This is a genomic window from Pseudoclavibacter sp. 8L, from assembly GCF_902506465.1.
Taxonomy (GTDB): Bacteria; Actinomycetota; Actinomycetes; order Actinomycetales; family Microbacteriaceae; genus Pseudoclavibacter.
The window spans coordinates 417,826-529,507 of the sequence record NZ_LR733185.1; the positions used below are offsets into that span (position 1 = coordinate 417,826).

Genomic DNA, 111,682 nt, shown 5'->3' on the forward strand with positions numbered 1-111,682 from the left:
CACAGACCTGCGCCTCCCGCACCCACCCCGCAGCAAGCGGATGCGCAACCCCCATGTCTGCGCCAAGAAGGCAGAGCACACGCACAGACCTCACAGACCTGCGCCTCCCGCACCCACCCCGCAGCAAGCAGATGCGCAACCCCAACGTCTGCACCGACAACACGAAGCACACGCACAGACCTGCGCCTCCCGCACCCGCCCCGCAGCAAGCAGATGCGCAACCCCAACGTCTGCGCCGACAAGGCGAAGCACACGCACAGACCTCACAGACCTGCGCCTCCCGCACCCACCCGACAGCAGCTAGATGCGCAAGCCCGACGTCTGCGCCAAGAAGGCACAGCACACGCACAGACCTGCGCCTCCCGCACCCACCCCGCAGCAAGCGGATGCGCAACCCCAACGTCTGCGCCAAGAAGGCAGAGCACACGCACAGACCTGGGCCTCCCGCATCCACCCGGCAGCAAGCAAATGCGCAACCCCCAAGTCTGCGCCGACAAGGCAAAGCACACGCGCAGACCTCACAGACGTGCGCCTCCCGCACCCACCCGACGGCAGCTAGATGCGCAACCCCTATGTCTGCGCCAAGAAGGCAAAGCACACGCACAGACCTGCGCCTCCCGCATCCACCCCGCGGCAAGCAGATGCGCAACCCCCAAGTCTGCGCCGACAATGCAAAGCACACGCACAGACCTGCGCCTCCCGCACCCACCAGACGGCAAGCGGATGCGCAAGGCCGACGTCTGCGACTCAGACGCGGCCTGCGCCCTGCGACGGGAGCACCTCGAAGGTCGCGGGCTCCGCGAACCCGGCCGCGGCGAAGGCCTCGTGGATGCTGCGCGAGACCTCGGCGAGGTCGCCGCGTTCCACAAGCGCGATCGCCGCTCCCCCGAACCCGCCGCCCGTCATGCGCGAGCCGATGGCTCCCGCAGCGACGGCCGTCGATACAGCGAGGTCGAGCTCGGGCACGGAGATCTCGAAATCGTCGCGCATCGATGCGTGCGACTCGGCGAGCATCGGGCCGATGCTGCGCGGGCCGCTGTCGCCGAGCGCAGCGACCACAGCGAGGACCCTCGCGTTCTCGGTGACGATGTGCCGCACCCGACGGAACGTCTCGTCGTCGAGCACCCGCGCGGCACGCTCGAGGTCACCGACCGTCACGTCGCGCAGCGAGGCGACGCCGAGCCCCGCCGCGCCCTTCTCGCACGACGCGCGCCGCTCCGCGTAGCCGCCGCTCGCGTGGGAGTGCTCGACACGGGTGTCGATGACCAGCAGCGCGAGGCCCTGCGCCTCGAACGCCAGCGGCACGATCCTCGACTCGAGCGAACGGCAGTCGAGCAGCACGCCGGAGTCACGCTGACCGAGGAGCACCGCCGACTGGTCCATGATGCCCGTCGGCGCGCCGACGGCCTCGTTCTCCGCGAGGCGTCCGACTCGAGCGAGCGTCCGCCGGTCGAGCCCGAGGCCCCACAGCTCATCGATCGCGACCGCAACAGCCCCCTCGAGGGCGGCGGATGAGGACAGGCCGGCCCCGAGGGGCACATCCGACTCGATGTGCAGGTCGAGGCCGCGCACCTCGCTGAGGTCGGCACCCAGCTCGCCAGCCGCCCAGAGGACTCCGAGCGCGTACGCGGACCAGCCGCCGAGCGCATCTGGTGCAAGCGCGTCGATCGCGATCTCCTCGACGCCCTCGCGGAGGCCGCTCGAGACGCGCACGAGTCGGTCGTCGCGGAGCCTCGCCGCGACCACCGTGTGCCGGTCGATCGCGAACGGGAAGACGAAGCCCTCGTTGTAGTCGGTGTGCTCCCCGATGAGGTTGACGCGGCCGGGCGACGACCAGAGGCCGTCAGGCGCCCCACCGTGGATGCGCGCAAACGCCTCAGCAGCCGTCGTCGCGAGCTCCGGCCGGGTCACGCTGCGTCCGCCTTCGCGAGCGCCGCGCGCAGGATGCCTGCCGTGGCTTCAGGTGGGACGTCGCCGATGAAGGCACCCATCGCCGACTCAGAGCCGGCGAGGAACTTGAGCTTGTCCTCCGCCCGCCGCGGCGAGGTGATCTGCAGCATGAGCCGGATGTCCTCTCGATGGGAGTTGACGGGCGCCTGATGCCAGGCGGCGATGTAGGGGGTCGGGGTGTCGTAGATCGCGTCGATGGCGCGGAGCACGCGGCGGTACTCGCGGGCGATCTCATCGCGCTCCTCCGCCGTCGTCTCGGCCAGGTCGGCGACGTGACGATGCGGAAGCATGTGCACTTCGAGCGGCCAGCGCGCCGCGAACGGCACGAAGAACGTGACGTGCTCGCCGCGCAGCAGGACCCGCTCGGAGGCCTGCTCGAAGTCCAGGATGTCCTGGAACAGCGTCGGCCCATACGTCTCGATCGAGCGGATGAGGGCGCTCGTGCGCGGAGTGATGTACGGGTAGGAGTAGATCTGACCGTGTGGGTGGTGCAGCGTCACCCCGATGTCCTTGCCGCGGTTCTCGAAGGGGAACACCTGCTGCACGCCGGGCAGCTGCGAGAGCGCCGTCGTGCGGTCAGCCCAGGCCTCGACGACCGTCCGGGCACGCGAGAGGGAGAGCGATGCGAAGGATCCCTCTGACTCCGGGCTGAAGCAGACGACCTCGCAGCGGCCGATCGACGGCTTCGTGCGGCCGAGGCCCACGGATGCGAGCTCCTCGAGCTGCACCTCGACGTCGATATCGTCTCCGCCCAGCGTGGGGCCGAACGAGGGCGACTTGTTCTCGAACACGGCGACGTCGTAGTTGCTCGGCACCTCGGTGAGGTTGGCGGGCGTGGACGGCGCGAGGGGGTCGAGGTGCTTGGGGGGCAGCATGACGCGGTTCTGCCTGGCGGCGGCAATCGAGATCCACTCACCGGTGAGCGGGTCCTGACGCATCTCGGCGACCGGTGGGCGGTCGGCGGGCACCCGGCTGTCGAGGGCGCGCTCGGGGTCGAGCTTCGTGTCGGCGTCGTCGAAGTAGATGAGCTCGCGACCGTCGGAGAGCAGCGTCGGACGCTTGACGATGTTGTTGGTGAGGGAATGCACGCTCCGATTACGCCACTTTCGATTTCGAAAGTCAAGTGCCTTTCGCTTGCGAAGGCGTAAGCTGATTCCTGTGGTGAACATCGAGACGCCCCCAGAAGGCCCCGCGCACGCACGCAGAGCCGACCTCGTCGAACTCGTGAAGCGTACCGGCTTCGCGAGGGTCGCCGACCTGAGCCGAGAACTCGGCGTCTCCGAGGTGACCGTGCGCTCGGACCTCACCGCGCTCGAGCGCGACGGAATGCTGGGCCGCGTGCACGGCGGCGCGATCTACGGGCACGGGCCGACCGGCCTCGAGACCTCGTTCGAGACGGCGCAGCAGAGCGCCGCCGACGAGAAGCGCCGCATCGGCGTCGCCGCGGCCGCACTCGTGACCAGCGGCTCGAGTGTGCTCCTCGACGTCGGCACCACCACGACGGCCGTGGCGGAGGCGCTCCTCGCCCGGGAAGACCTCGACGACGTCGTCATCATCACGAACGGCCTCTCCATCGCGCTCGCCCTCGAGTCGGCCATCCCCCGCTTCACGGTCGTCGTGACCGGAGGCACCCTCCGCCCGCTCCAGCACTCGCTCGTCGCGCCGTACGCCTCCGCCATGCTCGAACGCATCCACACCGACCTTGCGATCATCGGCTGCACGGGCGTGCAGGTCGCGGCCGGCGTCACCAACGTGAACCTGCCGGAGTCGGAGCTCAAACGGGCCATGCTCCACGCCGCGGACCGCTCGGTCGTCGTCGCCGACGCCAGCAAGCTCGGCCGCGCCCACGTCGGCGTCATCGGCGGGCTCGCCGAGTTCGCGAGCATCATCACCGGCACCGAAGCCGCCGCCGCCGAGGTCGCGGCGCTTCGAGCCGCCGGCAGCGACGTGCAGCAGGTCTAGCCGCGCTCAGCCAGCCGGGCGGGCGCCTAGGCACCTCCCCTGCGTGTCCAACATCAGTGCGATTTCGGCGGTGTCCGACACTCAAACGCCAGAACGCAGCGAAATCGCACTCATATTGGTCAGCAGAGCTACTGCCCGGCGGGCACCGCGAGCGCGGGGGCCGGATGCACGTCGACGGCGACGAAGCTGCCCGGCTCGAGCGCGCCCGTGTCCCGGCTCCGCATGTGCGCCCGCAGGAGCGTGCCGTCCGCGAGCCGAGCCTGGACGACGACGTGGGCCCCGAGGAATCCGGTCGAGACGACCCGCGCGAGCGCCTCACCGGCTGGCAGAGCGTCGTCGTCGTCGGCATCGACGCTCGTGGATGCGCTCGGACCGGTCGTGGATGCCTCGGCGGTCGCGGCACCCGAGACTCCCGACTCGTCCGCCGCGAGCCGGGCACCGGCCACCGCGAACGACACATGCTCCGGCCGGAGCAGCACGTCGACGGCACCCTCGGCGCTGCCCGCGAGCAGCGGCACCCGCTGCCCGAGCACCGTCGCGACTCCGCCCTCCGCGCCGGCGCGCACGCGCGAGTGGTGGCCGATGAAATCGGCGACGAACGCGTTCTCGGGCGTCGAGTAGATGGCCTCGGGCTCGCCGAGCTGCTCGATGATGCCGCCGCGCATGACGGCGACCCGGTCGGCGACGGCGAGCGCCTCCTCCTGGTCGTGCGTGACGAAGACGGTCGTGATGCCCACCTCGAGCTGGATGCGGCGGATCTCGTCGCGCAGCTGCACGCGCACCTTCGCATCCAGCGCGGAGAGAGGCTCGTCGAGGAGCAGCACCTTCGGCTGGACGGCAAGGGCTCGTGCGAGCGCGACTCGCTGCTGCTGGCCACCGGACAGCTCGTTGGGGTACCGCTCGCCGAAGCCGCCGAGCCCGACGAGCTCGAGGTACTCGGGCACACGCGTGCTGCGCTCCTTCGCCGAGATTCCGCGGCGGAGGCTGAGGGGGAACGCGACGTTCTGCGCCACCGTCAGGTGCGGGAACAGCGAGTACGACTGGAACACCATGGCCATGTCGCGCTTCGAGGCCGGCACGTTCGCGACGTCGCGGCCGCCGACGAGGATCTCGCCCTCGTCGATGTCCTCGAGTCCCGCGAGCGCGCGCAGGGCGGTGGTCTTCCCGCATCCGCTCGGCCCGAGGAGGGCGACCATCTCGCCGGGCTTGATGCTCAGCTCGAGTCCGCGCAGTGCTACGGTCTGGCCGAATCGTCGCGTGACGCCGCGCAGCTCGACGCCGACGGCCACCTGGGAGTGCGCGACGGAGGTGGATGGGTCGACGCGGCCAGGGGAGGTGACTTCAGGGAGGGTGCTGGTCATGAGCGTGCCTTTCGGGTCGTGCGCTTCCTGCGCCCCGCGAGCAGGTCGAGGGCGATGAGCAGGATCGTGGTGACGCCGAGCGCGAGGAGCGACATGACGGCGGCGATCTGCCCGTCGGAGAGGTTGATCTGGAAGAGGGCGGTCTGCAGGTTGTCGCGGGCGAGGAAGCGGGCGACGGTGAACTCGCCGAGTACGACCGCGATGGTGACGAAGCTCGCCGAGATGAGGGCGGTGCGGATGTTCGGCAGGATCACGCGCACGATGATGACGGGCCAGGATGCCCCGAAGGAGCGGGCGGCCTCGGTGAGGGTCTTCAGGTCGATCGACCTGAGGCCCGCGTCGATCGAGCGGTAGGCGAACGGCAGCACGAGCACGACGTAGGCGAACGCGAGCCACACGGTGTTCGACCCGAGGGGCGTCGAGGCGAGGAAGCGGTAGATCGGCGCGAGCCCGACGACGAGAACGACGGCGGGGATGGTGAGCGGCAGCAGGCAAATGAACTCGACCGCCCGGTCCATGGCGGGCACTTTCAGCCGCACCCACACCATGGTGGGCACGAGCAGCACGAGCATGATGGCGACGGTGAGGACGCACATGATGAGCGAGTTCGTGAGCCCGGACCAGAGCACGTCGAGGGTCGAGTACTCGCCCGTGTTGCCCGCGAAGACGCGCTGCCAGGCGTCGAAGCTGACCTCCCCCGTGAGCGGGAAGCGGATGGAGAATTCGAAGAGGCTCACGAGCGGCACGAGCAGCGCGACGGTCGTGAGGGTGAGCACCGTGACGCGGAAGGCCTGCTGCCGGCGGCGGGCCCGCTCGACGAGGCCGCGGCGGCGCGGACGCGCACGATCGGATGGTGCGAGCTGCGTCATCGCGACAACCACCTTGCGCTGCGCTTCTGCAGGAGCGCGTAGAGCGACATGACGATGGCGACGACCACGATCATCCCGAGCGCGAGGGCCTGCGCGTAGGACTCGAGCCCCGCGGTGTTCTCGTTGCGCAGCGCCGCCTCGATCTCCATCGGCACGATGATCGTCTGCTGCGAGATGAGGGCGGCCGCCGTCGCGAAGGCGGAGAAGGAGTTCGCGAACAGCAGGAGCACGGAGCCGAGGAAGCTCGGCGCGAGCAGCGGGCCGGCGACACGGAACCAGTAGACGAGCGAGCTGCCACCGAGCATGACGGTCGCGTCGCGCCATTCCCGGCGGATGCCGTCCACTGCCGGCAGGAACACGATGACCATGAGCGGCACCTGGAAGTAGAGGTAGACGGCGACGAGGCCGGGGACGCTCGACAGGAAGCCGGAGTCGACCTGGAAGCCGGCCGCTCCCTGCAGGAAGCGCGTGAGCATCCCGTTCGTGCCGATCGTCGCGACGAACGCGAACGCGAGCATGACGCCGCCGAACTGCGCGAGGACCGAGTTGAACGCCGTGAAGACGCGGCGACCGAGGCTGTTCGGCGGGCTCGTGGAGAGGGCGTACGCGACGACGGCGCCGATGACAGCGCCCAGCACGGCGGTGACGACCGACAGCCACGTCGATGTCCAGAAGATCGTGATGGAGGCGGGAGCGAGGAGCCGCTCGAATCCGCTCGTCGTGAAGACGCCCTGTCTGGTGAAGAACGCGCCGATGGCGACGAGCACGGTCGGCAGCAGCAGGAAGATGCCCGTGTAGAGGAGGAAGGGGGCGACACCGAAGAGCGACGTCCGCGACGCCGCCTTGGATGCGCCCGACGGGCGGCGCCCGAGCGCGTCAGGCATGGCTGCGAGAGCAGCTGCGCCTGACGGCTCGGTCGCCGCCGCGAGGGGTGCGGTTGCGGTCATCAGGAGATCGTCGAATCCCAGTTCTCGGCGAGGAACGCGTTCGCGGTCTCGGCCTCTTCCGAGGTGGGCGTCATGGGCGTGCCTTCGACCTCGGGGAGGCTCTCGAGCGCGGTCTGGTCGACCGTGCCCTCGGCTTCCATCCAGTCGAAGAGGACCGGCATGGCGCCGCCGGCGAGCCAGATGTTCTGCACCTCCGGCGAGTACAGGTACTCCATCCAGAGGCGAGCGGCGGCGGGGTTCGGGGCGTCGACGTTGATGGCCTGGTTGTAGTACGCGGCGATCTCGCCGCCCTTCGGCACGAAGGTCGCCCACTCGACACCCTTCGCCTCGAGACGCTCAACGGTCGAGAGCTGGTTGTAGCTCCAGTCGAAGACGACGCCGTGCTCGCCGGCGTCGACGGTGCCGGCCGTGACGTCCTTCAGATTCAGGGTGCCAGCCTCCTTGAGCTTCGCGAAGTAGTCGAGGCCGGGCTGCAGGTCGGCGAAGTCGCCGCCGACCGCGTTGTTCGCCGAGAGGAAGCCGTTGAACGCCGCGCCGGCCTCGGCGGGCTTGCCGTTGAGGGCGACGGAGTTCGCGAACTTCGCGTCGGTGAGCTGGTCGATCGAGGTGATCTCGCCGTACTTGGTGGCGTTGTAGCCGACCGACATGATGCCCGTGTAGTCGTTCACCCAGAGGCCAGTGGCCTCCTTGTTGGCGTCGGGGATGTGCTCCCAGTTCTCGACCTGGTACGGCGCGAAGTAGTCGGTGGATGCGAGCGCGACGTTCGCTCCGAGGTCGAAGACGTCCGGCGCCTGGTCGGTTCCCTTGTTGGCGTCGGCCGCCGCGATCTCCTCCTGCGAGGAGGCGTCAGGGAGGATCGAGTTGACGGTGATGCCGTACTTCTCGGTGAAGCCGGCCTTGATCTCGCCGTAGTTCGCCCAGTCGTCGGGCAGCGCGATGACGTTGATGGTGCCTTCGGCCTTCGCGGCTTCGACGAGCGCATCCATGCTGCCGAAGTCGTCGAGGCTCGTCGCGGTCGCCGCGGCCGCGGTGTCGCCGGTCTCACCCGTCGCGGGGCTCTGCGAGCACGCGGTCAGGGCAAGTCCCGCGAGGGCGAGGGTCGCCACAATTGAAAGTCGCTTGTTCATGCGAAGTCGATGTCCTTCTCGGAATCCTGGTGGGGCCGGAGGCTGAGAGGCCAGCCGGCGCAACCCTGCCGACTGGCTGGGCGGACACAGGCCACCACGCCAGCGTGAACACGAGCAGTCACCGGATGAACGCCGACGGACGCGCATCTGAACAGCCCATCCGCGCGCATCCGCCGCCCATCGCGCGGTCGCCCGCGAACGCCGTAGACTCGTCCGGTGCGGACACGCCCCGACTTCTCCGCATCGCGCCGCCAGAAGGAGCCTCGCCAGTGAGCAGCCAGACCACAACCCCGTCTTCCGAAGCAGTTGGCCCGGACACCGTCGACAACGCGAAGGCGACCCCCGAGAAGGAGCAGCCATACGGCGCCCTCGGGTTGAAGCCGGACGAGTACGACAAGATCCGCGAGATCCTCGGCCGCCGCCCCACCTCGGGCGAGCTGGCCATGTACTCGGTCATGTGGTCGGAGCACTGCTCCTACAAGTCCTCGAAGAACTACCTGCGCCAGTTCGGCCAGAAGGTCTCCGACGAGATGAAGAAGAACCTCATGGTCGGCATGGGCGAGAACGCCGGCGTCATCGACGCAGGCGAGGGCTGGGCGGTGACCTTCAAGGTCGAGTCACACAATCACCCCTCCTACATCGAGCCATTCCAGGGCGCCGCGACCGGCGTTGGCGGCATCGTCCGCGACATCATCTCCATGGGTGCCCGCCCCGTCGCGGTCATGGATGCGCTCCGCTTCGGCGCGATCGACGAGGCCGACACGGCACGGGTCGTGCACGGCGTCACGAGCGGCATCTCCTTCTACGGCAACTGCCTCGGCCTGCCGAACATCGGCGGCGAGACCTGGTTCGACAGCGTGTACCAGGCGAACCCGCTCGTCAACGCGCTCGCGGTCGGCGTGCTCCGCCACGAGGACCTGCACCTCGCGAACGCCCGCGGCGCCGGCAACAAGGTCGTGCTCTTCGGCGCGCGCACAGGCGGCGACGGCATCGGCGGCGCATCCATCCTCGCGTCCGACTCGTTCGACGAGAAGGGCCCCACGAAGCGCCCGGCCGTCCAGGTCGGCGACCCCTTCGCCGAGAAGGTGCTCATCGAGTGCTGCCTCGAGCTGTTCCGCGAGAAGGTCGTCGAAGGCATCCAGGACCTCGGTGCCGCAGGTATCTCCTGCGCGACGAGCGAGCTCGCGGCGGCCGGCGACGGCGGCATGTACATCGAGCTCGACAAGGTGCTGCTGCGCGACCCGAACCTCACGGCCGAGGAGATCCTCATGTCGGAGAGCCAGGAGCGCATGATGGCGGTCGTCGCTCCCGAGAAGCTCGACGCGTTCATGGCGATCGTCGACAAGTGGGACGTCGAGACGAGCGTGCTCGGCGAGGTCACCGACACGGGCCGCCTCGTCATCAACTGGCGCGGCGTGGAGATCGTGAACGTCGACCCGCGCACCGTCGCGATCGACGGGCCCGTCTACGACCGTCCCGTCGCCTACCCGAGCTGGATCGACGCGCTCCAGGCCGACTCCGCCTCCGCCCTCCCCCGCCCCCAGTCGGGTGAGGAGCTCCGCGAGCAGGTGCTCGCCCTCATCTCGTCGGCGAACCTCGCCAACCCCGAGTGGATCACGCAGCAGTACGACAGCTACGTGCTCGGCAACACCGCCTTCGGCACTCCGGAAGACGCCGGCATGGTGCGCATCGACGAGGAGTCGGGGCTCGGTTTCGCCATCAGCCTCGACGCCAACGGCCGCTACGCGCAGCTCGACCCCTCCGCCGGGGCCAAGCTGGCGCTCGCCGAGGCGTACCGCAACGTCGCCGCCACGGGCGCACGCCCCGCCGCCGTCTCCGACTGCCTCAACTTCGGCAGCCCCGAGAACCCCGAGGTCATGTGGCAGTTCGCGCAGGCCGTCGAGGGACTCGCGGATGGCTGCCTCGAACTCGGCATCCCGGTCACGGGCGGCAACGTGTCGTTCTACAACCAGACGGGCGACGTGCCCATCCACCCGACCCCCGTCGTCGCCGTGCTCGGCCTCATCGACGATGTCGCACGCCGCGTCCCGTCGGGCTGGCAGGAGGAAGGCGACAACCTCTACCTCCTCGGCACGACCCTCGAGGAGCTCTCCGGCTCCAGCTGGGCCGACGTCGTGCACGGCCACCTCGGTGGTCTGCCCCCGCAGGTCGACCTCGAGCGCGAGAAGGCGCTCGCCGACCTCGTCATCGGCGCAGGCCAGCAGGGCCTCCTCACCTCGGCGCACGACCTCTCCGAGGGTGGCCTCGCGGCAGCGATCGTCGAGGCGTCGACACGCTTCGGCGTCGGCGCGCGCATCGTGCTCGATGGCCTCATGCGCAAGGAAGGTGTGGACGCGGCTACCGCGCTCTTCAGCGAGTCGGCCGGGCGCATCCTCGTCTCCGTCCCGCACGACGACGACGTGCGCTTCCAGGCGATGTGCGAGGCGCGTGACTTCCCCGTCACCCGCGTCGGCGTGAGCGACGGCATGGGTGCCGACGCGAAGCTCGAAGTCCAGGGCCTCTTCGAGTTCACGCTCTCCGAGCTCTCCGAGGCGCGCGGCGCAACACTGCCGAAGCGCTTCGGCGATGTCGTCGGGCCGAACTCCGCGCCGATCTCCGCAGCCATCACTGCGGCAGCTGCAGCGGCACACTAAGCGCCGTACCTCTTGAGTCTCGGGATGGGTTCCACGCTTCGGGATGGGTTGCTTCCCATCTCGAAGCGTGGAACCCATCTCGAAACCGTTGGTGCGAGCGCTGTCGAGGTCTTCGCTGCGATCGCCGCGTCAGCGACCGCGGACGGCTTCGCCCTCGATGACGGCCAGCGGATGGTCGCTCGGCGCCTCGCAGGACTCGGCGCGCAGATCGTCGAGCACGAAGCCCTCGCCGTTGAGAACGCCGCTCCGAACCCAGCTGCCGACGCCGACCCCGACATCGCCGGGTTGCGCGACGCCGACGTGGCCGAGGCGGAGCGCCCCGACGCATCCGCCGCCGATTCGACGGCGCCGCGCGGCCTCTACCTGTGGGGGCCCGCCGGCCGCGGCAAGTCCTGGCTACTCGACGCCTTCTACGGCGCAGTTCCCGTGGACCGGAAGCTGCGCGTCCACTTCCACTCGTTCTTCAACGAGCTGCACTCGCGCATCTTCGCGAACCGCGGCTCCGAGACCGTCTTCGCGAACGCCGTCCGCGAGCTTATCGGCGACGCGAAGCTGCTGCTCTTCGACGAGTTCCACGTGCACGACCCGGGCCACGCGACGCTGCTCACGGCCCTGCTGCGGTACGCCCTCGACCACGGCATCACGGTCGTCGCGACCTCGAACTACCGGCCGCAGGGCCTCCTCCCGAGCCCCGTCTACCACCACATCTTCGAGCCGGGCATCGAGCTCATCGAGCGCGAGCTCGACGTGGTGGAGCTGCCCGGCGAAGTCGACTACCGCCGTTCTCGCGCTGACGCCGTCGAGCGCCGGGGCTTCGCGACCGGTTCGTGGGTGCACGTGCCGAGCGTCACGTCGACGCAGGCCGACGGCGCAGGCGGCGCAGACAGCGCCGACGAGCAGTCCACGGCAGACGCGGGCAGTGCCCCCGACGCCACGCGCCCGGCATCCGCCGAGGCGACGAGCCTCGAACTCGGCGGCCGCACCTTCGAGGTAACGGCAGTGCGCGGCCGTGAGCTGTGGGCGACGTTCGCGGAGCTCTTCATCGTGCAGACCTCGTCGCTCGAGTTCCTGCAGTGGGCGCGCGACTTCGACACGTGGCACATCCTCGACGTTCCGCTCCTCGCCGCCGTCGGCCGCGACCCGCAGCAGCGCTTCGTGAACGCCGTCGACGTGCTCGTCGACTACGACATCGAGGCGCACTTCCACGCCGACGCGTCGTTCGACGAGTTCGTCGCCGCTGCGGCTGGCCGCGCCGACGCGTTCCGGATGGTCAGCCGCCTGCACCTCCTGCAGCGCTGAGGCTCGTCTGCCTGGGGCGTTCGCCGCCCGGCCACGAGTCACGATTCGATGCCGGGCATGCACGGTACAGCTCGAATTCACTAGGCTCGTCGGGCAAGCAGAGCGCTTGTCCTCGCAGGCGCACCCGCTCACCACGCTCTTGGGGGATTCTCAATGACGACATCCGCAACAACCGAGGTAAAGCCTCGCGAGCAATGGACCGGGCAGACCGGCTTCATCCTCGCCGCCATCGGCTCCGCCGTCGGCCTCGGCAATATCTGGCGATTCCCCGGTGTCGCCTATGAGAACGGCGGGGGCGCGTTCCTCATCCCGTACCTTGTCGCGCTCATCACCGCGGGCATCCCGATCCTCTTCCTCGACTACGCGATCGGGCACCGGATGCGCGGGGCCGCGCCGACGGCATTCCGTCGCGTCGCGAAGTGGATGGAGAGCCTCGGCTGGTTCCAGGTCTTCATCTGCTTCGTGATCGGCCTGTACTACACGGCCATCATCGCCTGGGCGCTGAGCTTCTTCGTGCTCTCGTTCAACCTCGGCTGGGGCGACGACCCAGCGGCGTTCTTCACCGGTGACTTCCTTCAGCTCAGCGAGCCTGGCGTCTCGATGCAATTTGTGCCCTCAGTCCTGATCCCGCTCGTCGCCGTGTGGGGAGTGACGATCTTCGTGCTCGCGGCCGGTATCGCGAAGGGCGTAGAACGCACGAACTTCATCTTCCTGCCGCTGCTGCTCGTGTCATTCCTCATCCTCGTGGTGCGCGCGCTCTTCTTGGAAGGCGCGGCGGACGGGCTCAATGCACTCTTCACGCCCGACTGGGTCGCGCTCGGCGACCCCAGCGTCTGGATCGCCGCGTACAGTCAGATCTTCTTCTCGCTGTCCATCGCCTACGGCATCATGGTCACGTACTCGTCCTACCGGAACCGTCGCTCGAACATGACGTCCCCCGGGCTTGTCGTCGCCTTCTCGAATTCGTCGTTCGAGATCCTGGCGGGCATCGGAGTGTTCGCGACGCTCGGATTCATGGCTCACCAGCAGAACGTCGCTGTGGGCGAGCTGGAGGGGCTCACCGGGCCGATCCTGTCGTTCGTGACCTTCCCCGCCATCATCTCGGAGATGCCAGGTGGGCAGATCTTCGGCGCGCTGTTCTTCGGGTCGCTCGTGATGGCGGGATTCACCTCCTTGCTGTCGATCCTGCAGGTCGTCTCGTCAGCCTTCCAGGACAAGTTCGGCTGGTCGCCCCGCAAGGCGGCGGTAATCCTCGGCAGCGTGAGCGCCGTCATCTCGATCCTGCTCTTCTCGACGACCACGGGCCTCATCGCGCTCGACACAGTCGACATGTGGACGAACAACATCGGCATCATCTCGTCCGCTATCGCCACCTGCGTCGGCGTCATCTGGGTCGCCAGACGCGGCGAGGAGATGCGTCTGCACCTCAACGCCGTGTCGACGTTCCAGGTCGGCAAGTGGTGGCTCGTCCTGACGGGCATCATCGCGCCGGTAGTCCTCACCTACATGCTCATCGAGCAGATCAGGACGCTTGTCGTCGACGGCTACGAGGGCTACCCGCTGTGGTACGTCGGCGTCTTCGGCTGGGGCGCGGTCCTCGTCATGCTGGTCGCGAGCGCGATCATGACCCTGGTCCGCTGGCGCAACAGCCCGGACACGTTCACTGCCTGGCCGACGTCGGCTGAGCTTCGCGAGAAGGAGACGGTCCGATGACCCCAGAAGCCATCACGATGCTCATCATCGCGATCGGGATCGTGTGGGGCGGATGCGCCGCGTCCGTCATCGCACTCCGTCGGCATCCGGAACGCGCCGACTACCCGGCGGGTGGCCATGACGACGGGCGGGCCGAACAGGCCCCGGTCATCCACGACACCTGATTCGCGGCGCGGGCCCCGGTCTGCGCTGCGAGAGGGGAACGCAACCCCGCCCGCGATTCGTTCGCGGGCGGGGATCTGCGTTCCGTCGCGCTGCTCAGGCCTGCGGCTTGCGCTGCCAGACGCCGAAGCGGTTGCCGAGCGGGTCGCGCAGATGCGCGAACTTGATCCTGCCGTTGTCGACGAGCGGGATGACGGTCTCCGCCCCGTTCGCGGCCGCCTGCTCCAGCTTCGCCTCGATGTCCTCGACCTCCACGTAGAACACCGCCCAGCTGCCGCCGCCGACCGTGTCGGAATCCCAGAGCCCGCCTCCGTTGCCGGCGCCGTCGACCATCCCGTAGCCGCCGGGCTCGAGCGACCCGAACGTCCACCCGAAGGTGTCACCGTAGAAGGCCTTCGCAGCCTCCGGGTCGGTGGTGCCGATCTCGAAGTAGTTCACGTTGTCCGACATGGTTGCTGTCCTCTCATTCGGATGCACCGCAGCGATTCTGGCTGCGCCGCCGGCCTGTTCAGCCGTTTGATCCGATCGTGAGGTCTCACACAGTGTGAGAGTCAAGCCGCGATGGGGACGTTGACCTCGGTGACCCAGTTGTCCGGATTCGGCTCGCGGCCCGGGCCGTGCACGTAGACGTTGAAGATCGGGCCGACGCGGGTGCGCCCCTGCTGAGCGACCCAGCTGCCCGCCGTCGCCGTGGCCTCATTGATCGTCTCGAAGCCGCCGCGGTGGGTGACCGTCGCGACACGCTGCTCGGGGAGTTCAACGACCTCGTACCCCTCGGGCACGGATGCGCCACGGTACTCGCGCCAGATCGCCATCTCGACATCGGCGTCTCGATACTCGTCGTCGAAGTAGGTGGCACCACCGACGTCGCCGAAGGCAGCGGGGTCTCGCGAGGTGAGCTCGGCCACCGGCCCCCGGAAGTCGACCCAGAGCGGGCCCTCTGAGGGGTAGTCGGCGACCGTGCGGCGCAGGTACAGCACGCGCAGCGCCGGGAAGGTGCGCTCCGTGACGTCCAGAAGGGTCGAGCGCGCCGCGAGCCCATCGAGGAGCGTCGCCGCGAGCGCCTGCTGATCGGCGACCCGTTGCGCCTCGGCCTTGAGCTCATCGAGGTGCAGCTGCAGGCGCGGCCGGAGCACGTCCGGGGCCGCGAAGAGCGGCAGCAGTTCCGCGATGGCGGGGATTCCGCACCCGGCGTCGCGCAGCATCCGCACGCGCCCCGCATCCCGCAGCTGGGCTGCGGCGTAGCGTCGGTACCCGCTGAACTCGTCGACCTCGGCGGGCGCGAGCACGCCCCGTTCCGCGTAATGCCGCAGCATGCGCACGCTCAGACCCGAGTACCGCGAGAACTCGCCAATGCTCATCAGACGTGCGGGATGCTCACCGTTCATGCACCAAGTCTGGCACCGGGTCGCGTGTGCCGGCGATCGCTGACCAACATCAGTGCGATTTCTGGCCTTCGACCCGCGTCCGGCACCGGATGCAGGGATTCTGCACTGATGTTGGACACGGCTCGCGGCGACTGCAACCGCAGCTGCAGACGCAGCGGCAGACGCAGCGCCAGTGGCGGCAGCCCCGCTACTTCCTGGCTGCCTGCTGCGCTCGCGCGGCCTCGCGCCTGCGGTCACGCGCGGCGTCTGCCGCAGCCGCAGCCTCGGGCGTTGGGGCGGTGCCGCCGAGCACGCGGGGCTGCCACCACTTGCCTGCGCCGTCTTCTGGGTAGTTCGACTGCAGCTCGCTGAGGAGCGACTCCATGACCGTCTTGAGCTTGGCCGTGGCGTCGGCGGGATCGTCGTCCGGTGCGACGTGGATGGGCGCGCCGAAGGAGAAGTGCACGGGGATGTTGAGTCGCTCTCGCAGAGTGATCTTGCGGTTCTTGGTGAGGAGCCGGTGCCCACCCCAGACGGCGACGGGGATGATGGGCACGCCGGCCTGCGCAGCGAGGCGTGCAGCTCCGGTCTTGAAGTCGCGAATCGTGAACGACGCGCTGACGCCAGCCTCGGGGAAGACGCCGACGAGCTCGCCGTCACGCAAGGACGTCGCGGCGGCGGCGAACGCGTCCGCACCGGCCTTCATGTTCACGGGGATGTGTCGCATGCTGCGCATGAGCCGGCCGACGACGGGCTTCTCGAACACGCTCTGCTTGGCCATGAAGCGGATGCGCCGCCGGTTGTGCATCCAGGTCGCGCACTCGACGAGGGCGAACTCGAGGTAGCCGAAGTGGGTCATCGCGATGACGGCGCCGCCGGTGTCTGGAAGGTGCTGCGCGCCGCGGACCGTCTGGCGAACGCGGAGCGCGGCGAAGACAGTGCGGCCGACCCCGATCGCAAATGAGTAGACGGGTTCGCGAGTCATGTGGCTCCCTGGTCCAAGTGTGAGGTGCCACCTTATTCGGGGCACCTGGGACGATTCCGGTGTGCACGCGAACGCCGACGGGGCCCACGCACCCGCGCTCTTGCCAGTTGCTCTCCGCAGATGCGATACTTGCCACACTGCACGTTCGTACATTCTTTAGTGCAACTTTGTGCATTTATCCGCTAGGAGCAACTGACAATGGCTGTCCCCATCCCTGTACGGAGCCCGTTTCTGATCGTCAACCCGAAGGCGTACCTGACGGGCAGCGAGCTCATGAAGCTGGCACACCTCACCGATGAACTCGCTGGAGCGTTCGACATCGACGTCGTCTTCACGGCGCAGCACATCGACCTCCGGTCGGTCGTCGCCGAGACGACGAACCTCTGCGTCACCGCCCAGCATGTCGACCCGATCGTGCCAGGCCGCGGCATGGGGCACATCCTCGCCGAGGGCCTCGCCGAAGCCGGAGTCAAGGCCGTCGTGCTCAACCACGCCGAGCACCCCCTCACCTTGGCCGACCTCGACGCGACGATGCGCCGTTGCGAAGAGGTCGGTCTTGCAACCATCGTCTGCGCCGACTCCGACCTGCAGTGCCGTGCGGTTGCCGACCTCGACCCCTCCGGCATGATCTGCGAGCCAACCGCCAACATCGGCACGGGGCAGATGGACGCGGGCGACTACATCGAGCGCACGACCCAGATCGTAAAGAACGTCGACCCGGCGATCCTCGTCGTGCAGGCGGCCGGCGTGAGCCGCGGCGCCGACATCACGCGCGTCCTGCAGCAGGGCGCCGACTGCTCGGGCGGCACGAGCGGCATCATCAAGCACCCCGACTGGCGCGAGATCCTCACCGAGATGTTCCAGGCGCTCGCCGACCACCGCGACGCGCAGGCGACCGCCGCCCCTGCCAACTGACCCGCTCCCTACAGAGCAACCAGAGAGAAGACCAACACATGCTCATCGGACTCGACGAAGCGCTCCGCTACGCACAGAAGAACAACATCGCCATCGCGGCGGTCAACACCCCCTACTTCGAGGGGCTGCTCGGCACGATCTCCGCCGCCGAGAAGGCAGGCGTTCCCGTTATCCTGCAGCACGCGCAGGTGCACGAGAGCACCCTGTCGATCGACGACATCGGGCCCGCGATGCTCGCCCTCGCGACGCGCAGCGAAGCGCCCTTCGTACTCCACGTCGACCACGGCGAGGACATCGAGTACATCGCGCGCGGCCTCGACATCGGCTTCAACTCCGTCATGATCGACGGATCGACGCTGCCCTACGAGGAGAACGTCGCCCGCACGACCGAGGTCGTGAAGCTCGCGAAGGAGCGCGGCGTGGGGGTCGAAGGCGAGCTCGGCGTCATGACGGGCAACGAGAACGGCGACCCAAGCCAGGGCATCGCCGACGAGACCCTGTACACGGAGCCAGCGCAGGCGAAGGAGTTCGTCGAGCGCACGGGCGTGACCGCGCTCGCAGCCTCCTTCGGCACGGTGCACGGCATGTACCACCAGGAGCCGAAGCTCAACTACGAGCTCATCGAGCAGCTGCGGGACGCGACGGGCGTGCCCATCGTCATGCACGGCGGGTCGGGGCTCAGCCTCGACGAGTACCACCGTTCCATCACGCGCGGCGTCCGCAAGATCAACTACTACACGTACGCGGCGAAGGCGGCACTGGATGCGGCGCTCCGGGCCGCAGAGCAGCCCAACACCATCCTGTTCCCGAAGGTTGCAAAGGCGGTCTCCGCGCAGGTCGAGGCCGACGTGGCCGAGTTCATCCAGGCCCTGCGCCCGGGCGCCTGAGCCGAGCCAGCCCAGCCAGCCACACCAAGCGACATCTGCGCGCGCGGCGAAGCACGCGCATCCACGACGACGAAGGAACACCGATGACCGTCTACCAGACCACCCTCCAGCTGCAGTCGCACGGCGGCACGCCCAGCTACATCGACGTCACCGCGGAGGTGAAGGAGGCGATCGCGACGAGCGGCATCACGGCGGGCACGGTCACGGTCATCTCTCCTCACACGACGTGCGCCGTGTTCTTCGAGGAGTTCGTGCACGACCGCCTCGAGGACGGCACCGAGTTCCTGCAGGCCGACCTCGACGACGTGCTGAACCGCATCGCCCCGAACCAGACGGCCGTGCCTCCCGAAGGCGAGTACCGCTACCCGGGCCCGGAGCACTACGCCGATGTCGAGTCGTGGCCGGACGCCGAGGTGTACCTGCCCGGCGGCGACAAGACGGCGCTGCTGAACGCCGAGGCGCACATCAAGTCGACGATCATCGGCTCGAGCGAGGTGTTCGCGGTCATCGACGGCAAGCTCGGCGTCGGCGTCACCGGATACATCTACTTCGTCGACTTCGACCGCACGCGCGCCCGTTCGCGCAAGTGCCAGGTCGTCGTCATGGGCGAGTAGGCCCACGCTCCTTCCTGCGAGCATTCGCCTCCACCGCCGCCACTGCCGCCGCCAACGCCGTCGGCGCACCGATGCCGCCGTTCGATCGCACCCTGACTCCCCCGTCAGCTGCGCGGTCGAGCGGCGGCGTTCTGCGTAGTTGAGCCGTGGCGACGGTTCTGGACGTGGATGCGGTTTGGGACGTGGCTGCGGTTTGGGACGTGGATGCGGTTTGGGACGTGACTGCGGATGCAGATGCAGATGCAGATGCATCGACGTGTGTCGATCCAAGAGTTCCCTCCACTGGCAGCTGCGCTCCGCGCATCCCGCCCCTCCCGGTGCATCCGAGCCCCTGGTGCTTCCCGGATTCCCGGCGCTTCCCGGCGTTTTTCGGCCCCTCCCGGGCCCTCCCTGCCCTGCCTGCGCCTCCCTGCCCTCCCTGCGCCTCCTCGAGAGCGCCAGGAGTCAGCAGGAGTCATCAGGAGTCAGCAAGAAGCACGGAGCTTCGCCGCAGAACCTGCTTCTCGCTGACTCTTCGGCCCCGCTCAGGCCCGGACCTGGGCCAAACCCCGGAACTTGCCACCGCGCCCGCCTCACGTACACGCCCAAGTACACGCCCACGCCCACGCAGAACGCTGCCAGTGAAGTGGCCCGAAAGCACGCGCGTTCTGGCCACTTCCCAAGCAGCGATCTCAGCCGCGGAGCATCCGAGAGGCAATTGGCTGGCAGCGTTCCGCCAGCAGCAGCGTCGGTGGAGGGCGCGCAGGCCTCGCAACCTCAAGCGCAGCGGGCGCGGCAGCGTCCTACACGAGCTCCACGAGGGCGCGCGCGAGGTCCTCGTCGAGGATCACGCCGTCGAGCGCCCCCGTGCGGAGCGCGCCGGCGACCCCAGGGGCCTTCTCGGCGCCAGCGGCGAAGCCCACGACTTCCGGGATCTTCGCCAGCTGGCCGAGGGTGATCCCGATGACCCGCTCGGAGACCGGCGCTCCGAGCGCGCGCCCACTGGCATCGAAGAAGCGACCGCAGATGTCGCCGACGGGCTGCTGCGCGTCCAGTTCGGCGCGTTCGGAATCGCTGAGCCGCATGGCGGAGACGATGTGCCTCGACGCGTGGAGCCCATACGAACCGATGCCCACGAAAGCGAGCTGCACATCCGTCGCCCGTTTGATGGCCATGGAGATCGACGACTCCCCGGTGAGCGCGGCCCAGGTCTGGGGCGACTCCACGACGGCGGGCGACTCGAAGCGGAAGGCCATCGCCCCCGACTTCTGCGAGAGACGCTCGAGGGCCGTGTTCCCGGCCGGCCCCGAGTCGAACGGCATGCCGCCGACGAGGGGGCACAGCGTCAGAGCACGCCCCGTGGACTCGACGTGGATCTGCTCGACGAACGCATCGATCGACTTGCCCCAGCTCAGGCCAACCGACCCGACCGACGGCACACGCTCCGAGAAGTAGTTGGCGGCCGCTCCGGCCACGATGTCGAGGGGGTGCCTGCCCGGCAGCGCCGAGACGACGACTGCGGCACCGACACCGAACGCATCCACGATCTGTCGTTCAAGCTCGTCGACGCGACCGACCACGTGGGGGTCGTGGATGCGGATCTCGACGATCCCCTGCTCGCGTGCAGCGGACAGGATGCGTGAGACGCTCGCTCGCGAGACGCCGAGTGCCGTTGCGACGTCGCTCTGGGAGAGGCCGTCGAGGTAGTAGAGGCGCGCTGCTCGGACGAGGGTATCGGCGTTGCGGGGTGCTGGCATCCCGAGCCTTCCTTCCTGTGGGTGGTGCAGAGCGACGCGCAGGCTGTGCCGAGCAGGAGGCGCAGCGCTGCTCACTCCTGCGCGGCCCTGCGGTGCGGGACGGCTTTCCCAGATGGCGACGGCTCCCGCACCGCGCTCTCGCGCCGTTTGGGAGCCGTCCCGACGCCGCGCGCTGGGCGCGGCATCGGTGATCCGGTTCACATGATCCTATCGACCGACGATCAGGCGCCCGGTTCAGCCGGGCGCCCGACGGGTGTCGGACCGGGGTCAGGCGCCGATGACGCCAGCCGCGACCAGCGAGTCCTGCAGACGGCGCATCGCGATGAGCGGACGCGTCTCGTCGAGCTCGACGTCGTCGTAGGAGACGATCTCGCCCGCCTTGATGTCGCGCTTCAGGATGCCACCGGAGATGAGTCCGATCGGGATCGAGTTGTCGGCGCGTGCCTCGTCGGCGTCGACGGCCCAGCCGTGCACGTGGTGCCCGCCCATGCCCTCGAGCTTCGTGCCAGCGGCGAGGTCGAACTTCGCCTTCGAAGCGACCTCGGTGCGCCACGTGGTGGTCTGGAAGTCTGCGCGGCGCTCGAGCACAGCCTCGCTGATCGAGAGGATCGCCTCGACAGAGGCGAGGTGGTACGGACGGTAGAGGGCGTAGTACGGGCCCTTGCCGAGCTTCAGGTAGTCGAGCTCGTGCGTGACGACATCGTCTTCCGACTTCACGACGACGAACACGCCTGGCGCGACATCGCCCTCAACCGTGTACTCGACAGCCGGTGTCGAGGTGAGGACTCCGCCGTCCTCGACGGGGATGAGCGTGGTCGCGAGCGTCGCGATGTCAGCAGCCGGGCCGTGCATGCCCGGCTTGTTGACGGGGAAGCCGGTCGCGTTCGAGAGGGAGGCCATCTCGATCTGCGTCTTCGTTCCGTCGGTGAACTCGCACAGGATGCGCGGGTTCATGTTCTTGGCCTTCGCCTCCTCCATGACGTCCTCCGGCACGTCCGTCGGGCGGTTCGGGTTGTTCTTGCCCTTGCCGGCCGCGACGACGGTGAGGCCGAGATCGGTGGCGTGCTCGACGAGCTTGAGTGCCTCGACGGGCTCGTCACCGCGGCAGATCGTGTAGATCTGCTGTCCGGCGTTGGCGATGCTGGCCAGGAAGAGCCCAACGGTCACGTCTGCCTCGACGGTCATGAGAGCGACGTCCTTCTTGCCGAGGAGCGACGCGTAGGCGACCTGCGCCGCGATCTCGGTGACACCGGAGACCTCCAGCACGACGTCGACGGGGAGCTTCGGGATGAGGAGACCGTCGTTGATGACCACCGGGCGGCGAGCCTCGATGTGCTCGGCGACCACGGCGAGGTCATTCTCGACCTGGACGTCGCTGCGGCCGGCGCGAGTGTACGCATCCACACCGCGCTCGACGGCGATGTCGGCGACGACGGCGACCTCCATGCCCTTCGCTCGCTCGATCTGGGCGATGAGGCCTGAGCCCATCTGACCGGCCCCCACGACGCCGACGCGGATGGGGCGGCCGAGTTCTGCTTCACGCTGGATGAGGCGCTGGGTGTAGTTCATGTGCGTTCCTTGCTGAGTTCGTGGGGTGGGGTGCTGATCAGGGGGCTAGTTGCTGACGCGGGAGAGGCCGGCGAACTGCTTCGGGGCCGCGCCCTTGACAGCGTTGGGCTGCGCACGCTTCTTCTTGCCCTTGACCGGTGGCAGCGTGACCTGGGCGCGCACCGTGTGCGGCAGCATGCTGATCGCCTGGCGGACGGCGGTTCCGAGGTGCTTGTGGCGGGCCTCCGCGCGGTCGTAGACCGTTTTGAGCGGGCCCTCGAGGTCGGGTGCGGGCTTCAGGCGTCCGAAGACGCTGAACCCGAGGAGCGCGCGCGCCTCGACGACCTCGAGCGTGGTCGGGTCGACGAGCAGCACGGCGATAGCGCCGCGGAAGGCGCCCTTGCCTCGACCGCTGACGAGGTTGAGGTTCTTGCCGGCGTTCGCCTTCGCGATCTCGTTGACCTGGCTCATGTAGGCGCGCATCTGCACGACCGTCATGAACATGCTCAGGACAAGCGCGAGGACCAGAACGGCGGGGAATCTCCAGTCCATGATCTACACCTCGTTCCGGCGCACGCTGATGAGTGCGCCCTCGGCGGGAGTCGTGAGGGTGCCGGTCGCCTGGATGGCGCCCGGGAGGAGCGCGGTGTCTTCCGCGTTCAGGTAGAGCACCACGTGACCCAGTTCCTGCAGGTTCGGGTTGGCGAGGTCGCCGACCGCGGTGACCGTGACGGCCTCGTCGCCGATCACGAACTCGTCGCCGGCCTGCACGGGGACGAACTCACCCGAGTGGCCCTTGTGCACGAGGCTGACCTCGGCGAGCGCATCCGGAACGGGTTCGCCGAAGAGGATGTAGACGCCACCCTCGAACATGTCGTTCGCGTCGGGTCCGATGCGTGCGATTTCTGACTGCCAGATGGTCGTGGACACGTGGTGGTCCTTTCTTGAGGCGGGAGGTTGAAGCGAAGTTCAGGGGTGGATGCGCGGGCGGGCCGGGTGCGGCCCGCCCGGCGCCCACTAGATGAGGAGGAAGGAGGCGAAGTAGGCGAGCACAACCGCGAGAGGCGACGTGATCTGCCTGGAGAACAGCACGGCGGGGACACCGACCGCGACCGTCTCCGGCTCAGCCTCACCGAGGGAGAGACCGACGGGGATGAAGTCACAGCCGACCTGGCCGTTGACCGCGAAGAGCGTCGGCAGTGCGTACTGCACCGGCAGCGCGCCTGCCGCGATCTGCGTGCCCATGAGCACGCCGACGACCTGGGCGATAGCGGCACCTGGGCCGAGGATCGGCGACAGGAACGGGAGACCCGTGATGACGCCGAGCAGGATCAGGCCGATCGGGTTCGAGGCCAGCGGCGAAACCGCGTTGGCGATGAAGTCCGAAGCACCCGTGTACGTGACGACTCCGATGAGGAGCGAGACGTACGCCATGAACGGCAGGATCGTGTTGAGGGTCAGCTTGATCGCCTGGCGGCCCGAGGAGAGCAGCGTGTTGATGAAGTAGCCGATGGCGTTTCCGAACTTCACGACGAAGCCCGTGAATCCGCTTCCCTGCGCTGCGACCCTGGCGCGTGCATCCGCCTTGGCCTTCGCCGCGACCTCTTCCGGGCTCAGGCTGGGCGCCTCGGCTGCGGCCGGGGCACCAGCTGCTGCCGTTGCCGCCGCGTCGAGCGCGACCACGTCGCGAGGGGCGACGTCGGAGACGAAGATGTCCTCGGTGATGAACTGGGCGAGCGGGCCGCCCGGTTCGCCGGGGTACACATCCACCGTCGGGATGCGCTTCTTCGGGTACACGCCGATGCGCGCCGTGCCACCGCAGTTGATGACCGCGCAGAGCACGTTGGCGTCCGGCACGTTGTTCTTGAAGCCGTCGACGGCCTCAGCGCCCGTGAGCTCAGCGATCTTCTGGGCAACCGGGTGGATGCCACCGCCCGTGACCGACAGGACGATGTTCTTCTCAGCGTTGGGGACGAGCGTCAGCCCGTCGCCCCAGCCGCCGCGACCGCGGTTGACCTTGACGCCCTTGTAGTCCGCGGTGCTCGCGCCGCCGTCGGCCGAGTTGGCGTTCGTGTTCTCAGCGTCTGTGCTCACAGGACACCACCTTCGCTCTTGGAGCCCTGGAGGTGGCCCTCTGCATACATCTCGTCGAAGCGAGCGAACGTCGCCTCGTGTCCGCCGCGCTTGATGAGGATCTTCGTGATCCACTGCGTCGTTATGCCGCGGATGAAGATGACGACGATGCCGACCATGAAGTACAGGGCCGCGAGGGTCGCGTACTTGTCCGGCGCGATGGAGAGGACACCGGCGGAGATGCCCGTCCAGACGAACAGCTCACCCGCGTTGGCGTGAGGCAGGAACGCGGTGACCGGGTGCACGAACGACACTGCGGAGTCGTAGAAGGCCGGCTTGTAGCGCTCGGGGAGGAAGCGGCCGAACGTGTAGGCCATGGGGTTCGTCAGCATGATGACCGCGATGATCGGCATGACCGTGTAGCGCGTGATCGCGTACTTGCCCGCCCAGCGGACGGCGCGCGTGACGCGCTCCTCGCCGATCCACGTGGTGACGGCGTACATTGCCGTGAGCAGCACGAGAAGGAGGGGGAGGATGCCCGTGATGAGACCCATGAGGCTCTCGGCGGAGGCGTTGAAGAGGCCGATGAAGTTCTCGGCGATCCAGGTGATTACTTCCATGCCGGCTGCCCTCCCGACGTGGTCGTCGAGCTGTGCTCGACTGTGCTGGCCGCGAGGGCGGCGAGCGGCGACGTAAACCGCATGTTCTGACTCCTTTGTCGGGGTGTGCACGAAGTTGCAAATAGATATGATCGTTTGTGCACCTGCCGAAAGTGTAGGCATGCGGGACCCAGTGCGCAAGTGCGGGTTTTCGCCCATCCGAAACGGCTTCGGTTCGACTGACAGGTTCTGTCAGAACCTGCCACCCCTCAGCCGCCAGACGTAGCGTTTTCAGCATGAGCACCACGAACCTCGCCCTGAACAACGGCGTCGAACTGCCCAGCATCGGCTTCGGCGTCTACCAGTCCGCACCAGAAGAGACCGCAGCCGCCGTCGCCGAAGCCCTGCGCGTCGGCTACCGCCACATCGACACCGCCGCCGCCTACGGCAACGAGCGGGAAGTCGGCCAGGCGATCGCCGCATCCGGAGTGCCCCGCGACGAGATCTTCGTCGAGACCAAGGTCTGGATCAGCGACTACGGCTTCGACGAGACCCTCCACGCCTTCGACAAGTCGGCCCGCAAGCTCGGCCTCGAGCAGCTGGACCTGCTCATCCTCCACCAGCCGCTCCCCACCGACTGGGAGAAGACGATCGGCGCCTACCGTGCCCTCGAACGGCTCTACGCCGACGGCAAGGTGCGCGCCATCGGCGTCAGCAACTTCATGCCAGACCACCTCGACCGGCTGCTCGACGCGACCGACATCGTGCCGGCCCTCAACCAGATCGAACTGCACCCCTACTTCCAGCAGAAGGACGTGCAGGAAGCGGATGCGCGCCACGGCATCCTCGACCAGGCCTGGTCACCCATCGGCGGCATCACCTTCTACCGCGAAGGGGACGGCGGAAGCACCCTCGAGGACTCGACGATCCGCACCATCGCGGACGCCCACGGCAAGAGCCCGGCGCAGGTCATGCTGCGCTGGCACGTGCAGGAGGGCCGCTCGGTGATCCCCAAGTCGGTCAAGCCGCACCGCATCGCCGAGAACTTCGACATCTTCAGCTTCGAGCTCACGCCCGACGAGGTCGCCCAGATCGACGCCCTCGACAAGGGCGTGCGCCGCGGGCCCGAGCCCGAGTCGCTGACCCTCGAGGCCTACGGCATGCCCATCCCCGAGGCCTGATCCGCGCGGCCTGATCCGCGAGGCCTGATCGGTGCGGCCTGATCCACGAGGCCTGATCCGTGCGGCCGCGCTCCTCTCTGCGCTGACCCCACCTCGCGGTGGTTCTCCCCTCGCGAGTGTCCAACTTCCGGGACGAAAACGCCCGCGCAGGCCCGGCCCGCGCGCCTAAGGCGATCTGGTCCCGGAAGTTGGCCAGCCACCCCGTCTTCAGCCGAGCCGGGACGGCCTGGATCCCGGGCAGGCTCCCGGGACGACGCCGGGGCCAACGCCGGGCCGGGTCCCCAGGCCCGGGCCTGCTTGGCTCCGCCCATGTCCAACTTCAGGGCAGAATCAGCCCCGACGGGCGCTCTGCTCGCGTTCCCGCAGAGATCTGCACTGAAGTTGGACAGCGCTCCTGCATCCGCCACCAGGTACTCGCGGGGCCTCCCTCGCTCGGGCCTGCGGGCGTAGCTTGGACACATGAACGATGTGCGCGCGCAGGTGAAGGAGTTCCTCAGCTCCCGCCGGGCGAAGATCACCCCTGAGCAGGCCGGGTTGCCGGCCTACGGAGGGAACCGCCGCGTCGCGGGCCTCCGGCGCGAAGAGGTCGCGATGCTCGCTGGCGTCTCTGTTGACTACTACGTGCGGCTCGAGCGCGGCAATCTGTCGGGCGCCTCGGAGAGTGTGCTCGATGCCATCGCGTCGACGCTGCAGCTCGACGAGGCAGAGCGCGAGCACCTGTTCAACCTCGCACGGGCGAGCGCTCCATCCAGGCGAGTGTCGAGGAAGCGGGGCGGCGGCGAGCTGCGCGCCTCGGTGCGTCAGATGCTCGACGCGTTCTCCGAGGCACCCGCGTGGGTGCGCAACGACCGACACGATGTCCTCGCGGCCAACCGCCTCGGCCGGGCGCTCTACTCCCCCGTCTTCGACGACCCTCGCCGGCCCGTCAACACGACGAGGTACATCTACCTGAATCCGGCGGCCCGTGAGTTCTGGCCGGACTTCGACCGCATCGCCGCCGACGCGGCATCCATGCTGCGAATGGAGGCGGGCCGGAACCCCCACGACCCCCAGCTGCACCAGCTCATCGGAGAGCTATCGACGCAGAGTGAGCTGTTCCGCGAGATGTGGGCGGCGAAGGACGTGAAGTTCCACCGCAGCGGCGTGAAGCGCCTGAACCACCCAATCGTCGGCTTGCTCGAGTTGAACTTCGAGTCGCTGCCACTGCCGAGCGAGCCCGGCCTCACGATGAACGTCTACACGGCCGCCGAGGGAAGCGCCAGCGCCGACGGCTTGCGGATGCTCGCGTCCTGGGCGGCGACAGAGTTCCCCGTCGAAGCGCAGGCAGCCTTCCAGCAGCAGTAGGCGCGGGCTCGCTGCCATCTGCCTGCTGCCTGCTGCTTGCTGCTTGCTGCTGCCCTGCCGCACGCAGTCGCCTCTCTGACGGACGCAAAAGTGAGCCAGAAGCATCCACCGCCAAGGATTCTGGATGTGCATCTGGCTCACGTTTGCGGAGGCGCAAGGTGGAGAGTCAGCGGGTGGCCGAGCGACGCCCGAGGCCTCGCCTGCCGGCGCGCGAGCCCTCGCTCGCTCGACTGACGGGCGCAGAAGTGAGCCAGAAGCATCCACCGCCAAGGATTCTCGATGCTTCTGGCTCACTTTTCAAAGGCGCCGGGCGTGCAAGGTCAGCGGGTGGCCGAGCGACACCCGAGGCCTCGCCCGCCGGCGCGCGAGCTCTCGCTCGCTCGACTGACGGGCGCAAAAGTGAGCCAGAAGCATCCACCGCCAAGGATTCTGGATGCACTGGCTCACGTTTGCGGAGGCGTGGGTCGGTGGGCAGAGTCAGCGGGTGGCTGAGCGGCGCACGAGGCCCTGCCGGCCGTCGCGCGCTCTCCCCACTAGCTCTGCGGGTATTCCTCCGGCGTGAGCAGCTCGCCCCAGACCGTCTCGGGCTCGTCGGAGTCAGCACCTGGAGCTTCCCAGAGCGCGAGGTGGCACATGAAGTTGTCGGCGGATGCGCCGTGCCAGTGCCACTCGCCGGCCGGGGTGTAGACGGTGTCGCCCGGGCGCAGCTCGATGAGCTCCTCACCACGCGACTGCACGTAGCCGTACCCCTCGGTGACGTGCAGGGTCTGACCGACCGCGTGGCGGTGCCAGGCCGTGTGCGCGCCCGGTGTGAAGCGCACCAGGTTGAGGCGGGTGCGCGACGGTTCGGTGCCCGCGTAGTAGGCATTGAAGTAGACGTCGCCGGTGAACCACTCGGCTGGCCCCTTGCTGGTCGCGCTCTTCGGCTGGAGTTCAGTGCTCATGAAGGTGTTCCTCTCGACAATCGATCACGCAATTTCGGTTCGTGCGCGGCCGCGCATGCGGTGAGCGTGCACGGCCGCTGGGCGCCTACATCTGGACGAGCACCTTGAGGGCTTCGCGCGCATCCATCGCGGCGTAGCCGGCCGGCACCTCGTCGATGCCGATCGTGCGGTCGAAGACGAGGCCGGGGTTGATGTCGCCGTTCAGCACCTGCTGGATAGCCGGTTCCATGTAGGCGCGGACGGGGGCGGGCCCGCCGGTGAGGGTGACGTTCCTGCCGAAGAGCGAGCCGAAGCCGATGGGGGCTTCCTCGTACTGCGGCACACCGACCCGGGAGATGACGCCGCCGGGGCGCACGATGCCGTAGGCCTGCTCGTAGGCGGGCATGTGGCCGACTGCTTCGAGGACGACGTGGCTGCCTTCGCCGTTCGTGAGGTCCATGACCTGCGCGATGCCGTCGTCACCGCGCTCGGCGACGACGTCGGTTGCGCCGAACTCGATGCCGAGATCGGTGCGCGAGGTGTGGCGACCCATGAGGATGATGCGCTCCGCGCCGAGCTGCTTGGCGGCGAGCACAGCCGAGAGCCCGACGGCGCCGTCACCGATGACGGTGACGGTCTTGCCGGCTTCGACACGACCCATGTGGGCTGCGTGGTAGCCGGTCAGATACACGTCGGACAGCGTCAGCAGGCTCGCAGTGAGCTCAGGGCTCTCCCCTCGGCCGAGCGCTGCGGCGTCGACGCCGGGCACGACGACCAGGCTGCCGTCGGCCTGCGGGATACGGGCGAACTCCGCCTGCAGACCGCCGACCTCGGGGCTTCCGTAGAAGCCGCCATGGAGGCACGACGTCTGCACACCCTCGCGGCAGAACACGCACGTGTTGTCCTGGAACGCGAACGGCGCGATGACGAAGTCGCCGACCTCCAGGGTCGTGACGGCAGCGCCGATCTCCTCGACGATGCCGATGAGCTCGTGTCCCATCGGGGACCCCTGTTCGCTCGACTGCATCGAGTGATACGGATGCAGGTCCGAACCGCAGATGCACGCCTGCGTGACGCGAACAATCGCGTCGGTGGGCTGCTGGATGGTCGGGTCGGCGACGGTCTCGACTCGGACGTCGCCTGCCGCGTACATGAATGTGGCCTTCATGGGTGCCTCTCGTTGCGCTTCCGGGAATGGCAGCGCGCCCGCCGCCCTCCTCGAGAGCGCCGGCCGCCGCCGTTCCTCCATTGGATCGCTACCAGCCTGCGCCCGGGAGGGTCGGTCGTGCCAGGTACTGGCATGCCCTGCCACGGCGCGCGCGGCGGGCGTCCGGCGTGGAGCGCGGCCAACTTGCGTGACGAGAACGGCGCACCGGGGCCCGAAGGGCACATTCCGGGCCCATCCATCCCGCGAGTTGAACAGAGGGGATTCCGACGGCGGGGCAGGGGGCCGCGAGCAGGGGGCCGCGACGGCGGGGCAGGGGGCCCCGAGGACGGGATAGGGGATTCCTAGGTCTGGATAGCAGGCCAGCTCTCTCAGCGGCGGCCAACTTGCGTGACGAGAACCGCTGCCGGGCCCCTGAGAGCGCATCCCCGACCGCCTCATCACGAAAGTTGGCCAGGTGGGGCAAACGGGCGGCACGTGCGCGCGGCCAACACAGGCGCGCGGCCAGCACGGCCGAACGGCCGGTGCAGGCGCGCAGGGCGAGAGACTCGGCCGAGCAGGCCCGGGCGACCAACCGCGCGAAGGCGGAGAGGCGTGCCTTGCCGCTACGCGTCAGCGGTGAGCCCCTCGTGGATGCGGCGGAGGTCTTCGATGAGGGAGCCGATGAGCACCCAGCTGCCGCCCTTTGGTGCCGAGACGACCAGCGGAGCGGTGAGGGCGGGCGGTTCGAGGATGAACCCGCGGGGCTCTCCGGGCTCACTCGGGATGAGGATGCGCGTGTCGTGGGCGGCCCGTCGGAGCTGCTCGGCGATCGCGATGGCCTGCGGCTCGTCCGCGAGGGTCGGCTCCCAGTGCTCTGCGACGGCACGGGTCATGCCGGTGAGCTGTGTGACGATCGGGCGGAAGCGGTCGAGGAGCTGCCGGCACTCGACGAGTTCCTCGTGGTGGCTCGACTTGCGCGGGTTGAACGCGAGGGACTCGAGGCCGTCGGCGATCGAGTTCTCTGCGGCGCCGGCCATGGGTCGCAGCAGGCGCGCCTTGAGGAGCATCTCGGTGAGGCTCGCGGCGGTCTGCGGCTGCTCGATGGCGTCGGCGAGTCGCTCCAACGACGCGGCGATCTCGTTGCCGAGCATCGCGGTGTCGCGTTGCGCAGGCCCGACGAGCACGGGCGGCAGGATGATGGCGTTCACGAGCAGCCCGAAGGCCGCGCCGATGAAGGTCTCGAGGATGCGGTCGAGCGCGTACTCGGGCGTGGATGCGCCTAGCGCGAGCACGAGCATGGCGCTGATGGCGACCTGGTTGCTGGTCGTCGCGGTCATGCGCAGCAGCCAGGCGACGACCATGGCGACGACGATCGCGAGGAGGATCACCCACGACTGGGGGCCGAGGACAAGCGAGATGGCGCTCGCGACGGCGACGCCGATGACGACGCCGGCACTTCGCTCGAGCGCCTTCGCGAACGACTGGTTGACGCTCGGCTGTACGACGAGCAGCGCGGCGACGGCCGCGAACACCGGCAATGGGCCAGGGATGAGCCACCCTGCGAGCAGCCAGGCGCCCACCGCCGCGACGGCGGTCTTCGCGACCTGCAGTGCGGGCACGCGCTTGCTCGCCTGAATCCGGTCGAGGCCGGTGAGACGGGAGAGGGAGCGCACTGACTCAGCGTATGCCGCGGGCCGGGGACGATGCTCAGCGAGTGCCAGGAGCCTCGGTCAGGACGTGGTCGCCGTGAAGATGACGAAGGCCAGGACGATGAGCAGCAGGATGACGAAGACGAAGACGCCGCCGGCGATCAGCAGGGCGAGGGCGACCGGGTGCGCCTGCCACCACGGCACGAGGCGAGGGTCCCGCTGGCGCAGCTGCGGCGGCGTGACGAGCTCGGGGACGGACATCCACGGCACGCCCCGGCTCGAGAGGTCCTGCATGATCGCCGTGAGCTGCTGCGTGCTCCACATCTGCCCGACGAGGATCAGCAGGCGGCGGTCGTGGCCCGTCACGATGAGGTGATGGGTGGGAGGTCCGGAGAAGCCGCCGAATGACATCCGGTCGACCGTGACGACGCTGGTGGCCTCTGCCGCCGCGAACCGGCGGGTGCGGAACATCCACTTGTGCTCGATCCAGCCGTCGCCGAAGCGGATGTAGGTCTCGCGCATCGACTTGCGCGCGAGCCAGATGGAGAGCGGCACGGAGCCCCCGAGGAGGACGACGATCAGTGCGCCGTAGCCGAAGCCGAGCCAGAAATCCTGCAGCGAGAAGATGACGGTGAGGATCAGCAGGAGAGGGGCGAGCATCCCGAGGCTGATCCAGGACTGCCGCATGTTCAGCGCGACGGCACGGCGCTGGGTTTCCGGGGAGAGGCGTAGCTCGTGCATTCGAAGAGCCTAGAGCGTGTGCCCGTATGGTGGGCGGATGCCGAGACGCTCGCCGACTGCACCGCACGGGGTGGATGCGACGGGTTCCTCCGTCGCTGGACCGAACGGCCCGGTTCCGGTCCGCAGCTACGCGCCCGCCGCCGGCACTCCCCTGATCTCGGGTTCCCCGGTGATCTGGCTGCACGGCGGCGGCTTCTACTCGGGCGGCCTCGACCAGCCGGAGACGCATGAGGTCGCGCTCGCTCTGGCGCGCACCGGGTTCGAGGTGACGACGGTCGACTACCGGCTCGTGACGCTCGGCGGGCGCGACCGGGCCCAGCGCGAGGCGTCCGGGTCCGCGAAGGGTCCGGAGCGATCCGGACGTGCGGAGCAGTCAGGACGCTCAGCTCGCTCGGAACGCGACCGCCGCCCCGATGTGCGCTTCCCCGTACCGCTCGACGACGTGCTCGCGGTCGTCGAGGCGGTCGCCTCCCGGTCGGGTCGTGACGTGGTGCTCGGCGGGGCGAGTGCCGGTGCGTGCCTCGCGGCGGCGGCGGCGTACCGGCTCGCGCGGGCTGAGCGCTCTCCCGTGCGTGGCCTCTTCCTGGCCTACGGGACCTTCCACGCGCAGCTGCCGACCCGGTCCTCCGAGCTGCTGAGCCGACTGCGCGGAAGCCGCCGCTACGTCCACACTCCCTGGCTCATCGGTGCCATGAACCTCAATTACGCGGGGAGCGAGGACGTGCTCTCGCGTCCGGATGCGTTCCCCGGCGGACACGACCTGACGGGCCTCCCGCCGTCGCTGGTGGTGGACGCGGACCGCGACGCGATGCGCGCATCCGGTTCGTCGTTCGCGCGCGAGCTCACCGCAGTTGGCGTCGACACCGAGTACCGTGTGGTTCCCGGCAGTGCGCACGCCTTCCTCAACCGGCCACGCGACCCGGCCTTCACGCGCGGCATCGACCTGATCAGCGAGTGGATGCGGCGCTTCGACTGAGTGGACCTGAGCGGACCGCAGCGGACGGTGAGGTCCGCGCAGAGGGGCGCTGTTCAGCGTCGCGGGGATCTGGGCGGATGCGCGTCTCTCGGTACTCCGACGCGCGTGACGAACAGTGGCACGTCGCGGCGGGAGAGGCCGAGCCGGTAGCGCAGCTCGCCCTGCGCGAGCGATGAGTCGATGACCTCTGAGGCTGGCGCGAAGGCTGCCCCGCGCGCAGTCGCACGCAGCCAGAGGCGCATGAGCGCCCGGCCCGCTTCGAGCACTCGCGCAGGTGGCAGCCCGAGCGGGGAGTTGAGCACCCGCGTGATCTCTGCCCCAGAGCCGAGGTCGAGCAGTTTGGTGTCGGCGACGAGCACGAAGGCCGTCGCCTCGGCGGGGGCGTCTTCGTCGGCGGCCGAAACGGGCACCTCGAGCAGCACCCGACGCCACAGCTCGCCGAGCGGTGCGGCGACGCCGACTGCCGCGTCTCGGAGGCGCCGCTTCCTGGTGAACGCCGAGGCGACCCGGGTGGCGAACGCGGGGATGCCGAGCGCCTTGTCGTTCAGCCCATCGACTGTGTAGCGCGGATGGGAGGGATGGAGCCGCAGCCAGTGCGCGAGCTCGCGCGCCACAGCCGGCTCTCGCAGAGTGTCGGCTGTGCCGAGGGACGAGAAGTGCCGCAGGTCATCAGCGTCGATGGGAACGAGCCGCAGCCACTCGGGGAGCGAGCCGGAGAGCTCGAGCACAAGACCACGCGCGGGCTCGAGCCCGCTGCGCACGGTCTTGCGTGCGGCGAGCATCCGTCGCTCGGAGTCGGGGTCGAACGCGGACTCGGCGTGCTGTGTCGTGTCGCCGTCGGCCGAAGACACGGTGTCGTGGTGCAGCTGGATGCGGAGCACCGGTTCGTCGCTTCTGGCCTGCACGATCGCTTCCGGGTCGGCAAGCGCGGGGAGGAGCTCGACGTCGAAGGCCACGCCGTGCGCTGCCGCGCTGACGCTGAAGGCCTCGAGCCACGCGCCGAGACCGAGCAGCGTGTCGCGACCGCTCGGGTCTGCGGCGGGGAGCGTCCGCTTCCGCGAGACTCTCAGCTCCACGGCCGCCCCGTCACCGATCATGCGCGGCGACCACGGCTGGGTGTTGTGCGCTGACGGTGCCGACGCTGCGTCGGCGATGATCTGATTCAGCGTGTGGATGCCGGTCATGGCTGCTCCCCCTGGTTCGTCCCCTGCTGCTGCCCCGCGATCGGTGTGTCTGCGCTCTGACTGCTCCGAGAGCCCACGGGCCGCCGGTAGAACACCGTGCTGTGCAGCTCCGATCCGCCCATCCTGCTGAGCTGCCTCGCCGAGGCGGGGTTGTCGAGGCCGATGTAGGTCGAGCGCAGCGCCGTGTAGCCGCCCTCGATGAGTGCCTCACCGACGGTGCGCCCCAGCAGCGTGCTGATCCCGCGGCCGCGAGCGTCGGGTGCTGTGCCCTGAATGGTGAGCACCGCTTCCCGTGGCTCCCGCCGTTGGCGCCAGATCTCGAGCAGCTGCCTCGCCCCGATGCGACCGGAGGAACGCTGCACGATGCGAGTCACGTCGGGCACGCAGAGCAGGAAGCCGAGTGGCGCACGTGTCTTCGCGTCGAGCGCGAACACCCAGATGGCGGGGTCGATGATAGCCACGAGCCCGCTGGTCGCCTCGCGCATCTGCGTTGGCGAGATCTGCGTGTAGTAGGGCAGCTCGGCGAAGGCGGCGTTGACGAGTTCCCGCTGACGGGCGACATCGCGCGCGAACCGCAAGCGCGACGCCCGCTCGATGACGATGCCGGCGGCCTCGAGTTCGGCCTCGGTCGGCGCCGTGAAGGCGTCGCTCTCGATCTGCCCGAGGCGGCCTTGCTCAAGGCGGGCGATCCAGGTCGCCGACTCGTTCCACGTCGTGAAGCCCAGCCCTTCGTACGCGCCTGGTACCCAGTCCGGGTTCCAGGCCCCCTCGACGAACCCTCGCTCGCCGAAGCCCGAGGTGATGACGCCGCCCACTTGATTGGGGAGCAGGGTGACAGGTCCGAGGAGCTCGCCCCGACCGGTCTTCGCCGCACGTTCCTCGACGGCTCCGACGATGGCTCCAAGTGCTTCCGCGTCGGCTGCGGCGACTGCCCCGAACAGCTGCAGCCTCGAGTTCAGCTTCGCATCGAGGGCGCTGCTCGTGTGCGTGACGGCGCGGGCAACCGGCATGCCCCCGCGGTAGGCGAGCAGCAGCTCGACCTTCGACTCGTGCGCGTGCTTGTCCTTCCACCACGAGCGGAGTGTCGACTCGAGCACCGGCACCTCACGGCTCGGGTCTGAGACGCGCCCCGGCAGCTCCACGAACTCCAGGAACTCGAGCTCAGAACTGACGCATCGCACCTCGATCCCGCGTGACTTCGGCTTCTCCCCAGCACGGCCAGAAAGCACATCGGTGGTCAGGACCGAGCCAGGCACCGCTGCGACTGGGCCGCGCGCACCCACATCAGTCCCGCGACCATCCGCTTCGTGAGCCACTCTGCCTTCGACGGTCGCCAGCTCCTCCTCGCTGGCGAAGAGTCGGATGAACCCGGCGTCGGCGTTCTTGGTGTCCTTGACGATCCACTGCATGAGGTGCCGGTGCTCGGGCATCCTCGCGAAGCGGATGAGGGCGTCGCGCGTCGAGAAGTTCGCCAGCGTGCCGAGCGTCCACGGCGCCTCCCAGTAGATGCCGTGCCAGCAGTAGTCGGGCATGCGCCGCATCTTGCCGGTCATCCGGCCCCAGATTCGACTCGTCACTGCCCAGGCGAGTGGGGTCGTGTAGCGGGTCGCACCCACGAACATCGATGCGGTGTCGAAGATCGTGTGCGACGGCGGCGGGATGGGCGTCGTGAGCCGCTTCGGCTTGCGCGTGGGCTCGGCGACGAGCGGTGGCGTGCGCCCTTCGGCCCGTTCCTTGGCGACGGGGGCGAAGTGGGGGTTGTGCGCCATCTCGCCGGGTGGCGGCTCGGGGTCGGCCCGCCAGATGCCGTTCGAGTAGCCGCGGGTCTCGGCGAGCAGGAGCTTCGTGCGCCCGTCGTGTCGAGCGGCGACCTCGCGGGCGCGCTCGACGCTCGCGAAGAGCAGCAGCTCCCCCGTGACCCGACGGTCGCGGAGGCGTCGCCGCCAGATCACGCCCTCCCGCTCGGCGCTGCGCCCCTCGACGATGACAAGGGCCTCCGCCCTTCCCTGGATGGGCGCCTTCGAGAAGTCGGTGGTGTACACGGCCTACTCGGCGTTCTTCACGACGTAGACGTTCTTGATCTTCGCGTTGCCCCCGGTGAACGGCCCCGTGCCGAAGGAGTGCACCTCGATGCGGAGATCACCCGTCGTCGGGTCCTCGTCGAGCGACTGGGCGAAGTCGCGCGAGACGGAGGCGAGGTGGTCGACGATGCCCGCCCTCGTCGTCTCGCTGAGCGTCGCGAGCTCCTCACTCGAGAGCGCCGCGCCCTCTCGCAACTGGAGATGCACGACCGGCCGCTGCTCGTGGCCGTCGAGCTCCAGCAGACCGAGCTTGAACGACTCGATGTCGCCAGCGTGCGGGTTGTCTCGGTAGAGCCCGTTCTCGATGTCGATCGGATAGAGGTTCGCGCCCATGTACGAGATAGTCGAGTCCTTCCTGCCGAAGAGCAGGAGGAACGGCAGCTTCATCCGCTGGACCGCGAATGCGCGGTGAAACGCCCTGGACAACGCGGGGTCGAGCTCGGCGATCTTCTCCCGTACCTCGGGGAACGAGAGGATCTTCGCCTCGTCGCCGATGTTGTAGCGCAGCTTCGGGCTGAGCACGGCAGACGAGTTGAGGGTCACGACGAGCTCGTTGCTCGCGTTCGTCTCGAGGTAGGTCTCGAGCGGGTTGTACTGGAAGACCATCGGGATGCGCGACTCGTCGTCACCGAGGAGCGCCCGCCTCAGCCGCTCGTCGGCGAACATCGCCCGGCGCAGCCAGACGCATGCGTCTGACTCGCCCGCCATGCCGATCGTGAGGTCGGATGCCCCGTACCCCGAGTACACGCGGCCGAAGCGCTCCTCCAGGTAGTCACGCAGCCCCTCGGTCATCGCCTCGCCTCCGACGAAGCCGTTGAGTCGATGCTTCGACCAGTCGAACCACTCCTCGCCGTCGAGCCGGTCGCGAAGGTGCTTCAGGAACGGCGGGTAGGCGCTCACCAGGTACTGGTACTTCGGGCCGAAGTGACGGATGGTGTCGACGATCTTGTCGATGTCCGGCCCGGTGTTCTTGACCATCGAGATCTTCGACAGCGCGTGGCCCGTGTTGGTGCCGGTCGCCCAGGCCCCCATCGAGAAGGCGTTGATGCCGAAGAGCTTCTTCGTGCCGAACAGCAGCGTGATGTAGCCCGCCACGTTGTTGTGGATGGTCTTCAGCTCGTGCCGCCCGCGGATCCAGTTGAAGGGGGAACCGCTCGACCCGCTCGACTCATCGACCACGGTGCCGACCGTGTCGATCTCCCCGCCCCAGCAGCGCTCGTCTTCCGTGTAGCGCTTGACGTAGTCGTCCTTGCTCGTCTCGGGGTAGCTCGAGAGCTGCCACCACCGGAACGTGAAGTCGTTCTCGTGCAGCCACCGCTGGTACGCGGGCACGTCGAGGTTGGCGCGCTGGCAGATCATCCAGGCGTTGAACTTCGCGAAGTCGCCCATGGCCGGCACGTAGTGGCGGGCGGTCCACCGCCAGACGGCGGGGTGCAGGTGGTAGAGGTCGTAGGTCTTCGTGAGCGCACCGGAACCGAGTCGCAGCAGCGTCTGCCGCAGCTTGGATGCACGCTGCAGGCCGGCTGGTCCTGGGCTCGCCGCTCTGCCTGTCGCCGACTCCCGAACATCGATCTGCTGCGTCACGTCGCTGCCCCGCCTCTCGCCACCGCCGAAGTGTGCGCATAGCTAAGCACGAGCCACGGACATTCAGCCTGGGATCAACGCCATAGCCAGAGCATAGGCATGGCATAGCCCCCTCCTGGGCCGGCGACTCATGCTGACGTCCGTCCCACGACGAAGAGCAGGAGCACCACGATGATCAAGATCCCCGAACCAGACCTCACGCCTGACGGACCCGCCTACGAGGGCAGGCTCCTCGACCGAGCGGACGAGGAGGTCGTCGACCAGGGCGTCGCCTTCGACATCGGCACGCTCCTGTCGCGGCGCGGACTGCTCAGCATCTTCGGGGTGGGGGTCGGAACGGTCGCCCTCGCCGCGTGCACCCCAGCCGGATCCGGTGCTGCGGGCACCGCCGCGGCGACGGCAGCGGCCACGGCCAGCCCGTCCGCGAGCGCATCGGCAGCAGCCGGCGCCCTCCCCGCGAGCGAGATCCCCGACGAGACAGCCGGCCCCTATCCGGGCGACGGCTCGAACGGCGCGGATGTGCTCGAGCAGTCCGGGGTCGTGCGCAGCGACATCCGCACGAGCATCGGCAGCAGCACTGCAGCTGCCGGTGTGCCCATGACGCTCACGCTCACGATCCTCGACATGGCAAACGGCGACCGGCCGTTCGAGAACGTCGCCGTCTACGTCTGGCACTGCGACGCCACAGGCGGCTACTCCATGTACTCCGAGGGCATCGAGAACGAGACCTTCCTCCGCGGGGTCCAGGTCGCCGACAGCTCGGGCAGCGTCACCTTCACGTCGATCTTCCCTGCCTGCTACACGGGCCGCTGGCCGCACATCCACTTCGAGGTGTACCCGACGGTCGACGACATCACCGAGTCCACCAACGCAATCTCGACCTCGCAGGTCGCGCTGCCCGAGTACGCCTCGAACGCCGTCTACGCGCTCGCAGGCTACGAGGGATCCGCCTCGAACCTGGCCCAGGTCAGCCTCGACTCCGACAACGTGTTCGGCGACGACGGCGGTGCCCTCCAGCTCGCAACCGTCACCGGCGATGCGACGAGCGGCTACAACGTCGCGCTCACCGTGCGCGTCGATACCACGACCGCCCCGACCGCAGGCGCGGCCCCCTCCGGCGGTGGCGGTGCCGGAGGGCCAGGCGGCTCCGGCGGGCCCGGGGCACCCGGGAACTGATCGACAACCGACAACCGAAGGGACCCTTCATGCTGGCGAATCTCACCGGCTGGCACGGCCTCGCCGTGCTCGCCATCATCGTGCTCATCTTCGGCGCGTCCAAGCTGCCCGCCCTCGCGAAGAGCGTCGGACAGTCGATGCGCATCCTCAAGACGGAGGTGCGAGAGCTCGACACCGAGGTGACCGAGGCACCCCCGGCGAAGGTCAGCACCGACGGTCACCCCAAGAGAGGAACGCCGAGCCAGCCGCGAGGAGCGGACCCGGATCAGCGCTTCCCGGATGCCGCCAGCCGCTCCACCGCGAGCTTCAAGTAGGGGGCGGTCGCGCTGCCGTCGGCAGCCGCCACCTCCTGCGGGGTGCCCTGCGCGACGACCTCGCCGCCCTCGTCCCCCGCACCCGGCCCCATGTCGATCACCCAGTCCGCGCCGGCGACGACGCGCATATCGTGCTCGACGAGGATGACGGTGTTCCCCAGATCGACGAGGTCGTGGAGATGCCCGAGGAGGCGATCGGAATCAGCGGGGTGCAGCCCCGAGGTCGGCTCGTCGAGCAGATAGAGGGTGTCGCCCTGCTGAGCCCGACGCAGCTCGGCAGCGAGCTTCACGCGCTGCGCCTCACCGCCTGAGAGCTCCGGCGCGGGCTGGCCGAGCGAGACGTAGCCGAGCCCGACATCGGTGAGCGCGTCCAGATGCTGGAGCACCTCCGCCCGACCGGCGAACTTCTCCCGAGCCTCGGTGACGCTCATCGCGAGCACGTCCGCGATCGACGATCCCTCGTACTCGATCTCCAGCGTCTCCGCGTTGTAGCGCTTCCCGCCGCAGGTCGAGCACGGCGCCTGCACCGTGGGCAGGAAGAGCAGCTCGACCTCCATCGTCCCCTCGCCCTTGCACGTCGGGCAACGACCGCTCGGGAGGTTGAACGAGAATCGACTCGCCGAGTACCGCCTGCGCTTCGCCTCATCCGTCGCCGCGAACAGGGAGCGGATGCGGTCGAACAGCCCCGTGTAGGTCGCGACGTTCGAGCGTGACGTGCGCCCGATCGGCGCCTGGCTGACCTGCACGATGCGCGTGAGCCGCTCGGCCGGGCCGTTGGCTCGACCGCGCGTGGTCTCTGCCGCGACAGCGACCATGGGGTCCGCCCCGTCCGGCTCCTCATCGGCGACGGCCTCGCCCAGCTCACTCGCCAGACTCGCACGAAGCAGGTCGGGCAGCGCCTGGTTCACCAGCGTCGTCTTCCCCGAGCCCGAGACCCCCGTGACCGCGGTGAGGCAGCCGAGCGGGAACGCCACGGACAGTCCGCGGATGTTGTTGCGCACCACACCCTCGAGCGCAACCTGCTGCTCCCTAGGCCGAGCATCACGCAGCCTCGGTTTCGGCGAGTCCTCGCAGTCGAACAGGTAGCGGCGCGTCACCGATTCCTCGGCGGACGTCACCCCCTCGAGATCGCCCGAGTACACGATGCGGCCGCCGGAGGCTCCGGCCCCCGGGCCGATGTCGACGATCCAGTCCGCCTCGCGGATCACGTCGAGCGAATGCTCCACGTAGAAGACCGTGTTGCCGCGATCACGAAGCCCGCGCAGGATCCGGAGGAGCGCCTCCGTGTCTGCAGGATGCAGACCCGCCGAGGGCTCATCGAGCACGAACACGACACCGAAGAGCCCAGCGAGCAGCTGGTTGGCGAGCCGAAGCCGCTGTAGCTCACCGCCGGAGAGCGTGCCAGTCTGCCGGTCGAGGGAGAGGTAGCCGAGCCCGAGGTCCGAGAGCGGCGCGAGTCGCGCGCACAGCTCACCGGCCAAGCGTCGCGCCGCGAGGTCCTGCTCCGGGGCCAGCGCCTGCCCCGCCCGAACCCAGCCGGGCTCGAGCACACGCTCCATCAGCACAGCCAGTTCGCGCAACGGCATCGCCGCGATCTGCGTGATGTCGAGCCCCTCGAAGGTCACGGCAAGAGCATCCGGCTTCAACCGCGTGCCCCGACACGACGGGCACTGCACGCTCTCCATGAACGCGGCAGCCTTCTCGCGCATCCGCTCGCTCTTCGAATTGGCGAAGGTATCGAGCACGTACCGCTTCACGCCGACGAACGTGCTCATATACGAGGGCTCGTCGCCCGCCGCCACCGCAGCGCGAACCTGCGCGGGCGACCTGCCCGTGAACACCGGCACCTGCGGCTTCTCCGTCGTGTTCAGCAGCCACGACCGGCGCTCGCTGGGAACCTCGCTCCACGGGATGTCGATGTCGTAGCCGAGCGAGACGAGGCTGTCCCGGAGCTGCTTGCCGTGCCACGCCGTCGGCCACGCGGCGATCGCCCCGTCGCGGATGCTCAGCGACGCATCCGGGATCATGAGCGACTCGGGCACCTCGTAGACGCGGCCGAGCCCGTGGCAGTTCGGACAGGCGCCCTGCACTGTGTTCGCCGAGAAGTCCTCCGCGAGCAGCATCGGCGCACCCTCCGGATACACGCCGACCCTCGAGAACAGCATGCGCACGACATTCGCGATCGTCGACGTGCTCCCGACCGTCGAACGCGCGCTTCCGCCTCCTCGCTGCTGCGGGAGCGCGACCGCAGGCGGCAGGCCCTCGACCGAATCCACGTCGGGCGGCGAGACCTGGTTCATGAGGCGGCGTGCGTAGGGTGCGACCGACTCGAAGTACCGCCGCTGCGCCTCCGCATAGAGCGTGCCGAACGCGAGCGAGCTCTTCCCAGAACCCGACACCCCCGTGAAGGCGACAAGCGCATCCCTTGGGATATCGACGTCCACGCCGCGCAGATTGTGCTCACGAGCACCCCGAACGACGACTCGATCCGGCGGCCCTGCGGTCAACTGTCCCTCGGCGAAACCCATCGACACAGCATGCCGCCCGCGCTCCTCCCGAAACTGAACGCTTCAGGTAACGCAAGGTTACGCAGAGCTACGACACGACCACACCGAGTAGAAATGTCTCGTTGTCCGAACATATGACAGCTCCCAGCTGGACAAAGGAGTTCCCATGACCGACCAGACCACCACCTCGCCCCGCACCATCGGCGTCGGCCTCATCAGCGTCGGCTGGATGGGTCGCCTCCACTCGCGCGCCTACCGAGCCGTCCCCGACCACTTCCCCGAGCTCGGCATCAAGACGCGGCTCGTCGTCGCGGCCGACCCCGTGCCGGAAGCCCGCTCACAGGCAGAGGAACGACTCGGCTTCGAGCGCACCGTCGCCGACTACCACGAAGTGCTCGCCGACCCAGAGGTCGACGTCGTCTCGATCTGCTCCCCCAACTTCCTGCACGCCGAGATGGCCATCGCGGCAGCCGAAGCCGGGAAGCCGTTCTGGATCGAGAAGCCCATGGGACGCTACGCGTCCGACTCGCGGCGCATCGCATCCGCAGTGGATGCCGCCGGCATCGTCACGGCTGTCGGGTTCAACTACCGCAACGCACCCGCGATCGCGCACATGAAGCAACTCATCGAGGATGGCGCCATCGGCCGCGTCACGAACGTGCGCGGCGCGCTCCTCGCCGACTACTCGTCCGACGCCCTCGCACCGCTCACGTGGCGCTTCGAGCGCGAGCGCGCAGGATCCGGCGTGCTCGGCGACCTGCTCTCGCACGGCCTCGACCTCGCCCAGCACGTCGTCGGCCGCATCGGCAGCGTCTCCGCGACCGCCGAGACCTTCATCACCGAGCGCCCAGCACCGGGCACGGGCATCGTCGACCGCTCCGCCCCCGGAACCGGGGAGCTGAAGCCCGTCGAGAACGAGGACTACGCGGCCCTGCTCATGCGCTTCGACAACGGCGCCATCGGCATCATGGACTCCAGCCGCATCATGCGCGGCCCCCGCGCCGAGTACGCCCTCGAGGTGTACGGCACGAACGGCTCGCTGCGGTGGGACTTCCAGCGCCTCAATGAGCTCGAAGTCTGCCTCGACTCCTCGACCCCGTACGGCTACACGACCGTCTACATGTCCCCCGGCCACGGCGAATTCCACCGTTTCCAGCCAGGCGGCGGAACCGGCATGGGCTTCGACGACCTCAAGACCATCGAGGCGGCGCGATTCCTGGAGAGCGTCGTCACGGGCCGCCAGGTCGCTCCGTCGGTCGCCGACGGGCTCGTCGCCGCGCAGATCGTCGAGGCCGCGGAGGCGTCCATCGAGGACGGCCGCTGGCACGACGTGCCCGCGCGCGCGTAGCCGCCGGCACGGCGCCTCCGCCGACGCCGATCCCGATTCCGGCGTCCCGAACCCCAGAGTCCCGGAGCCCGTGGAAGTCTCGGGCTGGGGAAGTCACTTCGTTGCAGGAACATCCCCAGCACGAAGTGACTTCCCCAGCCCGAGACTCCGCGCCACGCACCCGGGACCACATCCCCGCCCGCGTGTAACCGCCGCTGGCGCCGCCGCGACTGCCGAGCCCCGGAACCCAAGTCCCTGGAGCCTCCGAATCCCCAAGCCCCGGGGTCCCGGAGCCCGCGAAAGTCTCGGGCTGGGAAAATCACTTCGTTGCAGGAACATCCCCAGCACGAAGTGACTTCCCCAGCCCGAGACTCCGCGCCACGCACCCGAGACCACATCCCCGCCCGCGCGCAGCCGCCGCTGGCGCCCCAGACTTCGACACCGCCGACACGTCGCCAACGACCTCGCCCCCGCCGACGAGTCCCGGAACCCCAAAGTCGCGAAGTCACCGGAGTCCCCAGAGCCCCCAGAGCCCCCAGAGTCCCAGAGCCCCGGAGCCCGTGGAAGTCTCGGGATGGGGAAGTCACTTCGTTGCAGGAACCTACCCAGCACGAAGTGACTTCCCCATCCCGAGACCTCTCGGAACCCATCCCGAATCGACGGAGGGCTGGCCGGGCGAACGCCGCGACCAGCCCTCGAGACGACCGCTAGAACGTGGCGGCGTCGATCACGAAGCGGTAGCGCACGTCCGACTTGAGGACGCGCTCGTAGGCCTCGTTGATCTGCGCGGCGTCGATGAGCTCGATCTCCGGCGCGATGTCATGCTCGGCGCAGAAGTCGAGCATCTCCTGCGTCTCGCGGATGCTCCCGATCGTCGATCCGGCGAACGAGCGGCGGTTGTTGAAGAGCGTGAACGCGCGCACAGGGATCGGCTCGGCCGGCGCACCGACGTAGACCATGGTGCCGTCGAGCGTCAGCAGGTTGAGGTACTGGTCGATCTCGAGGTTCGCGCTCACCGTGTTGATGATGAGGTCGAACGTGTTCCGCAGCTCCGAGAACGTGGCCTTGTCGCTCGTCGCGTAGTAGTGCTTCGCTCCGAAGCGCAGTCCGTCTTCCTGCTTGCTGAGGGTCTGCGAGAGCACGGTGACCTCGGCGCCCATGGCGACGGCGATCTTCACGGCCATGTGACCGAGGCCGCCCATGCCGACGACGGCGACCTTCTTGCCGGGTCCTGCATTCCAGTGGGCGAGCGGCGAGTACGTCGTGACGCCCGCGCAGAGCAGCGGGGCGGCCTTCTCGTACGGGATGCTCTCCGGCACGCTGAGCACGAAGTCGGCGTCGACGACGACGTTCGTCGCGTATCCGCCCTGCGTGATGCTGCCGTCGCGGTCCTTGCCGCCGTACGTCATGACGTTGCCGTTGGTGCAGTACTGCTCGGAGCCGGCCTTGCAGTTGTCGCACTCGCGGCACGAGTTGACCATGCAGCCAACGCCGACGCGGTCGCCGACCTTGTGCTTGGTGACGTCGGAGCCGACCTCGGCGACCGTGCCCACGATCTCGTGGCCGGGGGCGAGCGGGTAGGGAACCTGGCCCCATTCGCCGCGGACCGTGTGGATGTCGGAGTGGCAGATGCCCGAGTAGGCGATGTCGATGAGCACGTCGTTCGCGCCGACGTCGCGGCGCTCGATGGTGATGGACTCGAGCGGTTCGGTTGCTGAGGGGGCGGCGTAGGCCTTCGCGGTCGTCATTCGTGCTCCTTCGGGATGTGCTTGGAGGTCGTTCGCTCGCCTGCTCCGGTTCTCAGAGCACGGCGGGACCGAGGAGACTCTATGCCTCACCCCCGACCGTCACTCTCCGCGAGCGTTCAGGTCGCCGCGCTTGAGCGCGACGTTGGGGTGCGTCGGCCGTGCCGTCTCGTCCGGCTGGGCTGGCGCCGCTGGCGCGTCTGGAGCCTTCGCGGCGGCGCCGGTCACCGCATCCACGACCTCGTCGACCGAGACGATGCGCAGCATCCCGGTTTCGAGGCCGACGGCGACCTCGTCGGGGATGACGTACATGGCGCGCGTCTCAGGACCGGCGGTCGCGGTTCCTCGGAACTGTCGCTTCGACATGACCCTCGCCTCGCGCGGCGCGCCACGACGACGCCTGAACTGCCGGGCGAGGAACCGCCCCAGCGTGACGCCGCCGGCGATGCCGATGCCGATGGAGCCCGCCTGCACGAGTCGCAGCACCCCGTCGTCCGAGGAGGAGCTCGACGTGATGTCGAGCATCCCCTGGTAGATGGCCAATCCTGGCAGCAGGGGCACGGTGCCGCAGACGGTGGTGATGGTGGCGGGGATGTGCAGCTTGCGTGAGAGGCCTTCGCCGAGGATGCCGATGATGAGGGCGGGCACGGCGGTCGCGACGAGCGGCTCTGTGCCGGCCGTCACCAGGATGTCGTAGCCGAGGTACGCAATTCCGCCGAACACCATGGCGACCAGGGCAGTGCGCACGGTCGCGTAGGACGCGAGCGCCCACGCCGCGGCTGCGATGGCGGCGCCGAACACCTGCACGGCCGATGGCCACGGCTGCACGGATCGCTCGACGAGGCGCAGGTCGATGCCGAGGCCCCGCGCGACGTCGAGCACGATGGCGATGCCGACGATGAGGCCGAGCGTGAGCAGCACCACTTCGAGCAGCCGACCCATCGCCGTGATGGGGAAGCCGTTGATGGCGTCGTCCGCAGCCCCAACGAACGACATCCCGGCGAGGAGGACGACAAGCCCGGATGCGACGACAAGCGCCGGCGGGAGCGCAGCGAAGTCGACGGGCAGCACCGGACGCAACGCGAGCAGGCCGACGGCCACGCCCGTCGCGATCGCGGCGCCAGCGATCTGCAGGAAGAAGGCGGGGAGCCCCCAGCGGCCCAGCGCTTGGAGGACGAGGTCGACGATCACGGTCGTCGCCGCCGAGAGCAGGCACACGAGCGGTCCGCCGCCGAGCAGGAAGCCGACACCGCCGGCCATGAGTGCGAGCCACACGGTGACCATCGAGCGGCGGAAGCGCTGCGGGGCGACGAGGATCTCGTCGAGGCGCTGGTGGAACGACTCGAGCTGCTGCAGAGCCTCCTCCAGCTTCGCCGGGTCGTCGATCGTCTCGGCGACGTCGATGTCGTTGGGGTCGGCCGCGATCTCGCGGGACAGCTCCATGACCCGGGTGAGGCGGTCGTAGTCGGGGAGGCGGCTGTTGACGACGCGCAGCAGGCTGATGCCCGCGCCGTCGTTCGCTCCGTCGTGCACGACCAGGATCGACGTGAAGGTGAGGTCGATCTGGCAGTCAACGCCGAACGCCTTCGTGGTGCGGCGGATCGCGTCCGTCACGTCCGTCGCGGAGGCACCGAGCGCGAGCATCGTCTCGCCGACCCGCACGGCCAGCTCGAGCACCTCGCGGATGCTGCGTTCGGCGAGCAGGGCACGCTGCGCGCGGCGCCCGATGGTCGTCGACGGGGTTTTCCCGCCGACCTTCCTGGCCAGGTTGTCGAAGAAGTTCTTACCGCGCACGGCCGGAGTCTAATTGCGCGGGAGGGGCCGCGTCAGCGTCCGGAGACGATGTGCACGAGGCCTCTCAGCGCTTCTCCGAGCGGCTCGACCTCGTCGGCGGTGTTGTGCGCGTGGAAGGACAGCCGCAAGTTACCGGCGCGGTTGGCGGCCACCATGTCGAGGCGCTCGAGCGTGTCCTTGATCTGCCTGGCTGCGCCCTCGACGGGGGCGAGCGCGAGGATCGCGGAGCGAGCATCCGGGAGTCCCGCCGCCGACGCGAACGCGGCGCTCACCTCGAGCGCGTGCGCTTCCAGTTCTGCGGCTCCAACTTCGAGGAGGAACTCGAGCGAGGCCTCCGTGCCGACCCATGCCTGCCAGGCGGGCGAGACGTCGAAGCGTCGCGCATCCGCTGCGAGCCGCAGCGGCAGCCCGTAGATGCTCGACCACGGGTCCTCACCTGCGTACCAGTTCGCGGCGAGCGGGCGGATGCTGTCGTGCAGTTCCGGATCGAGCGTCAGGAAGGCGGTGCCTCGCGGGCACAGCAGCCACTTGTAGGCGGCGCACACGGTCGCGTCGAAGCGGCTCGCGTCGACGTCGTTCCACCCGGCGGATTGCGTGAGGTCGATGAGGGTGCGCGCCCCGTGCTTCTTCGCGGCCGCTGCGATGGCGTCGAGGTCGGCGAGGGTGCCGGTCGAGGACTGCACCGCCGAGACGACGACCCAGGCCGTGTCCGCGCGGATCTCCTCGGCGAGGGTGTGCACGGGCACCTCGCGCAGCCTGAGGCCCCGGTCGGCGTGGGCCGCGAACGGGAAGCTGACGCTCGTGAAGTCGTTCTCGGCGAAGAGCACCTCGGCGCCGTCCGGAACCGAGGCCGCGATGAGCCCGACGAGGGGCGAGACCTGGTTGCCGATCGCCACCCAGGCGGCGGGCACGTGCACGAGCTCCGCGTAGAGCTGCCGCGATCGAGCGACCGTGGCGTCGTAGTCGTTCGCCTGTCGACGCCCCGCGCTCCACCCTGCGATCTCGCGCGTGAGCGCATCCGTCGTCGTCTTCGGCGGCAGCCCCATCGACGCGGTGTTCAAGTAGAGGGGCTCCGCCGTGAAGGCGGTTGCGTGGATCCAGGACATGTCGCCAGGCTAGCGACCAAGGTTGGGGCGCGCCGAGCCGACGTCCGCAACTGGGGCTGGCGCCTTCGGCCGCTCCCCAATAGTTTGATCGCATGACCGGCTTCCAGGCCCCGACATGCCGCCGCCGATCGGCGGTGACCGCAGTCGCCCTCCTCTGCGTGGCCGTGCTGGCGGGATGCTCACCGGCGGGCACACCAAGCGAGAGCACTGCCCCGACCGCCACGGTGGTTCCTGGCGCTTACCTCGAGGAGTTCGAGCTGGAGGTCGCGAGAACAGCGACCGACGAGGACCTCGGCCTCCTCGTCCGCGGCGGCCAGACGCGGATGCATGCGGCAGCCCTGAACGACGACGGGCAGAGTTTCCGACTGGTGCGCTTGGATTTCGCAGGTGACACCTGTAGTGAGGCACCCACGCGCCTGATGCTGCTCGACTCGACCACGATCCTCATCACATATGAGCGCATCGTGCCTTACACGTCGTGCCTGACTTCGGGGACGACGCGAGTCGACGAATTCCGGGTGCCACCCGGGGTGGAACCGGTGGGGCTTGAAGTTCGGACCACGAACACGCATTCGGCGTCGCAGCCGTTGACCTTCGAGGCCCCGAGCGTGACGGCGACGACGGGGGCCGTTTCAAGCAGCACAGCGCTCGCGGATGTCCCTTCGAGACTCGCGACCGACGAGGAGTCTGCACTCATGACCGGCGACAAGACGATTCCACGACACCCCAAAGTCGTCGCAAGCGACAGCACCACCTTCACCATCGCCCGGTTTGACGCCCTTGAGCCCTGCAACTCCGTGCCGAGCGAGCTGATCGTGCTCAGCTCCACGGAGATCTCCGTCAATTACCGCTCCTTCTCACGTGAGGGCGGCTACTCGGATTGCGTCCCCGGCTCGGTCGACCTGGCTGAGCAATTCGAGATCCCTGCCAGCGTCGCGGGCTCGGTGACCGTCTCGATCACCGAGGAGACGCCGAAGGCGAAGCCGATCTACATCGAGCCATCAACCGTATGAGATCGAGGACGTGTGAACTCCGCAAAAACAACCACAAAGGCGGTGGCAGCCTGCCTGGCCGCAGCGCTCCTGCTCACCGGATGCGCGCCCACCGTTCCGCGAGCCGACGACCCGCCCGCGAGCGAAGTCCCTGTCTCTGATATCTACGTCGAGGAGTTCGAGCCGACAGTCGCGCGCACGGCCACCGAGGACGAGTGGCAGCTCCTCATGCAGTCGGAGAACTACCGCTCGACCGCGGCGATCCTGAGCGAGGACGGCACGACGTTCCGCGTCCTTCGCGACGACAACGGCGAAGATACCTGCAGCCAGGCTCCCGTTCGACTGATGCTGCTCGATGACGACACGATCCTCCTCACCTACGACTACGTTGGCGACCCCGGACAGATCTGCACCCTCACCGCGACGACGCGCGTCGACGAGTTCACGGTTCCGCCCGGGGTCACTCCCGCGGGCATGAAGGTTCGCTTCGCGACGGCGAACTCGTTCGAGGAGCCTCTGACCTTCGAGAACCCCACCGCTTCGACGCTGGTGCCGCTGCCGAGCATCACGTCGTTCGAGGGGGCGGTTTCACCCGTGGCCAGTGCGGCGCAGTCCGCCCTGATTCCGGGAACTGACCCCACGCAACGACGACCGGTGCTCGTCGCTGACGACAGCACCTTCACGATCATCCGCCAAGATCGGGCCGAACCCTGCACCTTCGTGCCAAGCGAGCTCATCGTGCTGAGTCCGTCGGAGATATCCATCCACTACCGGTCGCTCGAGAAGGATGGTGACGGCGCCAGCTGCAGCATCGATCCGGTCGATCGCGCCGACGTGTTCGACATCCCTGCAGGCGTCGCCGGGCCTGTCTCCGTCACCACGACAGCTGAGAGCTGGATCTTCGGCGCTGCCATCATCGAGCCAGCAACGACGTGAGATCGTAAGCACATGAAACTCGCCGAAGCGCTCCTGGAGCGCGCTGATCTGCAGAAGCGCGTTGCGTCGCTGCAAGCTCGCATCGTCGCGAACGCCTCCTATCAGGAGGGCGAGCAGCCGACCGAAGACGCCAGTGAGCTGCTCGAGGAGTGCGCGACTCGCCTCCTGCAGCTGGAGCGCCTCGTGACGTCGATCAACATCACCAACGCGACCGCGCCCACGGAAGATGGGCGCACGATCACGGCGCTGCTCGCGGCGCGGGAGACGCTGCGCACGCAGCACAGCATCCTGGTGCGGGCAGCGGATGCGGCGGCCGGGTCGTGGGGACAGCGGCAGATGCGCAGCGAGCTGCGGCAGATGTCCGCCCTGCCGGTGCGCGACGTGCGAGCCAAGGCCGACGGGGTCGCTCAGGCGCTCCGCGAGCTGGACGTCATCATCCAGCGCACGAACTGGGAGGTGGAGCTCCTCGAGGCGTAGCCGTCGACGGGGCGAACACGGGGAAGACTGTCGCGGTGAGTCGGTAGGCGAACGGCGCGAGCACACACCGAGGGCTGGCGGTTTCCAGTCCACCTGTCGACGCGGTGGGCAGCGTCTCGGCTTCGGCCGTCACACCTCAGCCCAGCACCCTTCACCGGGAACCGCGCACGCAGGACACCTCATCACCATGTGCTGGCCGGACGCCGAGGGCGGGATCGGGGACCTCACCGCACCAAGCGCAGCGGACCGCATCTTGCGAGTGCCCGCGGGGTTCTGCGGCGCCTCGTGCGCGCTACGCCTGCTCGCTCGGCAGCACCGACACGGCGAACCACTGCCCGTAGCCGTCCTGCGCGAAGGTGAGCGTCGATCCGCGGTCGATGGTCGCCTCGTTGTGGGTTCCGCACATCGACACGTGCTGCGTGTCGTAGGAAACACCTGGGCGCACCTTGCCGTCGATGACGGGCAGCAGTGCAACCGGGCCGTCGGTTGTCAGGCCCGGCAGGTCGCGGTCGCCGACGCGGAACAGCTCGCGGTCGATGCCGGAGCTCGCGGCGAGCGCATCGACATCGCTGTACGGGCAGCCGAGCACAAACGCACTCGCGTCCTCGGGGAGCAGCTCATCGATCTCCATCGTGGCCGAGAGCTCGTTGACCTTGAGGTGATCGACCAGGCGCACCGGATCGGGGGTCGCGCAGGCCGACAGCGAGGTCACGGAGAGCACGCTGAGGGCGACGAAGGTCACTGCTCGACGGGGGTGCACATGAGTGACACTACTTGTTGGACCGGGTCTATCGCGTCATCCGAAGTGGTGAACTTCGTCATCCGAGAGATGGATGTGACGCATCCGTGGCCGTGCATGCGTGCTTCCGGACGACGCCAGCTCTCCACGGCACCTCCCCCGCGCCTAGGAGCGATCTGCGGGGCGCGCGCCGACCGCGTGAGAGATGGGCGTCGGGAAGAAGTCGCGCGGCTCGAGGAGTTCCGCCCGGTGCGTCCCACAGCTCGCACAGGCGCTGTAGATGATCGTGCCGAGCGATGTCGCGTGTCGGGATGCGGTGACCCATCCGTGCTCGACACACGTCACGCCGGTGTCGGCGGCTGCCGGGATGGGCGCGTGCACGTCGTCGGGGAGCGTGATGGGGCGCGTGGCGAAGTCGTCTGCGGGCGTGAGTTTCTTCATGCCATCGAGCCTGGTGTAATAGCCTTATGCATCTCAACCCTTACGGAGAGTACGCCGTCGTCCTGGCCGCCTCGCTGGCCAACGACTGGCCAGCCGACCGCCCCGCGCTGCTCGCACGCACCCGCGAGCACGGAATGACCATGCCCTTTCCGCCAGAGGCCGAAGACCATGCGCGCACCCGCGCCGTGATCGACGAGTGGCTCAGAGTCGTGGATGCCCCGAGTGACGAACAGCGCGCCGAGGTCCTCAACACCCTCATGGCCTCGGCGACGGCCTACCCGCGCCTCACCAACCACGACAACGAAGGCTGGCACCTCCACTACCGCGACTGGAACATGTCGCTGCCGGACATCCTGCTCGCCGTCATCACCGTCGGCACCGCCCTGCACCTCACGACACGAGGCATGCACCGCCTCGGCCGGTGCGCGGCCGGACTCGACGAGGGCGACGGATGCCGAAACGTGGTCGTCGACGTCACCCGCAACGGGCGCCAGCGATACTGCTCGGTGCGTTGCGCCAACCGAGCCGCGGTTCGCCGCCACCGGGCTCGCGCGACGCGGTGAGCGCATCCGCACCCCTGCAACTTCCTCACCGAGGGCGCCTGCGCGAGAAGCCCTCGGATGCGCGTGATGGGTTTCCGCGACCGTGATGGGAAAAAACCCATGACCAGTCACCGAAACCCATCACGCCCAGCGCCAAAACCCATCAGGGACGCAGAAACCCCGCAAGCTCACCCGGCGCGAGCCGCACGCCCGCGACGCCGACCACCCGGATCTGTGCCACCCAGAGCCGCGCCAGGCAGAGGTCGTGCCACCCAGGCACGTGCCCGTCCAGGGCCGTGCCAGCTAGACCTGCGTGGCCTCGAGGCCGCGCTCGAGGTCGGCGAGGATGTCCTCGATCCCCTCGATGCCGATCGAGAGGCGAATGAGCCCGGGAGTCACGCCGGCCTCGTCGCGCTGCTCCTGCGAGGAGCGCTTGAAGATCGTCGATTCCATGTGCAGCGCCAGCGATCGCACGTCGCCGATGTGCGTCATGTGGCTGACCAGGTCGAGGGCCTCCACGAACTTGCGCGCCGCATCCGGGCCGCCGGGAAGGTCGAACGAGACGACGGAGCCCGCACCGTCCGGCAGGTACTTCTGGGCGAGTGCGTGGTACTCGCTCGACGGCAGCCCCGAGTAGTCGACCGAGGCGACCTCCGGTCGGGCCTCGAGCCATTCGGCTACGCGCTGCGCGTTGGCGACATGGCGCTCCATGCGCAGCGAGAGCGTCTCGATGCCGTGCAGCAGCAGGAACGTGCTCGTCGGCGGCACCGTGGGTCCGTAGTCGAGAACCGTGACCGACTTCACGTAGCTCATGAACGTGTCGGCGCCGTAGCGCTCGATGAACGACGGGGCACCCTCGAACGACCCCTTCGTGAAGTGCGGGAACCGCTCGGAGTTGGCAGCCCAGTCGAACTTCCCTGCGTCGACGATGACGCCGCCGATGACCGAGCCATGGCCCGAGAGCCACTTGGAGGTGGAGTGGATGACGATGTCGGCGCCCCACTCGATGGGGCGACAGAGGTAGGGGGTCGCGACCGTGTTGTCGACGATGAGCGGCACCCCGGCCTTGGCGGCCACACGCCCGAGCAGCTCGAGGTCGACGACGTCGTTCTTCGGGTTGGGGATCGACTCCGTGTACACGGCCCGAGTCTCTGGGCGGATGCGCGCGAGCCACTCCTCCTCGCTCGCATCCGCGCGGAGGAACTCGAAGTTCAGGCCCTGCCGGGTGAGGCTGCCGTCGAACAGCTGCCGGGTGCCCCCGTAGAGGCTCGCCGTCGAGAGGATGTGGTCGCCGGAAGCGGCCAGCGAGAACAGGGTCATGGCGATGGCCGCCTGCCCGCTCGACACGACGAGCCCGTTCCGCCCGCCCTCCAGGTTCGCGATGCGCTTCCCCGCGACGACGTTCGTCGGGTTGTCGCCGCGCGAATAGGCGCGCCCGACGCTCTCGCCGGAGAATCGGGCCTCGGCCTCGTCGTAGGACGGGAAGACGTACCCGGCGCTCTGGTAGATCGGGGTCACGCGTGCGCCGACGTCGCTGTCGACGACCGCGCCGGCGTGGATCTGCCTGGTCGCAAAGGTCTGTTCGTTTCGCTCTTCAATGGCCACAGGGTCAACGTACGGAACTCAGGTCAGCTTGTGGAGCCGCGGCGAAACCTTTGGAAATACGCGAGGGGCCTCGAGCGTTTGCGTGGTTACGTTTCCCACATGCCCTCGCCGACAAGCAACACCGAGACCACGAGGCGCTTCGACGCCGTCACCCGCGCGGAGCTGGCCCGCCCCGACAGCCGAAAGTGGAGCCTCAACGAGGGCACCATCGGCGCGTGGGTCGCGGAGATGGACTTCGGGACGGCGTCGAACGTGCGGCAGGCGATCCTCGCTGCCGTCGAGAAGGATGAGCTCGGCTATCTCGCCCCGCCCACCTGGGCGCGCACGGCGACAGCGGCATCCGCGTTCTTCGAGCGACGCTATGACTGGGCGGTGGAGCCCGAGCGCATCCACCACATCGCCGATGTCATGGGCGCCTTCGATGTGTTCGTGCGCCACTTCACGGCTCCGGGCTCTTCGATCATCGTGCCGACGCCCGCGTACATGCCGTTCCTCGTGACCGACGCGCTGCAGGGGCGCGAGACGATCGAGGTGGCGGGAGTGATCGAAGACGAGCGCTGGACGCTCGACTTCGACGGCATCGAACGCGCCTTCGCGAACGGGCCGGCCAACGTGGTGCTCGTCAACCCGCACAACCCGACGGGCACCGTCTACACGAGGGCCGAGCTGCTTCGCCTCGCCGACATCGTCGAGCGCGGCGGCGGCCGCGTCTTCGCGGACGAGATCTGGGCGCCGCTCACCCTCGATGGGCCGCAGCACATCCCGTACGCGTCCATCTCGGCCGAAGCGGCTCGCCACTCGGTGACCTCGACGGCGGCTTCGAAGGCCTGGAATGTCGCGGGTCTGAAGTCCGCGCAGATCATCTTCACGAACGACGCGGACCTCGAGCACTACCGCACGTTCGGCTTCGGAGTCGTGTGGGGCTCTTCGATCCTGGGTGCGTTCGCCGCCGAGGCCGCGTACAGCGACAGCGACGGCTGGCTCGACGAGGTGAACGCGGCGCTCGTCGAGAACCGCGACCTCCTCTTCCGACTGGTTGCCGAGCTGCTGCCCGGCGTGCACGCCATCGTGCCCGAATCGACCTACGTGGCCTGGCTCGACGTGTCAGCGCTCGGCATCGATGGCTCACCTGCGAAGTTCTTCCTCGACAACGCCGGCGTCACCCTGACCGCCGGAGCGTCGTGCGGGGCCGATTTCGAGCAGTACGTGCGCATCGTGTTCGCCACCCCGAAGCCGGTGATCGAGGAGATCATCCAGCGCATGGCCGACGCTCTCGCGGCCCGCTAGGGCAGCCGCCACAATCCGCAGGCCGAGGCCAGCTGGCCGAGTTCTGATCGGCTAGTTCTGCTCGGCGATGCGCTCGTGGTGGCGGATCACCTCGGCGATGACGAAGTTGATGAACGTCTCCGCGAACTCGGGGTCGAGGTGCGCCTCCTCCGCAAGCTGGCGAAGGCGGAGGATCTGGCGTCGCTCACGGTCGGGATCTGCGGGCGGCAGGCCGTGCTCCGCTTTCAGTTCGCCCACGAGGGTCGTGAATTTGAAGCGCTCGGCGAGCATGTGCACCAGCGCGGCATCGATGTTGTCGATGCTGCCGCGGATCGAGGTCAGCCGGCGAAGCGCTGCGTCGTCCGACGTGTGCTGGACCTGCGCGTCGCGAGCGGATGCGGGGGACTCGACGCCATCGACGTGCTCGTTCCTGACTGCGGGGGCTTCGCTCGATGAGGACATGCCAGGAGCCTAGCGCTGGCTCCGTGTCGCGAGAAATACGCGCCAGCCGCGGCTCGGGATTAAGCCTCCCACCACCTCCGCGAGATTGAAGATTGTCAACAATCAACAGCAAGGCTAGCCTGGACGCATGTCGAACCCAACCGAGCCTGCCGACGGTCACCGCCACGACGGCGATCAGCCGGCGCACGACCATGATGGCGGCGAGGCCTTCAGCCCGACGCATCCGTGCGTCGAACGCTCCTCCGAACTCCACGAGGACCACGGGCACAGCCACGGCCTCGGCGATCACACGACGGCAACGGGCAAGCACCGCAAAAAGCTCATCATCGTCCTCGCGATTACGGCGAGCGTGTTCCTCGTGCAGATCATCGGCGCCTTCGCCTCGAACTCTCTCTCCCTGCTCGCCGACGCCGGCCACATGCTCACGGACGCGGCCGGCGTCACCGTCGCACTCCTCGCCAGCTACGTCGCGACGCTCCCCGCTTCCTCCCGCCGCACCTTCGGCTTCCAGAGAGCAGAGGTGCTGGCGGCGCTCATCAACGGACTCATCCTCGGCGTCATCGCCGTCACGATCTTCATCGAGGCTATCCGCCGATTCGGGCAGGAGGTCGAGATCGAGTCCGGGATCATGCTCGCCGCGGCGGTCATCGGCGCCGTCGCGAACCTCGTCTCGCTTCTCGTGCTGCGATCAGGCCAGAAGGAGAGCCTCAACGTACGCGGCGCGTACCTGGAGGTCCTCGGCGATCTCCTCGGCTCGGTGGCCGTCATCATCGCGGCCATCGTCATCTGGGTGACGGGGTGGATGGTCGCTGACCAGATCGCGTCCATCCTCATCGCCATCCTCATCTTCCCCAGGGCCATCAGCCTCCTCCGCGAGGTCGTGGACGTGCTCATGGAAGCCACCCCGAAGAACGTCGACCTCGACGCGACTCGCAGGCACCTGCGGTCCGTGCCCGGGGTCGTGGATGTGCACGACGTGCATGCGTGGACCATCACCTCCGGCGTCCCCATGTTCTCCGCCCACGTCGTCGTCGCGCCCGAGACGCTCGACGAGCGGGGCCTCGACGCCGTGCTGTGCGAACTCGACGCGTGCCTGAAGGAGCACTTCGAGACGAGCCACAGCACCTTCCAGGTCGAACCGGCCACCCATGTCGACCACGCGGCCCACTCGGGCCAGCTCCACAGCTGAGGACGCACCCCATGAGCACAGCAGCCACGCTCGGCCTTCAGAGCCAGCAGACTTCGGCGATCATCGCCGACCATCTCCGCGAGCAGGTCATCGATGGTTCGTTCGCACCAGGCGCGCAGCTGAACGAGGCGCGCATCGCCGCTGACTACGAGGTCTCGCGTGGGCCGGTGCGTGAGGCACTGCAGCGGCTCGTCCAGGAGGGCCTGCTCGAGAGCCGCCGCAATCGTGGCGTCTTCGTCCGCGAGCTCACCGATGAGGACGCCGCGGAGATCTTCGCAGCCAGGGAGGTGCTCGAATGCGCGGCCGCCGCCGTCATCGCGGCCAAGTCCTCCGCCGAGCGCGCGAGCATCGCCTCAGCCCTGTCCGCCATCGTGGGGGAACTGCATGCCGCCGCCGATGCCGGCGACGAGGTCAGGGCGCTCCGCCTCGACCACGCATTCCATCGGAGGTTCGTGGAGAGCGCCGGCAACTCGCGCCTCTCCCGGGCGTACTCGACCATCGCGACCGAATCGCTCATCTGCACCTCGCACGCAGTCGGCGCGCACCCCGCGCTGGGCGACTTCAGCACCCACCACGAGGAACTCGTCCGCCTCACCGAGCAGGGTGACATCGAGGGCATTCACGAGGCCGTGCACCGGCACCTGACGCCGCGCACCGCCTGACCGGCACCAGAGCTCGAGGCGCAGAGACGAAGAACGCATGCCCCTGAGGGCATGCGTTCTTCGCACGCTCAGCGCTCCGGGCCGCCGAATGGGAACCCGGAAGACCGGACTTCTAGCCGCTGAGACCGTCCAGCACAGCTGCCGTTCCGGAGAGGCCGAGGCGAGAGGCGCCGGCTTCGACCATGGCAAGCGCATCCGCCGTCGAGCGGATGCCGCCGGACGCCTTCACGCCGAGCCGTTCGCCGACCGTCGCGCGCATGAGCGCCACGGCGTGGGTGGATGCTCCACCAGCGGCGGAGAAGCCCGTCGACGTCTTCACGTAATCGGCCCCCGCAGCCTCGGAGGCCCGGCAGGCGGCGACGATCTCATCATCGGTCAGCGCGGCCGACTCGATGATGACCTTGAGGAGTGCGGAAGGGGCGGCCTCACGGACTGCGGCAACATCCGCCTGCACGAGGTCGGCCCGGCCAGCCTTCAGCATGCCGATGTCGATGACCATGTCGAGCTCGTCAGCGCCGTCAGCGACGGCCCGGGCGGCCTCTGCTGCCTTGATCGCAGAGTGGTGCTTCCCGGAGGGGAACCCGACGACGGTCGCGATCTTCACCTCGCCCGGGTCTCCCTGCACGGGGAGCATGTTGGGCGAGACGCAGATGGAGAACGCCTTCAGGACCTTGGCCTCCTCGAGGAGGGCAGCCACCTGCCCAGGGGTCGCGTCGGTCTTCAGCAGCGTGTGGTCGACGATGCCCGCGAGCTCGGCTCGCGTGACCTGGTCATCCGGATGCGACTGGTCGTTCAATTCCGTCATCAGCTGACGACGTTGATCTGCACGTCGACGTTGCCGCGGGTGGCGTGCGAGTAGGGGCAGATGTCTTCGTGCGCGATGCGAGCGACCTCTTGGGTCTCCTCGCTCGACAGGTTCGGCGCGTACACGTCGTGGACCACCGAGAGCTCGAAGCCAGTGGGCTCGCGCTTGCCGATTCCCACCGAGGTGGAGACGGCGGCGTCCTTGGTGTCCTTGCCGAGCTGCTTGCCAGCCGCGTGGAATGCGCCGAGGAAGCAGGCCGAGTATCCGGCGGCGAAGAGCTCTTCAGGGTTGGTGCCCTCTCCGCTTCCACCCATCTCCTTCGGGGGACGCGTGTCGAGATCGATGCGGTCGTCTTCCGAACGCACGTGGCCGTCGCGGCCACCACCGGAAGCGTGGGCAATTGCGGTGTACACAGGAGTCGTCATGGGTCCATGGAACCACGTCTGCTGACGGACACGCTGAGGCGAGCCCCGCGTTCTCGTTCAGCGGGCTGTTGTTGTGTCGACGGGACCAGCCTCGCCGACCAGCTCCACCCCGGCTTCGACCCGTGCACGCAGCCGGTCGCGGACTGCCGGCCACTCGGACTCGATGACGGAGAAGCGGACTGTGTCTCGCCAGGTGCCGTCCGCACGGAGCTGGTGACGCCGCAGCACCCCCTCCCGGGCAGCACCGAGCTTGGCAAGCGCCGCCTGCGAACGTTCATTGCGGTTGTCGACGCTGAACTCGACTCGCCCGAAGCCCACCCGGAAGAGGTGGTCGAGGAGCACCAGCTTCGTCGCCGGGTTCACGACGCTCCCCCACACCGCTGGCGCGTAGGCGGTCCACCCGATCTCCGCCGATTCCCTGGCCAGGTCGACGCGACCGATCGACGTCGTGCCGACGGCCCGCCCGTGCTGCGGCCCGCCGTTGACTCTGACGATGTAGGTGCATCCGTTTCGGGGCCCAGGCGTGTAGTTCTCCACCCAGTCGTCCCAGTGTCGACGGTCGGGCATCCCAGCTGGACCCCCACCCCATCCGGACGCGAACACCTCTGGCACGCAGAGGACATCGCCGAGTTCCGCCCAGCCTGCCGCGCTCGCCGGATGGAGCGAGATGTGCCGGCCTTCCAGGACCTGCGAGGGATCGAGATGCATAGCCTCATGAAACACGATCCAAGCGCCCCCGACCGACAGCGACGCGGCCAGTGCAGCGAGGCACGATGCGAGTTCGGGCACAGCGGCACGGAATGCCGATTCCGTTTTCACAGCCTTGATCGGCCCATCGCATTCCCTGCGAAGCACCAGATCAAATTCGGATTCGCCAGCACACCGATCGCAAGGCATGTGGACGATCCGAATGGACTAAATGGTTCATTAGCTGCACCGGATGCGCGCGTCGACCCGCCACCCCCGTGTTAGCTTCCTTCATGTGGCGAGCGCAACGAGCACCGTCCGGGCAACCTCACGAAAGTGAAGCCGCCTTCGGCAGCGCAGCCACCCCATCCGTGAGATCTCGAGCTGCGGTTCGAGGTGGGGAACGGAACAGAGAGCAACCAAATACTCCCCTCGCCGGTGCGTAACGCCGGGTTCGAGAAACTGCAGCCCGAATCAACACGGGGTGGGCGTCATCGGGGGACGACGCCCGACTGCACTCCTCATCTGGCGACCGCGGCAGGGGACGATGGGCACCAACCTCGGGGGAGGTTGGTGCCCATCACTGCTTGCGCGGGCGGTGACGGACGACTGAGGTCAGGAGGCTCGGTACCTGCCCGGCCGATGATTGAGCATGATGATGACGCTCAGCACGCCGGCACCGAGCGCCGAGATGAGCACCTGCGACGGGTCGAGGACGGTGAAGGAGGCAAGCACCACCAGCAGGTCGAGCGCCAGCAGCACGTAGCCGGCCCGCACGCCGAACCTCTCCTGCGCGACAAGTGCGACGACGGTGAATCCGCCGAGGCTCGAGTTGTGCCGGAACAGGATGAGCAGCCCGACGCCGCACAGGACGTTGCCGAGCACCGCCGCGTAGACGGGAGGCAGCTCGAGAGGCCCCACCCCCGCGACGGATGCGTGCAGCGAGGTCAGTACGGAGACGAGCGCGATCGAGGCGAGACTCCTCACGACGAACCGCCAACCCTTGCCTCGAGCGGCGAGCGCGAAGAACGGCAGGTTCACGACGACGAAGATGACCCCGAACGGAACGGGCAGCACGTACCCGAGCAGCAGCGCCAGGCCGGCGGTCCCTCCTGTGACGAGGCCGCCCGACTTGAGGAGGAAGAGCCCGAACGAGATGACCAGAACTCCGACGGCGAGGCCGGCGATGTCGTCGAGAGCGCGGTGGCGTGGAGGCGCGACGAGTTCAGGCATGCGCTGAGCATGTCCCCCAAGGGTATTCTGCGCAAGACAAGCTGCGCGGACTGAGCAGTTTGCACGCTCTCCGCACCTGAGGAGGAGATTTGCCCAATCATCGTGGCTTCGACGCCCTGGACGCCCGCATCATCCGGACGCTCGACCGACTCCCTGGCGCCTCCGTGCTCGCCCTCTCGAGAGAGCTCGGCGTCGCCCGGAACACCGTGCACGCTCGCCTGTCGCGGCTCACCGACGAGGGGATGCTCTCGCCGGAGAGCACCCGCCTCAGCGCCGCCGCCCTCGGCTATCCGCTGACCGCCTTCGTCGCGCTCTCCCTCAGCCAGAACGCCGCCGACGAGGCCTACGAGCGACTCGGCGAGATGGCCCAGGTCGTGGAGGTGCACTCGACGACCGGCGATGCCGACCTGCTGGCGCGTGTCGTCGCCAAGGACACCAGCGACCTGCATCGGGTGACCCGCGCCATGCTCGAGCTGCCCGGCGTCACCCGGACGAGCACCACCGTCTCGCTCTCCGAGGTCGTGCCGTACCGGCTGGCGCTCATCCTCGACGACCTCGCTGAGGGCTGATCCGCGCCGGCGCCGGCCTGACGCACCCAGCCCACGCAGAGAAGTGCGGCAGATGCAGGCTCCCATTCTCGGGAGCATGCATCTGCCGCACTCTTGTGGCCGGGCAGGGGCTGCCTAGTCCTGCTTCGTAGAGAAGGCCGAGTCGAACGCCGCCTCCGACGGACGATACGTCGAGAGCTTGCGCACGAACCCCAACGCCTCGGGAGCGCCGACGAGGCGGTCCATGCCCGCGTCCTCCCACTCCACCGACAGCGGACCCTCGTAGCCGATCGCGTTCAACATGCGGAAGCAGTCCTCCCACGGCACGTCCCCGTGCCCGGTCGAGATGAAGTCCCACCCACGCCGCGGATCCGCCCACGGCAGATGCGACGACAACCGCCCATTCCGACCATTGCTGAGGCGCTTCTTCGTGTCCTTGCAATGCACGTGATAGATGCGGTCCTGGAAGTCCCACAAGAACCCCACCGGGTCGATGTCCTGCCACACCATGTGCGACGGATCCCAGTTCAGCCCGAACGACTCCCGATGCCCGATCGCTTCCAGCGCACGCTTCGTGGTCCAGTAGTCATACGCGATCTCGGACGGGTGCACCTCGTGCGCGAACCGGACCCCGACCTCCTCGAACACATCCAGGATCGGGTTCCACCGGTCGGCGAAGTCCTGGTAGCCCGCGTCCACCATCGCCTCCGTCGCGGGAGGGAACATCGCCACGTACTTCCAAATGCTCGAGCCCGTGAAGCCGGTCACCGTCTTCACACCCAGCGCCGCCGCGAGGCGGGCGGTGTTCTTCAGCTCCTCCGCCGCACGCTGCCGCACCCCCTCCGGCTCGCCGTCACCCCACACGCGGTCGGAGACGATGTCCCGGTGGCGCTGATCGATCGGGTCATCACACACGACCTGACCCTTCAGGTGGTTCGAGATCGTCCACACTTTGAGACCATTGCGCTCGAGAATGTCGAGCCGCCCCTGGACGTACTCGGCGTCATCCCACCGCCACGGATCGAGGTGATCTCCCCAGCAGGCGATCTCCAAGCCGTCGTAGCCCCACTCACCCGCGAGCCGCGCGACCTCCTCGAACGGCAGATCGGCCCACTGACCGGTGAACAACGTGACAGGACGAGACATGTGCTAGCTCCTCTGGAGTTCTGGTTCGACTGAGGTGTGCGCCGCATCGCTCGGCACGGGAATAGAGACCCACGAGCTGCCGTGTGCCGAGCTCTCCTCGACGGCGGCGAGTACCCGCTGGACGGCGAGGCCGTCGGCGAACGAGGGCGCCGGAGCTCGGTGAGCCGCGATGTCCTCGACAAGCTCGACCGCCTGGTGCGTGAAGGCGTGCTCGTAGCCGAGGCCGTGGCCGGCCGGCCACCACGCCTTGATGAATGGATGGTGCTCTGGCTCGGTGACGATGATGCGCGTGTACCCGGCCGTGGTGGGATCGCCGCTCGCGTCGAAGTACTCGAGCACGTTCATGTCCTCGAAGTCGAAGGCGATCGATCCCGTCGTGCCGTTGATCTCGAGCCTGATCGCGTTCTTCCGGCCGTACGCGAAGCGCGTCGCCTCGAAGACGGCGATCGCGCCGCCCTGCAGGCGGCCGAAGAAGACTGCGGCATCGTCGACCGTGACGGGGCCGCGCTCGGTGCCACCGGTTCCGGAAAGCCCAGCGAAATCCTCGGCGACGGGTCGCTCCTTCACGAACGTCTCCACGAGACCGGAGACTCCGCTCAGCTGCTGGCCGGTGATGAAGTGGGTGAGGTCGACGATGTGCGCCCCGATGTCGCCGAGCGCACCCGAGCCGGCCTTCTCCTTGTCGAGACGCCAGGAGAGCGGCGCGTTCTCGTCGGCGAGCCAGTCCTGCAGGTACTGGGCTCGCACCTGACGGATGTCGCCGATGCGACCCTCCGCGACGAGCTGCTGCGCGAGTCGGATCGCCGGCACTCGCCGATACGTGAAGCCGACCATGGCGCGCACGCCGTGAGCCTCGGCGGCGATCGCCGCCGCGTTCATCCGCTCAGCCTCCTCGACTGTGTTGGCGAGCGGCTTCTCGCAGAGCACATGCTTGCCCGCCTCGAGCGCCGCGATGGCGATCTCGGCGTGCGTGTCGCCCGGCGAGCAGATGTCGATGAGCTGCACGTCGTCGCGAGTCAGCAGCTCCCGCCAATCTGAGGTGCTCGATGCCCAGCCGAGCTTGTCAGCGGCCTGCGCCGCCTTCGCGGCGTTCCGGCCAGCCACGACGCGCATCTTGGGCGCGAGCGGCAGGTCGAAGAAGCGGGGAGCGTTCCGCCACGCCTGCGAGTGCGCGGCCCCCATGAAGGCGTAGCCGACCATGCCGATGCCCAGGTCCGGCTGTGCGTCTTGACTCATTGTTCACTCTTTCATTCAGGAGGCCAACGCGGGGCGGAGTCAGAGAGGAGGAGAGCCCCGCCCCGCGCGGACAGTGTGAGCAGCTGGTTACGACTCGAACGCCGCGTCGATGTAGTCGCCGACGTTCTCGCTCGTCACGACGGGCGCGTACAGCTGCACAAGACGCGGGACGCTCTGCGACGTGAGGTCGCCGAGCGAGCGGTCGTGCGCGATGAGGCGGGCCAGCTTGATGCCATCGGCCGCCTGCGTCGACGGGTAGACGACGGTCGCCTTGACGACACTGTCGCCCTCCTGGATCTCGCGCATCACGTTCGCTGAGCCCGCGCCGCCGACGAGGAAGAACTCGTCGCGGTTGGCGTTCTCGATGGCCGAGAGGACACCGACACCCTGGTCGTCATCGTGGTTCCACATCGCGTCGATCTGCGGAGCAGCCTGCAGGAGGTTCGTGGCCGCCTGCTCACCACCCTGCACCGTGAAGTCGGCAGCGACCCGGTTCGAGACCTCGAGACCGCAGTCGCCGAGCGCATCCGCGAAGCCCTGGCTGCGCTCCTGGGTGAGCGGGAGGGAGTCGATGCCGGCGATCTCCGCGACCACGGCGTCTGGCTTGTCCGCGAGCTGCTCGCACATGTACGTGCCAGCGCTGACGCCCATGCCGTAGTTGTCGCCGAGCACCGTCGTGCGGGCGGCGAAGGGGCTCGTGAACTCGCGGTCGACGTTGATGACCGGGATGCCCGCCTCCATCGCCTTCGTTGCGACCTCGGTGAGGGCGGCGCCGTCGAAGGGCAGCAGCACGATGGCGTCGACGCCGTCGTTGATGAAGCCCTCGATCTGGCTGATCTGCAGGTTCACGTCATTCGTGCCCTCTGCGACACGAAGCTCGACGTCTTCATACTTCGCGGCCTCCGCCTCGGCGGCGGACGTGATGGCGCCCATCCAGCCGTGGTCGGCTGCCGGGGCCGAGAAGCCGATGACCAGCGGCTCGCCGGCCGCGTCGTTGTCGGACGCCGTGGCGTTGCCGCCTGCTGGAGCCTCGCCCTCCGCCGCCGGCGGGGTGTTCGAGAGGCAGCCGGTGAGCAGCAGCAGCGCCGAAGCGGCCGTTGCGCCTGCTGCGAGGATCCGGCGCTTTCGGGAAGCTGTCTTCCTGAAGGAACTCGTGGACATGGGGATCTCCTTTGATGCTGCCATGGTGATGGGGTTTGGGTCTGGTGGGGTTCGGTGGGATTCGGTGGGTCTGGTGAGGATCGGGCTGGAGGGCCTGGCCCCCAACCCGTCCCGAGGCTAGGACGTCTTGGCCCGCGACGAGAAGCGCTGCTGGAGGAGGACGGCGATGACGATGATCGCGCCCTTCGCGATGGCCTGCACGGAGCTGTCGAGGTTCGCCTGGATGAAGATGTTCGTGAGGGTGGCGAAGATGAGGACGCCGAGGACGGTGCCGACGATCGTGCCGCGGCCGCCGACGAGCAGGGTGCCACCGACGACGACCGCCGCGATCGCATCCAGCTCGTAGAGCATGCCGTTGGTGGACGAACCCGCCGTCGTGCGGGCGAGCATCATGATGGACGCTATGCCGGCGGTCAGACCGACAAGCGCGTAGAGGTACATCGTGTGGCGCTTCACCTTGATGCCGGCGAGGCGCGCGGCCTCCGGGTTGCCGCCGACGGCGACCGTGCGGCGGCCGAAGGTGGTGCGGTTCAGGAGGAACCAGCCGCCGATCGCGACAAGCACGAAGATCCACACGATGACCGGGATGCCGAGGAGGTCGCCGCGGAACGTCTCGAGGAACGAGTCGACGTTGACGATCTGCGTGCGACGACCGGCGATGAGCTCTGCGAACCCACGGGCGGCGACCATCATGGCGAGCGTCGCGATGAACGCCACGACCTTGCCGTAGGCGATGAGGACGCCGTTGACGACACCGGCGCCGAGCCCGACGAGCAGCGAGGTGAGCACGATGACCCACCATCCCCACGCTTCCGCGTAGGCCTGCGTTGAGAGCGTCGTCGCCCAGACCGAGGCGAGCCCGAGCACGGAGCCGACGGACAGGTCGATGCCGCCCGCCGTGATGACAAACGTCATGCCGATCGAGAGGACGCCGATGATGGACGCCTGGCTCAGCACCACCATGAGGTTGTCGACGCTCGCGAAGCGCTCACCCGCCGAGACCGTGCCCGCGATGCAGAGGACGACGAGCGCCAGGATGAGGCCGAAGTTGCGGGCGGAGCTGCCACGGAAGAAGCCGCCGCGCTTGGCGTTGTCGCTGGCGACCTCGTGCTCCACGCGCGAGCTCTCGTCGGCGGCGGGGGCGGTGATCGTGCCGTCCTGGGAGGGCGGGCCGCCGTTCGGGGCGGAGGACTGGGGAGTCTGAGTGCTCATGCTGCGCTGCTTTCCATAACCATGTCGAGTACGGCGTGCTCATCGAGAGCGGATGCTGGGCCTTGGTGGACGACTCGCCCCTCGGAGACGACGAGCACCCGGTCGGCGAGGCCGAGGACCTCTGGGATCTCGCTCGAGACGACGACAACCGCCGCACCTTCGTCGGCGAGCTTGCGAATGAGGGCGTAGATCTCGGCCCGCGCACCGACGTCGACTCCTCGGGTCGGCTCATCGAGGAGCAGCACACGGCAGCCGTGCACGAGCCAGCGGGCGAGCATCGCCTTCTGCTGGTTGCCACCCGAGAGCGTGCGGATGTCGCGGTCGACGCCGGCCGGCCGCAGGTCGAGGTACTCCGCCTGTTCCTTCGCAGCGCGGCGCTCATCGCCTTCCTTCAGCCAGGAGAACGAGGCGAAGCGCTGGAACGTGGAGAGCGTGATGTTCCGGTAGACGGGCTCGTCGAGCAGGAGCCCCTGGCTCTTGCGCTCTTCCGGGGCGAGGCCGATGCCCGCGTTCACGGCTGCCGTGACCGAACCGCGCGTGAGCGTCTTGCCCTCGACTGTGACCGTGCCGCCGGTCGCCTTGCGCGCCCCGTAGATGGTCTCCATGATCTCGCTTCGACCGGCGCCGACGAGCCCCGCGAATCCGACGATCTCGCCAGCGGAGACAGTGAACGAGACATCCGAGAACGTGTCAGCGAGCGCGAGGTCCTGCACGTCGAGCAGCACGGGTGCATCCGATGGGAGCTCAGGGGATTCGGGGAACAGGTACTCGACCTTGCGACCGGTCATGAGCGTGATGAGCTCCGAGGTCGGAGTCTCGCTGACCGGCAGGTTCTGGGCGACCGTGCGGCCGTCCTTGAGCACCGTGATGCGATCGCCGATCGTGCGGATCTCCTCGAGCCTGTGCGAGATGTAGATGATCGCGACACCCGCCTTGGTGAGCTCTTCGACCACGCGGAAGAGGTTTGCGACCTCCTCCGAGTCGAGCACCGCGGAGGGCTCGTCCATGACGATGATGCGGGCCTCGTGCGAGAGCGCCCGAGCCATCGAGACGATCTGCTTGCCAGCGGCGGAGAGCTCGCCGACCTCGGTGGTCGGTGAGATCTCGGAGTGCCCGAGCCGCGCCAGGATCTCCTTCGTTCGCTGCTTCGCCTCGGCACGCCTGGAGACGCCCGCGGTGTCGAGTTCGTGCCCGAGGTACACGTTCTCCGCGACGGTCAGGCCGTCGACGACGTCGAGCTCCTGGTACATCGTGGCGATGCCGAGCCCGAGGGCAGCGACGGGGTTCGGGATGGTGATCGGCTCGCCGTTCAGGAGCAGCTGGCCCTCAGTGGGCTGGTGTGCGCCTGCGAGCACTTTGATGAGTGTCGACTTGCCTGCACCGTTCTGGCCGAGCAGGCAGTGGACTTCGCCGGGGAGGACGTCGAGGTCGACGCCGTCGAGCGCCCGAGCACCTGGGAACTGCTTGACGATGCCGCGCATCTGCAGGAGGGGGGAGGGACCCGATGTGGGGTCTTCGTTGACCATGTGTCGAAAGCTACCGCCACTTTTGTCGATGGTCAAGCAAAAGTGTCTTGCCTGTTGCACAATTGAGATACGCCGCTACACAGAAGCGTCGCAGTCACCGAAGACGGGCAGGGCGGTAACGTGGCGAAGTCGGTTCCCGCCGACCACCGATCCAAGAGAGAAGACGCGCATGGTCATCGAGCAGCTGCCGAAGTCGGCGTCGCGCCAACCGGGGCCCGGAGAGCTCTTCCAGATGCTCCGCGACGGCGCCCCCCGAACGCGCGCCGAGCTTGCATCCGTCACCGGCCAGGCCCGCTCCACGGTCGCGACGCGCATAGACATGCTCATGTCGGCGGGCCTCATCGTGACCGTCGGCGAAGCCCACTCGACGGGCGGCAGGCCCCCCGCCGTCTTCGCCTTCTCCCCCGAGAGCAGAGTTGTCCTCGCCGTCGACCTCGGCGCGACCCACGCGAGAATGGCCCTCACCGACCTCGCCTCGAACATCATCGCCGACTCCGAGGACAAGCTGCCCATCGACCTCGGGCCGGACGCGGTGCTGGCCTGGGTGTGCAAGAAGGGCGATGAGATGCTCGCCGCGTCGAGCCGCGGGCGCCGCGAGCTCGTGAGCGTCGGCGTCGGCCTCCCCGGGCCCGTCGAGTTCAGCTCCGGCCGCCCCATCAACCCGCCCATCATGCCCGGCTGGGACGACGCCGACGTCGCCGGCAGGCTCGGCGCGCACTTCGACGCTCCTGTGCTCGTCGACAACGACGTCAACATCATGGCCCTCGGCGAGCACCGGAGCGAGTGGCCCGAAGTCTCTGATCTGCTCTTCGTCAAGGTCGCGACCGGCATCGGCTCCGGCATCATCGCGGACGGCTCGCTGCGACGTGGGGCCAGGGGTGCCGCAGGCGACATCGGGCACATCGCCGTGCCTGGCGCCGAGAACATCCCCTGCAGGTGTGGCAACCTCGGCTGCCTCGAAGCCGTCGCCGGGAGCGACGCCATAGCCCGCAGGCTCCGCGAAGAGGGCATCGAGGTGTCGGGCAGCGGGCAGATCGTGGCGCTCGTGCGCTCGGGAGACCTCAGCGCAGCCCGCGCCCTCCGTCAGGCCGGCCGCGACGTCGGCACCGTGCTCGCCGCCTGTGTCAGCATGCTCAACCCGTCGATGATCGTCATCGGCGGGAGCATCGCGGAGGCGGGCGAGCAGCTCATGGCCGGCATCCGCGAAGTCGTCTACTCGCGCTCCCTGCCGCTCGCGACCCAGCATCTTCGGGTCGTGGCGTCGCGAGCGCGAGGCGACGCCGCGATCCTCGGCGCCAGTGCGCTCGCCATCGATCACGTGCTCTCGGCCGACGCCATCGACGCGGCCCTCGCCTAGCTGCTCGCAACGGTCGGCCGCGGCGAGGCCATCGAGCGACACAGATCGTCGACTCTCGGACAGCCGGACGCGGTGCAGCAGGCAGCAACGCACCGCCGACTACGCTGGATCGGTGCCAGAATCGGTGCAGGAGAGTCCCATCCTGGAGCAGACAGCACCGCATCTCTCCGGGCGGGGAGCCAGGACATCACGGGGAGCGAATGAACGACCGGCAGCCAAGGGCAGCGCACGCGATCGCCTGCGACCCGAGCACACCGCTGCAGGTGCTCGTCGATCTCGCCGCCCAGCGCTGGGACCTCCATGGGATCATCGCCGCGAACCCAGCCGCTTCCCCTGAGCTCATCCGCTGGATCAGAGGCGTCAATCCGACGCTGTCGACCGGACGAGCGCCAGGTCACCAACCAGCGCCGTCAGCAGCAGGTCGTGCACTCGCACCGGCGGCAGCACCGCACGTGCCTCGCCGAAGCCGCGGAGTCGGCGGCTGGCTCGCCGGGTGTGGATGCCTGGCCATCGTGGCCATCGTTGCCGTCGTCGTCTTCGCCGGTTTCGGCGCACTGCTCTTTTCCGGGGGTGATGAGACGGGTGGCCTCTCCAGCGCGGCGACACCCGATGCTGCCCCAACGGCAGATTCCGAGATCGACACCCAGCGCGCGCTCTACGCGGACGAACGCGCCAAGATCGACGAGCTGTCCCTCGAGTTCGAAGAGTCGCCCGTCGCCTGGCTCGTCGCTGACTTCGAGTGGCTGTTCCGGCAGGACGAGAAGATCGCTGATCCGAACCTGCTCGAGTACACCGCGCAGACGCTCGCAGCGCAGGCGAAGACGTTCCGCGAGGGCCTCGAGGTCAGCGTCGCTGAGGCGCAAGCCCGTCGCGTGAACACCAGCGGACTGGTCACGGAGAGCATCGTGGACACGGCAGGCAAGGGCTTCCTCGACGTTCAGTGGGATGCGGCAACCGCGTGCACGGCCGACGATCGGGAGGATTGGCGCACGACAGGGTGCATCACGAAGGAAGACTCGCTCACCGTGCATCTGCTCCCGGAGAGCGAGCTCGGCGAGTGGTCGAGCAAGTTCACCGTCGTGCACGAGCTGGCCCACGTCTACCAGCGTGCCGACAACGCCAGCGTCTTCGACTATCGCGGCGAGTACAACGACCTGCTCGCGCAGGGCCTCTTCCAGGGCAGTGCCGAAGCCATGGCCGACTGCTACGCCTTGACCTACTACGGTGAGTGGTCGCTCACGAACGGCGACACGACCACCGGCTACGGCTACGTGTGCGACGAGAACGAGCGTTCAGCGATTCGAACCTGGGCGTCGAACATGAACGCGCCCATGCAGTAGCGCGCCTAGGGAACCAGCCGATCGCTTGCCCAGCAGTCGACTCCTCGTGTGTGGCGGCAGCGGATGTGCTCAGCGCCGGAGAGGTCGACCGCGTCGATCGCGTCGACCGTGACCCGGACCCACGCGAAGCGCTCGAACGCAGCCTCGTCGCCCGTCCCCCGACCGTCGGCGCTCCCCTCGGCCAGCCGAGTCCCGGGCACCTCAGGCTTGTCGTAGAGCCGCTTCGACCCCGCCCCGAGCCCCTCCCAGATCTCGCGCCGGACCGCAGCGTCAGTGACGATCTCCGCGCGGCCGTCCAGGCGCAGCTGCACGTCGCGCTGCGGATCGTAGAACGTGAGGGCCGCTCGCTGGTTCTCGGCCAGCTCCCCGACCTTCGCCGTCCGACTGTCCGTCGCGAACGCCACGACGCCGCGCCGCTCATCCACGGCTCGCAGGATCACGGCGCGGACGCGGGGCTCGCCGCCCGACGCCACGGTGCCGAGGTAGCCGAGCGTGAACGGCGTGCGCCCCGTCGTGGCTGCGACGAGCGACGCCCACACCTCACCGACGTCGCCGACGTCGAGGCTGCGCTCGACGCTCACGGCAGGATCGAGTCGACGTAGCCGCCGTCGACGCGCAGGGCGCCTCCGGTCGTCGCGGAGGCCAGCGGCGATGCCAGGTAGGTGACCAGGTGCGCGATCTCCTCCGGCTCGATGAGACGCTCGATGAGCGACTGCGGCCGGTGCCGCCGCATGAATTCGCGCTGCGCCTCATCCCAGGCGAGGTCGTCGCCCACGAGCTCGGCCACGAACGCCTCGACCCCGCCGGTGTGCGTCGGTCCCGCGATGACGGCGTTGACGGTGACCCCGGTGCCCTTCACCGCCTTCGCGTAGCCGCGCGAGACCGCGAGCAGCGCCGTCTTGGTCATGCCGTAGTGGATCATCTCCTCGGGAATCACGACGGCTGAATCGCTCGCGATGGAGATGACCCGACCCCAGCCGCGCGAGGTCATGCCGGGGAGGTACTCGCGCATGAGACGGGCGGCCGACAGCACGTTCACCTCGAAGTAGCGCAGCCATTCCTCGTCGCTGATCTCAAGAGCGGGCGTACTGCCGTAGATGCCGAGGTTGTTGACGAGGATGTCGAGGTCAGGGAACGCCGAGCGGACGACGGCCGCGCCCTCTGCCGTCGCGAGGTCGGCGGGCACCCCCTCGATCGTCGCGTCTGGCAGGCGCCCACGCAGCTCGGCGACGGCCGATTCCACGCTGGCGGCTCCGCGCCCGTTCACGATGACGTGCGCGCCAGCGGCGGCGAGATCCGCGGCGATCGCAAGGCCGATGCCTTGCGTGGAACCGGTGACGAGGGCCGTGCGGCCCGAGAGATCGATGTGCATGCGCCGATCCTGGCACCACCGCCTGACCGGGCCGTGCAGATCTGGCCGGCCGGTCAGGCCAGGTCGTCGAGGGCGTCGCGGGCGACTCGCATGGCGTCGTTCTGGCGGGCGCGGATGCGGGTCCGGAGCTCCCCGAGCACGGCGGCAGCGTCGCGGTCCTCTGCACCCGTCTTCTCGCTCTCTCCCTCCTGCGCGGACCGCCCGAGCTGCTCGCTCAGCACGCCGAGCTCCTCGTCGAGCATCGACGCGTCCTGCAGCTCGCCGAAGGCCTGCGCGAGGCGCTTCCACTCCTTGCGCTGCTTCTTCGCCGTCGCGTCCGGCAGCTCGTCGATGGCCTCGTAGCCGTAGCGGACCGACTTCGCGGCCTTGCGCACGTCGTGCCAGCGTTCGAGCTTCTTCGGCTTCTTGCGCGCGCGTTCCGTCCGCTTCTCGACCGTGCCGATCGCTGTGCGGGTCAAGCTCCGCATGGTGCCGAGGGCGCGCCGGTCGGCGGGCCCGGTGAACGGGGGCGCGGTGACGAAGGAGACGAGGCTGTCGTGCAGTGCGTCCCAGCGCTCCCCATCGAGTTCCGCCCGGAAGGACGCCAGAGCCGCTGCGTGCCGGTCGGCGATGAGCGCCTCGATCCGCACCCTGGCGAGATCCACAGCCCCCGCGGGCGCCTCGAGCTGTCCGGCCGAGTCGAGTTCGGCGAGCACGAGCTCGCGGAGGACCTCCGCGTCGCGGGCAGCTCCGAGCACGCCGCCAGCCCACTTGAGTTCCGCGGCGAGGGACGCGACAGCATCCGCTTCGAACAGGGAGCCGAAGACCTTGAGGAGGCTCCGCAGCCTGCGCAGCGCGACCCTCGCCTGGTGCACCGCGTCCGGCGCATCCACGCGGGCCGCGGCCTCCTGCTCCTGGAACTCGCCGAACCGCGAGGCGATGGCGAAGACGACTGCGTCACCGGCCGCGCCCTGCCCCGTTGGCGCCTGCGCCGGCTGGACGCCGTCGAGGCTGCGAACGAGCTTGGAGCGGTGGACGGACGGGGTGAGGCCCGCGTCGAAGAGCACCGCCTCGATCTCGTCGAAGACCCGGGTCGATGCGCCGTCCGCCAGCTCGACCTCGAACTCCCGCCACTCGAGCGTGCGCTCCTCGCCGATGCGGACGACCCTGGCGTGCACGACGTCGTCGCAGATGAGCGCGGCGAGTGCGTCGTCGTCGCCCCTCGCCCCGCCGGCCGACCACGCGCCGCCGCCACGCACCTCAGTGGTCGTGCGCGTCGTGGTGAGCTCCACGAGCGGAAGCACGGGGCGCTCGCCGATGATGTCCGCGAACTCGGCGCGCAGCTCCGGCGGGATCCGCCGCGGGGCACCCACGGGAGCGTGGACCTCGATGCGCTCGTCGCCGCTGCGCGGACGCTTCAGGTGCCACCCCTCGTCGTCGCCGCCCGTGCGGCGACGCAGCACGCAGCGGGCGTCGAGGATCGCCAGCTCGGGAGTGTCGACATACTCGGCGACGAGGGTCTCCGTGACCGGCTCCCCTGCTCGGAGCCCCGCGCCGAGCCTCGAGAGCTCGGGCTCCCCCGCCCCCTCGGGAATGTCGTACTTCCGCTCGATCTCCCGCTGCTCGGAGGTCGTCCGAACCTGATCGTTCTTCGACTCGATGCTCATTCGGAAAGGCTAGCTCCCGGAGCCAAGCGCCGCCCTCATGAGCGGGAGCTGCAGCGGCAGGCGAGCAACCGAGACGACAAACGCGGCGACCGACGAGGCGGTGCGCTTCCGCCACGCCCGGCGGCCCAGGTCGACGCTCATCTGGGCGTTGGCGGGCCAGACCGCGAGCAGCACGGCCGCGCTCGCGAGCCCCGCGATCGACCGTGTCGACGGGCGCACGAGCCCTGCCGCGCACGCCAGCTCGGCGACGCCGGACGCGACCACCAGCTCGTGGCTGCGCCCCCGCAGCGGTTTGGGGATGATCGGCTCGAAGACGGCGGGCTTCATGAGGTGGATGACCCCGGAGACGGCGAAGGGGAGGACGACGATCCACGGGATGGCCCCGCCGTGTCCGCGGGAGGAAGGTTCGACTGTTCTGGGCGACATGAAAGCATCTTGCCCGGCGCTCCCGAACGCCACCCAGTCGCCACCCACCGGGGTCCGCTAGCCCTGTTGGCCTTCCTCGGCGAGGAAGGCGAGGGCTGCTGCACGGAAGTCACGCGAGCCGGGAGCGTTGAAATGGTGACGGTCCGGGATCTCGAAGAAGCGAGCCTGCGGCGTCGCCGCGGAGAGGGCTCTGGACCCCTCGATGATGCCGTCGCGGGATCCGGTCGCGAAGAGCACCGGCTGCTGCGGCACACGACCGAGGTCGGGATCGGCCTTGCCGGATGCGCGCATCCCTTCGGCGATCGCGAGCAGGGCCCGCAGGTCGTTGCCGCCGACGCGCTCCGTGAGGGCGAGGTAGTTCTGCGTCACCGGGTCCTGCACGGGGGTGCCATGGTCGATGAGCTCGCGCACCTGATCGATATCGAGGCGCCCGAGCGGCACCCCGTCCGGGACTCCCCCGAGCACCACCCGCGGGATGCGGTCGGCGAAGTCCTGCGCGACCTCCCACCCGACGCGGGCGCCGAGCGAGTAGCCGACGTACAGTGCGGTGTCGACGAGGTAGGCGTCGAGCACGGCCTCGACGTCGGAGGCCAGCGTGCGGATGTCGTAGTCGCGACCCTCGTATGGCTTGTCGCTCTGCCCGTGTCCGCGCTGGTCGAGGCCGAGCACGCGGTAGCCGGCGCGCAGCAGGTCGCGCACCCAGCCCGTCGCCACCCAGTTGTCCTTCGTGCTCGACGCGAAGCCGTGCACGACGATAACCGTCGGTGCGTCCACATCTCCCCACGTGTAGGTGGCGATGCGGTGACCGTCGCCGACCATCACGAACTGGGGGTCTGGGAGGACGGTCAGGGCTGCGGGGGCGCTATTCACGTCGTCGATTGTCTCAGGCGTTGCGCCCTTGCCCGCACACGGGCGCAACGCTTCGACTCGGGCCGCCCGCACGGGTCTCGACGACGAAGCCCGGACGAGTCCCCGAGGTGGGGGCTCGTCCGGGCTTCGGCCGGCGAGGCGCGGTCAGTCGATGAGGTCGTGGATCTGGATAATCTCGTCGCGCTTCGGGCCGACGCCGATCGCGGAGATGCGGGCACCGGAGAGGCGCTCGAGCGCCTGCACGTAGAGCTGCGCGTTCTCGGGCAGCTCCTCGAAGGTGCGGCAGCCGGAGAGGTCCTCGGTCCAGCCGTCGAAGTACTCGTAGATGGGCTTCGCGTGGTGAATGTCCGACTGCGAGACGGGCATCTCGTCGAAGCGGACGCCGTCGACGTCGTAGGCGACGCAGACGGGGATGCGCTCGATGCCGCTGAGGACGTCGAGCTTCGTCATGACGAAGTCGGTGACCCCGTTGATGCGGGCCGTGTAGCGCGCGACGGGAACGTCGTACCAGCCGGTGCGTCGCGGGCGTCCGGTGGTGGTGCCGAACTCGCCGCCACGCGTGCGGAGCAGCTCACCCCACTCGTCGAACAGCTCGGTCGGGAAGGGGCCGGCGCCGACGCGCGTGATGTAGGCCTTGACGATGCCGATGATGCGGTTGATCTGGGTCGGGCCGACACCGGCGCCTGTGGATGCGCCTCCCGCCGTCGACGACGACGAGGTGACGTACGGGTAGGTGCCGTGGTCGACGTCGAGCATGGTCGCCTGGCCGCCCTCGAAGACGACGTTGCGGCCAGCGTTGAGGGCGTCGTAGAGCTCGAGCGAGGTGTCGCCGACCATGGGACGGAGGCGCTCGGCGTGGAGGAGGAGCGCGTCGACGATCTCGTTGACCGTGATCGCGCGACGGTTGTAGACCTTCACGAGGAGGTGGTTCTTGCCGAAGAGCGCTGCTTCGACCTTCTGGCGGAGGATGTTCTCGTCGAAGAGGTCCTGCACGCGGATGCCGATGCGGTTGATCTTGTCGGCGTAGGCGGGGCCGATGCCGCGCCCGGTCGTGCCGATCTGGCGCTTCCCCAGGAACCGCTCGGTGACCTTGTCGAGCGTGGTGTGGTAGCCGGTGATGAGGTGCGCGTTCGCGGAGACGCGCAGCTTCGAGGTGTCGACGCCGCGCGCCTCGAGGTGGTCGATCTCGTGGAAGAGCACGTCGAGGTCGATGACGACACCGTTGCCGATGACGGGGGTCACGCCTGGGGTGAGGATTCCGGAGGGCAGCAGGTGCAGCGCGTACTTCTCGTTGCCGATCACGACCGTGTGGCCGGCGTTGTTGCCGCCGTTGAACTTCACGACGTAGTCGATGCGGTCGCCGAGGAGGTCGGTTGCCTTGCCCTTGCCTTCGTCGCCCCATTGGCCGCCGATGATTGCTACGCCTGGCATGTGTCGCCCCTGTTCTGTCGGATCGGCGCAGCTCGCGCCTGTCGTGTGCGTGGCGTGAGCCGCGCGGTCGGCGGGCCGTCTCGGCGGCCCTGCCTTGTTTCCTGCTTGTCTGCTGGTGCGGATGCGCCGCTAGCTCGCCGCGTGCATCCGCTCGATCTCGGTGATCGCCTGCGGGTCGGCGTCGTGGAGCAGGCTGGCGAGGCGCTCGGGCTCGCCTTCCTCGCCGATCTCGGCTGCGCTCCGTCGGAGTGCGTAGAACGCGCGCAGGACTCCCTTGTTGGGGTCGTGCGACCACGGCACGGGGCCTTGGCCTCGCCACCCGGCTTTGCGGAGGGCGTCGAGCCCCCGGTGATAGCCGACGCGTGCGTAGGCGTACGCGCCGATCGTGTTGCCGTCGGCGTGCGCGGCGTCTGCGAGCGTCGCCCACGCCAGCGATGAGGCCGGGTGCTTCTCGACGATGGCCGCAAGCGCAGCCTGGTCGTGGGGCAGGTTGGACAGGTCGTCGACGACCTCTGGCTCAGCCGCAAGGCGCGTCTCGGGGATGCCGAGGAGATTCGTTCCGGTCACGGGAGCCGATTCTATCCTGTGCTCGTTTCGGGGCGCGATCGAGAAGCGAAGCTGTGGAGAAGCGAGGCTCAGGAGACCGGGAAGGAGGACTGCTGTACCAGGCCGCCATCGACGGGCAGGCAGACCGCGTTGACGTACTTGGCTTCGTCGGAAGCGAGGAAGAGCGCGGCGTTTGCCACGTCGTAGGGTTCGCCCATGGTTCCCGTCGGGGAGAGCGCGTTGCGTGCTGCGAGCATCTCCTCCACGGAGGCGTAGGCACCGGAGATCTGCGCGTGCATCATGGGTGTCTCGATGAAGCCTGGCGCGACGCAGTTGGCGCGGATGCCGCGTGAGGCGTACTGCAGTCCGAGGTTCGTCGTGAACTGCACGAGTGCGCCCTTCGTCGCTGAGTAGCTCGGGTAGTTGTAGCCGATGTAGCGCATCCCCCCGACCGAGGCGATGTTCACGATGGCCCCACTGCCAGCTTGGAGCATGCCCGGCAGCACGTACTTGCAGGTGAGGAACGCGCTCGTGAGGTTCACATCCATGACGGTGCGCCATTCCTCGAGCTCCATCTCGACGGGCCCGCCCATGCGGGCGATGCCGACGTTGTTGTGGAGCACGTCGATACGGCCATGGCGTTCCAGGGCGTCGTCGGTGGCTCGGGCCACGGCGGCTTCGTCGGTGACGTCCGCGACAACGCCGTGCACGTCGGCGACGCGGCCGACACGGCCGCATTCTTGCCTGACGCGGTCGATGCCGTCGACGACTGCACTGAGTTCCCGGTCGACGATCGTGATCGCCGCCCCAGCCCTCGCGTAGACGATGCTGGCGGCGAGCCCGTTGTTGAGGGCGCCGCCTACCGAGCCGCCTCCGAAGACGATCGCGGTCTTGCCAGCGAGCCGCATGGGCTCCCCCTTCGTTCGAGGATTTCACCGCGCACCCTCCTGGGGCGCGGCATGCACTTGCCCGCTCGGCGCTGCCCGCCCCAGCCCGAGCGCTCCATGGGCCGGGGCGGGGCGGACGACGCCCTGCGGTCAGCTGGTTCGACCCAGCTCGGCCAACTCCACGTGGCCTGTCTCGCCGTGCGTTCTCGCTGGACCGACGACTCGTCGCACGGCCGCGACGACGTCCTCCACCGACGGCACCACGGCCGCCTCGAGCTCTTCGGCATAGGGGATGGGCGTGCGCGCGGCGCCGAGACGGACCGGAGCCGCGTGCAGCGCATCCCACGTGTCTTCGACGACGTTCGCGACGAACTCCCCGCCCCAGCCGTAGTCTCTGACCGCTTCGTGGGCGACGACGAGGCGCCCCGTCTTCCGGACTGATGCGTAGACGGTCTCCATGTCGAAAGGGAACAGCGTGCGCGGATCGATGACCTCGACGCTGATGTTGTCCTCGGCCAATCGCTCGGCCGCCGCGAGCGAGCGGATGAAGAGCTGCTGAGTCGCGACGATGGTGACGTCACTTCCTTCTCTTGCTACCCGAGCCTGACCGAAGGGCACCGGCTGGAAGTCGACCTGCCCCTTGTCGTAGTACATGTTCTTGTGCTCGAGGAAGATCGTCGGGTTGTTGGTCGTGACGGCGTGACGGAGGAGCCCGTACGCGTCTCCCGGAGTCGCCGGGACAGCGACCTCGAGACCCGGAATGTGAGCGAAGAGCGTCTCGAGGGACTGCGAGTGCTGCGCTGCCTTCCCGATGCCGGACCCCCCGTTGGTCCGGATCACGAGAGGTACCTCGAACTGGCCCCCGAACATGTACCTCGCCTTCGCGGCCTGGTTGATGATGCCGTCGAAGCCGAGGAAGCTGAAGTCCGAGTACATGATCTCGAGGATGGGGCGGGTACCCCTGGCCGCGGCGGCCCCGACGGCCGAGATGAGCACTTCCTCGCTGATCGGCGTGTTCAGCACACGGTCGTGCCCGAACACATCGCCGAGCTTGCGGGTGACGCCATAGATGCCGCCGCCCGTGCCCCACGTGGTGATGTCCTCGCCGATGACAAACGCCTCGGGAGTGTCGGCGAGGATGTCGTGGAGTGCTGCGTTGAGGGCACGCCACGTGCTGAGGTTCTTCGTCGTCGCGCTCATGCTGCTGCTCCTGTCCTGATCCGGGAGTTGTCCTCGTAGACGTCGGTGAACGCCTCGGCGACATCGGGCGTCGGGGAGTTCCTCGCGAACTTCTCGGCTTCCTCGACCTCGGCCACGATGCGCTCCTGCGCAGTGATCCACTCCTCCTCGGAGATGACGCGTGCCTCGAGGAGCTGCGCGGCGAGGGCTGCGATCGGGTCCTTGCCTCTCCAGCGCTCGACTTCTTCGGCATCGCGATAGATCTCCGAGTCTCCGGCCATGTGACCGAGGTAGCGGTACGTATCGGCGACGATGAAGCTCGGCCCGCCGCCAGCACGGGCGATCTCCACGGCTTGCGCCGTGGCTTCGTAGACCTCGCGCAGCTGCATGCCGTCGACGTTGACGCTCCGAACTCCGTACGCCGTGCCGCGCTGGCTGAAGTCGGGCTGGGCGACCATCTCCTCGACCGACGCAGACTGCGCGTAGTGGTTGTTCTCGAGAACGAAGATGACGGGCAGCTTCCAGATGGCGGCGAGATTGAAGGCCTCGGCGAGCACTCCCTGGTTGGAGCCCCCGTCGCCGAAGTACGCGACGGCGACGGCGTCGTCGCCCTTGATCTTCGAGGCGAGCGCTGCACCCGTCGCGATGCCGATGCCAGCGCCGACGATGCCGTTCGTGCCGAGTACGCCGAGTTCCCGCACACCGATGTGCATGGATCCACCTTTGCCGCCGCAGTATCCGTCGCGTCTGCCCAGGATCTCTGCCATGGTGCGTCCGAAGTCTGCCCCCTTCGCCAGCGTGTGCGCGTGGCCTCGATGGTTGCTCGCGATCGCATCGTCTGGCCGCAGGGCGAGCGAGACGCCGACTGCGACCGCTTCCATGCCGACGGATGGATGCGTGGAGCCCCGGATGAGGCCCTCCTCGGAGAGCAGCGGCATGCGCCGTTCGAACTCGCGGATCTTTGCCATCTGCAGGAGCCCCTCGAGGCCCACCGCAGCGTGCGTGTAGTTGCTCATGTTCGCCTACTCGATCGTCGCGATGACATCGTCGAGCTCGACGACGTCGCCGATCTCGACGTTGAAGGTGACGACGCCGGCCGCCGGCGCCTTGAACTCGCAGACGAGCTTCGAGGTCTCGAGCTGCGCGATGATGTCGCCCTCCGCGACGGTCGCGCCCGACGCGACGTTCCATTCGACGAGGTCGGCTTCGGTTTCTTCTCCGAGGTATTCCTTGGTGACTTTGACGTCCATGGTGTTCTCCTTGCTTCGCTGACTGGCTAGTTCGTTGGCTGGGTGGCCGGGGTGATGTTCTGCAGGATGAGTTCGAAGGTCACGGCGACGGCGTTGCTGCCGCGAACGAGTTCCCCGGCATGCAGCTCGCCGTGGAGGTCGACCATGGTGCAGCTGAGGCGCGCGCGGGGCCCGACGGCGGTGGGTTCCACTGAACCGACGAGAGCGACGACCTCCGTGCCGGGGCCCTCGACGCTTCGTTCCAGCCCGTTCCTCGGGTCGATGAGCTGCCCGCCGACGAGGCTGCCGAGCCCGCCGCGGACCGCCGCCCGTTGATAGCCGGCCTCGCGGGCCACCCGTTCGACGGTGAGGGTGATGTCCTCGCCGGGAAGAATGCGGGCGATCGTGGTCTCGATAGTGGGGCTCTCGGCCATGGCTTCTTCTTCCTCGTATGCGGTGAAGACGGGCATCCTGGTCTCGTCGTCGTCGGAACTGACCCAGGTCGCGCCCTGGACGCCGTAGAAGAGCGCCGTCGGCGCGGTCACGCCCGATCGGGTCTCCGGCCAGAGGTGCCCCCCTCTGAGGGAGCCGTCGGGGAGCATCCAGAGGCAGTGCGAGTGGACGAACGGTGCCCCGTGCCGGTACCCGACGGTGCCGGAGCCGTAGACGAGGTGCGCTGTGGCCGCACCTCGTTCGCTGGAGAAGCTCATGGCCCGCTCCTCGGTGGATGGGCCGGGCGTGCAGTAGCTGACTGGGGTGAAGAGCCCGCCGTGGAGTTCGAAGTAGGCGCTCCCCTCGCCGAGCTCATGGGCGAGTTCCGTGAGCTCCTCCTGGAGGAGCGCGCCGGGGGTCAGTGTGCGCAGTTCGCCTCGAGAGCGTGCCCGCACTGCCCGGATGCGAGGCTGCGTCGCCGGCCCCGGGTGCGTGAGTGTCTTCATGTGTTCCCTTCCGTCGCTTGTGGCGATGGGCTCGGTTGTGCCTTGTGGGCGATCCGAGTCCGGTTGGTATTACCAAGAGTGTGCAGAGTTCTCTGCGGTCACTTTCGGGTGGTGCAGGTGATGCAGGCGCGCTAGCCGATCGCCGACCCGCCGCACACCTTGAGGGTCTCCCCGGTCACGTACCCGGCCCCTTCGGATGCGAGGAACGCGACGGCGTCCGCGATATCCTCCGGCTCCCCCATCCGCTTGATGGCCTGACCGTCGAAGTCGTAGTCGAGCCCTGCGGTCATCGGGGTCGCGATCGGGCCGGGCGCCACGGTGTTGACCGTGATGCCGAGCTCGCCGACCTCCTTCGCCACCCACTTCGTGAAGGCGATGACGCCGCCCTTCGATGCCGCGTAGGCGGGGCCCGACCGCCCGGCGCCTTCGCCCTGGGCTGGCGGGCCGCCCATGATGCCGGAGATCGAGCTGACGTTGACGATGCGCCCCCACCCTCGCTCTTTCATGTGCGGGTAGATGGCTGCCTGAGTGAACAGGAACGTGCCGCGGAGGTTGGTGGCCAGGTCACGCTCCCACGTGTCATCATCCATGACCTCCAGATCGAGCCGGCCGCACGTCCCCGCGTTGTTCACGACGACGTCGAGAGAGCCGTGACGCTCGACGATGTCGTCGACACACGCACGTACCTGGGCCCGGTCGCGCACGTCCACGACGACCGCGTCGACGCTCGACCCCGGCATCGCCGACTGGATGTCGGCAACCGCCTCCGCACCGTCGATGACGTCGACGACCACCACGTGGGCACCCCGACCGGCCAGCGACCGGGCGATCTCCCGGCCGATGCCCCTGGCCCCACCCGTGACAAGCGCCACCCTTCCGGTGAGCTCGCTTCGTGAATTACCCATGGTCACAGTCCCAGCAGGTCAGGCAGCCCATTGCTGAGCCACGGAATGAAGGTGATGAGCATGAGCACGGCCAGGCCGGCACCGAGGAACGGCCAGATGCCCTTGACGGCCTCCCCGAATGGGATCTTCGCGATGCCCGCCGCCACGAACAGGTCGAGTCCGACAGGCGGGGTGACGAGGCCGAGCGCGAGATTGACGGTCATCGTGACGCCGATCGTCGTGATCGACACGTCCATCTCGAGCAGCACGGGCACGAAGATCGGCACGAAGAGGTAGAACGCGGAGATGGCGTCGAGGAACATGCCGGCGATCAGCAGGCTCAGGTTGATGAGCAGGATGATCAGCACGACGTTGTCGGTGATCGAGAGGATCGCATCTGCCGCAGCCGTCGCGATCCGATATTTCGTGATGACGTAGGCGAAGAGCGAAGCGGCCGCGATGATGATCATGATCCGCGAGGACTGGATGCCCGCGGTCGTGAAGATCTTGAAGATGTCCTTGAACTTCAACTCCCGCGTCACCATCAGCCCGACGATGAGCGCGTAGACGGATGCCACCGCGGCCGACTCGGTCGGAGTGAAGACGCCGCCGTAGATGCCGCCCAGGATGATCACGGGAACCAGCAGGCCGGGCACGGCCCGCATGAAGGCCCTGCCGATCTCCGGCCACGGGGCACGCGTCTTGCGCTCCCCGACCTTGATGCCGTCCGGGACGATGTCCTCGAGTGTCATGATCGCCTCATTCGACGAGGTGACGGTCGGGACACCCCCGCTCGCGAAGGGCTGCTTGCTGACTTTGCCATGACCGGCCGAGCCAGAGTGCGCATCCGCGGCAGCCGCGTCAACACCATCACTGGAGCCGTCTGCACTGTGGGAGCTTTCGGCACTGTCCAGGTCTCGCGCGAGCTTGCGCCCGCCGATCCGACTGAACGCCTTCTCCCTGTGGAGCGCGGCATTGGCCTTCATCTTCTCCCCCTCACGGGGCAGGTACCTGGCGACCAGGTAGAAGGCGATCGCCAGCAGCACACCTGGGATGACGCCCGCCATGAACAGGCGTCCGATCGACACCCGCTCGTAGTCACTCGCGACGACAGCGAACACGATGAACGCGATGCTCGGCGGAAGGACGATGCCCATCTCGCCAGCACTGGCGACGAGCGACGCTGAGTGCCGCTTCGAGTAGCCGTGCTTCGCCAGGGCGGGGATGAGGATCGCACCGAGCGCCGCCACCGTGGCGGGCCCCGATCCAGAGATGGAGGAGAAGAGCAGCGCCGCGAGAATCGTGGTGAGCGCGAGACCGCTCTTCCGGTGACCGACGCATTTGTCAGCAAGATCGATGAGTCTCCCCGAGATGCCCGTCATCTCCATGATGACGCCGGCGAGGATGAAGAAAGGAATTGCGAGCAGCGTTTCCGAGGAAAGCGACGCGTACATGATTCCCGCAGTCGGGAAGAGCGCATTCATGCCACTCCCGACAATAACCGCCGCAAAAGCGGAGAGTCCCATCGAGAACGCAACAGGAACACCTAGGAAAAGCAAGACGAGGAAGACAGAGAAGAGAACCATCTCGACCATGATCAGGCCTCCAATCCGACGTGCTGTTCAGCGCCTTCCGGGCGCTTGCGAATCTGCAGGATGCAGACCTGGATACTGCGGACTCCGCCAAGTGCCGCACCCACAGGCAGGGCGAGGGAGAGAATCCACTGAGGAATGTCGAGCGCCGGCGTCGTTCGTCCAGAGGCGGCCTGCTTCTCGACCATGTCGAAGCCGAGCCACATGAACACCAGGAAGAACGCGAGCGTCGCGATCGTGATGAGGATGATGACAACGGTGCGCAGGTGACCGGTCGCGTAGGTGCGCAGCACCTCGAACCCGGGATGCGAGCCGAGCCGCACGGCAGCCGACGCACCGATCATCGTGAGGAGAACCGCGAGGTTGATGATGAGCTCGGTCGTGAACGACATGGATCCGTGGAAGACGTACCGACTGACGACGTTGGCGAATGCCAGCAGCGTGACGCCTGCGAAGGCAACCGTGATGACGGTGTTCTCCGCCGTCGTGAGAACTTTGTCGAACATGCGCGCCTACTGAGGCGCGACTGCGTCGACGAGGTCCTCGGTCCACACCGAGGCGTACTCCTCGTACAAGGGCTGCAGCGCCGAGCGGAACTCGGCCACCTGATCGGAGGTGAGCTCGGTGACCGTCATGGTTTCACCCATCTCGGTGAGCTGCTCCTCCCCGCGTTCGCGGTTGAGGTCGCGCTGGTACTGGTTGGCTTCCTGGGCCGCTTCCTGCACGATCGCCTGATCCTCGGCGCTGAGACTGTCGAAGAGGGCCTTGTTCATGCCGAGCATGAGGGGGTCGTAGACGTAGTTCCAGACCGTCAGGTAGTCCTGCACCTCGGAGAGGCCGTTCGAGTAGATGACGTCGTACGGGTTCTCCTGGCCGTCGATCGTTCCGGTCTGCAACGAGGTGAAGACCTCGCTGAAGTTCATGGTCACGGGGTCTGCCCCGAGCTTCTCGAAGATGCTGAGGAACAGACTCGAACCCGGCACGCGCAGCTTGAGGCCCCGCACATCGGCCGGTGAGGTGATCTCAGCCTTGCTGTTCGTCACCTGACGGAATCCGGACTCGCCGAATCCGAGCAGCTCGATGCCCTGCTCCGCGGCGAGGTCCTGGTAGGCGGCAAGCCCGCCGGCCTCGATCGCCGCGTCGGCGGTCTCGTAGTTGTCGTACAGGAACGGCGCGTTGATGGCACTGAACCTGGGGTCGATGCCTGAATAGATGATGGTCGAGTTGTAGGAGAAGGCCTTGTCTCCGTTCATGAGCTGCTCGACGCCGGCCGCCGGGTCGCCTCCGGAGAGCTGCTCGTTCGCGAAGATGTTCACCTGCATCCGCCCGTCGGACTTCTCATCGAGTATCTCGGCGAAGCGCTCGGCCCCTGCGTACCACGTCGATGTGTCGCTGACCGTGATCGTGAAGTCCCACGAATAGTTCTCGCCATCCGAGTTGCCGGATGCATTATCTGTGCCACCGGATGCGGCGCATCCGGAGAGCCCTAGTCCCAGAACGGCCGCTATAGCGACTGCGCGTCCAAACTTCATTTCTCCTCCTTGAGATTCGAAGCCGGTGGCGCTTTCCGTCTGTGTCGAAAAACGCACACCCAGTCACCTGATTTATCTGCCCTGTGGGGCCTCCGGTTTCGATCCGGCAGGCAACGCACTCAGTATGCCTGATCTTGGTAGTACCAGCAAGTGCATCAACAACTGAATGTTGAATACCGCCGCCCGTGCGAAGATACGCAAGGGGTCGACTGACGAGCGTTCGATGCCTCGACGAACGGAAGGGGATTCCATGTCGGCATCAAGCGAACCGACTCAGGCCAGCACGAGTCCGCAGGAGCCGAGCCAGCACAAGTTCTTGACGGCCCTCCTCAAGGACAAGGCGCTTGCCGACCTGGTGCACCTCCTTCTCGAGAAGCAACCGGGCCAACAGCTCGCCGGCGAACGCGAGCTCTCGGAGACGCTGCATATCTCCCGAACCGCCCTCCGCGACCGAATCAGCCGGCTCGAGTCGCTCGGCATGCTGCAGCGGCGCGAACGCGAGGGCACGTTCTACACCGGCATCAGCCCCGAGCGCGTGAGCGATGGGCTCGTACTGAGCCTCATGTCACACCAGATGACCATCGAATCCCTCGCGGAGGTGCGCCACGCACTCGAGCGGCACGCTGCCGTGCTCGCTTGCACCAGCGACAACGAGGAGGCCCTGGGCGGCATGGCAATCGCGGTCGACCGAATGCACTCGAGCGACGATGGACGCGAGCTCTTCGAGGCCGACAATGCCTTCCATCGCCACCTTTTTGCCGCTTCGAACGCTCCTGGACTGCTGTTCTTCTCACAGATGCTTCACTCGGTGCTGCGTGGCACCGTCAGGTTCCTGACCTTGGCCGAAGAACGCGAGCGACTCCGAGTCGTGCACCAGTCGATGCTCGATGCCATCCGCGCGGGCGACCCGGGGCGCGCCGGCCTCGCGGTCGACGAGCACTTCGACTGGCTGCACCACCTCATCGAGAAAGAGGGCGCGGAGGGTGTCGGCGGAGCATCGTGGGCACGGCTCCCCTCCGACGCAGAACGGGAGCGCCCCGGCGCACTCGACTGACGAGCCGGCCGGGCCTCAGCGCACCGGGAAGATCGCGCACGTGCTGGTCGCCGTGGCGAGGAGCACGTCGGCGGAGTCCCTGAGCTCGGCTTCGACGAACGCCGCCCTCGCCCCCGACTTCACGACGCGACCGCGCACCCGGACGGGGCCCGTCTCAACGGTCATGGGGCGCAGGAAGCTGACCTTGATCTCGAGGGACGTGTAGGCCTGCCCCGGGCGGAGCGTCGTGTGCACTGCCGTGCCGCACGCCGAGTCGAGGAGCGTCGCCGCGAATCCGCCGTGCACGGTCCCGATGGGGTTGTAGTGCGACCGGTCGGGAACACCCTCGAAGATCACCTCGCCCTCGGCGAAGCTCACGACGGTCATGCCGAAGTGCTGCGCGATCGGAGCGATCTCCGCACCGTTCGCGAGGTGAGCCCTCAGCTGCTCGAGGCCGGTCATCGAAGTGGGGTCGCTCATGTCGCTCCTCTGCGCCACGGCATCCGGAGATGGATGCGCACCGAAGAGCCTCGCACCCATCGGCTGACACTTCGAGGGCGTTGTGGCGACCATCCAAGTGGCCGCTCGCGCTACCAGGGAAGGAAGGCGAAGAACGAGACCGCGATTCCGATCGAGATGGTGGCACCCACGAAGCAGAGCGCAAGAAGCTCCCCCGGCATGATGGTGCGCTGGTAGACGTCCCAGTAGCGGTCCTCTGCCCGTCGTCGAGCGGCGGCTACTGCACTGCGGTTGAGCCTGCGTCGTTGTTTGAGCACATATGTAGCTTATTTAACTAAATAAAGCGCAAGTCGGGGGTTGACTCTCGCGGATGCACCCACTAGTGCTGCTGCGCACCCGCTGGCTCGGCTGCCTCTACCGAGCCGACCATGCCTGAGAGGAACTTCGCCACCCCGTCGAGCTCCTCGGTCGTGAGCGAGTCGACGACAGCGATCATGCGCTGGTGCATGAGGCCGAGCGTCTCCCGCACCTCACGGTCGGACTCCGCGGTCGACGCGATGATCGAGGCCCGGCGATCGGTGGGGTGCGGCCGCCGCTCGACGTGACCGCTCTTCACGAGGCGATCGACGAGGCCGGTGACGGACGCGGAGGAGATCTTGAGCCGCTCCCCCAGGTCCTTCTGCACGACGACCTTGCCCTGGCGCTGCTGCTGGAGCAGGAAGCGAAGCGCGAGCAGGTCGTTCTCGTTCATGCGCATCGACGAGCGCGTCCGCGCTCGCATCTTCGCCTCCGCTTCGCGATAGTCACGCAGCAGGTTGAGCACGTCGACCGAGGTCGCATGCTCTCCGCCTGTCGGGTACCAGTACCCGGACGAGCGCTCAGCGGGCTTGTGCGCCATGGTCCTCCTCGTGGTGGCGCCGTCGGCGCCATGAAACTAGTTCAACAAACTAGCAAAAATGGATGCGACCGGGTGCGGAAACCACAGACAGAGCCCCCGCTTGCAGGTATTTCTCCGAGATTTCCGCTCGTGACGCCCGCGGAAGTTCCGCGACCGCAGAGAGCACGCGGATGTCGGTGGGTGGTGAGACTGTGCCTGAACGAGATCGAGATCATCAGGAGGCGGGCGGAGATGGCGCAAGCGGCATCCACCAGAACGGGCAGGGTCGCGGGCTCGACCGCCCTCATCACCGGTGCGGCCGGGGGCATCGGCAGCGCCACCGTGCGTCGCCTCGCCGAGGAGGGCGCGAACATCGTGGCACTCGATCGGGCAGCCTCGAGCGCCAGGCTGGCTGAAGTGGTGGCGGACGCCGCGTCCTTCGGCGTGCGCGCCCTCGCTGCACACGCCGACGTCACGGACCAGAGCTCGCTCGACGCCGCAGTTCAGCATGCGGTCGCGGAACTCGGACCATTCGATGTCGTCTTCGCGAATGCGGGGGTCCTCGGCTCGGGCCTCGCCGAGGAGGTCAGCGAAGAAGACTGGCGCACGGAGATCGACGTGAACCTCGGCGGCGTGTGGCGAACCGTGAAAGCCGCGATCCCAACCCTCAAAGCCGACACCAGCCCGGGAAGCGTCATCGTCACCTCCTCGAGTGCTGGCCTGCGCGCGGCTGGCGGCGGCGGAACCTATGCCGCCGCGAAGCACGGCGTGGTGGGGCTCTCGAAGGCCTGGGCCCACGAGCTCGGCCCCTACGGCGTGCGCGTCAACACGATCCATCCCACGGCGGTCGCCACGCCCCTCGTCATGAACACAGCCAACCTCCGAGCATCCCGGCCCGACCTCGACGACCCGACACCGGACGACGTCCGAGAGCTGTGGAGCCGCGGCAAGCTCCTCGACGTCGGCTGGATCGAACCCGTCGACGTCGCAAACGCCGTCCTCTTCCTCGCCTCGCCCGAGGCGCGATACATCACCGGAATCCAGCTGCCGATCGACGCTGGCTCGACAACGAAATGGGGCTGAACGTGACCACACTCACCACCGAGGACCGCTGGGGCGTCCAGCAGAGCCTCGCGCTCTACGGGCACTTCGTCGACAACGGCGAATGGACCTCGCTCGACTCGATCGTCACTCCGGATGCGCGCATCGAGAGCCCTGCTGGCGAGTTCACGGGCGCATCAGGAGCGCGAGCGTTCGAGGAGCAGCTCGCGGCCTCTCTCGGCGGGCACCTGCCATCGCACCACACCATCAACACGGTTATCCGGGCTGGCGAGGCCGCCGGGTCGGCCGTCGCCTGGAGTCGATACGTGCTCGTGACCTACGAAGCGTCCGCCGCAGGCGGCGACTACCTCGACACGCTCGAGGAACGCGACGGCACCTGGGTCATCACGAGCCGCCGCATCACGGAGCGAAACCGCGAGCGCCCGGGCGGGCAGTACTCGGCCGAGGGTGCGGAGTCCTTCGCGAGCTTCGAGTCGGCGCGATGACACCGCAGAGCACGAGCGACGCGGCGACGCGAGTCCCTGCCGCCGACGCCGCCGAGGTCCTCGACGTGCTCGCCCGCTACGGGCAGCTCATCGACAACCGCGACTGGGATCACCTGCGCAAAGTGTTCACGGAGGATTTCTCCTTCGGAACGGGGCCGAATGCGGTGCGCGGCGACGAGGCGCTCGCTCGCGTCATCGACACGGTGCAGCCATACCACCCGCACTACACCACCGATACCGTCCTCCATCGGGTCGACGCCGACACCATCTCGTCCTGGTCGAAGTTCCTCCTCGTCCGCACGGACGGCACGACGGCGAGCGGTGACTACATCGACACCTTCGTCCGCACAGCAGACGGCTGGCGCATCAGGGTGCGCGACTACAGCCGCGGCTCACGTCCGCCGAGCGACCCGGGCGGCGCCTCGACTCGCACCTTCTCATCGGAGCGCTGGCTGGCAGTCGTCAGCTGAGAGTCTGCCCCTCGGCGCCCAGAGCCCTGTACGTGACGGACCCCGTGCGGTCGCCTTCCGCTGTGGAGATGGCCTCCATCCCGCCCTCGCCGCTCTCAGGCTCCGACTCGCTCCCGTCGCCGAGAAGGCGCCTCGTGAGCGCGGACTGCGCGGACATCAGCTCTTCGAGCTCGAACAGCAGGATCTCGTCGTCCGGCTCTACGCCATGCCGTGCCGCCGCGAGCACGGCTCGGCGGACGAGTTCTTTGGCGAACGAACCGGTGGTCTGCTCGGCACGAGCCGCGACTTCACTGAGCGCCTCCTCGCTGAACGGCAGGCCCGCAGCGTACTTTTCGAGGAGACGGTAGCGCTCCGGCCCGCCTGGCAGCGCGATCTCCACGGCTAGGTCGACGCGACCAGGACGTGAGACGAGGGCGCGCTCGAGCACCTGCACGCGGTTGGTGGTCATGATGAAGGCGACGTCGGCATCGCCGTCGAGGCCATCAAGCGCGTCGAGCACCTCGAAGAGCAACGGCTGCGGGGACGCGTGGCGTTCCATGGCAACGAGGTCGATGTCCTCGAGCACCACGATCGACGGCTGCAGGGTGCGGGCCAGTTCGGCGGCCGCGCTGATGTGCTGGATGCTCGACCCGGTCAGCAGCACGGCCGTCACCCCCTCCGTCCGGCTCAGGAGATGCCTGACCGTGAGCGTCTTCCCGGTCCCAGGTGGGCCGTACAGCAGCACGCCCCGCTTCAGATGCTGGCCTGCGGCGAGCAGGACCTCGCGCTGTCGACCGATCTCGATCACGTGCGCCACCACTGATTCAAGGACGCCGTACGGCAGGATCACGTCGGTCTCGGCGACGTTCGGGCGCTCCAGGAAGGACGCGCCAGCGTCCATCCGGTAGTCGCTGTTCTCGAACGCGAGCACCTTGCCGCGCAGCACGCTGCGCTCGATCATCAGGGCACGAACCTCGCCGAGGAAATCGGAGACGAGCGAGGGGTCTGCGGCGGTGAGCACCTCGAGCTGCGCCTGCGGTCGGCCCATGTCGGGGCGGGATGCGCGCTGCATGACCACAACTCGGGTGCCACGGTAGGTGAAGAGTCGTGCGCCGAAGCTCACGACCTGTCGTGTTGCCTTGGGCCCCGTCGCCTTCTCGGCGAACTCGGCGGGCCCCGACCTGAAGGGCATGTGCGGGCTCGAGATGAGCTCCGCGAGGCCGGCGTGCGCGTGGGCGGAGCCGCCGGCGACACCGACGAGCCTCGCGTCGTCGCGGCCGGCGATCTCCTCGAGCGCGATGTCCGCGTCGACGATCCGGTAACTCGCGAACTCCTCGACGACGACCGGGAGCGCCTCGGCGTCGGCGCCGAGGAAATCGCTCAGCTCGCCGCCGAAGGGCGTGCGCACGACTTGGACCTCGGCTGGCGTCTCGTTGACGCGTTCGAGGAACCGCTTGAACGCACGGAAGAACTGGACATCGTCGTGCGGCTGCTCGCTCATGCCATCCCCTGCCTGCGGGCGAATCCCGCCGCTCGAGAGCCTAGGGCCGCACCTCTGGGGAGGCACCTGGTAAATGAACGATATTCAGTTAAATCGGCCCGAACCCTGGGTTTCCAAGGCCCCATCTTCTAGGCTTCACCCAATCGCGCGATGCTGCGCGCACGCATCCAATGTCTGGAGTGAGTTTGAGCACCTACGTAGTCGTGAACCCAGCCACCGGCGAGCAGGGAAAGGAATTCCCGCTCGTCACATCCGAGGGCATCGAGACCGCCCTGCAGAGCCTCGACGGCGCCTACCGGACCTGGTCGAAGCCGAGCACCGTCGCAGAGCGCGCCGCCCTCATGAGCCGGGCGGCCGAGCTGCACCGCGAACGCCGCGAGGCCCTCGCCGAGATCATCACGCGGGAGATGGGCAAGCCCATCGAGCAGTCCTACGGGGAGGTCGACTTCAGCGCCGACATCCTGCAGTACTACGCAGACAACGCGGAGAACTTCCTGAAGGACGCTCCGATCGAGTTGCTCGGAGGCGAAGGCACCGCCCTCATCCGCCGCTCGGCAATCGGACCCCTCCTCGGCATCATGCCCTGGAACTTCCCGTTCTACCAGGTCGCTCGCTTCGTCGGCCCGAACCTCGTGCTCGGCAACCCGATCCTGCTGAAGCACGCCGGCCAGTGCCCCGAGTCGGCGACAGCGCTCCAGGAGATCTTCGCCGACGCCGGGTTCCCCGAAGGTGCCTACGTCAACATCTTCGCCACCAACGAGCAGATCGCCGACATCATCGCCGACGACCGCATCCACGGCGTCTCGCTGACCGGCTCGGAGCGCGCGGGCGCCGCGGTCGCCGAGATCGCCGGCCGCAACCTCAAGAAGGTCGTCCTCGAGCTCGGCGGCTCCGACCCGTTCATCCTGCTCAGCACCGACAGCGTCGACGAGGCCGTCGAAGCCGCGGTCGCCGCGCGCCTCGACAACTCCGGGCAGGCCTGCAACGGCGCGAAGCGCATGATCGTCATCGACTCGCTCTACGACGAGTTCGCGGAGAAGTTCACGGCCGCGATGACCTCGGTCGCTCCCGTCGACCCGACGAAGGACGACTCGGAGCTGGGGCCGCTCTCGTCGGCCCCGGCCACGAAGAACCTCGCCGAGCAGGTCGAGCGGGCTGTCGCTCAGGGCGCGCAGCTCCTCGCAGGCGGCGGCCACGACGGCAACTTCTTCGAGTCGACCGTGCTCGCCGGCGTCACCCCCGACAACGACGCCTACACGGAAGAGTTCTTCGGCCCCGTCGCCGCCCTCTACAAGGTCAGCAGCGAAGAGGAGGCCATCGAGCTCGCGAACGCGACGCCCTTCGGTCTGGGCTCGTACCTCTTCACGACAGACCAGGAGCAGGCGCAGCGCGTCGCCGACGCCATCGAAGCCGGCATGGTCTACATCAACGGCGTCGGGCTCGACAGCCCCGAGCTGCCCTTCGGCGGAGTGAAGCGCTCCGGCTTCGGCCGCGAGCTCGGCTCGCTCGGCATCGAGGAGTTCGTGAACAAGAAGCTCATCCGCCAGGTCAAGTAGACGGCCAGCGCGCAGAGGACAAGCGCGGCACTCCCTCTCCGGAGGCGGTGCCGCGCTTGCTGCATGTGCAGGGCGCGACCACACGCTCCAGCGGCGATGTCGGAGGCACCCCCTAGCGTGTGAGCATGCTTGAACTCCTCGCCATCGAGAACTACCGGTCCATCAAGAGCGTCACGCTCGGGCTCGAGCGCTTGAACGTCATCACGGGGGCGAACGGCAGCGGCAAGTCCAACCTCTACCGCGCTCTACGCCTGCTGCACGACATCATCCGCGAGGGGGCCCTCTCGTCGCTCGCGATGGAGGGCGGCCTCCGGGCGGTCATCCACGCTGGCAAGCGGTCCCGCGGCGAGCCAGTCACCCTCAAGCTCGGCCTGCGCACCTCCGGGGTGTCCTTCGCGACCGACCTCGGCATGCCTTCGCCGAAACAGGTCCAGAACTTCGCGATCGACCTCGGCATCCCGATCATCTCCGACTTCCCCTTCGACCCGGTGGTCAAGAGCGAGCTCGTCTGGGCGAGCGAGCTGCTGCGCCCCTCGACGACGCTCGTCGAACGCCGCGCCAACTCGGTGCGCGTGAGAGACGCCGACTTCAAGCTCGTGCAAGCCGAGTGGAGCGTGCGCGAGGCCGAGTCGATGCTCGCGACACTCGCCGACCCCTCAACAGCACCCGAGCTGTACGCGCTGCGCGAGTCGGCGCGCGGGTGGCGCTTCCTCGACTACCTCCGCACCGACGCGGCGGCTCCCGCTCGGCTGCCGAGCCCTGCCACGTTCACCCCGGTGCTCCCCGACGACGGCTCACGTCTTCCAGCCGCGCTCGCGACGGTGCAGCGAATCGGCCAGGCGAGGGCCTTCCACGACGCCATCGATGCTGCCTTCCCGGGGTCACGGGTCAGCGTCGAGGAAGACGAGTCGGGCATGGCGAGGATCGTCATGTCGCAGCCGGGCCTTGCGAGACCATTGGATGCGCGGGAGCTGTCCGACGGAACGCTGCGGATGATCCTCCTCGCGACGGCGCTCCTCTCGCCGCGCATGCCGGAGCTGCTGGTCCTGAACGAGCCGGAGGCGAGCCTCCACCCCAGCCTCCTGCCCACGCTTGCGGGCCTCATCCGGCGAGCCTCGGAGCAGACGCAGGTGATCGTCGTCACCCACTCGCAGCCCCTCGTCGATGGCTTGCGCGACGACGCGAACGTCGTCGAGCTCGAGAAGGAGGAGGGGGCAACGAGCATCCGCGGCAAGCTGCAGTTCGACGGGCCGCTCTGGGTCTGGCCGAAGCGCTGAGCGGGCGAGAGCAGAGCGGACGAGAGCAGCGCGCGCTGCCCGAGTTGCCCGCCCTCCAGCTACTTCGCTTCGCCGTAGCTGTCCACGACGTGCGCGACGACGGGGAACGTGACCTGGCTGCCGGCGAACAGGAAGCGCCCAGCCTCTGCGGCGGCCGCGATGACTTCCGCGGCGGCGCGCTCCGCGTGCTCGGCAGGCGCGTGCACGACCACTTCGTCATGCAGGAAGTAGGCGAGGTGCGCCGTGCGCTCGAGCGGCGCATCCGCGACCGAGCCTTTGCCTCGCGGGTCGCCCGCTCCCGAGCCAAGGGCGGCGAGACGCTGCCTGATTCCCGCCATCCACGTGAGCGCCCATTCGGCGGCCGTGCCCTGCACGATGAAGTTCCGCGTGAAGCGGCCGAAGTCGCGAGGCGAGAACTCAGCGGGCGGCCACGGAGACGTGCGACCGAGCCAGGTCTGCACCTGCTGCCCCCGCTCGCCGGAACGCGCCGCCGAGGCGACAAGCCCCATGGCGTGCGGGAACGCCCGCTCGAGCCCCGGCAGGAGGACGGCGCTCTGGCCCGTCGTCGCCCCGTACATGGCCCCGAGCATCGCGACCTTGGCGCTGTCTCGGTCCGGCACGACGCCACGGTCGACGAAAGCCGCGTACATGTCGCGCTGCGCGCCCGCCCGCGCCATGGCCTCGTCCCCCGACATGGCGGCGAGGATCCTCGGTTCGAGCTGGGCCGCGTCCGCGACGACGAGCTTCCAGCCGGGGTCGGCGACCACGGCACTGCGGATCTCCTTCGGGAGCTGCATCGCCCCACCGCCGCTCGTCGCCCAGCGCCCGGTCACCACACCACCAGGCACGTAGTCGGGGCGGAACCGCCCACCGTGGATCCACTCCTCGCGCCACGCCCAGCCGTTCGCCGTGAAGAGCCGATGCAGACGCTTGTAATGCAGAAGCGCGTCGACGACCGGATGCGATTTGCCGACGAGCTCCCACTTGCTGGTGCTGGCCACATCGAGCCCCGCACGTCGCAACGCCGCGAGGAGGTCTTTTGGAGAGTCGACGTTGAGCGTCGCCTCTCCGAGCGCCGCTCGAACGGCTGAGGCTGCCGCCTCGAGCTTCGCCGGTCGACCACCCGTGCCCCTCGCGCCGAGCGCTTCGACGAGCACGTCCTCGTGGCGGTCGACACTGAACGGCATGCCCGCCGCGCGGAGCTCGGCCGCGACAAGGGCCCCAGCACTCTCGACGCCGACGAGGAACGCCAGGGCGCCCTTCCGATCCGCTTCCTGATCCGACGCCTCCAGCCCGGCGAGCTGCGCGTCGAAGAGCCGCCGCGTCGCCTCGGGAGTTCCCGGGTTCTCGGCATCGAGGTCGAAGAGGCCCTCGCCGGGGTGCGAGCCCCCACGGGCATCCGCCACGTCGAATCGGGCGTCGAGGTAGCCGGCCGTGATGAGGATGCGCCCGGCAAGGCGCAGATCGTGGCAGCGCCCAACCCGAACACCGTGGGCGAGGAGTCGCGGCACGATGTCCTGACTGTTCCACACCCACCGGATGGGGTCGGATGGCGGCGCAGACCGCTCACGTTCGGACACGAGCTGCGCGAGGGCGATCGCGTCGGGAACGGTGACTGGTGCCGACACCTCGTCGCCATCGGCGGGACCTCGCCGGTCTTCGAGCGCGAAGCCGCGCGCGAGCGACGTGACGAGGATGTGCATCCGTTCATTGTGAGGCAGGGCACCGACAATCCAGGACGCCGATACCCGGGTCGCCCCGGGTCTGCGCGATTCCACAACATCCGCGGGCACGCTGGTCGCATGGAAACGAAACCGGTGTCCCCCGCCGGAGCGTCGACCGACAGCCTCGAGAACGTCACGCGCAGCGTTGCGCGGGATGGGACGAGCCACGTGGTGACGCTCGAGCGCGACTTCGCGAATCCACCAGAAGACATCTGGGGCCTGTGCACGACCCCGGAGGGACTGGCCCGCTGGTTCGAGCCCGCCGAAGGCGAGCTCAGGCAGGGCGGCAGATACCGTCTGACCGACAGCGGCACCTCCGGAACCATCGAACGCTGCGAGGCGAACACCCTGATGCATCTGACGTGGGAGTATGACGGCGACGTCAGCCGCGTCAGCCTCGCCCTCGAGCCAGCGGAGCAAGGGACGCGCCTCACGCTCCGACACGTCGTCGCGGACAACGAGCACTGGGCCCAGTACGGGCCAGCTGCCACCGGCATCGGCTGGGACGGGGCTCTCCTCGCCCTGGCCATCGCCCTCGCCGACGAGGACACGGATGTCCACGCGACCATGTCTGCCTTCAACGACTCCGACGGCGGCAGGCGATTCGTCGCCTCCGCGGCCGACCGCTGGTGCATCGCGCATCTGAGCGCGGGCGCCGACCCAGACGACGCCCACGAGTCGGCGACGCGCACCGCGGCCTTCTACACGGGCGACGAATAGACGAAGAGCGGTGCGGGAGTTCAGGCACGGCCGACGAGGCACCTCCGACCCGCCGGGAACACCTGACACCTCTCGGTGGTTGCATCCAGGGTGACTGTTCCTCTCTCAATCCTCGACCTCGCTCCCATCGCCCCTGGCCAGACCGTCAGGGAGAGCTTCCAGGCGAGCGTCGAGCTCGCCCAGGCCGCCGAGCGCTCCGGCTATCGCCGCGTCTGGTACGCCGAGCACCACAACATGCCGACGATCGCGTCGAGCGCGACGAGCGTGCTCATCGGGCACATCGCCTCGCAGACCTCCACGATCCGGCTGGGCGCGGGTGGCGTCATGCTCCCGAACCACTCCCCGCTGGTCATCGCGGAGCAGTTCGGCACCCTCGCGACCCTCTACCCGGACCGCATCGACCTGGGTCTCGGGCGGGCGCCAGGGAGCGACCAGGCGACGTTCCGAGCACTGCGGCGCTCCCCGGCATCCGCCAATGAGTTCCCGCAGGATGTGCTGGAGCTGCAGGCGTTCCTGCGCGGCCAGTCGACCATCCCCGGCGTGCAGGCGGTGCCGGGCGGTGGCACCGAGGTGCCCCTCTACATCCTCGGCTCGAGCCTCTTCGGCGCGCAGCTCGCCGCACAGCTCGGCCTGCCATACGCGTTCGCGTCGCACTTCGCCCCGGACCAGCTGTTCCAGGCCGTCACCCTGTACCGCGAGCAGTTCCAGCCCTCCGAGCAGCTCGCGGCGCCCCACCTCATCGTGGGCGTCAACGTCGTCGCGGCCCTCGACTCGGCGGATGCGCAGGAGCAGTTCACCCGCTCCCGGCGCTCCAGGCTGCGCAGCATCCTGCTCCGCGGGCCGAACTCAGATTTCAGCGATGAGCAGATGGACCAGATCATCGCGAGCCCGCAGGGGCAGCAGATCGCGAACATGATGCGGTACACGGCGGTTGGAACCGGCCAGGAGGTGCGCGACTACCTCACCGAGTTCGCGGAGGCGACCGGCGCCGACGAGCTCATCATCGGGCACGGCTCGCTGCAGAGCGCTGACCGCGTCCGTTCGCTGGAGATCACGGCGGAGGCGATGAGCACCCGGGAGCTCAGCGGCTCCGTGTGAGCCGCAGCGATTTCCCCGGCATTCGCCGGGGAACTATCGTCAGAGGATGGACCTCACCGGGCACGCCTTCACGACCACCGACTGGGCGGCAGTAGCGCCGACGCAGCACTCCGGCGAGACCGGCGGTGCCACCTGGCGGACGCAGCAGATCGGTGACACGCGCATCCGTCAGGTCGAGTACTCGCCGGGCTATCTCGCCGACCACTGGTGCTCCCGCGGGCACGTGCTCCTCGTGCTCGAGGGGAGCCTCGAGACCGAACTCGACGACGGCCGCCGCGTCACGCTGGAGGCGGGCCAGAGCTACCAGGTCGGCACCGGCATGGAAGCGCACCGCTCCAGCACCGCGACCGGCGCCAAGCTCTTCGTCATCGACTGATCCCCAGCCCGCAGTGCGCCCCTAGGGTGCGCGCCGGGCTCCACCAGTGCCGCCGGTCCCGTCATCGTCAGGGTCCGTTGGCAGCGTCCCGTCGGCGGTCGACGCTGCGGCTGAGGCGTCCGAGAGCTTCCCGAACGCGAACACGTTGGCGAGCTTGCCGACCGCGCCGAGCAGATCAGCCTTCTCGCCAGCCGTCTCGGCACCGGATTTCTCTTCGCCAGCGCTCAACTCGTCCGGGTCCCCAACGGGGTCGCCAGCGCCCGAGCTTCCGAGGCGCGCGTCGCTGTGTCGGTTGTCTTCCATGGTGGCTCCCGCCTGTTCGCTTGCGGAGTTCTCGCATCCCAGGCAAGCACGCGATCCTCCGCGAACCTGGGAAGCGGGGCTCAGGAGCGAAGCTGGGCCGTCAGTCGTGCCGCTTGGCCTCGATGAGGTGTCGAGTGGAGTGCGCGACGAACGCCCCCTCACGCTGGATGAGGTCGTGCAGCTCTCGCAAGCGTGCCCGGTAGGCGTCGACGCTGAAGCCGGGAACCCACCAGATGACCTTCCGCAGCAGGTAGACGACTGCCCCGACATCCCTGATCTCGATGCGGAGCCGCTCCTCACGGAGGTCGACGACGTCGAGTCCGGCGGCGACCGCAGCCCTCGCCTCATCGTCCGCGCGCCGTTCGAGGCGCGCCTCCGGCTGAGGGCCGAGGAAGTACTCGATGAGCTCGAAGACGCTGGCGGGGCCGACGTGCTGCGCAAGGTAGGTGCCGCCGGGGCGCAGCACGCGTGCGATCTCCTCCCACCAGACCGTCGCCGGGTGGCGGCTCGTCACGAGATCGAAGGCGCCGCTCGCGAACGGCAGCGGAGGCTCGTCGGGGTCGGCGACGACGGCAACGCCCCTCGGATGCAGCAGCCGGCTCGCCTTCGTGACGTTCGGCGGAAAGGACTCCGTCGCGACGGCCAGCGGCGGTATGACTGGCGACAGCGCCAGGACCTCGCCCCCGCCCGTCTGAATGTCGAGGGACGCCTGCGCACGCCCCATCCGCTCGCCGAGGAGGCGCGTGTAGCCCCAGCTGGGCCGTTCCTCGCTGGCCCGCCCATCGAGCCAGGAGAAGTCCCAGCCATCGACGCTGGCGGCCTCGGCCTCGGCGATGAGTTCCTCGAATGCGCTGTCCATCACCCCATCATGTCGAACCTCGCGGACGCCTCTCGGGAACGCGCGTGTCACGATGGGGCATGCCCGTCGTCGAGTCCCGCTGCATCGTCCACGTCGACCCGGCGACGGCGTTCGCCGTATCCCAGACCACCGGCGAGGTGCGGATGCGCTGGGACCCGTTCATCCGGCGCCAGCACTTCCTCGACGGAGCGACGCTCCCAGCGAAGGGGGTGCGCACCGCCACCGTGCAGCGGCTCGGCTTCCGGATGATCAGCGAGTACGTCTCCTACGCCCCACCGACGAATGTGGGAATGAAGATGACGAAGGGCTCCTGGTTCTTCGAGCGCCTCGGCGGGGGCTGGCGGTTCACCCCCGCCCCGGATGCCGAGGGCGACGGTGAGTCACGGACCCTCGCGGTATGGCGCTACAACTTCGCATGCAAGCCGAAGTGGCTCGCCCCGGTCGCGGAGCGCATCGGGAAGTTCGTGCTGCAGCGTGACATCGACCGCCGCATCCGCGGATTCGCACGCGGATGCGAAGACCCCGTCGTGCTCGCGGCGGTCGCCGCGGCGGCTTAGGACGCCCAGCAGCCGCACCCATATACTCATCCCTACCGCTGCCGGTATGCCTGTGTACATGCCAGAAGAGAGCGTTGCCGAGTTTGCCAAGCGTGAGGGGGTGTCTCCTCGTCGCGTGCGCGCGCTCATCGAGCAAGGCACCATCCCAGCCCGCCAGGTGGGCAAGCAGTGGCTCATCGACCAGTCCTTCACCCACCGCCCCGCAGCCTCTCGCCCGCTGGGAAACCGGATGCGCGCGAACCTCCTCGCGATTCTCTCCGGAGATGCCCCTGAAGGGCTCTCGGCATCCGAACGCGCACGACTCCGCCGCTACCGCAACGAACTCATGCACAGCCCCGATCCGGACCGCGTCCTCGGCGCTTGGATCCACGAAGAGGCTCCCCTGAAGCTCCAGGTGGCTGCCAGCGACCTCGCCGATCTCGCCGCCGACGAGCGGATCGTCAAGTCCGGATTCAGCGATCCGCGCGCCGAGATCGCCGCCGCGGGCCAGCTCGAAGCCCCGGTCGCCAAAGATGATGCCGCCGCGATCCGCCGCGAGTACCTGCTCCGGCCATCCGAAAGACCCAATGTCCTCTTGCACCTCGCCGACGAGAAACCACCGTCACCCCTGCCTCTCGGGCTGCTCCTCGTAGACCTCGCACACCATGACGGCGTCCGCGAGCGATCCCGCGTAACCGAACTCCTCCGAAAGGTCGACGCTTGACCATCACCGCCCCAGCCATGACTCCCGCCCAGGCCGAGGCATGGCACGCGCTCTTCGAGGCCTACAAGGCGCACCCAGATGGCTGGGCGCTCGTCGGCGGGCAGATGGTCCACTCGCTCTGCTAGGAGCGCGAGGCCAACCCGCCGCGGCCCACGCAAGACGCGGACGCCGTCCTCGATATCCGGGCCCATCCGACCATGCTCTTCGACTTCACCGAGACTCTCACCGACCTTGGCTACAAGTCCGCAGGCGAGTCACCGTCGATCCTCGAAGGCATGAAAGGTGTGCAGCATCGCTGGGTGAAAGGTGAAGCGCAGATCGATGTCGGTGTCCTCATTCCGCGATTCTTGGGGGAGCACGCCGACAATCGAACCGGCGTCACGGGCGGCCGCACCATCGCCGCACCTGGCGGCCAGGGCGCTTTGGATCGCTCCGAGGTGATCGAGTCGGGGAAAAAGTCACCAGGACCGAGGCGACCAGGGTCCGGGCCGCGTTCGCAACGATCCTCGCCCGCCCACATCTCCATCTCAGCGTCGGCGTGGACGCGGAGACCATCAAGATCGTCCTGGATCAGTTCATTTTGGAGTGAGAGCGGGATGCCGGCGGGGTTTGGGATGGGAGAACCTGTGCCTTGCCTAGGCGGCACCTTGCTGCGACCTCCTAGGGCCGTGCGATGAACGCACGGTGACGGGAGGCGGACGCCGAGAAGGCCCCGGCTGGTGCATTTGGCACCTGCCGAGGCCTGCTCAGTTCAGTTCAGTCGCAGCCGCGCGGGCTCAGACCTCGTGCGAGTTGCGTCGACGCAGGCTGGCGATCAGCAGCGCGCCGCCGGCGATGAGCACGGCGAGCCCTCCGATGAGCCAGGGACCCGCATCCTGGGCACCGGTGGTCGCCAGGTCAGGCGAGCCGGTAGCTCCGGGCTTCACGGGAACGACTGCGGGGGCCGTCGTCGTCGGTGTGACCGACGCTGTTGTCGTCGGGGTGACTGACGCTGTCGGCGTGACCGTCACGGTCGGCGTTGCCGTCGTCGTCTCAGTCGGCGTCACGGTCGTGGTCGGCGTCGTCGTCTCCGTCGGCGTGACCGTCACGGTCGGCGTCGTCGTCTCCGTCGGCGTCGTCGTCTCCGTCGGCGTGACCGTCACGGTCGGCGTGGTCGTCTCCGTCGGCGTGGTCGTCTCCGTCGGCGTCGTCGTCTCCGTCGGCGTCGTCGTCTCCGTCGGCGTCGTCGTCTCCGTCGGCGTCGTCGTCTCCGTCGGCCCAGTCGTCTCCGTCGGCCCAGTCGTCTCCGTCGGCCCAGTCGTCTCGGTCGGCCCAGTCGTCTCGGTCGGCCCAGTCGTCTCGGTCGGCGTCGTCGTCTCCGTCGGCGTCGTCGTCTCCGTCGGCGTCGTCGTCTCCGTCGGCGTCGTCGTCTCCGTCGGCGTCGTCGTCTCCGTCGGCGTAACAGTGACGCACTCACTGGTCGTGAAGGTGTTCGTGTCGAGGGTGACCGAGCCGTTCCTGGCGAGCGCACGTCCGTCGACGGTCGATCCCTCGTTCACGGTGATCGAGGTGAGGGCGAGGATCGAGCCGACGAAGGTCGTGTCGGTGTCCAGCGTGGCGGAGCTGCCGATCTGCCAGAACACATTGCACGCCTGTGCGCCGTTGAGGAGCGCGACGGTGCTGTCGGGTGCGGTGGTCAGCGCGGAGCCGATCTGGAAGATGAAGACCGCGTCGGGATCGCCTTCCGCGTCGAGGGAGAGCGTCCCGGTGATGCCCGCTGTGCTCGAAGCCTCGTACACGCCGGCCGTGAGCGTCTGTCCGCCGAGGTCGGCGCTGATGGGCGCGTCGGCGGCCTGACCTTCGAGCGCGTTGTACGCGGTGGTCACATCGGCCTGGGCCTGCAGCGAGTGCGCGTCCGTGGCGTGCACGTCGCCGAGCACGATGCCGGGCGGGAACCCGCTGATCGCTGTCCCGGGATTCACTCCGAGGTCACCATCGAGCTCGCTTGGGCCCGTGTTCGACACGGACTGCCCGCCGAGCACCGAGTAGCTCTCGGCGGTGCCGAGGTCGGGCGCCGTGCCGATGGCCTGGGCCGACTGGGATCCGAGAAGGACCGGGAAGAGACCCGCGACGGCGACCGTCGAACCCGCGAGGAGGAGGAGCTGCTTGCGTCGAAATCTGAGGGGAGGAGTGGTGCGAACGGATGTGCTTCCCATGGGGACCTTCCTGGTGCCGCGGATGCGGGCGCGCGCGAGAATGCGAGCCCGGCTGAGACTAGATGAACGCCGGGAAACTTATTGGGGGTTGCACTCTGCTCGGCAAAAGCGCACTGTTGGTAGCCGTTCCCGGTCAGAGGCTGCGCGCGGCAGCGGCGAAGACCGCCGACGCGGTCCTGCCGAGCGCCTCCGTGTGCAGCTGCCATTGCTGCCAGAACAGGGGCACCGAGATCGACGCGCCAGGGTCGATCTCGACGAGCGAGGCATCGGCGCCTCTCTGGAGATCCGGCACCAGGCCCCACCCGAAGCCGAGGCGAATGGCCCGCACGAAGTCTGCCGAGGACGGCACGAAATGGCAGGGCGGGCCTGCCGGGTCGACGCCGATCCCGCGCAGATAGCGCTCCTGGAGCCTGTCGACTCGGTCGAAGACCACAACCGGCGCGTGCGCGAGCACCCCTCCCGAGTTCCGAGCGCTCCCCGTGAACCAGCGTTCCACGAAGTCCGGCGATGCCATCGGCGTGTAGCGCATCGCTCCGAGGAGCGCGGAGGTGCAGCCCTGCACGGGGACCGGGTCGGCGGTGATCGCGGCGGTCACGGCGCCCCGCCTGAGGAGGTCCGTGGTGTGCGCCTCGTCGGCTCGGTGCAGATCGAAGGCGATCTCCCCGGCCAACGGTGCGAGGGCGGGGAGCAGCCAGGTCGCCAGCGAGTCGGCGTTGACGGCGATCGGCAACCGCTCGAGCGAGGGCGGCTCCTCCGCGGCTCCAGGAGTGGCCCCGGATGCTCCACCCACTCGCCCGAGGACACTCGAGGCCTCCCTGCCGAGCGCATCCACCTGCCGTGCGAGGCGGAGGAGCACCTCGCCCGATTCGGTCGGCACGACCGGCTTGCTGCGTTGGAGCAGCACGCGCCCGGTCTCGCTCTCCAGAGACTTGATGCGCTGGCTGATCGCCGAGGGCGTGACCCGCAGCTCCCGGGCGGCCGCCTCGAACGTGCCCGTCTCGACGGCGGATCGAAGCGCGGCGAGCCGCTGAGGGTCGAACGCGTGCGGGGAATCAGGCATGAAGCAATGCTAATGATTCACAAGAAACATGAGCTGGACCATCGCCGTGGGCACGAATACGGTCGCACCATGACCCCGGACCTGCTCCCCCTGCTCGCTGGCTTCGGCTTCGGCCTGTCGCTCATCGTCGCGATCGGCGCACAGAACGCGTTCGTGCTGCGCCAGGGACTGCTCCGCACGCATGTCCTCGCCGTGGTCGCCGTGTGCGCCCTCTCCGACGCGCTCCTCATCCTGCTCGGCATCGGGGGCGCCGGCATCGTCTTCACCGCGCTCCCCTGGCTGACGACCGTGGTCCGCATCGGGGGTGCCGCGTTCCTCCTCGGCTACGCGGTGCTCGCGGCCCGCCGCGCCGTCAGGCCGAAGGCACTGGATGCGGACGAACCACGCGTCTCGGCCGGCCTGCTCCCGACGCTGCTCACGGCACTCGCACTCACCTGGTTGAACCCGCACGTCTACCTCGACACGGTGGTCCTGCTCGGGTCGGTCGCGAACACCCACGGCGATGCACGCTGGCCCTTCGGCGCGGGGGCGGCACTCGGCAGCATCGTCTGGTTCACAGCACTGGGCTACGGAGCCAGGCTCCTGCAGCCGGTCTTCGCGCGCCCCGCCGCGTGGCGCATCCTCGACGCCATCATCGCCGTGGTGATGGCTGGCATCGCCGCCTCCTTGCTGCTTGGACTCTGACCCAAGCAAACCGCCGACACCTCCAGCTGCAGCTTTTGTACTGTCGAGCAGGTACAAGATCTTGTACCCTCGAAGAGAAACAAGATATTGACGACTCCCGAAGGAGGCGCAGATGAGCCCGCTGTTCTTGATCCTGATGCTCGACCTGGTCACATTCGTGCCGGCGGCAGTGCTTGCCCTCTGGCTGAGCTTCACCCCCTGGGTGCGCTCTCGAGTGCACATCCCCACAGCAACCCCGGGTCTGCCGCGCTCACGCCCGGATGCGCTGGCCAGCCTGACCCTCGGCATGGCCGCCCTGCTGGCCGCCCTCGTCGCGTTTGTGCCCTTCATCGAGGGCATGCTGCCCGACTGGCTCACGCTCAACTCGGACCCGTTCGACTTCCGCTGGCACGACTTCTCTCGAGAGCTCATCGTCGGCAGCCTCGCCCTCATCGTGGTCGCCCTGATCCTCACACTGTTCCGCAGCACACCTCGCGCTGCGGTTCCGCCTTCCGGGCCGCGCGGGTTGCGGACCTACGCCCCGGGTCGCGGGCTCGCGACCCTCGCCGCGGCTCTCGCTGCGCTTCTCCTCCTGACCGTGTTCGCGGGCTCGATCTCGAGCGCGGATGAGGACGGCCGCCACACTCTGTTCGTCATCGAGACGGGTGGGCAGTTCTCCGCTGCATCGGGGCGCTTCTACGGGTGGGCGTATGGCGTTCCGGCAGCGATCGCGGCCGTCGCCCTCGTCGCGGCGACCGTGTTCGCGCTGCACGCCAATGCGACCCGCACCTTCCTCGAGCCGCAGAGCGTCGAGTGGGAGAGCCGAGCGCGTCGGGCGCTCGCAACGCGCATCCTCTGGTTCTCGATCGGGATCCTAGTCTTCGTGCTCGGCAGCTGCGCACTCCGGATGGGAGGCGCGGCCGGTGCGCAGCTGAGCGCGCCCGACTACTCCTGGGGCACGAGCATGGCCGCCTTCGAGCCGGTGCTCACGTGGGGCGGCCGCCTGCTCCGCGGCGTCGGCCTCGCGGTGCTCCTGCTCGTCGGCTTCACGCACCGGACCGGTCGGGGGCGACGATGAGCGAGGGCACGTCGGAGCAGGTCGCGGCCCACTTCCGGGGGCTGATCCTGGCGGGCCGGATCGGCGCGGGTGAACGACTGCCGACCGTTCGCCAGACTGCCAGGGACTTCGGTGTTGCGCTCGGCACCGCGGCGCGGGCCTACCGGCTGCTCGAGGCGGAGGGCACGATCGTCACACGCGGAGCCGCGGGCACCCGGGTCGCGGACCAGCCCTCGACACTGCCAGGTGCCGTCACCGCGAAGCTGCGGGCCGCCGTCCAGGAAGCACGGCGCTCAGGCACGTCGCAGACGGAGATCATGAACGCGCTGACGGCGATCTGGGACTCCGAGCAGTAGCTACCGCTCCCCGATGCCACACCCCGCGTCACGTCCCGCAAACTCCCCAGCCGCGAGCGCTATCGTCGGCCCAGTCAAGGAAGATCCCGACCGGAAGGCCAACGATGAGCGACCAGAAGATTTCCCACGACGCCGACGGCGAAGAGAAGCCGAACGGCCTCGGCGAAGACGGGACGATTCCCGACTCCGACGATGGAGTCGCCGTCGGCTACGACCCGGACGCCTCCACCTTCGAGCCCGAAGAGGACTGACACCGGCCACCCAGCCGGTTGATGCTGTGGCCCGCGACGCTCCGGCGACGCGGGCCATCCGCGTCGAGACTCACGGGCTCCACGCATCCGGACCCCCGCGGCTTCCCAGGACGAGCCCACAGGCTCGCGGGATGAGCCAGCAGATGCACGATCACGAAGACAGCCTCTCCACGGACGAGCAGCTCGAGAAGGACACCGCTTACTCCCCCGGAAGCGAGACCGAGACGCAGGCGAAGCAGGAGACCGGCACCGCACGGGTCGACGAGGTCGATGGGCGCCTCGACGGCGACATCGACACCGACAAGGTGAATGTGCGGCCGGGCACGGGCGGGCCAGACGATGTCGGCGATATCGACGCGGAGGGCATCGAGTTCCCCAGCGCTGAGGAGGCGAGCCGAGCGGCTCCCTCGGACAGCTAGACCTCCTCGGGCCGCTAGCCCTTCTCGGCCAGCGAGGCCGAGGCGGGGCCGTCCGGCCGCAGCACCAGCCGGTACCCCATGCCGGCCTCCGTCAGGAGGTGGCGAGGCTCGGACGGCACCGGCTCGAGCTTCTTGCGCAGCTGCGACATGTACAGCCGGAGGTATCCGGTGTCGGTGACATGCTCGGAGCCCCAGATGCTCGTGAGCAGCATCTGCCTCGTCACGAGCCTCCCCGCGTTGCGCACCAGCAGTTCGAGTACCTGCCACTCCGTCGGGGTGAGGCGCACGTGCACCGACTCGCCCCCTCCCGTGCGCACGACGCTCTTCGCGGCGAGGTCGACGGACACGTCGCCGAACGCGACGACGGGCTCGGCGTCGCCCTGCGGCACCCGACGGGACAGGGCACGGATGCGCGCGAGCAGCTCGTCGACGGAGAACGGCTTCGTGACGTAGTCGTCGGCGCCGGCATCCAGCGCATCCACCTTGTCGCCAGCCCCGCTGCGCCCGGACACGACGAGGATCGGCGCGTCCGACCAGCCGCGGATGGCTTGGATCACTTCGAGCCCGTCGAGCTCGGGCATCCCGAGGTCGAGGAGGTACAGGTCCGGGCGGCGCTCGGCCGCGATCGAGACGGCCTCCGTTCCGTTGCGGGCGACGAGCACCTCGTACCCCTTGGCGGTGAGGGTGATGCGCAGCGCGCGCAGCAGCTGCGGGTCGTCGTCGGCGATCAGGATCTTCATGCGCGATCTCCCTGGATCTGCTCGGGCGGGTTCACGGCGACCGGCAGCGTCACGACCATCGTGAGCCCTCCTCCCGGGGTGTCCTCCGGCACCAGTGTGCCGTGCATCCCCTCCACGAACCCCTTCGAGATGGCGAGGCCAAGCCCGAGGCCCGTCGAGTTGTCGGTGTCGCCGAGGCGCTGGAAGGGCACGAACACGTCGTCGCGGCGTTCGGCGGGGATTCCGGGCCCCCGGTCGATGACCCTGATCTGCACGCTCCCGCCGAACTCGCTCGTCGCGAGCCGCACGTGGCGGTTCGGTGGCGAGTGGCGGACCGCGTTCGCGAGGAGGTTCACGAGCACCCGCTGCAGGAGGGCCGGGTCGGCGGAGACGGATGCGGCGCTCGAGTCGAGCGCCAGCTCCACGTCGTCCGGGCCGAGCTGCAGCTCGTCGAGCGCGGGCACGATCACGTCGGCGGGGTCGGTCGGCATGACCGACACGGCGAGCCCCCCGGACTGCAGTCGACTCACGTCGAGGAGGTCGGTGACGAGAGCGGCGAGCGTGCCGAGGCTCTCGTCCGCGGTCTCGAGGAGCTCGTCACGGTCGGCAGCCGCGAGTTCCTCACCCGCCGAACGCAGGCCGCTGACAGCCGCCGTCGCCGAGGCGAGGGGCCGCCTCAGGTCGTGGCTGAGGGCGGACAGGAGCGCCCGTCTGACCTTGTCGGAGGCGGCGAGCGGGGCCACCTCGTCTGCCGCGTCCCGCAGGTCGCTGTGCTCCAGAGCCGCACCGAGCTGGGCGACGATGACCGTCAGGAGGCGACGCTCAGAGGCATCGAGCTCGCGCCCGTGCAGCTCGAGTCGCGCGCCAGCCCCGTCCGACGTCCCGGCACTCACTGGGATGACCGCGTGGCGGTTCCCGCGCACCGGCTCTCCGCAGCTCGCGAGCACAAGCGGGTCACTCTCGCTGGCCTCGCCTCGAGCATCCACGAGTCGCACGCCTGCGAGCCCGAACGCCTCCCGTGTCCGCTCGACCAGCGCCTGCAGGGCGCTCTGCCCGCGCAGCACGCTGCCGGCGACCGTCTGCAGCAGCTGCGACTCCGCGGCGGCCCTCCTCGCCTCCCGCGCCCTCCTGGCCGCCCTGTCGACGACGAGGCTCACGAGCGTCGCGATGACCACGTAGAGGACGATCGCGACGAGGTGGCTCGGCTCGGTGATGAGGACGGTGCCGAACGGGGCGACGAAGAAGAAGTCGAGCGTGACCCCCGAGAGCACGGCGGCGAAGAGCGCGGGCCACAGCCCGCCGATGAGGGCGACCGTGACGACGAGGAGCTGATAGCTGAGCGCGTGCGTCGTGAACGAGTCGATGCTGCCGAGCGAGGCCAGGAGCCAGGTGAGCAGTGGTCCAGCGACTAGGGCGAGCGCCAGCCCCGCGATGCGGCGACGCATCGTGAGCGCACCGCCGAGTCGCGGCAGCCTGACCCCGCCGCCGGCTCGCGCGTGGTTCACGATGTGCACGTCGATGCTGCCCGCCTCGCGGGTCACCGCGCTCCCGACGCTCGGCCCCGTGAGCAGCGCAGCCAGACGATTCCGGCGACTCACGCCGATGACCAGCTGGGTCGCGTTGACCGAGCGCGCGAACTCGATGAGCGCCGCTGGGACATCCTCGCCGACGACCTGGTGGTACGTTCCGCCGAGCTCTTCGACGAGCGCCCGCTGCCGTGCGAGGTGCGCTGGGTCGCCGGCGCGAAGACCGTCCTGGCTCGTGACATGCAGCGCCAGCAGCTCCCCGCTGCCCGACCTCGCGGCGATGCGGGCGCCGCGGCGCAGCAGCGTCTCGCCCTCCGCGCCACCGGTGATCGTCACGACGACTCGCTCGCGCGCCTCCCACGTTGTGTCGATGCCCTGCTCGGCGCGGTAGCTCTGCAGGGACTGGTCGACCTCATCGGCGAGCCACAGCAGCGCCAGCTCCCGGAGCGCCGTGAGGTTGCCGAGACGGAAGTAGTTGGAGAGCGCGGCGTCGACACGCTCCGCCGGGTAGACGAGACCTCCCGCGAGCCGATCGCGCAGCGCTTGCGGCGAGAGGTCGACCACCTGCACCTGGTCGGCGAGGCGAAGCACCTGGTCGGGGATCGTCTCCCGCTGCGGTGCGCCCGTGATCTGCTCGACGACGTCGCCCAGCGACTCGACGTGCTGGATGTTCACCGTCGAGAGCACGTCGATTCCGGCTTCGAGGAGCTCCTCGACGTCCTCCCAGCGCTTGGCGTTGCGCGAACCTGGGGCGTTCGTGTGGGCGAGCTCGTCGACGAGGGCGATCTCGGGGCTGCGCTCGAGCACGGCGTCAACGTCCATCTCCGAGAGCGTCACGCCGCGGTGGAGGGACTCCGCACGCTGCAGCACCTCGAGCCCGTCTGCTGCGGCAGCCGTCGCGGCCCGACCGTGGGTCTCGACGACCGCGACGACGACGTCCTGTCCCGCTTCGCGCATCCGCCTGCCCTCGTTGAGCATTGCGAACGTCTTCCCCACGCCAGGGGCGGCGCCGAGCAGCACCCGCAGCCGTCCGCGCTTCGCCATGACTCAGCGCTCCTTCGTATCCATGGTCGGGGCCTGCAGCTCGACCAGGGCCTGGTTGAGTTCGAGCACGTTGACGCTCGCCTCCCCAAGGAAGCCGAGGAAGGGGCTGGTCGTGTGCGCTGCGACCAGAGTACGGACGTCCGCCTCCGCGATCCCGCGAGCCTCGGCGACGCGTGCCACCTGCAGAGCGGCGTACTCGGGGCTGATCTCCGGGTCGAGGCCGGATGCGGACGCCGTGACGGCATCCACGGGCACCTCGGCGAGCGAGACGCCGTTGAGCTCTGCGACTTCGCGGCGCCGCTCTTCGATGGCTGCGACGAGCTCCGGGTTCTCGGGCCCCAGGTTCGAGCCGGAGGAGGCGCCCGAGTCGTAGCCGTCACCCGCGGCCGATGGACGCGACTGGAAGAACTCGGGAAGCGGGTTGCCCTCGGCATCCGTGAAGGACTGCCCGATGAGGCTGGACCCGATGCTCGTGCCGTCGTCGTCGTGCAGCTGGGAGCCGTTCGCCTGGGCTCCGAACGCGAGCTGCCCGATGCCCGTGATGACCAGGGTGTAGCCGACGCCGAGCACGAGCGTGAAGAGGAGCATCGCCCGCACGGCGACCCAGGTGGTGCGCGCCGTAGCGCGAGTTGAGGAGTTCAAGGTGGAGTCCTGTCAGATCAGTCGATGCGGTGGTGGCGGGGAGGTCAGAAACCGGGGATGAGGCGCACGACGAGGTCGATGAGCCAGATCCCGACGAACGGTGCGACGATGCCGCCAGCTCCGTACACGAGGAGGTTCCGGCCCAGCGTGCTCGCGGCGTTCGCCGGCCGGTATTTCACACCCCGAAGCGCGAGCGGCACGAGCAGCACGATCACGATGGCGTTGAAGACGATCGCCGAGAGCACGGCCGAGGCGGGCGAGTGGAGACCCATGATGTTGAGGACCCCGAGACCGGGGTACACGCCCATGAACATGGCCGGGATGATCGCGAAGTACTTGGCGATGTCGTTCGAGATGGAGAACGTGGTGAGCGCGCCGCGGGTGATGAGGAGCTGCTTGCCGATGCGCACAACGTCGATGAGCTTCGTCGGGTCGGAGTCGAGGTCGACCATGTTGCCCGCCTCCTTCGCCGCGGACGTGCCCGTGTTCATCGCGACGCCCACATCGGCCTGCGCGAGCGCCGGCGCATCGTTGGTGCCGTCACCCGTCATCGCGACGAGGTTGCCGCCGTCTTGCTCGCGGCGGATGTAGGCGAGCTTCTGCTCCGGCGTCGCCTCGGCCAGAAAGTCGTCGACTCCGGCCTCCTTGGCGATGGCGGCCGCCGTGAGCGGGTTGTCGCCCGTCACCATGACGGTGCGGATGCCCATCGACCGCAGCTCCGCGAAGCGCTCGCTGAGGCCCTCCTTGACGATGTCCTTGAGGTGGACGACGCCGAGCACGCGCCCGGCGACCGAGCCGGTGCCTCCGACCGCGCCGGGGCCGGGCGCATCCATCACGGCGACGACGAGCGGGGTGCCTCCGCTCTGCGAGATGCGGTTCGTGGCGTCCTCGAGCTCCTCGAGCCGCGAGGCCTCGAGCGGCGCGCCCTGGTCGGCGAGCCAGGCCGTCACCGCGGACCCGGCACCCTTGCGGATGCGCGCGCCGTCAGGCAGGTCGAGTCCCGACATGCGGGTCTGCGCCGTGAACGGGACGACCTCGCCCTGCGCCTCACGCGGTTGATCGGCCAGGTCGATCCCCTCCTGGCGGGCGAGCTCGACGATGGAGACCCCCTCAGGGGTCGGGTCGGCCAGCGAGGAGAGGGCAGCGGCGCGGACCAGTTCCTGCTCGCCCGCGGCGTGCATCCGCACGAACTCGGATGCGCGCCGGTTGCCGTAGGTGATGGTGCCGGTCTTGTCGAGCAGCAGCGTCGTCACGTCGCCGGCGGCCTCGACGGCCCGCCCGGACATCGCGAGCACGTTGCGCTGCACGAGCCGGTCCATGCCCGCGATGCCGATCGCCGACAGCAGCGCTCCGATGGTGGTCGGGATGAGACACACGAGCAGGGCGATGAGGACCGTGATGCTGACGGGCTTCGCCGCGTACGAGGCGATCGGGTTGAGCGTCAGCGCGACGACCACGAACACGATCGAGAGGGACGCGAGGAGGATGGAGAGCGCGATCTCGTTGGGTGTCTTCTGCCGGGATGCTCCCTCGACGAGGGCGATCATCCGGTCGACGAACGTCTCGCCCGGCTTCGAGGTGATGCGAACCACGATGCGGTCGGAGAGCACGCGAGTGCCCCCGGTCACGGCGCTGCGGTCGCCACCGGACTCGCGGATGACGGGGGCCGACTCGCCCGTGATGGCCGACTCATCCACGGAGGCGATCCCCCAGATGATGTCGCCGTCGCCCGGGATCAGCTCCCCCGCGGCGACGACGACGACGTCTCCGAGGGTGAGGTCAGCCGAGGAGACCTCGACGGTGCTCCCGCGCTCTGCCCCCGGGTCGCCGGCCTGGTCGTAGCCGCCCACCCGGTGAGCCGCGGTGCTGGTCCTGGTCTGCCGGAGGGTCTCGGCCTGCGCCTTGCCCCGCCCCTCGGCGACCGACTCGGCGAGGTTCGCGAAGAGCACCGTCAGCCACAGCCAGACGGCGATGGCGATGGTGAACGAGGCGGGGATCTGCGTACCGCCGGAGTCAGCCGGACCGCCTAGGAAGGGCTCGGCGATCGCGAGCGCCGTCGTGAACGCCGCTCCGACCCACACGATGAACATGACCGGGTTGCGCCATTGCGCTCGAGGGTCGAGCTTGCGGAACGCGCCGGGCAGCGACGCCATGATTGGGATGCTCTGCATGATCAGGAGAGTCCTTCTGCGAGGGGGCCCAGCGCGAGCACTGGGAAGTAGGTGAGGGCCGTGATGAGGACGCTCACGCCGGTGAGCAGCCCGATGAACTGCGGGCGGTGCGTCGGCAGGGTGCCGACGGTGGCCGGCACCTTGTCCTGCGCGGCGAGCGAGCCGGCGAGCGCCAGCACGAACACGATGGGGACGAAGCGGCCGAGCAGCATGACGGTGCCGAGGGCCGTGTTGAGCCATGGCGTGTTCGCGGTCAGGCCGGCGAACGCCGATCCGTTGTTGTTGGCGGCCGAGGTGAAGGCGTAGAGCACCTCGGAGAGGCCGTGCACGCCCGGGTTCCAGATGGACGTCGACTGCACGTCCTCGCGGATGCCCGGGATGGCGAAGCTCAGGGCGACTCCCGTGAGCACGAGGACGGGCGTGACCAGGATGTAGAGGCTCGCGAGCTTGATCTCTCGCGGCCCGATCCGCTTG

At 68.5% G+C, this 111,682-nt stretch carries 110 protein-coding genes (1 of these 110 cut by a window edge); 41 read left to right on the forward strand and 69 right to left on the reverse strand.

Annotated features, from left to right (window positions below; genetic code table 11):
* Positions 1-747: 747 nt before the first annotated feature.
* Complete coding sequence (galK, locus tag GV007_RS01960) at positions 748-1,911, reverse strand: galactokinase (protein WP_160070766.1); 1,164 nt, start codon at positions 1,909-1,911, stop codon at positions 748-750.
* A complete protein-coding gene (galT, locus tag GV007_RS01965) occupies positions 1,908-3,038 on the reverse strand; it encodes a galactose-1-phosphate uridylyltransferase (RefSeq protein WP_236558255.1) in 1,131 nt (376 codons plus the stop codon). The genes galK and galT overlap by 4 nt, the downstream gene beginning before the upstream one ends.
* A 70-nt stretch (positions 3,039-3,108) precedes the next feature.
* Here galT and GV007_RS01970 point away from each other — a divergent pair, with 70 nt between their 5' ends.
* Positions 3,109-3,912: a DeoR/GlpR family DNA-binding transcription regulator gene (locus GV007_RS01970; RefSeq protein ID WP_236558256.1), complete on the forward strand. Its 804-nt coding sequence runs from the start codon at positions 3,109-3,111 to the stop codon at positions 3,910-3,912.
* 128 nt (positions 3,913-4,040) lie between these two features.
* Here GV007_RS01970 and GV007_RS01975 read toward each other — a convergent pair whose 3' ends face one another.
* The 4 genes from GV007_RS01975 to GV007_RS01990 are packed head-to-tail and all read right to left on the reverse strand — an operon-like array spanning position 4,041 to position 8,216.
* The gene (locus tag GV007_RS01975) at positions 4,041-5,273 is read right to left on the reverse strand and encodes an ABC transporter ATP-binding protein (protein ID WP_160070769.1); all 1,233 of its coding nucleotides are present in this window, start codon (positions 5,271-5,273) and stop codon (positions 4,041-4,043) included.
* On the reverse strand, positions 5,270-6,142 hold the full coding sequence (locus tag GV007_RS01980) for an ABC transporter permease (RefSeq protein WP_160070770.1): 873 nt from the start codon (positions 6,140-6,142) through the stop codon (positions 5,270-5,272). The genes GV007_RS01975 and GV007_RS01980 overlap by 4 nt, the downstream gene beginning before the upstream one ends.
* Complete coding sequence (locus GV007_RS01985; RefSeq protein ID WP_228502147.1) at positions 6,139-7,089, reverse strand: ABC transporter permease; 951 nt, start codon at positions 7,087-7,089, stop codon at positions 6,139-6,141. The genes GV007_RS01980 and GV007_RS01985 overlap by 4 nt, the downstream gene beginning before the upstream one ends.
* The gene (locus GV007_RS01990) at positions 7,089-8,216 is read right to left on the reverse strand and encodes an ABC transporter substrate-binding protein (protein WP_160070771.1); all 1,128 of its coding nucleotides are present in this window, start codon (positions 8,214-8,216) and stop codon (positions 7,089-7,091) included. The genes GV007_RS01985 and GV007_RS01990 overlap by 1 nt, the downstream gene beginning before the upstream one ends.
* A gap of 269 nt (positions 8,217-8,485) precedes the next feature.
* Here GV007_RS01990 and purL point away from each other — a divergent pair, with 269 nt between their 5' ends.
* The 4 genes from purL to GV007_RS02010 all read left to right on the forward strand — a co-directional run bounded on the left by purL (position 8,486) and on the right by GV007_RS02010 (position 14,046).
* Positions 8,486-10,870 (forward strand): phosphoribosylformylglycinamidine synthase subunit PurL, encoded by a 2,385-nt coding sequence (gene purL, locus GV007_RS01995; protein WP_236558257.1) that lies wholly within the window; start codon positions 8,486-8,488, stop codon positions 10,868-10,870.
* A 24-nt stretch (positions 10,871-10,894) separates the two neighbouring features.
* Positions 10,895-12,169 carry a cell division protein ZapE gene (gene zapE / locus GV007_RS02000; RefSeq protein ID WP_160070773.1) on the forward strand — a complete coding sequence of 425 codons (1,275 nt, stop codon included), beginning with the start codon at positions 10,895-10,897 and terminating at the stop codon, positions 12,167-12,169.
* Positions 12,170-12,322: 153 nt separating this feature from the next.
* Entirely contained in the window at positions 12,323-13,882 is a 1,560-nt protein-coding gene (locus tag GV007_RS02005) for a sodium-dependent transporter (RefSeq protein ID WP_160070774.1), read from the forward strand.
* Positions 13,879-14,046, forward strand: coding sequence for a methionine/alanine import family NSS transporter small subunit (locus tag GV007_RS02010; RefSeq protein ID WP_160070775.1), 168 nt, complete (start codon positions 13,879-13,881; stop codon positions 14,044-14,046). The genes GV007_RS02005 and GV007_RS02010 overlap by 4 nt, the downstream gene beginning before the upstream one ends.
* A gap of 94 nt (positions 14,047-14,140) precedes the next feature.
* Here GV007_RS02010 and GV007_RS02015 read toward each other — a convergent pair whose 3' ends face one another.
* The 3 genes from GV007_RS02015 to GV007_RS02025 form a co-directional block, all read right to left on the reverse strand.
* Positions 14,141-14,494 (reverse strand): VOC family protein, encoded by a 354-nt coding sequence (locus tag GV007_RS02015; protein ID WP_160070776.1) that lies wholly within the window; start codon positions 14,492-14,494, stop codon positions 14,141-14,143.
* Positions 14,495-14,595: 101 nt separating this feature from the next.
* Positions 14,596-15,405 (reverse strand): MerR family transcriptional regulator, encoded by an 810-nt coding sequence (locus GV007_RS02020; protein WP_236558259.1) that lies wholly within the window; start codon positions 15,403-15,405, stop codon positions 14,596-14,598.
* 214 nt (positions 15,406-15,619) lie between these two features.
* Positions 15,620-16,396 (reverse strand): lysophospholipid acyltransferase family protein, encoded by a 777-nt coding sequence (locus tag GV007_RS02025; protein ID WP_160070778.1) that lies wholly within the window; start codon positions 16,394-16,396, stop codon positions 15,620-15,622.
* Between the two features lie 198 nt (positions 16,397-16,594).
* On the opposite strand from GV007_RS02025, the gene GV007_RS02030 reads away from it, so the two are divergent.
* From GV007_RS02030 to GV007_RS02040, 3 genes are all read left to right on the forward strand, one after another.
* Entirely contained in the window at positions 16,595-17,311 is a 717-nt protein-coding gene (locus tag GV007_RS02030; RefSeq protein ID WP_160070779.1) for a triose-phosphate isomerase, read from the forward strand.
* Positions 17,312-17,349: 38 nt separating this feature from the next.
* Entirely contained in the window at positions 17,350-18,198 is an 849-nt protein-coding gene (locus tag GV007_RS02035; RefSeq protein WP_104240125.1) for a class II fructose-bisphosphate aldolase, read from the forward strand.
* Between the two features lie 83 nt (positions 18,199-18,281).
* A complete protein-coding gene (locus GV007_RS02040) occupies positions 18,282-18,812 on the forward strand; it encodes a YjbQ family protein (RefSeq protein ID WP_160070780.1) in 531 nt (176 codons plus the stop codon).
* A 782-nt stretch (positions 18,813-19,594) separates the two neighbouring features.
* Here GV007_RS02040 and GV007_RS02045 read toward each other — a convergent pair.
* From GV007_RS02045 to srlA, 6 genes are all read right to left on the reverse strand, one after another.
* Positions 19,595-20,548, reverse strand: a complete 954-nt coding sequence (locus tag GV007_RS02045; protein ID WP_160070781.1) for a sugar-binding transcriptional regulator — start codon at positions 20,546-20,548, stop codon at positions 19,595-19,597.
* A 267-nt stretch (positions 20,549-20,815) separates the two neighbouring features.
* Entirely contained in the window at positions 20,816-22,117 is a 1,302-nt protein-coding gene (locus GV007_RS02050) for an NAD(P)H-dependent oxidoreductase (RefSeq protein WP_160070782.1), read from the reverse strand.
* 45 nt (positions 22,118-22,162) lie between these two features.
* Entirely contained in the window at positions 22,163-22,648 is a 486-nt protein-coding gene (locus GV007_RS02055) for a transcriptional regulator GutM (RefSeq protein ID WP_160070783.1), read from the reverse strand.
* A 3-nt stretch (positions 22,649-22,651) separates the two neighbouring features.
* A complete protein-coding gene (locus GV007_RS02060) occupies positions 22,652-23,026 on the reverse strand; it encodes a PTS glucitol/sorbitol transporter subunit IIA (RefSeq protein ID WP_104298078.1) in 375 nt (124 codons plus the stop codon).
* An 87-nt stretch (positions 23,027-23,113) separates the two neighbouring features.
* Positions 23,114-24,190 (reverse strand): PTS glucitol/sorbitol transporter subunit IIB, encoded by a 1,077-nt coding sequence (srlE, locus tag GV007_RS02065; RefSeq protein WP_104240119.1) that lies wholly within the window; start codon positions 24,188-24,190, stop codon positions 23,114-23,116.
* Positions 24,187-24,789, reverse strand: a complete 603-nt coding sequence (srlA, locus tag GV007_RS02070) for a PTS glucitol/sorbitol transporter subunit IIC (protein ID WP_104240118.1) — start codon at positions 24,787-24,789, stop codon at positions 24,187-24,189. Before srlA ends, srlE begins: the two co-directional genes overlap by 4 nt.
* 275 nt (positions 24,790-25,064) lie before the next feature.
* On the opposite strand from srlA, the gene GV007_RS02075 reads away from it, so the two are divergent.
* Together GV007_RS02075 and GV007_RS02080 are read left to right on the forward strand one after the other, a co-directional pair.
* Complete coding sequence (locus tag GV007_RS02075; RefSeq protein ID WP_160070784.1) at positions 25,065-25,949, forward strand: aldo/keto reductase; 885 nt, start codon at positions 25,065-25,067, stop codon at positions 25,947-25,949.
* 459 nt (positions 25,950-26,408) lie between these two features.
* Positions 26,409-27,293 carry a helix-turn-helix transcriptional regulator gene (locus tag GV007_RS02080; RefSeq protein WP_160070785.1) on the forward strand — a complete coding sequence of 295 codons (885 nt, stop codon included), beginning with the start codon at positions 26,409-26,411 and terminating at the stop codon, positions 27,291-27,293.
* 533 nt (positions 27,294-27,826) lie between these two features.
* Here the strand turns inward: GV007_RS02080 and GV007_RS02085 are convergent.
* The 4 genes from GV007_RS02085 to GV007_RS02100 all read right to left on the reverse strand — a co-directional run bounded on the left by GV007_RS02085 (position 27,827) and on the right by GV007_RS02100 (position 31,753).
* Positions 27,827-28,237, reverse strand: a complete 411-nt coding sequence (locus GV007_RS02085; RefSeq protein WP_160070786.1) for a (R)-mandelonitrile lyase — start codon at positions 28,235-28,237, stop codon at positions 27,827-27,829.
* A gap of 85 nt (positions 28,238-28,322) precedes the next feature.
* Positions 28,323-29,384, reverse strand: a complete 1,062-nt coding sequence (locus GV007_RS02090; protein ID WP_194676345.1) for a zinc-binding dehydrogenase — start codon at positions 29,382-29,384, stop codon at positions 28,323-28,325.
* Positions 29,385-29,986: 602 nt separating this feature from the next.
* Positions 29,987-31,036, reverse strand: a complete 1,050-nt coding sequence (locus GV007_RS02095) for an FUSC family protein (protein ID WP_201297540.1) — start codon at positions 31,034-31,036, stop codon at positions 29,987-29,989.
* Positions 31,037-31,093: 57 nt separating this feature from the next.
* On the reverse strand, positions 31,094-31,753 hold the full coding sequence (locus tag GV007_RS02100; protein ID WP_160070787.1) for a hypothetical protein: 660 nt from the start codon (positions 31,751-31,753) through the stop codon (positions 31,094-31,096).
* Between the two features lie 37 nt (positions 31,754-31,790).
* Here GV007_RS02100 and GV007_RS02105 point away from each other — a divergent pair, with 37 nt between their 5' ends.
* Positions 31,791-32,729, forward strand: a complete 939-nt coding sequence (locus GV007_RS02105; RefSeq protein ID WP_160070788.1) for an alpha/beta hydrolase — start codon at positions 31,791-31,793, stop codon at positions 32,727-32,729.
* A 53-nt stretch (positions 32,730-32,782) separates the two neighbouring features.
* Here the strand turns inward: GV007_RS02105 and GV007_RS02110 are convergent, their stop codons facing one another.
* Genes GV007_RS02110 through GV007_RS02120 form a run of 3 tightly spaced genes read right to left on the reverse strand, consistent with a single transcriptional unit; the run spans position 32,783 to position 37,578 of the window.
* Positions 32,783-33,913, reverse strand: coding sequence for a hypothetical protein (locus GV007_RS02110; RefSeq protein ID WP_160070789.1), 1,131 nt, complete (start codon positions 33,911-33,913; stop codon positions 32,783-32,785).
* Positions 33,910-35,955, reverse strand: coding sequence for a hypothetical protein (locus tag GV007_RS02115; RefSeq protein ID WP_160070790.1), 2,046 nt, complete (start codon positions 35,953-35,955; stop codon positions 33,910-33,912). Before GV007_RS02115 ends, GV007_RS02110 begins: the two co-directional genes overlap by 4 nt.
* A 3-nt stretch (positions 35,956-35,958) precedes the next feature.
* Positions 35,959-37,578 carry a phenylacetate--CoA ligase family protein gene (locus tag GV007_RS02120; RefSeq protein ID WP_236558260.1) on the reverse strand — a complete coding sequence of 540 codons (1,620 nt, stop codon included), beginning with the start codon at positions 37,576-37,578 and terminating at the stop codon, positions 35,959-35,961.
* A gap of 171 nt (positions 37,579-37,749) precedes the next feature.
* Here GV007_RS02120 and GV007_RS02125 point away from each other — a divergent pair, with 171 nt between their 5' ends.
* A complete protein-coding gene (locus tag GV007_RS02125) occupies positions 37,750-38,754 on the forward strand; it encodes an intradiol ring-cleavage dioxygenase (RefSeq protein ID WP_160070791.1) in 1,005 nt (334 codons plus the stop codon).
* A 29-nt stretch (positions 38,755-38,783) separates the two neighbouring features.
* A complete protein-coding gene (locus tag GV007_RS02130) occupies positions 38,784-39,068 on the forward strand; it encodes a twin-arginine translocase TatA/TatE family subunit (RefSeq protein WP_160070792.1) in 285 nt (94 codons plus the stop codon).
* Here GV007_RS02130 and GV007_RS02135 read toward each other — a convergent pair.
* On the reverse strand, positions 39,020-41,596 hold the full coding sequence (locus GV007_RS02135) for an excinuclease ABC subunit UvrA (protein WP_160070793.1): 2,577 nt from the start codon (positions 41,594-41,596) through the stop codon (positions 39,020-39,022). The genes GV007_RS02130 and GV007_RS02135 overlap by 49 nt on opposite strands.
* A gap of 145 nt (positions 41,597-41,741) precedes the next feature.
* On the opposite strand from GV007_RS02135, the gene GV007_RS02140 reads away from it, so the two are divergent.
* On the forward strand, positions 41,742-42,923 hold the full coding sequence (locus tag GV007_RS02140; protein ID WP_160070794.1) for a Gfo/Idh/MocA family protein: 1,182 nt from the start codon (positions 41,742-41,744) through the stop codon (positions 42,921-42,923).
* 686 nt (positions 42,924-43,609) lie between these two features.
* Here GV007_RS02140 and GV007_RS02145 read toward each other — a convergent pair.
* From GV007_RS02145 to GV007_RS02155, 3 genes are all read right to left on the reverse strand, one after another.
* Positions 43,610-44,650: an NAD(P)-dependent alcohol dehydrogenase gene (locus GV007_RS02145; RefSeq protein WP_104305783.1), complete on the reverse strand. Its 1,041-nt coding sequence runs from the start codon at positions 44,648-44,650 to the stop codon at positions 43,610-43,612.
* 99 nt (positions 44,651-44,749) lie between these two features.
* On the reverse strand, positions 44,750-46,441 hold the full coding sequence (locus tag GV007_RS02150) for a threonine/serine ThrE exporter family protein (protein WP_160070795.1): 1,692 nt from the start codon (positions 46,439-46,441) through the stop codon (positions 44,750-44,752).
* Positions 46,442-46,473: 32 nt separating this feature from the next.
* On the reverse strand, positions 46,474-47,547 hold the full coding sequence (locus GV007_RS02155) for an aminotransferase class V-fold PLP-dependent enzyme (protein WP_160070796.1): 1,074 nt from the start codon (positions 47,545-47,547) through the stop codon (positions 46,474-46,476).
* Between the two features lie 92 nt (positions 47,548-47,639).
* Here GV007_RS02155 and GV007_RS02160 point away from each other — a divergent pair, with 92 nt between their 5' ends.
* From GV007_RS02160 to GV007_RS02170, 3 genes are read left to right on the forward strand one after another with little or no spacing between them, the layout of a single operon-like run.
* Positions 47,640-48,560 (forward strand): hypothetical protein, encoded by a 921-nt coding sequence (locus GV007_RS02160; protein WP_160070797.1) that lies wholly within the window; start codon positions 47,640-47,642, stop codon positions 48,558-48,560.
* A 42-nt stretch (positions 48,561-48,602) separates the two neighbouring features.
* Complete coding sequence (locus GV007_RS02165) at positions 48,603-49,475, forward strand: hypothetical protein (protein ID WP_160070798.1); 873 nt, start codon at positions 48,603-48,605, stop codon at positions 49,473-49,475.
* Positions 49,476-49,487: 12 nt separating this feature from the next.
* On the forward strand, positions 49,488-49,952 hold the full coding sequence (locus GV007_RS02170; RefSeq protein ID WP_160070799.1) for a DIP1984 family protein: 465 nt from the start codon (positions 49,488-49,490) through the stop codon (positions 49,950-49,952).
* A gap of 292 nt (positions 49,953-50,244) precedes the next feature.
* Here GV007_RS02170 and GV007_RS02175 read toward each other — a convergent pair whose 3' ends face one another.
* Positions 50,245-50,712, reverse strand: a complete 468-nt coding sequence (locus GV007_RS02175; protein ID WP_146080460.1) for a hypothetical protein — start codon at positions 50,710-50,712, stop codon at positions 50,245-50,247.
* Positions 50,713-50,856: 144 nt separating this feature from the next.
* Positions 50,857-51,132 carry a hypothetical protein gene (locus GV007_RS02180; protein ID WP_160070800.1) on the reverse strand — a complete coding sequence of 92 codons (276 nt, stop codon included), beginning with the start codon at positions 51,130-51,132 and terminating at the stop codon, positions 50,857-50,859.
* Between the two features lie 26 nt (positions 51,133-51,158).
* Here GV007_RS02180 and GV007_RS02185 point away from each other — a divergent pair, with 26 nt between their 5' ends.
* Entirely contained in the window at positions 51,159-51,695 is a 537-nt protein-coding gene (locus tag GV007_RS02185; RefSeq protein ID WP_160070801.1) for a CGNR zinc finger domain-containing protein, read from the forward strand.
* Between the two features lie 282 nt (positions 51,696-51,977).
* Here GV007_RS02185 and GV007_RS02190 read toward each other — a convergent pair whose 3' ends face one another.
* The gene (locus GV007_RS02190; RefSeq protein WP_236558262.1) at positions 51,978-53,279 is read right to left on the reverse strand and encodes an O-acetylhomoserine aminocarboxypropyltransferase/cysteine synthase family protein; all 1,302 of its coding nucleotides are present in this window, start codon (positions 53,277-53,279) and stop codon (positions 51,978-51,980) included.
* A 99-nt stretch (positions 53,280-53,378) separates the two neighbouring features.
* Here GV007_RS02190 and GV007_RS02195 point away from each other — a divergent pair, with 99 nt between their 5' ends.
* A complete protein-coding gene (locus GV007_RS02195) occupies positions 53,379-54,566 on the forward strand; it encodes a MalY/PatB family protein (RefSeq protein ID WP_160070802.1) in 1,188 nt (395 codons plus the stop codon).
* Between the two features lie 51 nt (positions 54,567-54,617).
* Here GV007_RS02195 and GV007_RS19375 read toward each other — a convergent pair whose 3' ends face one another.
* Entirely contained in the window at positions 54,618-55,007 is a 390-nt protein-coding gene (locus tag GV007_RS19375) for a chorismate mutase (protein WP_160070803.1), read from the reverse strand.
* Between the two features lie 127 nt (positions 55,008-55,134).
* Here GV007_RS19375 and GV007_RS02205 point away from each other — a divergent pair, with 127 nt between their 5' ends.
* Entirely contained in the window at positions 55,135-56,196 is a 1,062-nt protein-coding gene (locus GV007_RS02205) for a cation diffusion facilitator family transporter (RefSeq protein WP_160070804.1), read from the forward strand.
* Positions 56,197-56,207: 11 nt separating this feature from the next.
* Positions 56,208-56,858, forward strand: coding sequence for a GntR family transcriptional regulator (locus GV007_RS02210; protein WP_160070805.1), 651 nt, complete (start codon positions 56,208-56,210; stop codon positions 56,856-56,858).
* Between the two features lie 112 nt (positions 56,859-56,970).
* Here GV007_RS02210 and deoC read toward each other — a convergent pair whose 3' ends face one another.
* The 4 genes from deoC to GV007_RS02230 form a co-directional block, all read right to left on the reverse strand.
* Entirely contained in the window at positions 56,971-57,663 is a 693-nt protein-coding gene (gene deoC / locus GV007_RS02215) for a deoxyribose-phosphate aldolase (protein ID WP_160070806.1), read from the reverse strand.
* Entirely contained in the window at positions 57,663-58,088 is a 426-nt protein-coding gene (locus GV007_RS02220) for an organic hydroperoxide resistance protein (protein ID WP_104298057.1), read from the reverse strand. Before GV007_RS02220 ends, deoC begins: the two co-directional genes overlap by 1 nt.
* A 57-nt stretch (positions 58,089-58,145) precedes the next feature.
* Complete coding sequence (locus tag GV007_RS02225; protein WP_160070807.1) at positions 58,146-58,796, reverse strand: GNAT family N-acetyltransferase; 651 nt, start codon at positions 58,794-58,796, stop codon at positions 58,146-58,148.
* 594 nt (positions 58,797-59,390) lie between these two features.
* Positions 59,391-60,008 carry a YitT family protein gene (locus GV007_RS02230; RefSeq protein WP_160070808.1) on the reverse strand — a complete coding sequence of 206 codons (618 nt, stop codon included), beginning with the start codon at positions 60,006-60,008 and terminating at the stop codon, positions 59,391-59,393.
* An 89-nt stretch (positions 60,009-60,097) separates the two neighbouring features.
* On the opposite strand from GV007_RS02230, the gene GV007_RS02235 reads away from it, so the two are divergent.
* Positions 60,098-60,577: an Lrp/AsnC family transcriptional regulator gene (locus GV007_RS02235; RefSeq protein ID WP_160070809.1), complete on the forward strand. Its 480-nt coding sequence runs from the start codon at positions 60,098-60,100 to the stop codon at positions 60,575-60,577.
* Between the two features lie 114 nt (positions 60,578-60,691).
* Here GV007_RS02235 and GV007_RS02240 read toward each other — a convergent pair whose 3' ends face one another.
* From GV007_RS02240 to GV007_RS02260, 5 genes are all read right to left on the reverse strand, one after another.
* A complete protein-coding gene (locus GV007_RS02240; protein ID WP_160070810.1) occupies positions 60,692-61,702 on the reverse strand; it encodes a sugar phosphate isomerase/epimerase family protein in 1,011 nt (336 codons plus the stop codon).
* Between the two features lie 3 nt (positions 61,703-61,705).
* Complete coding sequence (locus GV007_RS02245; RefSeq protein ID WP_160070811.1) at positions 61,706-62,938, reverse strand: Gfo/Idh/MocA family protein; 1,233 nt, start codon at positions 62,936-62,938, stop codon at positions 61,706-61,708.
* 87 nt (positions 62,939-63,025) lie between these two features.
* A complete protein-coding gene (locus GV007_RS02250; protein WP_104240084.1) occupies positions 63,026-64,099 on the reverse strand; it encodes a substrate-binding domain-containing protein in 1,074 nt (357 codons plus the stop codon).
* Between the two features lie 117 nt (positions 64,100-64,216).
* Positions 64,217-65,311, reverse strand: coding sequence for an ABC transporter permease (locus GV007_RS02255; RefSeq protein ID WP_160070812.1), 1,095 nt, complete (start codon positions 65,309-65,311; stop codon positions 64,217-64,219).
* Positions 65,308-66,837: a sugar ABC transporter ATP-binding protein gene (locus GV007_RS02260; protein ID WP_160070813.1), complete on the reverse strand. Its 1,530-nt coding sequence runs from the start codon at positions 66,835-66,837 to the stop codon at positions 65,308-65,310. The genes GV007_RS02255 and GV007_RS02260 overlap by 4 nt, the downstream gene beginning before the upstream one ends.
* 169 nt (positions 66,838-67,006) lie before the next feature.
* Here GV007_RS02260 and GV007_RS02265 point away from each other — a divergent pair, with 169 nt between their 5' ends.
* Both GV007_RS02265 and GV007_RS02270 read left to right on the forward strand, forming a co-directional pair.
* A complete protein-coding gene (locus GV007_RS02265) occupies positions 67,007-68,194 on the forward strand; it encodes an ROK family transcriptional regulator (protein WP_160070814.1) in 1,188 nt (395 codons plus the stop codon).
* Positions 68,195-68,394: 200 nt separating this feature from the next.
* Positions 68,395-69,534, forward strand: a complete 1,140-nt coding sequence (locus GV007_RS02270; protein WP_160070815.1) for a variant leucine-rich repeat-containing protein — start codon at positions 68,395-68,397, stop codon at positions 69,532-69,534.
* A 5-nt stretch (positions 69,535-69,539) separates the two neighbouring features.
* On the opposite strand, the gene GV007_RS02275 is transcribed toward GV007_RS02270, so the two are convergent.
* The 16 genes from GV007_RS02275 to GV007_RS02350 form a co-directional block, all read right to left on the reverse strand.
* Positions 69,540-70,115, reverse strand: a complete 576-nt coding sequence (locus GV007_RS02275; RefSeq protein ID WP_160070816.1) for a pyridoxamine 5'-phosphate oxidase family protein — start codon at positions 70,113-70,115, stop codon at positions 69,540-69,542.
* Positions 70,112-70,906: an SDR family NAD(P)-dependent oxidoreductase gene (locus GV007_RS02280; RefSeq protein ID WP_160070817.1), complete on the reverse strand. Its 795-nt coding sequence runs from the start codon at positions 70,904-70,906 to the stop codon at positions 70,112-70,114. Before GV007_RS02280 ends, GV007_RS02275 begins: the two co-directional genes overlap by 4 nt.
* A 53-nt stretch (positions 70,907-70,959) precedes the next feature.
* A complete protein-coding gene (locus GV007_RS02285) occupies positions 70,960-72,552 on the reverse strand; it encodes a CYTH and CHAD domain-containing protein (RefSeq protein WP_160070818.1) in 1,593 nt (530 codons plus the stop codon).
* Between the two features lie 9 nt (positions 72,553-72,561).
* Complete coding sequence (locus GV007_RS02290) at positions 72,562-72,978, reverse strand: DoxX family protein (protein WP_160070819.1); 417 nt, start codon at positions 72,976-72,978, stop codon at positions 72,562-72,564.
* Positions 72,979-73,035: 57 nt separating this feature from the next.
* Complete coding sequence (locus GV007_RS02295; RefSeq protein ID WP_160071545.1) at positions 73,036-73,797, reverse strand: alpha/beta fold hydrolase; 762 nt, start codon at positions 73,795-73,797, stop codon at positions 73,036-73,038.
* Between the two features lie 195 nt (positions 73,798-73,992).
* Positions 73,993-75,279: an adenylosuccinate synthase gene (locus GV007_RS02300; protein ID WP_104305762.1), complete on the reverse strand. Its 1,287-nt coding sequence runs from the start codon at positions 75,277-75,279 to the stop codon at positions 73,993-73,995.
* A 129-nt stretch (positions 75,280-75,408) separates the two neighbouring features.
* A complete protein-coding gene (locus GV007_RS02305) occupies positions 75,409-75,846 on the reverse strand; it encodes a DUF3151 domain-containing protein (RefSeq protein WP_104240074.1) in 438 nt (145 codons plus the stop codon).
* A gap of 68 nt (positions 75,847-75,914) precedes the next feature.
* Positions 75,915-76,733 carry an SDR family NAD(P)-dependent oxidoreductase gene (locus GV007_RS02310; RefSeq protein WP_160070820.1) on the reverse strand — a complete coding sequence of 273 codons (819 nt, stop codon included), beginning with the start codon at positions 76,731-76,733 and terminating at the stop codon, positions 75,915-75,917.
* 129 nt (positions 76,734-76,862) lie between these two features.
* Entirely contained in the window at positions 76,863-77,912 is a 1,050-nt protein-coding gene (locus GV007_RS02315; protein ID WP_160070821.1) for an alpha-ketoacid dehydrogenase subunit beta, read from the reverse strand.
* Positions 77,909-78,907 (reverse strand): thiamine pyrophosphate-dependent dehydrogenase E1 component subunit alpha, encoded by a 999-nt coding sequence (locus GV007_RS02320; RefSeq protein WP_160070822.1) that lies wholly within the window; start codon positions 78,905-78,907, stop codon positions 77,909-77,911. Before GV007_RS02320 ends, GV007_RS02315 begins: the two co-directional genes overlap by 4 nt.
* A gap of 6 nt (positions 78,908-78,913) precedes the next feature.
* Positions 78,914-79,141: a biotin/lipoyl-containing protein gene (locus tag GV007_RS02325; RefSeq protein WP_160070823.1), complete on the reverse strand. Its 228-nt coding sequence runs from the start codon at positions 79,139-79,141 to the stop codon at positions 78,914-78,916.
* Positions 79,142-79,167: 26 nt separating this feature from the next.
* On the reverse strand, positions 79,168-80,058 hold the full coding sequence (locus GV007_RS02330) for a PCC domain-containing protein (protein WP_160070824.1): 891 nt from the start codon (positions 80,056-80,058) through the stop codon (positions 79,168-79,170).
* A gap of 131 nt (positions 80,059-80,189) precedes the next feature.
* The gene (locus GV007_RS02335) at positions 80,190-80,963 is read right to left on the reverse strand and encodes an SDR family NAD(P)-dependent oxidoreductase (RefSeq protein WP_160070825.1); all 774 of its coding nucleotides are present in this window, start codon (positions 80,961-80,963) and stop codon (positions 80,190-80,192) included.
* A 2-nt stretch (positions 80,964-80,965) separates the two neighbouring features.
* The gene (locus GV007_RS02340) at positions 80,966-82,537 is read right to left on the reverse strand and encodes a TRAP transporter large permease (RefSeq protein ID WP_160070826.1); all 1,572 of its coding nucleotides are present in this window, start codon (positions 82,535-82,537) and stop codon (positions 80,966-80,968) included.
* A gap of 2 nt (positions 82,538-82,539) precedes the next feature.
* Positions 82,540-83,040 carry a TRAP transporter small permease gene (locus GV007_RS02345; protein ID WP_160070827.1) on the reverse strand — a complete coding sequence of 167 codons (501 nt, stop codon included), beginning with the start codon at positions 83,038-83,040 and terminating at the stop codon, positions 82,540-82,542.
* Between the two features lie 6 nt (positions 83,041-83,046).
* A complete protein-coding gene (locus tag GV007_RS02350) occupies positions 83,047-84,066 on the reverse strand; it encodes a DctP family TRAP transporter solute-binding subunit (RefSeq protein WP_160070828.1) in 1,020 nt (339 codons plus the stop codon).
* Between the two features lie 250 nt (positions 84,067-84,316).
* Between GV007_RS02350 and GV007_RS02355 the strand changes: the two genes are divergently transcribed.
* Entirely contained in the window at positions 84,317-85,120 is an 804-nt protein-coding gene (locus GV007_RS02355) for a FadR/GntR family transcriptional regulator (protein WP_160070829.1), read from the forward strand.
* A gap of 15 nt (positions 85,121-85,135) precedes the next feature.
* On the opposite strand, the gene GV007_RS02360 is transcribed toward GV007_RS02355, so the two are convergent.
* From GV007_RS02360 to GV007_RS02370, 3 genes are all read right to left on the reverse strand, one after another.
* Complete coding sequence (locus tag GV007_RS02360; RefSeq protein ID WP_160070830.1) at positions 85,136-85,579, reverse strand: PaaI family thioesterase; 444 nt, start codon at positions 85,577-85,579, stop codon at positions 85,136-85,138.
* 110 nt (positions 85,580-85,689) lie between these two features.
* Positions 85,690-85,875, reverse strand: coding sequence for a hypothetical protein (locus tag GV007_RS02365; RefSeq protein WP_160070831.1), 186 nt, complete (start codon positions 85,873-85,875; stop codon positions 85,690-85,692).
* Between the two features lie 62 nt (positions 85,876-85,937).
* Positions 85,938-86,456 (reverse strand): MarR family winged helix-turn-helix transcriptional regulator, encoded by a 519-nt coding sequence (locus tag GV007_RS02370; RefSeq protein ID WP_160070832.1) that lies wholly within the window; start codon positions 86,454-86,456, stop codon positions 85,938-85,940.
* Positions 86,457-86,687: 231 nt separating this feature from the next.
* Between GV007_RS02370 and GV007_RS02375 the strand changes: the two genes are divergently transcribed.
* The 3 genes from GV007_RS02375 to GV007_RS02385 are packed head-to-tail and all read left to right on the forward strand — an operon-like array spanning position 86,688 to position 88,452.
* Positions 86,688-87,518 carry an SDR family oxidoreductase gene (locus GV007_RS02375; protein ID WP_160070833.1) on the forward strand — a complete coding sequence of 277 codons (831 nt, stop codon included), beginning with the start codon at positions 86,688-86,690 and terminating at the stop codon, positions 87,516-87,518.
* A gap of 2 nt (positions 87,519-87,520) precedes the next feature.
* Complete coding sequence (locus GV007_RS02380) at positions 87,521-87,982, forward strand: nuclear transport factor 2 family protein (protein WP_160070834.1); 462 nt, start codon at positions 87,521-87,523, stop codon at positions 87,980-87,982.
* Complete coding sequence (locus GV007_RS02385) at positions 87,979-88,452, forward strand: nuclear transport factor 2 family protein (protein ID WP_160070835.1); 474 nt, start codon at positions 87,979-87,981, stop codon at positions 88,450-88,452. Before GV007_RS02380 ends, GV007_RS02385 begins: the two co-directional genes overlap by 4 nt.
* Here the strand turns inward: GV007_RS02385 and GV007_RS02390 are convergent.
* Entirely contained in the window at positions 88,445-89,932 is a 1,488-nt protein-coding gene (locus GV007_RS02390; RefSeq protein ID WP_160070836.1) for an AAA family ATPase, read from the reverse strand. The two genes, GV007_RS02385 and GV007_RS02390, sit on opposite strands and share 8 nt — an antisense overlap.
* Before the next feature lie 185 nt (positions 89,933-90,117).
* On the opposite strand from GV007_RS02390, the gene GV007_RS02395 reads away from it, so the two are divergent.
* Positions 90,118-91,488: an NAD-dependent succinate-semialdehyde dehydrogenase gene (locus tag GV007_RS02395; RefSeq protein ID WP_201297542.1), complete on the forward strand. Its 1,371-nt coding sequence runs from the start codon at positions 90,118-90,120 to the stop codon at positions 91,486-91,488.
* Between the two features lie 125 nt (positions 91,489-91,613).
* Positions 91,614-92,765 (forward strand): AAA family ATPase, encoded by a 1,152-nt coding sequence (locus GV007_RS02400; protein ID WP_160070838.1) that lies wholly within the window; start codon positions 91,614-91,616, stop codon positions 92,763-92,765.
* Between the two features lie 59 nt (positions 92,766-92,824).
* On the opposite strand, the gene GV007_RS02405 is transcribed toward GV007_RS02400, so the two are convergent.
* Positions 92,825-94,468 carry a bifunctional 3'-5' exonuclease/DNA polymerase gene (locus GV007_RS02405; RefSeq protein WP_160070839.1) on the reverse strand — a complete coding sequence of 548 codons (1,644 nt, stop codon included), beginning with the start codon at positions 94,466-94,468 and terminating at the stop codon, positions 92,825-92,827.
* Between the two features lie 99 nt (positions 94,469-94,567).
* On the opposite strand from GV007_RS02405, the gene GV007_RS02410 reads away from it, so the two are divergent.
* The 3 genes from GV007_RS02410 (at position 94,568) to GV007_RS02420 (ending at position 96,683) form a co-directional block, all read left to right on the forward strand.
* The gene (locus GV007_RS02410) at positions 94,568-95,209 is read left to right on the forward strand and encodes an SRPBCC domain-containing protein (RefSeq protein ID WP_160070840.1); all 642 of its coding nucleotides are present in this window, start codon (positions 94,568-94,570) and stop codon (positions 95,207-95,209) included.
* A 90-nt stretch (positions 95,210-95,299) separates the two neighbouring features.
* A complete protein-coding gene (locus tag GV007_RS02415; protein WP_160070841.1) occupies positions 95,300-96,307 on the forward strand; it encodes an LLM class flavin-dependent oxidoreductase in 1,008 nt (335 codons plus the stop codon).
* Between the two features lie 46 nt (positions 96,308-96,353).
* On the forward strand, positions 96,354-96,683 hold the full coding sequence (locus GV007_RS02420) for a DHCW motif cupin fold protein (protein ID WP_160070842.1): 330 nt from the start codon (positions 96,354-96,356) through the stop codon (positions 96,681-96,683).
* A 21-nt stretch (positions 96,684-96,704) separates the two neighbouring features.
* Here GV007_RS02420 and GV007_RS02425 read toward each other — a convergent pair whose 3' ends face one another.
* On the reverse strand, positions 96,705-96,986 hold the full coding sequence (locus GV007_RS02425) for a hypothetical protein (RefSeq protein ID WP_160070843.1): 282 nt from the start codon (positions 96,984-96,986) through the stop codon (positions 96,705-96,707).
* A 100-nt stretch (positions 96,987-97,086) separates the two neighbouring features.
* The gene (locus GV007_RS02430) at positions 97,087-97,845 is read right to left on the reverse strand and encodes a methyltransferase domain-containing protein (RefSeq protein ID WP_160070844.1); all 759 of its coding nucleotides are present in this window, start codon (positions 97,843-97,845) and stop codon (positions 97,087-97,089) included.
* A 59-nt stretch (positions 97,846-97,904) separates the two neighbouring features.
* On the opposite strand from GV007_RS02430, the gene GV007_RS02435 reads away from it, so the two are divergent.
* Genes GV007_RS02435 through GV007_RS19345 form a run of 3 tightly spaced genes read left to right on the forward strand, consistent with a single transcriptional unit; the run spans position 97,905 to position 99,230 of the window.
* On the forward strand, positions 97,905-98,402 hold the full coding sequence (locus GV007_RS02435) for an SRPBCC family protein (protein ID WP_160070845.1): 498 nt from the start codon (positions 97,905-97,907) through the stop codon (positions 98,400-98,402).
* 58 nt (positions 98,403-98,460) lie between these two features.
* The gene (locus GV007_RS02440) at positions 98,461-99,105 is read left to right on the forward strand and encodes a helix-turn-helix domain-containing protein (protein WP_268893479.1); all 645 of its coding nucleotides are present in this window, start codon (positions 98,461-98,463) and stop codon (positions 99,103-99,105) included.
* The gene (locus GV007_RS19345; protein WP_268893480.1) at positions 99,102-99,230 is read left to right on the forward strand and encodes a hypothetical protein; all 129 of its coding nucleotides are present in this window, start codon (positions 99,102-99,104) and stop codon (positions 99,228-99,230) included. Before GV007_RS02440 ends, GV007_RS19345 begins: the two co-directional genes overlap by 4 nt.
* 651 nt (positions 99,231-99,881) lie before the next feature.
* Here the strand turns inward: GV007_RS19345 and GV007_RS19135 are convergent.
* Together GV007_RS19135 and GV007_RS02450 are read right to left on the reverse strand one after the other, a co-directional pair.
* Positions 99,882-101,300: an ice-binding family protein gene (locus GV007_RS19135; protein WP_160070847.1), complete on the reverse strand. Its 1,419-nt coding sequence runs from the start codon at positions 101,298-101,300 to the stop codon at positions 99,882-99,884.
* Positions 101,301-101,433: 133 nt separating this feature from the next.
* The gene (locus tag GV007_RS02450) at positions 101,434-102,360 is read right to left on the reverse strand and encodes a LysR family transcriptional regulator ArgP (RefSeq protein WP_160070848.1); all 927 of its coding nucleotides are present in this window, start codon (positions 102,358-102,360) and stop codon (positions 101,434-101,436) included.
* 69 nt (positions 102,361-102,429) lie between these two features.
* Here GV007_RS02450 and GV007_RS02455 point away from each other — a divergent pair, with 69 nt between their 5' ends.
* The 5 genes from GV007_RS02455 (at position 102,430) to GV007_RS02470 (ending at position 105,106) form a co-directional block, all read left to right on the forward strand.
* A complete protein-coding gene (locus tag GV007_RS02455) occupies positions 102,430-103,044 on the forward strand; it encodes a LysE/ArgO family amino acid transporter (RefSeq protein ID WP_160070849.1) in 615 nt (204 codons plus the stop codon).
* Between the two features lie 112 nt (positions 103,045-103,156).
* Positions 103,157-104,101, forward strand: coding sequence for a hypothetical protein (locus tag GV007_RS02460; RefSeq protein ID WP_160070850.1), 945 nt, complete (start codon positions 103,157-103,159; stop codon positions 104,099-104,101).
* Positions 104,098-104,436, forward strand: coding sequence for a GntR family transcriptional regulator (locus tag GV007_RS02465; RefSeq protein WP_160070851.1), 339 nt, complete (start codon positions 104,098-104,100; stop codon positions 104,434-104,436). Before GV007_RS02460 ends, GV007_RS02465 begins: the two co-directional genes overlap by 4 nt.
* Before the next feature lie 104 nt (positions 104,437-104,540).
* Positions 104,541-104,687, forward strand: a complete 147-nt coding sequence (locus GV007_RS19005) for a hypothetical protein (protein ID WP_181057671.1) — start codon at positions 104,541-104,543, stop codon at positions 104,685-104,687.
* A gap of 131 nt (positions 104,688-104,818) precedes the next feature.
* The gene (locus tag GV007_RS02470) at positions 104,819-105,106 is read left to right on the forward strand and encodes a hypothetical protein (protein ID WP_160070852.1); all 288 of its coding nucleotides are present in this window, start codon (positions 104,819-104,821) and stop codon (positions 105,104-105,106) included.
* 14 nt (positions 105,107-105,120) lie between these two features.
* Here GV007_RS02470 and GV007_RS02475 read toward each other — a convergent pair whose 3' ends face one another.
* The 5 genes in view from GV007_RS02475 to kdpA are tightly spaced (at most 44 nt apart) and all read right to left on the reverse strand, a layout consistent with a single transcriptional unit that may run on beyond the window.
* Positions 105,121-105,846 (reverse strand): response regulator, encoded by a 726-nt coding sequence (locus tag GV007_RS02475; protein WP_160070853.1) that lies wholly within the window; start codon positions 105,844-105,846, stop codon positions 105,121-105,123.
* Positions 105,843-108,395: an ATP-binding protein gene (locus tag GV007_RS02480; RefSeq protein ID WP_160070854.1), complete on the reverse strand. Its 2,553-nt coding sequence runs from the start codon at positions 108,393-108,395 to the stop codon at positions 105,843-105,845. The genes GV007_RS02475 and GV007_RS02480 overlap by 4 nt, the downstream gene beginning before the upstream one ends.
* 3 nt (positions 108,396-108,398) lie before the next feature.
* Positions 108,399-109,037 (reverse strand): potassium-transporting ATPase subunit KdpC, encoded by a 639-nt coding sequence (kdpC, locus tag GV007_RS02485; RefSeq protein WP_160070855.1) that lies wholly within the window; start codon positions 109,035-109,037, stop codon positions 108,399-108,401.
* A gap of 44 nt (positions 109,038-109,081) precedes the next feature.
* A complete protein-coding gene (gene kdpB / locus GV007_RS02490) occupies positions 109,082-111,208 on the reverse strand; it encodes a potassium-transporting ATPase subunit KdpB (protein WP_160070856.1) in 2,127 nt (708 codons plus the stop codon).
* 2 nt (positions 111,209-111,210) lie between these two features.
* On the reverse strand, positions 111,211-111,682 hold the final stretch of the coding sequence (kdpA, locus tag GV007_RS02495) for a potassium-transporting ATPase subunit KdpA (protein WP_236558369.1). 1,190 nt of this gene lie beyond the right edge of the window; the window shows 472 of its 1,662 coding nt (coding positions 1,191-1,662); the start codon falls outside the window, past its right edge; it ends in the stop codon at positions 111,211-111,213.

What these genes read in the sequence shown, in the direction of transcription:
- GV007_RS01975 (WP_160070769.1), bottom strand. Translation starts at nt 5,273, where the DNA reads ATGACCAGCACCCTCCCTGAAGTCACCTCCCCTGGCCGCGTCGACCCA.
- GV007_RS01980 (WP_160070770.1), bottom strand. Translation starts at nt 6,142, where the DNA reads ATGACGCAGCTCGCACCATCCGATCGTGCGCGTCCGCGCCGCCGCGGC.
- GV007_RS01985 (WP_228502147.1), bottom strand. Translation starts at nt 7,089, where the DNA reads ATGACCGCAACCGCACCCCTCGCGGCGGCGACCGAGCCGTCAGGCGCA.
- GV007_RS01990 (WP_160070771.1), bottom strand. Translation starts at nt 8,216, where the DNA reads ATGAACAAGCGACTTTCAATTGTGGCGACCCTCGCCCTCGCGGGACTT.
- zapE (WP_160070773.1), top strand. Translation starts at nt 10,895, where the DNA reads ATGGGTTCCACGCTTCGGGATGGGTTGCTTCCCATCTCGAAGCGTGGA.
- GV007_RS02005 (WP_160070774.1), top strand. Translation starts at nt 12,323, where the DNA reads ATGACGACATCCGCAACAACCGAGGTAAAGCCTCGCGAGCAATGGACC.
- GV007_RS02010 (WP_160070775.1), top strand. Translation starts at nt 13,879, where the DNA reads ATGACCCCAGAAGCCATCACGATGCTCATCATCGCGATCGGGATCGTG.
- GV007_RS02015 (WP_160070776.1), bottom strand. Translation starts at nt 14,494, where the DNA reads ATGTCGGACAACGTGAACTACTTCGAGATCGGCACCACCGACCCGGAG.
- GV007_RS02020 (WP_236558259.1), bottom strand. Translation starts at nt 15,405, where the DNA reads ATGAGCATTGGCGAGTTCTCGCGGTACTCGGGTCTGAGCGTGCGCATG.
- GV007_RS02025 (WP_160070778.1), bottom strand. Translation starts at nt 16,396, where the DNA reads ATGACTCGCGAACCCGTCTACTCATTTGCGATCGGGGTCGGCCGCACT.
- GV007_RS02030 (WP_160070779.1), top strand. Translation starts at nt 16,595, where the DNA reads ATGGCTGTCCCCATCCCTGTACGGAGCCCGTTTCTGATCGTCAACCCG.
- GV007_RS02035 (WP_104240125.1), top strand. Translation starts at nt 17,350, where the DNA reads ATGCTCATCGGACTCGACGAAGCGCTCCGCTACGCACAGAAGAACAAC.
- GV007_RS02040 (WP_160070780.1), top strand. Translation starts at nt 18,282, where the DNA reads ATGACCGTCTACCAGACCACCCTCCAGCTGCAGTCGCACGGCGGCACG.
- GV007_RS02045 (WP_160070781.1), bottom strand. Translation starts at nt 20,548, where the DNA reads ATGCCAGCACCCCGCAACGCCGATACCCTCGTCCGAGCAGCGCGCCTC.
- GV007_RS02050 (WP_160070782.1), bottom strand. Translation starts at nt 22,117, where the DNA reads ATGAACTACACCCAGCGCCTCATCCAGCGTGAAGCAGAACTCGGCCGC.
- GV007_RS02055 (WP_160070783.1), bottom strand. Translation starts at nt 22,648, where the DNA reads ATGGACTGGAGATTCCCCGCCGTTCTGGTCCTCGCGCTTGTCCTGAGC.
- srlA (WP_104240118.1), bottom strand. Translation starts at nt 24,789, where the DNA reads ATGGAAGTAATCACCTGGATCGCCGAGAACTTCATCGGCCTCTTCAAC.
- GV007_RS02075 (WP_160070784.1), top strand. Translation starts at nt 25,065, where the DNA reads ATGAGCACCACGAACCTCGCCCTGAACAACGGCGTCGAACTGCCCAGC.
- GV007_RS02080 (WP_160070785.1), top strand. Translation starts at nt 26,409, where the DNA reads ATGAACGATGTGCGCGCGCAGGTGAAGGAGTTCCTCAGCTCCCGCCGG.
- GV007_RS02085 (WP_160070786.1), bottom strand. Translation starts at nt 28,237, where the DNA reads ATGAGCACTGAACTCCAGCCGAAGAGCGCGACCAGCAAGGGGCCAGCC.
- GV007_RS02090 (WP_194676345.1), bottom strand. Translation starts at nt 29,384, where the DNA reads ATGAAGGCCACATTCATGTACGCGGCAGGCGACGTCCGAGTCGAGACC.
- GV007_RS02100 (WP_160070787.1), bottom strand. Translation starts at nt 31,753, where the DNA reads ATGCACGAGCTACGCCTCTCCCCGGAAACCCAGCGCCGTGCCGTCGCG.
- GV007_RS02105 (WP_160070788.1), top strand. Translation starts at nt 31,791, where the DNA reads ATGCCGAGACGCTCGCCGACTGCACCGCACGGGGTGGATGCGACGGGT.
- GV007_RS02110 (WP_160070789.1), bottom strand. Translation starts at nt 33,913, where the DNA reads ATGACCGGCATCCACACGCTGAATCAGATCATCGCCGACGCAGCGTCG.
- GV007_RS02125 (WP_160070791.1), top strand. Translation starts at nt 37,750, where the DNA reads ATGATCAAGATCCCCGAACCAGACCTCACGCCTGACGGACCCGCCTAC.
- GV007_RS02130 (WP_160070792.1), top strand. Translation starts at nt 38,784, where the DNA reads ATGCTGGCGAATCTCACCGGCTGGCACGGCCTCGCCGTGCTCGCCATC.
- GV007_RS02135 (WP_160070793.1), bottom strand. Translation starts at nt 41,596, where the DNA reads ATGGGTTTCGCCGAGGGACAGTTGACCGCAGGGCCGCCGGATCGAGTC.
- GV007_RS02140 (WP_160070794.1), top strand. Translation starts at nt 41,742, where the DNA reads ATGACCGACCAGACCACCACCTCGCCCCGCACCATCGGCGTCGGCCTC.
- GV007_RS02145 (WP_104305783.1), bottom strand. Translation starts at nt 44,650, where the DNA reads ATGACGACCGCGAAGGCCTACGCCGCCCCCTCAGCAACCGAACCGCTC.
- GV007_RS02155 (WP_160070796.1), bottom strand. Translation starts at nt 47,547, where the DNA reads ATGTCCTGGATCCACGCAACCGCCTTCACGGCGGAGCCCCTCTACTTG.
- GV007_RS02160 (WP_160070797.1), top strand. Translation starts at nt 47,640, where the DNA reads ATGACCGGCTTCCAGGCCCCGACATGCCGCCGCCGATCGGCGGTGACC.
- GV007_RS02170 (WP_160070799.1), top strand. Translation starts at nt 49,488, where the DNA reads ATGAAACTCGCCGAAGCGCTCCTGGAGCGCGCTGATCTGCAGAAGCGC.
- GV007_RS02180 (WP_160070800.1), bottom strand. Translation starts at nt 51,132, where the DNA reads ATGAAGAAACTCACGCCCGCAGACGACTTCGCCACGCGCCCCATCACG.
- GV007_RS02185 (WP_160070801.1), top strand. Translation starts at nt 51,159, where the DNA reads ATGCATCTCAACCCTTACGGAGAGTACGCCGTCGTCCTGGCCGCCTCG.
- GV007_RS02195 (WP_160070802.1), top strand. Translation starts at nt 53,379, where the DNA reads ATGCCCTCGCCGACAAGCAACACCGAGACCACGAGGCGCTTCGACGCC.
- GV007_RS19375 (WP_160070803.1), bottom strand. Translation starts at nt 55,007, where the DNA reads ATGTCCTCATCGAGCGAAGCCCCCGCAGTCAGGAACGAGCACGTCGAT.
- GV007_RS02205 (WP_160070804.1), top strand. Translation starts at nt 55,135, where the DNA reads ATGTCGAACCCAACCGAGCCTGCCGACGGTCACCGCCACGACGGCGAT.
- GV007_RS02210 (WP_160070805.1), top strand. Translation starts at nt 56,208, where the DNA reads ATGAGCACAGCAGCCACGCTCGGCCTTCAGAGCCAGCAGACTTCGGCG.
- deoC (WP_160070806.1), bottom strand. Translation starts at nt 57,663, where the DNA reads ATGACGGAATTGAACGACCAGTCGCATCCGGATGACCAGGTCACGCGA.
- GV007_RS02220 (WP_104298057.1), bottom strand. Translation starts at nt 58,088, where the DNA reads ATGACGACTCCTGTGTACACCGCAATTGCCCACGCTTCCGGTGGTGGC.
- GV007_RS02225 (WP_160070807.1), bottom strand. Translation starts at nt 58,796, where the DNA reads ATGCATCTCGATCCCTCGCAGGTCCTGGAAGGCCGGCACATCTCGCTC.
- GV007_RS02230 (WP_160070808.1), bottom strand. Translation starts at nt 60,008, where the DNA reads ATGCCTGAACTCGTCGCGCCTCCACGCCACCGCGCTCTCGACGACATC.
- GV007_RS02240 (WP_160070810.1), bottom strand. Translation starts at nt 61,702, where the DNA reads ATGTCTCGTCCTGTCACGTTGTTCACCGGTCAGTGGGCCGATCTGCCG.
- GV007_RS02245 (WP_160070811.1), bottom strand. Translation starts at nt 62,938, where the DNA reads ATGAGTCAAGACGCACAGCCGGACCTGGGCATCGGCATGGTCGGCTAC.
- GV007_RS02250 (WP_104240084.1), bottom strand. Translation starts at nt 64,099, where the DNA reads ATGTCCACGAGTTCCTTCAGGAAGACAGCTTCCCGAAAGCGCCGGATC.
- GV007_RS02255 (WP_160070812.1), bottom strand. Translation starts at nt 65,311, where the DNA reads ATGAGCACTCAGACTCCCCAGTCCTCCGCCCCGAACGGCGGCCCGCCC.
- GV007_RS02260 (WP_160070813.1), bottom strand. Translation starts at nt 66,837, where the DNA reads ATGGTCAACGAAGACCCCACATCGGGTCCCTCCCCCCTCCTGCAGATG.
- GV007_RS02265 (WP_160070814.1), top strand. Translation starts at nt 67,007, where the DNA reads ATGGTCATCGAGCAGCTGCCGAAGTCGGCGTCGCGCCAACCGGGGCCC.
- GV007_RS02270 (WP_160070815.1), top strand. Translation starts at nt 68,395, where the DNA reads ATGAACGACCGGCAGCCAAGGGCAGCGCACGCGATCGCCTGCGACCCG.
- GV007_RS02280 (WP_160070817.1), bottom strand. Translation starts at nt 70,906, where the DNA reads ATGCACATCGATCTCTCGGGCCGCACGGCCCTCGTCACCGGTTCCACG.
- GV007_RS02285 (WP_160070818.1), bottom strand. Translation starts at nt 72,552, where the DNA reads ATGAGCATCGAGTCGAAGAACGATCAGGTTCGGACGACCTCCGAGCAG.
- GV007_RS02290 (WP_160070819.1), bottom strand. Translation starts at nt 72,978, where the DNA reads ATGTCGCCCAGAACAGTCGAACCTTCCTCCCGCGGACACGGCGGGGCC.
- GV007_RS02295 (WP_160071545.1), bottom strand. Translation starts at nt 73,797, where the DNA reads ATGGTCGGCGACGGTCACCGCATCGCCACCTACACGTGGGGAGATGTG.
- GV007_RS02300 (WP_104305762.1), bottom strand. Translation starts at nt 75,279, where the DNA reads ATGCCAGGCGTAGCAATCATCGGCGGCCAATGGGGCGACGAAGGCAAG.
- GV007_RS02310 (WP_160070820.1), bottom strand. Translation starts at nt 76,733, where the DNA reads ATGCGGCTCGCTGGCAAGACCGCGATCGTCTTCGGAGGCGGCTCGGTA.
- GV007_RS02315 (WP_160070821.1), bottom strand. Translation starts at nt 77,912, where the DNA reads ATGAGCGCGACGACGAAGAACCTCAGCACGTGGCGTGCCCTCAACGCA.
- GV007_RS02320 (WP_160070822.1), bottom strand. Translation starts at nt 78,907, where the DNA reads ATGAGCAACTACACGCACGCTGCGGTGGGCCTCGAGGGGCTCCTGCAG.
- GV007_RS02325 (WP_160070823.1), bottom strand. Translation starts at nt 79,141, where the DNA reads ATGGACGTCAAAGTCACCAAGGAATACCTCGGAGAAGAAACCGAAGCC.
- GV007_RS02330 (WP_160070824.1), bottom strand. Translation starts at nt 80,058, where the DNA reads ATGAAGACACTCACGCACCCGGGGCCGGCGACGCAGCCTCGCATCCGG.
- GV007_RS02335 (WP_160070825.1), bottom strand. Translation starts at nt 80,963, where the DNA reads ATGGGTAATTCACGAAGCGAGCTCACCGGAAGGGTGGCGCTTGTCACG.
- GV007_RS02340 (WP_160070826.1), bottom strand. Translation starts at nt 82,537, where the DNA reads ATGGTCGAGATGGTTCTCTTCTCTGTCTTCCTCGTCTTGCTTTTCCTA.
- GV007_RS02345 (WP_160070827.1), bottom strand. Translation starts at nt 83,040, where the DNA reads ATGTTCGACAAAGTTCTCACGACGGCGGAGAACACCGTCATCACGGTT.
- GV007_RS02350 (WP_160070828.1), bottom strand. Translation starts at nt 84,066, where the DNA reads ATGAAGTTTGGACGCGCAGTCGCTATAGCGGCCGTTCTGGGACTAGGG.
- GV007_RS02355 (WP_160070829.1), top strand. Translation starts at nt 84,317, where the DNA reads ATGTCGGCATCAAGCGAACCGACTCAGGCCAGCACGAGTCCGCAGGAG.
- GV007_RS02360 (WP_160070830.1), bottom strand. Translation starts at nt 85,579, where the DNA reads ATGAGCGACCCCACTTCGATGACCGGCCTCGAGCAGCTGAGGGCTCAC.
- GV007_RS02370 (WP_160070832.1), bottom strand. Translation starts at nt 86,456, where the DNA reads ATGGCGCACAAGCCCGCTGAGCGCTCGTCCGGGTACTGGTACCCGACA.
- GV007_RS02375 (WP_160070833.1), top strand. Translation starts at nt 86,688, where the DNA reads ATGGCGCAAGCGGCATCCACCAGAACGGGCAGGGTCGCGGGCTCGACC.
- GV007_RS02385 (WP_160070835.1), top strand. Translation starts at nt 87,979, where the DNA reads ATGACACCGCAGAGCACGAGCGACGCGGCGACGCGAGTCCCTGCCGCC.
- GV007_RS02390 (WP_160070836.1), bottom strand. Translation starts at nt 89,932, where the DNA reads ATGAGCGAGCAGCCGCACGACGATGTCCAGTTCTTCCGTGCGTTCAAG.
- GV007_RS02400 (WP_160070838.1), top strand. Translation starts at nt 91,614, where the DNA reads ATGCTTGAACTCCTCGCCATCGAGAACTACCGGTCCATCAAGAGCGTC.
- GV007_RS02405 (WP_160070839.1), bottom strand. Translation starts at nt 94,468, where the DNA reads ATGCACATCCTCGTCACGTCGCTCGCGCGCGGCTTCGCGCTCGAAGAC.
- GV007_RS02410 (WP_160070840.1), top strand. Translation starts at nt 94,568, where the DNA reads ATGGAAACGAAACCGGTGTCCCCCGCCGGAGCGTCGACCGACAGCCTC.
- GV007_RS02420 (WP_160070842.1), top strand. Translation starts at nt 96,354, where the DNA reads ATGGACCTCACCGGGCACGCCTTCACGACCACCGACTGGGCGGCAGTA.
- GV007_RS02425 (WP_160070843.1), bottom strand. Translation starts at nt 96,986, where the DNA reads ATGGAAGACAACCGACACAGCGACGCGCGCCTCGGAAGCTCGGGCGCT.
- GV007_RS02430 (WP_160070844.1), bottom strand. Translation starts at nt 97,845, where the DNA reads ATGGACAGCGCATTCGAGGAACTCATCGCCGAGGCCGAGGCCGCCAGC.
- GV007_RS02435 (WP_160070845.1), top strand. Translation starts at nt 97,905, where the DNA reads ATGCCCGTCGTCGAGTCCCGCTGCATCGTCCACGTCGACCCGGCGACG.
- GV007_RS02440 (WP_268893479.1), top strand. Translation starts at nt 98,461, where the DNA reads ATGCCAGAAGAGAGCGTTGCCGAGTTTGCCAAGCGTGAGGGGGTGTCT.
- GV007_RS19135 (WP_160070847.1), bottom strand. Translation starts at nt 101,300, where the DNA reads ATGGGAAGCACATCCGTTCGCACCACTCCTCCCCTCAGATTTCGACGC.
- GV007_RS02450 (WP_160070848.1), bottom strand. Translation starts at nt 102,360, where the DNA reads ATGCCTGATTCCCCGCACGCGTTCGACCCTCAGCGGCTCGCCGCGCTT.
- GV007_RS02455 (WP_160070849.1), top strand. Translation starts at nt 102,430, where the DNA reads ATGACCCCGGACCTGCTCCCCCTGCTCGCTGGCTTCGGCTTCGGCCTG.
- GV007_RS02460 (WP_160070850.1), top strand. Translation starts at nt 103,157, where the DNA reads ATGAGCCCGCTGTTCTTGATCCTGATGCTCGACCTGGTCACATTCGTG.
- GV007_RS02465 (WP_160070851.1), top strand. Translation starts at nt 104,098, where the DNA reads ATGAGCGAGGGCACGTCGGAGCAGGTCGCGGCCCACTTCCGGGGGCTG.
- GV007_RS19005 (WP_181057671.1), top strand. Translation starts at nt 104,541, where the DNA reads ATGAGCGACCAGAAGATTTCCCACGACGCCGACGGCGAAGAGAAGCCG.
- GV007_RS02470 (WP_160070852.1), top strand. Translation starts at nt 104,819, where the DNA reads ATGAGCCAGCAGATGCACGATCACGAAGACAGCCTCTCCACGGACGAG.
- GV007_RS02475 (WP_160070853.1), bottom strand. Translation starts at nt 105,846, where the DNA reads ATGAAGATCCTGATCGCCGACGACGACCCGCAGCTGCTGCGCGCGCTG.
- GV007_RS02480 (WP_160070854.1), bottom strand. Translation starts at nt 108,395, where the DNA reads ATGGCGAAGCGCGGACGGCTGCGGGTGCTGCTCGGCGCCGCCCCTGGC.
- kdpB (WP_160070856.1), bottom strand. Translation starts at nt 111,208, where the DNA reads ATGCAGAGCATCCCAATCATGGCGTCGCTGCCCGGCGCGTTCCGCAAG.